Origin of the sequence: Paenibacillus gyeongsangnamensis, assembly GCF_027533625.1 — a bacterium.
GTDB classification, from domain to species: domain Bacteria; phylum Bacillota; class Bacilli; order Paenibacillales; family NBRC-103111; genus Paenibacillus_G; species Paenibacillus_G gyeongsangnamensis.
On sequence record NZ_JAQAGZ010000001.1, the window covers coordinates 57,672 to 173,014 of the forward strand.

Annotated in this window: 85 protein-coding genes and 7 pseudogenes (2 of these 92 cut by a window edge); 83 read left to right on the forward strand and 9 right to left on the reverse strand. The window is 46.4% G+C overall.

Translation table 11 applies throughout. The annotated features are described in order from the left end of the window. The 11 genes and pseudogenes from O9H85_RS00285 to O9H85_RS37625 form a co-directional block, all read left to right on the forward strand. A protein-coding gene (locus O9H85_RS00285) for a sugar phosphate isomerase/epimerase family protein (RefSeq protein WP_269879274.1) crosses the window boundary here: on the forward strand, positions 1-359 show its final stretch. It extends 436 nt beyond the left edge of the window; the window shows 359 of its 795 coding nt (coding positions 437-795); its start codon lies beyond the left edge, outside the window; the stop codon is at positions 357-359. Then, the gene (locus O9H85_RS00290; protein WP_269879275.1) at positions 356-1,243 is read left to right on the forward strand and encodes a carbohydrate ABC transporter permease; all 888 of its coding nucleotides are present in this window, start codon (positions 356-358) and stop codon (positions 1,241-1,243) included. Before O9H85_RS00285 ends, O9H85_RS00290 begins: the two co-directional genes overlap by 4 nt. Further along, complete coding sequence (locus O9H85_RS00295; RefSeq protein WP_269879276.1) at positions 1,233-2,051, forward strand: carbohydrate ABC transporter permease; 819 nt, start codon at positions 1,233-1,235, stop codon at positions 2,049-2,051. Before O9H85_RS00290 ends, O9H85_RS00295 begins: the two co-directional genes overlap by 11 nt. A 27-nt stretch (positions 2,052-2,078) precedes the next feature. After that, positions 2,079-3,236 carry an ABC transporter ATP-binding protein gene (locus O9H85_RS00300; protein WP_269879277.1) on the forward strand — a complete coding sequence of 386 codons (1,158 nt, stop codon included), beginning with the start codon at positions 2,079-2,081 and terminating at the stop codon, positions 3,234-3,236. 414 nt (positions 3,237-3,650) lie between these two features. Further along, a pseudogene (locus O9H85_RS00305) lies at positions 3,651-4,115 on the forward strand (LytS/YhcK type 5TM receptor domain-containing protein); the annotation flags it as partial. A 480-nt stretch (positions 4,116-4,595) separates the two neighbouring features. Then, entirely contained in the window at positions 4,596-4,676 is an 81-nt protein-coding gene (locus tag O9H85_RS37620; RefSeq protein WP_409348084.1) for a histidine kinase, read from the forward strand. A gap of 331 nt (positions 4,677-5,007) precedes the next feature. Next, positions 5,008-5,631: a LytR/AlgR family response regulator transcription factor gene (locus O9H85_RS00315; RefSeq protein WP_269879278.1), complete on the forward strand. Its 624-nt coding sequence runs from the start codon at positions 5,008-5,010 to the stop codon at positions 5,629-5,631. Positions 5,632-5,757: 126 nt separating this feature from the next. Then, complete coding sequence (locus O9H85_RS00320; RefSeq protein ID WP_409348085.1) at positions 5,758-5,925, forward strand: DUF3311 domain-containing protein; 168 nt, start codon at positions 5,758-5,760, stop codon at positions 5,923-5,925. Further along, positions 5,925-7,419, forward strand: a pseudogene (locus tag O9H85_RS00325) (sodium:solute symporter family protein). The gene O9H85_RS00320 and the pseudogene O9H85_RS00325 overlap by 1 nt, the downstream one beginning before the upstream one ends. Positions 7,420-7,454: 35 nt before the next feature. Next, positions 7,455-7,907, forward strand: a complete 453-nt coding sequence (locus O9H85_RS00330) for a LysR family transcriptional regulator (protein WP_269879279.1) — start codon at positions 7,455-7,457, stop codon at positions 7,905-7,907. Next, a complete protein-coding gene (locus tag O9H85_RS37625; RefSeq protein WP_409348077.1) occupies positions 7,789-8,148 on the forward strand; it encodes a LysR family transcriptional regulator substrate-binding protein in 360 nt (119 codons plus the stop codon). Before O9H85_RS00330 ends, O9H85_RS37625 begins: the two co-directional genes overlap by 119 nt. A gap of 32 nt (positions 8,149-8,180) precedes the next feature. Here the strand turns inward: O9H85_RS37625 and O9H85_RS00335 are convergent, their stop codons facing one another. Continuing rightward, complete coding sequence (locus O9H85_RS00335) at positions 8,181-9,020, reverse strand: AraC family transcriptional regulator (RefSeq protein ID WP_269879281.1); 840 nt, start codon at positions 9,018-9,020, stop codon at positions 8,181-8,183. Positions 9,021-9,171: 151 nt separating this feature from the next. Between O9H85_RS00335 and O9H85_RS00340 the strand changes: the two genes are divergently transcribed. Then, a complete protein-coding gene (locus O9H85_RS00340; protein ID WP_269879282.1) occupies positions 9,172-10,683 on the forward strand; it encodes a sulfatase family protein in 1,512 nt (503 codons plus the stop codon). Positions 10,684-10,975: 292 nt separating this feature from the next. Here the strand turns inward: O9H85_RS00340 and O9H85_RS00345 are convergent, their stop codons facing one another. Next, complete coding sequence (locus O9H85_RS00345; RefSeq protein WP_269879283.1) at positions 10,976-12,115, reverse strand: LuxR C-terminal-related transcriptional regulator; 1,140 nt, start codon at positions 12,113-12,115, stop codon at positions 10,976-10,978. A gap of 221 nt (positions 12,116-12,336) precedes the next feature. Between O9H85_RS00345 and O9H85_RS00350 the strand changes: the two genes are divergently transcribed. The 39 genes and pseudogenes from O9H85_RS00350 (at position 12,337) to O9H85_RS00540 (ending at position 56,047) form a co-directional block, all read left to right on the forward strand. Next, complete coding sequence (locus tag O9H85_RS00350) at positions 12,337-13,092, forward strand: SDR family NAD(P)-dependent oxidoreductase (RefSeq protein WP_269879284.1); 756 nt, start codon at positions 12,337-12,339, stop codon at positions 13,090-13,092. Positions 13,093-13,158: 66 nt separating this feature from the next. After that, on the forward strand, positions 13,159-13,902 hold the full coding sequence (locus O9H85_RS00355; RefSeq protein ID WP_269879285.1) for an SDR family NAD(P)-dependent oxidoreductase: 744 nt from the start codon (positions 13,159-13,161) through the stop codon (positions 13,900-13,902). A gap of 303 nt (positions 13,903-14,205) precedes the next feature. Next, the gene (locus tag O9H85_RS00360) at positions 14,206-15,837 is read left to right on the forward strand and encodes a type 2 periplasmic-binding domain-containing protein (protein ID WP_269879286.1); all 1,632 of its coding nucleotides are present in this window, start codon (positions 14,206-14,208) and stop codon (positions 15,835-15,837) included. A gap of 99 nt (positions 15,838-15,936) precedes the next feature. Continuing rightward, positions 15,937-16,854, forward strand: a complete 918-nt coding sequence (locus O9H85_RS00365; protein WP_269879287.1) for an ABC transporter permease — start codon at positions 15,937-15,939, stop codon at positions 16,852-16,854. A 12-nt stretch (positions 16,855-16,866) separates the two neighbouring features. Next, positions 16,867-17,745 carry a carbohydrate ABC transporter permease gene (locus tag O9H85_RS00370; protein WP_269879288.1) on the forward strand — a complete coding sequence of 293 codons (879 nt, stop codon included), beginning with the start codon at positions 16,867-16,869 and terminating at the stop codon, positions 17,743-17,745. A gap of 288 nt (positions 17,746-18,033) precedes the next feature. After that, a complete protein-coding gene (locus O9H85_RS00375; protein WP_269879289.1) occupies positions 18,034-18,432 on the forward strand; it encodes a CBM96 family carbohydrate-binding protein in 399 nt (132 codons plus the stop codon). Between the two features lie 167 nt (positions 18,433-18,599). Beyond that, the gene (locus O9H85_RS00380; protein ID WP_269879290.1) at positions 18,600-20,876 is read left to right on the forward strand and encodes a helix-turn-helix domain-containing protein; all 2,277 of its coding nucleotides are present in this window, start codon (positions 18,600-18,602) and stop codon (positions 20,874-20,876) included. 93 nt (positions 20,877-20,969) lie between these two features. Then, complete coding sequence (locus tag O9H85_RS00385) at positions 20,970-22,121, forward strand: glycoside hydrolase family 88 protein (RefSeq protein WP_269879291.1); 1,152 nt, start codon at positions 20,970-20,972, stop codon at positions 22,119-22,121. Positions 22,122-22,378: 257 nt separating this feature from the next. Continuing rightward, complete coding sequence (locus tag O9H85_RS00390) at positions 22,379-24,067, forward strand: DUF4091 domain-containing protein (protein WP_269879292.1); 1,689 nt, start codon at positions 22,379-22,381, stop codon at positions 24,065-24,067. A gap of 402 nt (positions 24,068-24,469) precedes the next feature. Beyond that, the gene (locus O9H85_RS00395; RefSeq protein WP_269879293.1) at positions 24,470-25,471 is read left to right on the forward strand and encodes a LacI family DNA-binding transcriptional regulator; all 1,002 of its coding nucleotides are present in this window, start codon (positions 24,470-24,472) and stop codon (positions 25,469-25,471) included. Then, complete coding sequence (gene rbsK / locus O9H85_RS00400) at positions 25,471-26,391, forward strand: ribokinase (protein ID WP_269879294.1); 921 nt, start codon at positions 25,471-25,473, stop codon at positions 26,389-26,391. Before O9H85_RS00395 ends, rbsK begins: the two co-directional genes overlap by 1 nt. A gap of 5 nt (positions 26,392-26,396) precedes the next feature. Then, the gene (gene rbsD, locus O9H85_RS00405; RefSeq protein WP_269879296.1) at positions 26,397-26,792 is read left to right on the forward strand and encodes a D-ribose pyranase; all 396 of its coding nucleotides are present in this window, start codon (positions 26,397-26,399) and stop codon (positions 26,790-26,792) included. Between the two features lie 35 nt (positions 26,793-26,827). Next, positions 26,828-28,315, forward strand: coding sequence for a sugar ABC transporter ATP-binding protein (locus tag O9H85_RS00410; RefSeq protein ID WP_269879795.1), 1,488 nt, complete (start codon positions 26,828-26,830; stop codon positions 28,313-28,315). Further along, on the forward strand, positions 28,305-29,258 hold the full coding sequence (locus O9H85_RS00415) for an ABC transporter permease (RefSeq protein ID WP_269879297.1): 954 nt from the start codon (positions 28,305-28,307) through the stop codon (positions 29,256-29,258). Before O9H85_RS00410 ends, O9H85_RS00415 begins: the two co-directional genes overlap by 11 nt. Positions 29,259-29,282: 24 nt before the next feature. Beyond that, the gene (rbsB, locus tag O9H85_RS00420; RefSeq protein ID WP_269879298.1) at positions 29,283-30,233 is read left to right on the forward strand and encodes a ribose ABC transporter substrate-binding protein RbsB; all 951 of its coding nucleotides are present in this window, start codon (positions 29,283-29,285) and stop codon (positions 30,231-30,233) included. Between the two features lie 385 nt (positions 30,234-30,618). Next, positions 30,619-31,122, forward strand: a complete 504-nt coding sequence (locus tag O9H85_RS00425) for an RNA polymerase sigma factor (protein WP_269879299.1) — start codon at positions 30,619-30,621, stop codon at positions 31,120-31,122. Position 31,123: 1 nt separating this feature from the next. Further along, positions 31,124-31,981, forward strand: coding sequence for a DUF3298 and DUF4163 domain-containing protein (locus O9H85_RS00430; protein ID WP_269879300.1), 858 nt, complete (start codon positions 31,124-31,126; stop codon positions 31,979-31,981). Between the two features lie 210 nt (positions 31,982-32,191). Further along, positions 32,192-32,488 carry a hypothetical protein gene (locus O9H85_RS00435; protein WP_269879301.1) on the forward strand — a complete coding sequence of 99 codons (297 nt, stop codon included), beginning with the start codon at positions 32,192-32,194 and terminating at the stop codon, positions 32,486-32,488. Continuing rightward, the gene (locus O9H85_RS00440; RefSeq protein WP_269879303.1) at positions 32,485-32,655 is read left to right on the forward strand and encodes a hypothetical protein; all 171 of its coding nucleotides are present in this window, start codon (positions 32,485-32,487) and stop codon (positions 32,653-32,655) included. Before O9H85_RS00435 ends, O9H85_RS00440 begins: the two co-directional genes overlap by 4 nt. Positions 32,656-32,867: 212 nt before the next feature. Then, positions 32,868-33,266: an amidohydrolase family protein gene (locus tag O9H85_RS00445; protein WP_269879304.1), complete on the forward strand. Its 399-nt coding sequence runs from the start codon at positions 32,868-32,870 to the stop codon at positions 33,264-33,266. Between the two features lie 21 nt (positions 33,267-33,287). Further along, positions 33,288-33,719, forward strand: a pseudogene (locus tag O9H85_RS00450) (amidohydrolase family protein); the annotation flags it as partial. A 147-nt stretch (positions 33,720-33,866) separates the two neighbouring features. Then, positions 33,867-35,387, forward strand: coding sequence for a spore germination protein (locus tag O9H85_RS00455; RefSeq protein ID WP_269879305.1), 1,521 nt, complete (start codon positions 33,867-33,869; stop codon positions 35,385-35,387). Continuing rightward, positions 35,371-36,459, forward strand: coding sequence for a GerAB/ArcD/ProY family transporter (locus O9H85_RS00460; protein ID WP_269879306.1), 1,089 nt, complete (start codon positions 35,371-35,373; stop codon positions 36,457-36,459). The genes O9H85_RS00455 and O9H85_RS00460 overlap by 17 nt, the downstream gene beginning before the upstream one ends. 5 nt (positions 36,460-36,464) lie before the next feature. Continuing rightward, positions 36,465-37,586, forward strand: coding sequence for a Ger(x)C family spore germination protein (locus O9H85_RS00465; RefSeq protein WP_269879308.1), 1,122 nt, complete (start codon positions 36,465-36,467; stop codon positions 37,584-37,586). A 158-nt stretch (positions 37,587-37,744) separates the two neighbouring features. After that, the gene (locus O9H85_RS00470; protein WP_269879310.1) at positions 37,745-38,851 is read left to right on the forward strand and encodes an ABC transporter substrate-binding protein; all 1,107 of its coding nucleotides are present in this window, start codon (positions 37,745-37,747) and stop codon (positions 38,849-38,851) included. Positions 38,852-38,880: 29 nt separating this feature from the next. Further along, positions 38,881-39,729, forward strand: a complete 849-nt coding sequence (locus tag O9H85_RS00475) for an ABC transporter permease (RefSeq protein ID WP_269879311.1) — start codon at positions 38,881-38,883, stop codon at positions 39,727-39,729. Continuing rightward, positions 39,726-40,535 carry an ABC transporter permease gene (locus O9H85_RS00480; RefSeq protein ID WP_269879312.1) on the forward strand — a complete coding sequence of 270 codons (810 nt, stop codon included), beginning with the start codon at positions 39,726-39,728 and terminating at the stop codon, positions 40,533-40,535. Before O9H85_RS00475 ends, O9H85_RS00480 begins: the two co-directional genes overlap by 4 nt. Continuing rightward, on the forward strand, positions 40,532-41,554 hold the full coding sequence (locus tag O9H85_RS00485; RefSeq protein WP_269879313.1) for an ABC transporter ATP-binding protein: 1,023 nt from the start codon (positions 40,532-40,534) through the stop codon (positions 41,552-41,554). The genes O9H85_RS00480 and O9H85_RS00485 overlap by 4 nt, the downstream gene beginning before the upstream one ends. A gap of 11 nt (positions 41,555-41,565) precedes the next feature. Then, positions 41,566-42,357 carry a DeoR/GlpR family DNA-binding transcription regulator gene (locus O9H85_RS00490; RefSeq protein ID WP_269879314.1) on the forward strand — a complete coding sequence of 264 codons (792 nt, stop codon included), beginning with the start codon at positions 41,566-41,568 and terminating at the stop codon, positions 42,355-42,357. Beyond that, positions 42,354-43,115 (forward strand): HAD family hydrolase, encoded by a 762-nt coding sequence (locus O9H85_RS00495; protein ID WP_269879315.1) that lies wholly within the window; start codon positions 42,354-42,356, stop codon positions 43,113-43,115. The genes O9H85_RS00490 and O9H85_RS00495 overlap by 4 nt, the downstream gene beginning before the upstream one ends. 30 nt (positions 43,116-43,145) lie before the next feature. Then, a complete protein-coding gene (locus O9H85_RS00500) occupies positions 43,146-44,096 on the forward strand; it encodes a sugar phosphate isomerase/epimerase family protein (protein ID WP_269879316.1) in 951 nt (316 codons plus the stop codon). A gap of 190 nt (positions 44,097-44,286) precedes the next feature. Further along, positions 44,287-45,072: a DeoR/GlpR family DNA-binding transcription regulator gene (locus O9H85_RS00505; protein WP_269879317.1), complete on the forward strand. Its 786-nt coding sequence runs from the start codon at positions 44,287-44,289 to the stop codon at positions 45,070-45,072. Positions 45,073-45,144: 72 nt separating this feature from the next. Beyond that, positions 45,145-46,896, forward strand: coding sequence for a class I mannose-6-phosphate isomerase (locus O9H85_RS00510; RefSeq protein WP_269879318.1), 1,752 nt, complete (start codon positions 45,145-45,147; stop codon positions 46,894-46,896). Between the two features lie 14 nt (positions 46,897-46,910). Next, positions 46,911-47,840: an ROK family protein gene (locus O9H85_RS00515; RefSeq protein ID WP_269879319.1), complete on the forward strand. Its 930-nt coding sequence runs from the start codon at positions 46,911-46,913 to the stop codon at positions 47,838-47,840. A gap of 33 nt (positions 47,841-47,873) precedes the next feature. After that, on the forward strand, positions 47,874-49,934 hold the full coding sequence (locus O9H85_RS00520; protein WP_269879320.1) for an alginate lyase family protein: 2,061 nt from the start codon (positions 47,874-47,876) through the stop codon (positions 49,932-49,934). A 78-nt stretch (positions 49,935-50,012) separates the two neighbouring features. After that, on the forward strand, positions 50,013-52,319 hold the full coding sequence (locus O9H85_RS00525; protein WP_269879321.1) for a helix-turn-helix domain-containing protein: 2,307 nt from the start codon (positions 50,013-50,015) through the stop codon (positions 52,317-52,319). Between the two features lie 260 nt (positions 52,320-52,579). Then, positions 52,580-53,497 (forward strand): ABC transporter permease, encoded by a 918-nt coding sequence (locus O9H85_RS00530; protein ID WP_269879322.1) that lies wholly within the window; start codon positions 52,580-52,582, stop codon positions 53,495-53,497. 1 nt (position 53,498) lies between these two features. Then, positions 53,499-54,359: a carbohydrate ABC transporter permease gene (locus tag O9H85_RS00535; RefSeq protein WP_269879323.1), complete on the forward strand. Its 861-nt coding sequence runs from the start codon at positions 53,499-53,501 to the stop codon at positions 54,357-54,359. A 110-nt stretch (positions 54,360-54,469) separates the two neighbouring features. Beyond that, positions 54,470-56,047 carry an extracellular solute-binding protein gene (locus O9H85_RS00540; RefSeq protein WP_269879324.1) on the forward strand — a complete coding sequence of 526 codons (1,578 nt, stop codon included), beginning with the start codon at positions 54,470-54,472 and terminating at the stop codon, positions 56,045-56,047. Positions 56,048-56,149: 102 nt separating this feature from the next. On the opposite strand, the pseudogene O9H85_RS00545 reads toward O9H85_RS00540, so the two are convergent. Beyond that, positions 56,150-56,293: pseudogene (locus tag O9H85_RS00545) on the reverse strand (DDE-type integrase/transposase/recombinase); the annotation flags it as partial. Positions 56,294-56,673: 380 nt separating this feature from the next. Here O9H85_RS00545 and O9H85_RS00550 point away from each other — a divergent pair. The 3 genes from O9H85_RS00550 (at position 56,674) to O9H85_RS00560 (ending at position 64,585) form a co-directional block, all read left to right on the forward strand. Beyond that, on the forward strand, positions 56,674-60,444 hold the full coding sequence (locus O9H85_RS00550; protein ID WP_269879325.1) for an endo-alpha-N-acetylgalactosaminidase family protein: 3,771 nt from the start codon (positions 56,674-56,676) through the stop codon (positions 60,442-60,444). Positions 60,445-60,560: 116 nt separating this feature from the next. After that, positions 60,561-62,252 (forward strand): FIMAH domain-containing protein, encoded by a 1,692-nt coding sequence (locus O9H85_RS00555; RefSeq protein WP_269879326.1) that lies wholly within the window; start codon positions 60,561-60,563, stop codon positions 62,250-62,252. 89 nt (positions 62,253-62,341) lie between these two features. Continuing rightward, on the forward strand, positions 62,342-64,585 hold the full coding sequence (locus O9H85_RS00560; protein WP_269879796.1) for a polysaccharide lyase 8 family protein: 2,244 nt from the start codon (positions 62,342-62,344) through the stop codon (positions 64,583-64,585). Positions 64,586-64,675: 90 nt separating this feature from the next. On the opposite strand, the gene O9H85_RS00565 is transcribed toward O9H85_RS00560, so the two are convergent. Beyond that, positions 64,676-65,098, reverse strand: coding sequence for a polysaccharide lyase family 7 protein (locus O9H85_RS00565; RefSeq protein ID WP_269879327.1), 423 nt, complete (start codon positions 65,096-65,098; stop codon positions 64,676-64,678). 328 nt (positions 65,099-65,426) lie between these two features. Between O9H85_RS00565 and O9H85_RS00570 the strand changes: the two genes are divergently transcribed. From O9H85_RS00570 to O9H85_RS00610, 9 genes are all read left to right on the forward strand, one after another. Then, positions 65,427-66,719, forward strand: a complete 1,293-nt coding sequence (locus tag O9H85_RS00570) for an ABC transporter substrate-binding protein (protein ID WP_269879328.1) — start codon at positions 65,427-65,429, stop codon at positions 66,717-66,719. 76 nt (positions 66,720-66,795) lie between these two features. Further along, positions 66,796-70,077, forward strand: a complete 3,282-nt coding sequence (locus O9H85_RS00575; RefSeq protein WP_269879329.1) for a glycoside hydrolase family 2 TIM barrel-domain containing protein — start codon at positions 66,796-66,798, stop codon at positions 70,075-70,077. Positions 70,078-70,110: 33 nt separating this feature from the next. Beyond that, positions 70,111-72,558, forward strand: coding sequence for a polysaccharide lyase family 8 super-sandwich domain-containing protein (locus tag O9H85_RS00580; RefSeq protein ID WP_269879330.1), 2,448 nt, complete (start codon positions 70,111-70,113; stop codon positions 72,556-72,558). 321 nt (positions 72,559-72,879) lie between these two features. Continuing rightward, entirely contained in the window at positions 72,880-73,746 is an 867-nt protein-coding gene (locus tag O9H85_RS00585) for an AraC family transcriptional regulator (RefSeq protein WP_269879797.1), read from the forward strand. 215 nt (positions 73,747-73,961) lie between these two features. Next, positions 73,962-75,590, forward strand: coding sequence for a type 2 periplasmic-binding domain-containing protein (locus O9H85_RS00590; RefSeq protein WP_269879331.1), 1,629 nt, complete (start codon positions 73,962-73,964; stop codon positions 75,588-75,590). A 191-nt stretch (positions 75,591-75,781) separates the two neighbouring features. Beyond that, a complete protein-coding gene (locus O9H85_RS00595) occupies positions 75,782-76,693 on the forward strand; it encodes an ABC transporter permease (protein ID WP_409348086.1) in 912 nt (303 codons plus the stop codon). Between the two features lie 18 nt (positions 76,694-76,711). Beyond that, on the forward strand, positions 76,712-77,602 hold the full coding sequence (locus O9H85_RS00600; RefSeq protein ID WP_269879333.1) for a carbohydrate ABC transporter permease: 891 nt from the start codon (positions 76,712-76,714) through the stop codon (positions 77,600-77,602). Between the two features lie 84 nt (positions 77,603-77,686). Next, positions 77,687-79,963 (forward strand): helix-turn-helix domain-containing protein, encoded by a 2,277-nt coding sequence (locus O9H85_RS00605; RefSeq protein WP_269879334.1) that lies wholly within the window; start codon positions 77,687-77,689, stop codon positions 79,961-79,963. Positions 79,964-80,463: 500 nt separating this feature from the next. Beyond that, entirely contained in the window at positions 80,464-81,060 is a 597-nt protein-coding gene (locus tag O9H85_RS00610) for a helix-turn-helix transcriptional regulator (protein ID WP_269879335.1), read from the forward strand. 96 nt (positions 81,061-81,156) lie between these two features. Here O9H85_RS00610 and O9H85_RS00615 read toward each other — a convergent pair whose 3' ends face one another. Then, positions 81,157-82,614, reverse strand: a complete 1,458-nt coding sequence (locus O9H85_RS00615; RefSeq protein ID WP_269879336.1) for a glycosyl hydrolase family 28-related protein — start codon at positions 82,612-82,614, stop codon at positions 81,157-81,159. A gap of 486 nt (positions 82,615-83,100) precedes the next feature. Then, positions 83,101-83,349 (reverse strand): annotated as a pseudogene (locus tag O9H85_RS00620) (IS6 family transposase); the annotation flags it as partial. Between the two features lie 463 nt (positions 83,350-83,812). Between O9H85_RS00620 and O9H85_RS00625 the strand changes: the two are divergent. The 5 genes and pseudogenes from O9H85_RS00625 (at position 83,813) to O9H85_RS00645 (ending at position 94,057) form a co-directional block, all read left to right on the forward strand. Beyond that, complete coding sequence (locus O9H85_RS00625; RefSeq protein WP_269879337.1) at positions 83,813-85,270, forward strand: S-layer homology domain-containing protein; 1,458 nt, start codon at positions 83,813-83,815, stop codon at positions 85,268-85,270. A gap of 158 nt (positions 85,271-85,428) precedes the next feature. Beyond that, positions 85,429-85,832: pseudogene (locus tag O9H85_RS00630) on the forward strand (endo-1,4-beta-xylanase). Between the two features lie 93 nt (positions 85,833-85,925). Beyond that, positions 85,926-87,062 (forward strand): annotated as a pseudogene (locus tag O9H85_RS00635) (glycoside hydrolase family 88 protein). A gap of 17 nt (positions 87,063-87,079) precedes the next feature. Further along, positions 87,080-89,350 carry a glycosyl hydrolase family 95 catalytic domain-containing protein gene (locus O9H85_RS00640; RefSeq protein WP_269879339.1) on the forward strand — a complete coding sequence of 757 codons (2,271 nt, stop codon included), beginning with the start codon at positions 87,080-87,082 and terminating at the stop codon, positions 89,348-89,350. A gap of 408 nt (positions 89,351-89,758) precedes the next feature. Then, on the forward strand, positions 89,759-94,057 hold the full coding sequence (locus O9H85_RS00645) for a polysaccharide lyase family 8 super-sandwich domain-containing protein (protein ID WP_269879798.1): 4,299 nt from the start codon (positions 89,759-89,761) through the stop codon (positions 94,055-94,057). A 201-nt stretch (positions 94,058-94,258) separates the two neighbouring features. Here the strand turns inward: O9H85_RS00645 and O9H85_RS00650 are convergent, their stop codons facing one another. After that, on the reverse strand, positions 94,259-95,128 hold the full coding sequence (locus O9H85_RS00650; protein ID WP_269879340.1) for an AraC family transcriptional regulator: 870 nt from the start codon (positions 95,126-95,128) through the stop codon (positions 94,259-94,261). A gap of 243 nt (positions 95,129-95,371) precedes the next feature. Here O9H85_RS00650 and O9H85_RS00655 point away from each other — a divergent pair, with 243 nt between their 5' ends. The 4 genes from O9H85_RS00655 to O9H85_RS00670 all read left to right on the forward strand — a co-directional run bounded on the left by O9H85_RS00655 (position 95,372) and on the right by O9H85_RS00670 (position 99,814). Further along, complete coding sequence (locus O9H85_RS00655; protein WP_269879341.1) at positions 95,372-96,628, forward strand: Gfo/Idh/MocA family protein; 1,257 nt, start codon at positions 95,372-95,374, stop codon at positions 96,626-96,628. A 26-nt stretch (positions 96,629-96,654) separates the two neighbouring features. Continuing rightward, a complete protein-coding gene (gene tdh, locus O9H85_RS00660; RefSeq protein ID WP_269879342.1) occupies positions 96,655-97,695 on the forward strand; it encodes an L-threonine 3-dehydrogenase in 1,041 nt (346 codons plus the stop codon). A 19-nt stretch (positions 97,696-97,714) separates the two neighbouring features. Then, entirely contained in the window at positions 97,715-98,890 is a 1,176-nt protein-coding gene (locus O9H85_RS00665) for a glycine C-acetyltransferase (protein WP_269879343.1), read from the forward strand. A 423-nt stretch (positions 98,891-99,313) separates the two neighbouring features. Beyond that, positions 99,314-99,814: a hypothetical protein gene (locus tag O9H85_RS00670; protein WP_269879344.1), complete on the forward strand. Its 501-nt coding sequence runs from the start codon at positions 99,314-99,316 to the stop codon at positions 99,812-99,814. A gap of 519 nt (positions 99,815-100,333) precedes the next feature. Here the strand turns inward: O9H85_RS00670 and O9H85_RS00675 are convergent. Beyond that, the gene (locus O9H85_RS00675; protein WP_269879345.1) at positions 100,334-101,209 is read right to left on the reverse strand and encodes a helix-turn-helix transcriptional regulator; all 876 of its coding nucleotides are present in this window, start codon (positions 101,207-101,209) and stop codon (positions 100,334-100,336) included. Between the two features lie 440 nt (positions 101,210-101,649). On the opposite strand from O9H85_RS00675, the gene O9H85_RS00680 reads away from it, so the two are divergent. The 11 genes from O9H85_RS00680 to O9H85_RS00730 all read left to right on the forward strand — a co-directional run bounded on the left by O9H85_RS00680 (position 101,650) and on the right by O9H85_RS00730 (position 114,536). After that, positions 101,650-104,547, forward strand: a complete 2,898-nt coding sequence (locus tag O9H85_RS00680; RefSeq protein ID WP_269879346.1) for a stalk domain-containing protein — start codon at positions 101,650-101,652, stop codon at positions 104,545-104,547. Positions 104,548-104,599: 52 nt separating this feature from the next. Beyond that, positions 104,600-105,172 (forward strand): hypothetical protein, encoded by a 573-nt coding sequence (locus tag O9H85_RS00685; RefSeq protein WP_269879347.1) that lies wholly within the window; start codon positions 104,600-104,602, stop codon positions 105,170-105,172. Then, positions 105,073-105,888 (forward strand): extracellular solute-binding protein, encoded by an 816-nt coding sequence (locus O9H85_RS00690; RefSeq protein WP_269879348.1) that lies wholly within the window; start codon positions 105,073-105,075, stop codon positions 105,886-105,888. The genes O9H85_RS00685 and O9H85_RS00690 overlap by 100 nt, the downstream gene beginning before the upstream one ends. An 11-nt stretch (positions 105,889-105,899) precedes the next feature. Beyond that, positions 105,900-107,339 carry an alpha-L-fucosidase gene (locus O9H85_RS00695; RefSeq protein ID WP_333474127.1) on the forward strand — a complete coding sequence of 480 codons (1,440 nt, stop codon included), beginning with the start codon at positions 105,900-105,902 and terminating at the stop codon, positions 107,337-107,339. 94 nt (positions 107,340-107,433) lie between these two features. After that, entirely contained in the window at positions 107,434-108,483 is a 1,050-nt protein-coding gene (locus tag O9H85_RS00700) for a glycoside hydrolase family protein (RefSeq protein WP_269879349.1), read from the forward strand. Between the two features lie 49 nt (positions 108,484-108,532). Then, positions 108,533-108,991, forward strand: a complete 459-nt coding sequence (locus O9H85_RS00705; RefSeq protein ID WP_269879350.1) for a hypothetical protein — start codon at positions 108,533-108,535, stop codon at positions 108,989-108,991. Continuing rightward, positions 108,972-109,796: a polysaccharide lyase family 8 super-sandwich domain-containing protein gene (locus tag O9H85_RS00710; protein ID WP_269879351.1), complete on the forward strand. Its 825-nt coding sequence runs from the start codon at positions 108,972-108,974 to the stop codon at positions 109,794-109,796. Before O9H85_RS00705 ends, O9H85_RS00710 begins: the two co-directional genes overlap by 20 nt. Then, entirely contained in the window at positions 109,757-110,368 is a 612-nt protein-coding gene (locus O9H85_RS00715) for a polysaccharide lyase beta-sandwich domain-containing protein (RefSeq protein WP_269879352.1), read from the forward strand. The genes O9H85_RS00710 and O9H85_RS00715 overlap by 40 nt, the downstream gene beginning before the upstream one ends. A gap of 336 nt (positions 110,369-110,704) precedes the next feature. Next, the gene (locus tag O9H85_RS00720) at positions 110,705-111,340 is read left to right on the forward strand and encodes an AraC family transcriptional regulator (protein WP_269879353.1); all 636 of its coding nucleotides are present in this window, start codon (positions 110,705-110,707) and stop codon (positions 111,338-111,340) included. A gap of 207 nt (positions 111,341-111,547) precedes the next feature. After that, positions 111,548-112,630: a peptidylprolyl isomerase gene (locus tag O9H85_RS00725; protein ID WP_269879354.1), complete on the forward strand. Its 1,083-nt coding sequence runs from the start codon at positions 111,548-111,550 to the stop codon at positions 112,628-112,630. 400 nt (positions 112,631-113,030) lie between these two features. Continuing rightward, positions 113,031-114,536 carry a right-handed parallel beta-helix repeat-containing protein gene (locus tag O9H85_RS00730; RefSeq protein ID WP_269879355.1) on the forward strand — a complete coding sequence of 502 codons (1,506 nt, stop codon included), beginning with the start codon at positions 113,031-113,033 and terminating at the stop codon, positions 114,534-114,536. 393 nt (positions 114,537-114,929) lie between these two features. On the opposite strand, the gene O9H85_RS00735 is transcribed toward O9H85_RS00730, so the two are convergent. After that, positions 114,930-115,343: the 3' portion of an AraC family transcriptional regulator gene (locus O9H85_RS00735; RefSeq protein ID WP_269879356.1), read on the reverse strand. 429 nt of this gene lie beyond the right edge of the window; only the last 414 of its 843 coding nucleotides appear in the window; its start codon lies off the right edge, out of view — the gene reads right to left on this strand; its stop codon occupies positions 114,930-114,932.

Genomic DNA, 115,343 nt, shown 5'->3' on the forward strand with positions numbered 1-115,343 from the left:
GAAGTTTCGCCTTGTTTGATCAGGAGGAATTTGTACGCTTGTTCGAAGAGATTCCGAGCATCAAGGCTCTGGTGGATGTCGGTCATGCGCATATTAACGGATGGGATACTCCATCTGTCATTCGGGAACTTGGAACGGGATTATGTGCGGTTCACCTGCACGACAATGACGGTCATCACGACCTGCATCAACCTGTCGGGCACGGAACCATAGATTGGAAGTCGATCTGGGAAGCATTGCGGGGGATCAAGCACTCGTACCGCGCGATTCTTGAATACAAAGAAGAGACTCCAACTGAGATTCTTCTGGAACATGTCGGAATAATCGAACACGAGTTGGAGGCTCAAACCGCGCAATGAAGTCTGTTTGGAGAAAAGTTCGGCCTTATGTTTATATTTTACCGGCTCTGCTTCCTCTGCTTGTTTTCGTCTATTACCCGTTATACCGGTCGCTGCAAATTAGTTTCCTGCAGTGGAATATGGTCAGTCCGAACCCAAAATGGGTCGGACTGTCCAACTACACTAACTTGCTGACGAGCGATGAATTCTGGATCGCGGTCAAAAATACAGGTTTTTATGCCCTTATTCTACTTATCGGTTTATTTGCGGCTCCGTTTCTTGTTGCTTTCGCCGTGACCCGAGCAAATTCGAAGTGGGCTTCTTTTTATAAAGGAGCCATTTTTACACCGACTGTACTGTCTCTTTCCGTCTCCTCGATCGTATTTTTATGGCTGCTGAATCCGGTGATCGGTGTCATCAATCACACGCTCGCGGCTGTTGGGATCTCCGGAGTGAACTGGCTCAGCGATCCGTTTTGGGCCAAATGGGCCGTAAGCCTTTCCGTTACATGGAAAGAGTTCGGCTACAATTTTATCGTGCTTCTGGCCGGCCTACTTGCCATACCGCAAGAAATGAGCGAATCCGCCCGGGTGCAGGGGCTTAGGTCGAATTTCGGGCTGCTGCGTAAAATTATCATTCCTATGGCATCGGGAACTTTGATTTATGTTTTTGTGACGGCGATCGTCGTCGGTATCCAGGATGTATTCGTGCCGGTAGAAATGCTGACCAATGGCGGGCCGAATCAATCCACGAGCAATTTGGTGTTTCTCGTCTATCAGTACGGTTTTCAATTTTTCAAAAGCGGACTTGCATCGGCAACGGCCATTATAACCTTTATCGCTTTCCTTCTTCTCATCATCGTACAGGCTCTGGTCATGGATCGGAGGGCGTATTATGAGAATTAAGCTGAACGGCTGGAATGTGCTTCTATGGATCTGCCTATTCTGCAGCTTTTTTCCGCTCGTTTGGATGATTACGACTACGTTTAAACAGGCGGACCAAATATTCGGGGATTTTTTGAACCCCATTCCGCATCCATTCACATTGGAAAATATCATCTATGTACTGAATTCGGTTCCGATGTTCCAATATTTTATGAATTCGCTTCTTGTCGCCTGTTTGGTTACCGCCTTTCAGTTATTTACCAGCATTTTGGCGGCCTATGCCTTCACCCGGTTTGATTTTAAAGGCCGGCAGTTTTTATTTTATGTCGTCGTTGCAAGCATGCTGATTCCGATCCAGGTGACTATGCTTCCCAATTACCTCTTGATCAGCAAGCTGGGATGGCTGGATTCATATGCCGGTTTGGTTGCTCCGCAATTGGCGAGCGGCATGGGTGTGTTTTTGCTGCGGCAAACGTTTCGCACGATACCGGCCAGTCTGTACGAATCGGCGAAAGTGGGAGGGGCCGGGGAATGGCATATTTTATGGCGTATTGCGTTTCCCGTTGTGCGGCCGACTTTTTTCGCACTGGGCGTTTTGATTTTTATCAATGTGTGGAATGAGTATTTCTGGCCGCTTCTTGTCATTAACAATAAAAATATGCTGACGATCCCGCTCGCCATTCAGTTGTTTATCAGTGGCGAAGGCGGGACTTCCTGGGGGCCGATGATGGCGGTCGCAACGCTCGCTTCCGTACCGCCTTTGATCGCTTTCCTTATCGTGAACAGGCAAATCATTAACAGCTTTATTAGTACGGGAGTCAAAGGATAGTACCATAAACGAATGAAGGTGATATTCTTGCATAATCAATTCGGTATCCGGTTCGAAGCAGTTCGTAAAACATTCGGGGCGGAAACGATCATTCCTTCGCTTGACCTGGACATTATAAGCGGCGAAAGGCTGGTGCTGCTCGGGCCATCCGGCTGCGGCAAAACGACGATCATGCGGTTAATCGCGGGACTTGAGCAAGTTTCGTCCGGGGACATCTACATGGGTGGCAAAAAAGTGAACGGCATGGATGCCAGCGAACGCAACGTATCCATGGTGTTTCAGAATTACGCATTATATCCGCATATGACGGTATTTGACAATATGGCATTTTCACTCAAGCTGCGTAAAGTACCCAAAACGGAAATGACCAGAAGGATCCAGGAAATTGCCGATAAACTGGAACTGGGTCACCTTTTGAAAAGAAAACCGCGCGAGCTTTCAGGAGGACAGCGTCAGCGTGTCGCTCTGGGCAGGGCTATCGCGCAGCAGTCTCCTTATTTTTTGCTGGATGAGCCGCTATCGAATTTGGACGCGCAATTACGGACGAATGCCCGCAACGAATTGGTGGAGCTGCACGAAACGTATCCGACAACGATGATCTATGTCACTCATGATCAGGTGGAGGCGATGACTATCGGCCATCGGATCGCAGTGCTGCGAAAGGGGCAGGTTCAGCAGATCAGCTCTCCGGATGATATCTACAACCGCCCTGCGAACAAGTTTGTAGCAACCTTTATCGGCAATCCGCCGATGAACGTCGTTTCGGTTCAAATGAGCGACAACGGATTGTTATTTGCGGAACAGGAGATTATCTTGCCGAACGTGATTCGGGCAGAACTCGTGCGGCAGTCGGGCCGCCAAGTTTTGCTCGGAATCCGGCCGGAAGCGTTAAAACTGCAGCTGGGTGTCGAGCCAAGATCATCTGGTTTTTCCGTCAAAGGCGAGTATTTGCGTACGGAATATTTGGGTGCGCAGTATGTTCATCATGTTGCCGTGCAGCAGCAGCGTCTGCTAATTGCAACGCCTACCCCGGCGGGTGTTTCTCCTCATTCCAATGTCACGATCACGGCGTCATTCGAGCATCTTCATTTTTTTGATGCCGGAGAAGGGGAACAGCGGATTGCTCTCTTTGAAAGGGATCGATCGCAGAACACCGAGTATCTTCCGCAAGGGATTGCCCAATAAGGAATGGGAGTTGGATATTGACTTGAGGTTCATATTTCAGTCAAAAAATTAAGGCACTAAGGGATCTTGATATCAAGATCCCTTAGTGCCTTATTTACGTAGAACAAACATTCACTGACAATATCGACACTCTGCAAAGATAGGTAATCAAGATGATTGTACGAATGGCGGTTAAGGTGCTATTGTATGCCCTATACCGTCTTAGTAGTAATTTAGCTAAATATTGTCTTAAGAAGTTGGGAGTTGGCTGTATTTCTATGACACCACACATCTTGGCACATAAAAAGGTTACAATAAAAGCATGGAAGGGGGTGAACGAATTTGCTTTATCTCTTTTTGGACCAAATCGAACGGATGGGCTTTCTTATTGCCACGGCATTTCTTGTTTCCAGGCAGCAAAGGCTCCGGCATTTCATGCAGTTCAGGGAGGAGCGAAGAAATTTAGGATGGTTCGTGATCTTGTTTAGCTTTTTTGCCATATTGGGGACCTATTCGGGGGTACGGGTTACCGGTTTGGGTTATATGGCCGAGCCTTGGACCCAGCATGTATCCAGAGAAGAGGCTATAGCGAATTCGAGAACCATCGGTGTAGTCATTGCAGGACTGCTCGGAGGCTGGAAAGCGGGGCTCGTTGTAGGAACTATCGCCGGAATTCATCGTTATTCGATGGGTGGATTTGTTGCGCTACCTTGTATGATCGCTCCTATTTTACAAGGAGTGATAGCAGGCTTTTTAAAAAATTCGGTCCGTAAGCATTACTGACTTGTTTCTTCAGTGAAAATGGGTTTCTTTGTTGGTTTTCTGGCGGAGGTTCTTCAAATGGCCCTAATCCTGCTGCTGGCCCGGCCATGGAGCCAGGCCCTATCGCTTGTCCAATTAATCGGAATACCCCAGATTTTATCAAACAGTCTCGGCGTTGCCATGTTTTTTGCCGTTTTGATTCAGGTAGAGCGAGAGGAGGAGCGGATCGGGGCCGCCTATGCAAGAAAAGCGCTGGAGATTGCAGAGCAAACCTTGTCCTATTGGCGTGGCTCGTTACACGAGGCTGCCGAGCAAATTTGCGTCATATTGCTGGAGGGAACCGATGCCGTGGGAGTCGCATTCTGGAATGAGCGGAACGAAGCGGCTGTCCAAGGAAAAAGGACTTCTTACAGCATGAAGCTGCCCATCATCCAAAAACAGCAAACCATCGGGCATTTTTCCTTATACTACGAAAGAGCGCAGGATAAGAACAATACCGGAAGCATCGCTCTTGTCAAAGGCTTAAGCCAGCTGTTCTCCCAGCAATACGCTCTTTCGGAAGCGGAACGCCAAGGTCATCTCGTTAACCAGGCGGAAATCAAATCTTTACAAGCGCAAATGAATCCGCACTTCCTTTTTAATATTTTGAATGCCGTTAAGTCTCTTATCCGGTCCAACCAGGAAGAGGCGAGCCCGTAAAAGAGCAAAAGGATGAGATCATGATTCGGGTGCAGGATAACGGGGAAGGATTTCAACAGCAGAGCAGGAAAGACGGCGAACATCTGGGTTTCGCACTCTACAATATTCAACAGAGATTATATTATTATTTCGGGGAGCGGGCTCAGCTTCGGATTGAATCGTCCCCTCATCATGGAACGAGCGTATTTTTTTTCAGACCTAAGGAAAGGATGTAAAAGGATGACGTGGCAAGTTTTAATTGTCGATGACGAACCGTTGGCCCGCGAAGAGCTGGCCTATACGATTGGACAGGTGCCAAAATTAAAGCTTGGCGGGAGAAGCCTCAAGCGGGATGGAGGCCATCAAAAAAGCGAAGGACTTAAAGGTCGATTTTGTTTTTCTCGACATTCAATTGCCGGATTTGACGGGACTTCAAGTGGCCGAGCTTCTGCGCGAGCTCCAGCTGGATACCGAAATCGTGTTTGTAACGGCCTATGACCAATATGCGATCGAAGCCTTCAAGCATAGAGCTTTCCATTATATTTTGAAGCCTTATGATACGGAAGATTTTGTGCAGATGGTGAATTCCTACGAGCGTTCCTTGAACCGTAAAAAGGCTCCCGCAGCTGTAGCGTCCGATTATAAGCCCAGGCTCGCCGTCGAGACAGGAGACGAGGTTATTTATCTCCCGCCCGGTGAAATCGTTTATATTGCCAAAGAAGGGCGAGCAGTCAGCATTTATACCTTGAAAAATAAATATGAGGCGAATTATACCCTTCAGCAGTTGGAGGAGAAGCTTCAATCGTATTCTTTTTTTCGTACCCATAAAAGCTATCTCGTCAACTTGGATTATGTTAAAGAGCTTAGACATTGGTTCAACGGGGCCGTCAATCTGCACCTGAACGATCAGAACGGTACGGTCGTGCCTGTCAGCCGCAACTATGTCAAGGAGCTGCGTTTAAAGCTGGAGTTATGACATGTTAAGAGCGCTTTCATGCATCTTAGGTTGAAAGTGCTTTCTTCAAAAAAATGTTTGATATAATAAACCCACAACAGCCATCATAATAGTTGGGGGAAAGCTATAATCAGTATTTTACTGGTTATTCCTTTTCTGGCACAATTGGTAGCGTTGCCATTAGTGAATAAAATGCATCCGGTCATCCTTGGTTTTCCTTTGTTTCATTTTTGGCTTCTGATTTGGATGGTTCTCACTCCGCTTTGTACGTGGGGCATTTACCGGATACAAAAATCGAAAGGAGAGATGGACTGATGCATGGGAATTTGACCGCTTTGCTCATAACTTCTTTCATCGTCCTCTCCGTTGTCATTGTCGGATTTATCGCGGGCTACAATAAGAAGTCCAGAAGCTCCGTTGAGGAGTGGTCCGTTGGGGGAAGAAGATTAGGCGCTCTGTTCGTATGGTTTTTAATAGGAGCGGATGTATATACGGCTTATACGTTTTTAGGGCTTACCAGCACGGCCTTTAAGGGAGGCAGCATAGCGTTCTTTGCTACCCCTTACGTTGTACTGGCCTACCCTCTCGCTTATTTTTTTCTGCCGAAGCTTTGGAAGGTTGCCAGCAAGCATAAATTTATGACGCTGTCCGACTATATAAAAGGGCGTTTCGACAGTAAATTGTTTTCTATTCTTATTGCGGTCAACGGGGTGCTCATGCTGATTCCGTATATCGATTTGCAACTGAGCGGGATCCAAGATACTTTAAAGGTTGCGGGCAGCGGGTATATCAACGTCACGGTCGTTGTCGTCGTGTCCTTTTTACTGGTCGCGTTCTATACGTTCTTTAGCGGAATTAAAGCTCCGACCTATACGGCTATCATTAAAGATATTCTGGTTTGGGTGATCATGCTCTTTCTCGTCATTTCTCTTCCTTCCATCTATTTTGGAAGCTGGGAAAATATGATCAACAAAGCGATCGAGCAGGCGCCCAACATGATGACTCTGCCGGCGTCCGGACCGAAGGGAATCGTTTGGTTTTCGACCGCCGCGCTCATTTCCGCTTTAGCTTTATTCATGTGGCCGCATACCGTTACAGGCACATTTAGTTCGAAAAGCGCGGAATCCTTGCGTAAAAATGCGATTATTTTGCCGTTTTACAATATCTTATTAATGCTGGTCACGTTCCTTGGGATTACCGCTTATCTGGTAGTGCCGAAGGGGACCGATCCGCGGTTTGCCTTCCTGGACTTGATTCAAATGTCTTACGGAGGATTTACGCAAGGCTTGGCTTACTCTACCATTGCCCGGCTTCATTGGTTCCGTGTTCCATTATGGCTATCGGGGCCTCGAATTTGTTCGCAAACAATATTAACCGGATTGGATCAAACCGGATACGGCTCCAAACAGCCTCACCGTCGTGACGCGGTATATGGTTTTTGTGGTGATCGGGCTGGCCCTGTTGTTCGGGGTTCTCTTTCCCAATGCTCTGGTATCTCTGCAACTGATGGGTGTATCGGGCATCGTGCAAATCTTCCCGGCCGTTGTGTTTAGTTTGTACTGGAGAAACATGTCCAAGGAAGCGGCTCTAAGTGGATTCATTGCCGGGATGTTCGTCGTGTTTCTTGTTTATGCAACGGGAAAGACAAACGGTTTCTATGAAGGCTTTTTGGGCCTTGCAGCCAATATAGCGGTAATCATTATCATCAACCCGCTATTTGCCAAGCGGGCGGCACAGAGGACTAACCCTGTTACTGAGACGATTTTTGGCAATAAGGAACCGAATGTTCTGAAGAAGAAGGTATCGTAGAAAGCGAGTATAACAAAAAGGCCCTAAGTTCCTTCATGGAACCTAGGGCTATTTCAGTTGATATAGAGGACGAGTTAGGTGTTCCATTGTTTGATCGAATTGGGAAAAAGATTGCGATTACGGAAGCAGGAATGATTCTTTATAAAGAATGCAATAAGGTTTTCACCAATCTCTCCAGTGCTCGAGAACAAATCCAAGAACTGCAGCAGATTGAGCGAGGCACGCTAACCATTGGGGCTTTGCCGGGCGAGTTGAATCAGTTGGTCTCCACATTATTGGTGGATTTCCATCGCAACTATCCGAAAGTACGGATTAAAATCTTTGGGGTAGAGGACATTGTTGAGCGTGTTCTACAAAATGAGCTTGATTTTGCAATCACCATCCTGCCTCAGGAAGACGACCGAATCAAAAAGATACCGCTATACCGGGAAAAATTCTATTTTTGTAGCTACGTCAGATCATCCCTTAGCCAGGCATGCAAAAATTGATTTTGACGAAATTAAGAGCACGCCCATCATTATGTTTCCCGAAACGCACCGTTGTCGGCAATTGATTGATAGGACATGCACTTCCGCCGGATTTGATCTGCAGCCTCTGATTGAAACCACGACAATTGATTCGTTGTTCGGCCTTGTGAGATCCGGAGCGGGAGCGACGATTCTGTCTAAAACATTGATTGAAATGTACAAAAGTGATGATTTACAAGTTATTCCTGTTGAAAATCAATAACCCCCGATTCCATCCCAGAAACACGGGGGTTCTTATTGTGTGCGATAAGCCTTGGGCGATATGCCGAAATACCGTTTAAACGCGCGGGTGAACGAATACAGCTCAGGATATCCAAGTGATAAGGCGATTTCGGTAACGCTTAGCCCGGTTTCCTTCAGCAGCTGCGCTCCCCGCTCCATCCGCTGCTTCTGTAAGTACTGCATGGGAGACAGAGCGTACTGCTGTGTAAAGGTTGAGGTGAGATGGGACCGATGAACGCCTACAAGCTTAGCTGCATGCTCGATATGAATATTTTCCGTGTAATGCAGATCGATGTAATCCTTCACTTGGGTGACCCAGTGTTTCTTGACATCTGAATGTACGGCGGCGTTTTCCCGCTTCAGCTTCCAGAACAACGTATACAACAGACTTTGCAAATGCAATGGCTCCGGTTTTTCGTTGATGAACTGCTGCAGTATTTGCTTGATTACAGCTCTCACCTCATAATCCACAGCTTGGGTGAGATAGGGCTGCCGTGCGGTCATCCCAAGCGCTGCGATGAGCAACGGCACTTGTTCCCCATCGAGTGCTAGCCATACCATTTGCAGCGGAGGCTTCGTACCCGATTTCGTTTCATAAACGTAAGGCCGCCCCGGATAAAGGCAAAACAAGTCCCCTTTCTCCAGCTCTACCGTGTTCCCGGCACAGCTTAAGCTAACTTTGCCGTCCAGCACGAAATGCAAGGAGTGTACTTCAATGATTTTCGGTCCAACCAAATAGTTCGGTTTCGCCCGATTCCGACCTGCGCGCACAATCCAGCAGCCTCCAGCCGATTGCAGCGGCGAAGGCAGCGCATAATACATGTCCGCATATTCATGAGCAAATTCCTGCATTCCTCTCCCTCCTCCTTGCTATGCTTACTTTAATAAAGCTTAGTATATTGAAGACATAATGACAAGTTTACAACATCCGGACATTCCAAGCATGCTATCGTCTCATGTATAGTTTTATTATCATTCATATACTAAAAGGAGTGTTGGACACTTGAGCAAACCGAACATTTTGCTAATTACAAGCGATCAGCAGCACTGGAATACGATTGGAGCATTCCAACCGGAAATTTCCACACCGAACCTGGACCGGCTTGTCCGCGAAGGCACGACGTTCACCCGAGCGTACTGTCCCAATCCGACCTGCACCCCGACTCGCGCATCGATCATTACAGGCCAATACCCCAGCCAGCACGGGGCATGGACGCTCGGAACGAAGCTGCTGGAGAACCGGCATACCGTCGGCGAAGACTTTCAGGATGCCGGTTACCGGACGGCGCTCATCGGGAAGGCGCATTTTCAGCCGCTTAAAGGTACGGAAGAATTCCCTTCCCTCGAAGCTTATCCGGTTCTGCAGGACTTGGACTTTTGGCGCGACTTCCACGGTCCGTTCTATGGCTTTGACCATGTGGAGCTAGCCCGGAATCATACGAACGAAGCCCATGTCGGCCAGCACTACGCAAATTGGATGGAGGAGAAAGGGTGCGCGAATTGGCGCGATTATTTCCTTCCGCCGACCGGCACCATGGACCGTTCGGTCCTGCATAAATGGCCGATACCGGAGCAATTCCATTACAATACATGGATCGCAGAACGGTCCAATGCGTTGCTTGAAGAATACAGTAAAAGCGGCGAGAGCTTCTTCCTGTGGTCCAGTTTCTTCGATCCGCATCCGGATTACTTGGTGCCGGAGCCGTGGGATACGATGTACGATCCTGAGAAGCTCACGATCCCTTCTGTCACGCCGGGCGAGCATGACCGTAATCCGCCGCATTTCCGCCTGACGCAGGAAGACACACCGGACTTTTCCCATTTGAAGGAAAGCGAACGTGGCATTCATGGCTACCACTCCCATACGAAACTGCCTGCAGAGGAACGAAAAAAGATCGTCTCTACCTATTATGGCATGATCAGCTGTATGGATAAGTACATCGGTCGCATCCTTGACAAGCTTGACGAGCTGGGTCTTGCCGAGAACACGATTGTCGTGTTTACGACGGACCACGGACATTTCTTCGGACAGCACGGCCTGCAGCATAAAGGCGGCTTCCATTATGAGGATCTGATTAAGCTGCCGTTCATAGTCCGCTATCCGGGCCATGTCCCGGCGGGTCATGTATCCCCGGCCATCCAGTCTTTGGTCGATTTGGCACCGACCTTCCTTTCGCTGACCGGGATCCCGGTTCCCCACGCCATGACCGGTGTAGATCAGAGCGCCGTATGGCTCGGACAACAAGAACAAGCGCGGGACCACGCGATCTGCGAGTTTCATCATGAGCCGACGACGATTCATCAGAAAACCTACGTCAATGAACGGTACAAAATAACCGTCTATTACAATCAGGAGTATGGAGAAATATTTGATTTGCAGGAGGATCCAGGCGAAATCAACAACCTGTGGGACGACCCGGCATCCGCTGAGCTCAAGTCCAAGCTGTTGCTGAAATATGTGTGGGCTGAGCTTGGGAAGGAGCCGCTTCCTATGCCGCGCATTTGGCATGCATAGCATTTGAACAATGTGTTGGAAAAAGATTCTGATGAACTGAACAATTGAATTTTAAACAGAATGGTGTTCTGCCGCGGCAGAACACCATTCTGTTTACAAAGGTAAAAATCACTAACAAAACCGGGAAACGACAGCCAGCTCGTACAGGTTGATGCCCAATGTGTTTTTGATCAGCCGCAGCTTAAAATAAAACATGGAACCTTTGAAAACGAAAAAAAAGGTAATACTGACATCATAGAAAACTCTGTTAGCTTTCTTTAACCATAGTTTTACTGATTTAGAAAAGGTGAAATTAATTTAATAAACCTAATCGAAAAGCAGAGGCGACGACTTGCGTCCGATTTTTCGCTTTTAGTTTAGTCATTAGAATACTCACATAATCTCTCACCGTATGCTCGCTTAAGAACAATAATCCGCCTATTTTTTTATTGTCGTACCCGTCCGCCAGCAAACCAAGAATCATGGATTCTCTTTCTGTTAAGTGAAGTTCTGAAGTCTTGGCTACTTCTTCCACTTTTCTTGAAAAAAATAAGCCAAGACGTTTCCCCACTTGTTCAAGTAAATCTAACTCATCTTTTGAGCAATCAAATTCTTCCCCTAACTGATCAAAAGTAATCCATCCAAACAATTGATTTTGATGCGTGATCGGTATAAAGATAACGGAAGATAGATTAAATAATTTTATATGTTCCTCTTTTACATAATTTTTTGGATTTTTTAAATAAATCGGTTTTTTGGAACTAAAAACTGAATTCTGCTCAGTAAACTGTCCTTTCATGCTCTGTACCTTTGGAAGCTCTGCACCAATAACGCCATAGAATTGATTCGACCAAGGGACATATGCATAAAAAACACAACGTTTATAATGAAAATACTCTTCACATTTTTTGAATATATAGGCTAAATCTTGAACTCCTGAAGAGCGAATCAGGAGTTTGTTTAATTTGTCTAACAATTGAAGTCTTTTAAGTTTCCTATTTTCATGGAGATTTTTCTTAGTAGTACCTGTAATATCTTCATTTACCCAATTGTTATAACTATGGACAAGGTAAGTAAACATAGATAATACAAACATTAGTATAGTAATCATTCGGTTATGTCTTATTTGGATCATTAGTGCAATCAAAGATTTTTCGAAAATCAATTGAAATAGGTTAAAACTATTCCTATTTAATATTGATAACTGAGATTGAAGCCAGGTGTCTAAGTAACTAGCATAATCTTCATCGATACTTTCAATGTTCGAATGAGTTAATAGTCGAAAAAATGAATGCAGCAACATATCAGTAAATTTTCGGTCTGCCTCGGAAATGGAAGGTTCTAGGTTGAGGTAGATATTTAAATTTGCTTCAAGTTGTTTGCTATGAGTTTTGGTGAACAATACGAATTCTTGAAACGTAATTTCTTCATATGGATGAAATGGCTGAGTCATAAGAAATTCCTCTCCTTCAAATAAATTAACCCTATAAATGGAGGATACTCACTCTATTATTATACAGCATCTTATAGGATAGAATTTCGGAATATAAGTAGTAAGATGAAAGAATAACAAGTTAGTGAATCTTTTTGAATTCCTTTGCGAATTATAAAAAGGTTCTTTGTTTACACTGATGTACATGATTTTAATAAATATTGAAAGGATGCGAACTTGTAATGAGACTCGAAAATAAAGTAGCTATCATAACCGGTGGAGGTACAGGAATCGGTAAAGAAACAGCCTTATTATTTGCAAAAGAAGGAGCAAAAGTGGTTATCACTGACATAAATCAAGAATCTGGAAGCCAAGCGGTAAAAGACATTCAAACAAACGGTGGAGAAGCACTTTTCGTCCATCATGATGTTAACAAAGAAGACGACTGGAAAAAGGTTTCAGAAGAAACCATAAAGACATTTGGCAAAGTGGATGTTCTGTTCAACAATGCCGGAATTTATATTATAAAACCTGTTGCAGAAATTGAACTGGAAGAATGGAATCGTCTAATGTCTATTAATGTGACTGGCGTATTCCTAGGAATGAAGCATATCATGCCATTGATGGCGAAGCAAAATAAAGGTTCAGTGATTAACGCTTCCTCCATTGCAGGTTTGATTGGGTCACCAGGACATGTTCTTTATGGTGCTAGTAAAGGAGCAGTACGTATTATGACAAAAGATGCGGCGATGGAATATGCTTCTGTGGGGGTTAGAGTGAACTCTATCCATCCCGGATACATCGATACTGGAATGGCAGACTACGCTTCTCAAGTAACTGGAAATTCAAAAGAACAATTAGGTAAAAATTTATTTCCTTTAGGACATCTAGGATCTGTAAAAGATGTTGCAAATACAGTGCTATTTCTTGCCTCTGATGAATCAGCTTACTCGACAGGTGCAGAATTTGTAATTGATGGTGGAGCAACAGCAAGATAAAGAGATTTGAGCCATGCTAAACATGGGATATTGACTTGAATTCATTGATGGAATGGAGAGATTTTTATGAAATTAAAAGACAAAGTTGCCATCGTAACAGGAGGAGCAAGTGGAATTGGTGAAGCGACTGTTCGCCTTTTTACTGAGGAAGGGGCAAAAGTGGTCATTGCTGACTTTTCAGAACGCGGTAAAGAAATATCGGAAGAGTTGAATGCGAATGGATATGATACGTTATTTGTTAAAACAGATGTAACAAAAGAAGAAGATATTAAACAGATGATCAATGAAACCGTGAGCAAATACGGTAAGCTAGATATTATGTACGCAAATGCCGGAGTCGCTGATGATGCACCGGCACATGAGTTATCCTATGAAAAATGGAAACGAACCATTGATATTAACTTGTCAGGAATATTCCTTTCTGACAAATATTCGATTGAACAGTTTCTTAAACAAGGCACAAGCGGTGTCATTGTTAACGCCGGTTCTATTCATAGTTTTGTTGCCTTGCCAAATCCAACAGCCTATTCCTCTGCAAAAGGCGGCGTGAAGTTATTAACTCAAAACTTATGTACGGCTTATGCAAAAGACGGCATTCGCATTAATGCGGTCTGCCCTGGTTATATTGACACTCCATTGCTTGCAAATGTTGATCCTCAAAAGAAAGAATATTTAGCTTCTCTTCATCCACAAGGCAGACTTGGAAAACCGGAAGAAATTGCGAAGGCTGTCTTATTTTTAGCAAGTGATGATGCTAGTTTTATTAATGGTACAACCCTTCTTGTTGATGGGGGCTATACCGCACAATAATTTAAGTTAAAATACGATAGCAATGGGTAGAATAGTTATCGAGCGAATATAGCGGAAGAGCCTTGAAATGATCAGGGGCTCTTCCGCTCCTTTTTTATCGATTCATCTCCGCTTTTACGGCTAAGGCAAGGTATTCTCATAAATTGAAGATGGCGCAAAAATGATCGATTGCTTATTCCTAAGAATTTAATACGAACGAAAAATCGCCGATATACGACATCGTCCGAAATGATGTATGCTCAGGTCACAGGGACATCCATTCAAGGTGGAAGAGCCTTATTTACAGCAAAGGGGAGTGTTTCTATGAAAAGAAAACGAATGAAAGCGTTATCCGTTATGACATCTGTTCTCGCACTATCGATGGTAACGGCTTGCGGTAACCCCGGAACTACAAAAGATGCCGCAAAAGACGGGGCGGCAGCAAATTCTAAAGAAGCTGTGAAAGTATCCCTATGGACGCCGATGAATCCTAACGCCAAAGCGGTAGTCAAAAGCTTGAACGAACTTCCGATGGTGCAAGAATGGGCAAAAAAAACGAATGTAACTTTTGACTTTCAGCATTCTTCGGGGAACACGCCTCAAGATGACCTTCAGCAATATGGCGTTATGATCGCTTCTGGCAATTTGCCGGATGCAATGCTGTGGGATTGGAAAACCGTGCAGGGCGGAACCTCCAAAATGTTCAAAGACGGCACGATTATTAAACTGAATGATTTAATCGATAAGTATGCGCCGAATTTGAAAAAATTGATGGATGCCGACCCTCAAATCGCCAAACAAATCAAGGCGGATAACGGCGATATTTACGCCATGCCTAGTATTAGAACAGGTCAATATGGGCAGTACAAAACATTCAGCGGTTTGGTCATTCGTCAGGATTGGCTCGATGAGCTCGGACTGAAATCGCCGGAAACGGTAGACGAGTGGGAAACTGTACTCAAAGCTTTTAAAGAGAAGAAAGGCGCAATTCCTTTTACTTTTGAAAAATCGAATCCGATTTCATTTGCCGATTTTGCAGGTGCATTCGGTGTGCCAGGAATATCATCGGTAGTCAACTCAGACAGCTTCTATATCGATAACGGAAAAGTAAAATTCGGACCTGCCCAACCGGAGTTCAAGCAATACTTGGCTACGATGCAAAAGTGGTATAAAGAAGGCCTGATCGACCCGGATTTCGCGTCCAATGACAGAAAAACGATGGATGCGAAAATAACATCTGGCAAAGCAGGTGCGTTCTACGGCTTCATCGGCTCGAATATTGGCACCTATATGCCGGCTCTGACGAAGACAGATCCGAAAGCAATGCTCGCCGCCGTTCAATATCCGGTATTGAAGAAGGGTGAAGAGCCGAAGTTCGTGAAAGCATCCTGGGATGTCAACTCCGTCGGCACAGTTATTACAAGCGCGAACAAACATGCTGCCGAAACCGTGAAAGCGCTGGACTATCTGTATAGCGAAGAAGGCGCGATGCTCAAAAACTTCGGAATCGAAGGTCAAACATATACGAAAGTAAACGGCCAACCGCAGTATACCGACTTGATTTTGAAAAATCCGGATAACCTGCCGATCGCTCAGGCGATGGCTAAATATTTTATCGCCAACTACGGTTTCACCGGATTGGACGACGACCGTTACAACGATCAATATTATCAATTGCAGCCGCAAAAAGACGCCGCGAAGGTCTATTCGAAATATACCAAAAATGCATACTCCGTCATGCTGCCGCAGGTAGTGTTAACTCCTGAAGAAGCGAAAGAATCGGGTAAGATTCTGAACGATGTCAGCACCCTGTTGACCGAGCAAATTACGAAAGTAATCATGGGTGCCGTAAGTGTTGACGATTATGACAAAACGGTACAGCAATTGAAAAAAATGAACATCGATCGCGCTGTAGAGATTTATCAGGCGGCGACGGACCGTTACAACAAACGTTAATCGGTTGAAAACCTTGAGGGGAGCGAGCCTCCCCTCTCAACAAAAAATTTTAGGGCTTCCCGTAAAGCCATTTGCGGAGGGCTATTAGGAAGTGAGACCATGGCAAAGTCTATTCGGGTTCTAATGGAAGACATAAGAAAAAATCGCGCGATCTACCTGATGGTACTGCCGGTCGTGCTATATTTCTTCATATTTAAATATTTTCCGATGTACGGCGCCGTTATCGCCTTTAAGGATTTTACCCCCGCGAAAGGGATTTGGGGGAGCGATTGGGTAGGCTTTCAGCATTTCAAGGATTTCTTTCAAAGCTATTATTTCTTCCGGGTGCTGCGCAATACGTTTCTGATCAGCTTTTATAACCTGATTTTCGGCTTTCCGGCTCCGATTATTCTCGCGATCCTGCTCAATGAGATTCGCCAGAAAGTATTCAAATCGCTCGTACAGACAGTTTCCTATCTGCCTCACTTTATTTCCGTCATCGTCATTGCAGGGCTAATCATCGACTTTACGAACCGCGGCGGTGTCGTGAACTCCATCATTGTGTTCTTTGGCGGACAGGATTCCGCACTTATGAATAATGCCGGTAACTTCCGTACGATATTCGTCAGTACGTCCATTTGGCAAGAGCTGGGTTGGTCGTCCATCATTTATTTGGCTGCGTTAAGCGGGGTCAATCCGGAGCTGTATGAAGCTGCCCGTGTTGACGGAGCAGGCAGGTTCCGGCAAATTTGGAGCATAACGCTTCCATCGCTCATTCCGACGATTATGATCCTTCTCATTCTTCGAATCGGCGGATTAATGGAAGTCGGATTCGAGAAGATCGTCCTGTTGTATAACCCGAATACGTATGAAACGGCGGATGTCATTTCATCCTTTGTATACCGTGAAGGTCTAGCGCAAGGCAACGATTATAGCTATACGACGGCTGTCGGATTGTTTCAATCGATGATCAACTTTATTTTACTTATTAGCGCCAACAGCTTATCCCGCCGATTCTCCGGGAACCGGTTGTGGTAGGAGGAACTAACGATGAAAATAAGCGCAGCTGAGCGACTATTCGATATTGGTAATGCGATTCTGATGATATTGCTTATCGTATGTACTTTGTATCCGCTTTATTATGTATTCATGGCTTCCATAAGCGATTCCAATTTGCTTATACAGCATTCGGGCTTGTTGCTTAAGCCGCTTGGATTTAATCTCAGCGCTTTTAAAAAAGTGATTGACAACCCGAACATTTTGACGGGATATGGGAACACTCTGCTCATCTTGGTTCTGGGTACAGCGGTCAATCTGTTTTTTACGACGATTGGAGCCTACGCGCTTTCCCGAAAATTTGTGCTCAGGAAGTTCTTGATGATCGGCATTGTGTTCACCATGTATTTCAGCGGCGGGTTAATTCCCACGTACCTGTTGATTAATAATTACTTGCATATGGGAAATAGTTATCTTGCGCTCATCGTTCCGGTTGCGATCAACACGTGGAACTTGATTATTATGCGAACCTCGTTTGAAGCTATCCCCGAGGGCCTGCTGGAATCGGCCAAAATCGACGGCGCAGGGGAATACCGCATTTTATTTCAGATCGTGGTTCCACTGTCCATGCCTGTAATTGCAGTAATGGTACTTTATTATGGGGTAGCTCACTGGAATTCCTGGTTCAACGCGATGTTATTTATTCATGATCGCGGGAAATTTCCGCTGCAGCTTATTCTTCGGGAAATTCTTGTGCAGAACAGCACGGACTCGATGACAACGGGTACAGGGAATGCAAACGATACGCAAGCGATTGGGGAAAGCATTAAATACGCAACGATTATGGTAGCTACGCTTCCGATTCTGATTGCTTATCCTTTTTTGCAAAAGTACTTCGTCAAAGGCGTTATGGTCGGAGCTATCAAGGAATAAATCAAAGTACGCGAGTGACTTCATTCTTTTCATGTCCGCTCTCCCTGTTTGATGTTGATAACAAGGGCTGCGGACTTGTTTCAATTAGTGAACATCAGCTATATACAAAAATGGAAACGATTACATTCCCGAATGGAGCGCTCGGCAAAACGTTTACTGCCAAATTTAATCTGGGGGCGGCAGTCGTTCCGGCCGCGCCGGTATTAAACGGCCCGACTTCAGGCAGTTCACAAGTTTCTTTCTATGCGAATACAAACTTTGGAACGGCGGCCACATTGGTTGTGAAAAATGATGCTGTCGGTTCGTATTTCGTACATCAAATATGATTTGTCCTCAATTACCGGTACGGTTACGAGTGCTAAGGTCATGTTGGTTCCGACGAGTGAAGGTATGGCGGGGATCACCAACCAGGCTAATCTTGTAAGCGACAACACTTGGGGGGGAACAACCCTGACATGGAACAACCAACCTGCAGCCGGCACCCTGCTCACTACCTGGACAGCGCCGGCGGTAGGAACGTCCGTACAAATTGATGTGACTTCTCAAGTACAGGCAGCATTGACGGGAGATAAGAAGCTTTCCATTCGTATCTCCTCACCTGCAAATCAAGGATCGACCGGAGATGTCAGTTATGCCTCTAAGGAAAACGGGACTGCTTCGTATCGGCCTGTTATCGTAATTAATTAAAAATAAAATACAAATCCCTTCAGTACTTGCCGCCTGAAGGGATTTGTATTGAAATCAGGACGGCATTCATTCACAAAAAATGTTTATGGCGCAAAAATCGACGATGTACATTCGTCGGAGTATAATGGGATAATATGATGAACAGCATGAGAAGGGAGTCTTCATTTTTGAAGCGGAGCGTATATTTATTTTTGCTTTACTCCAACCTAACCATTCTATGTATTCCAATCGTTATCACCATGCTGGTACTCTTTCAATCGCAGCATTTACTGAGCTCAGAGGTCATTAATTCCAATAAAGCGCAGCTTAATCTGTTGAAGCAATCGCTGGACAACCAGTTTAAGGACATTAAAACGATGGGTCTGCAGCTTTCTTTGGACCCGAAGGTGATCAAATACGTTAATCAGGAGGATTTTAAAAATCCGCAGGCTAGGATGGATACATTGGATCTTATCTCTTCATTGCATTCTTATGCCGCTTCGAATGGGGTAATTAACGATATTTATATATATATGAAAAATCAGCATTTTGGCGTCACGACTTCAACGATGAATCAAGACGACCTCCTTTTCAAATTATTCCATGAGAATAAAGGCATTACAATGAAACAGTGGAGCGATAGTATGGAGAAAGCATACTTCGGGAACTTCGTCCAATTATCCCGCGATGACTTGGTCTTTATGCAATCGCTTCCCATTCAGGATATCAATGAATCGAAGGCAACGCTTGTCGTTATGCTCAATACCGATCGCCTGAAAGCAACGATCTCGAACATGCAGCTCGCCAAAATAGGAAGTGTGCTGATCCTGGATTCCAATAACAATCCGATCATGATTGCAGGCGAAACGGAGCATATTTCCGATATTGAATTCAGGCAGATCGGTCCAGCGGAAGGTACATTTAGCCAGCGATGGAACAACAACGAAGTGACGGTTTCTTACGTGTCCTCGCTTGAAAATGGGTGGAAGTATGTATCCATCGTTCCCACCAAGGTTTATTCCGCCAAGGTAAGCCAGTTAAGAAGTTGGATGGTTGCCAGCTTATTAATGTGCATTATTATCGGCGGAGCGCTATCCATTTACCTGACACGGAGACATTATATGCCGATCCGCCGTATGGTGGATATGGTTTCTCCGAAGGTAAAATCCAATTTGGAAGGAATAAAGAACGAATTTTCACTGCTCCAGTCCTTTATGTCGGAGAATGCGGCTTCCCAGGATACGATGAATCGAACAATCCAAAAGCAACAAAATGTACTTCGCAGCCATTTTCTTGCGAGATTGCTGAAAGGCAGAGTGGAGAGCGGTTCTGCGCTCTCGCAAGCTTTGGAATCTTTTGAATTACAATTCGAGACGAACCGATTTGCCGTCTTGTTGTTTCATATCGGGGATTATGAGCCGTTGTTCCGTGATAGCCGCCAGCAAGACGCTGAGTCCAATTTACAGTTCGTCCATTATATAGTGACGAATATTACTGAAGAGCTGATTGGCAGAAAGCATAATGTATTCTCCACCGAAGTGGATGGCATGATTGCCTTCCTGGTCAATATACAAGGCGAAGATGAAGTTCAGACGAAGCAAGATTTGATCGAGATTGCTCAAGAGGCTCAGACGATCATTCAAAATAAATTTTATATTCAGCTGACGATCGGCATAAGTGATATTCACCCGTCATTGACAGGCATTCCTTTTGGATTCGAGGAAGCGCTTGAGGCGTTGGAGTACAAATTTGTCATTGGCCCTAGTCAAATCATTCCATTCGAGCGGATTAAGCGGCCGAAGAATGAGCTCTATTATCCGCTGGACACGGAGCGCCAGCTTATTAATCATATCAAAACCGGGCACTACGAGGAGGCTATGGAGGCGGTCAGCGAACTGATCGTAACGAATGTATCGGATGGCACATTATCACTGCAGCTAGGCAAGCTCCTGATGTTTGAGCTAATCGGAACGATTCTGAAGGCTACGGAACATTTCCAGCCAGAACAACACGAGCTCATGATAGAGAAGCATGCTCTGATCAAACAGTTAACCCAGTGTGAATCGTTCGCGGAAATTGAAGAGGAAATTTATAAGTTTTTGAAAACGGTTTGCGACTACGTCGATTCAAAGAAAAAGAGCCACAATACCAATCTGAAAGATCAAGTATTAAGCTACATTGATGAGAATTTGGCCGATATGGATTTAAGTTTAACCATGTTATCATTGAAGTTCGAAGTGAATGCGCCGTACTTGTCGCGGTTCATCAAAGAGCAGCTCGGAGAAACTTTCATCGATTACGTCAATAAACAGCGTGTCCAATTGGCCAAGAAGCTTATGCTGGAAACCGATAATACGATCGCGGAGATTACGGAGAAGGTCGGTTTCACGAACAGCAACTCCTTCATCCGGGTGTTCAAAAGGTATGAGGGCATTACGCCTGGACAGTTCAGAAAAGGCGAGTAAGAAAAATTGACGATCGTGCAAAAATCGTAGATATACTTGCGCTAGGTTTAATGTGATAATACGGCGAAAAAACAAAGAGGGGAGACTATTTACATGTGGCGTAGGGCAATTGAAGATGCGGTGGGAAAGATTCGCCGTAATCTGGAACAGCACGGGCTGACGTTTCCGCATATCACTAATGAGAAGCGCTATGAATGGTCAGCCAATGAAGATTGGATCGAAGGCTTTTACACAGGCCTTGTTTGGCTGAGTTATGAGTATAACGGTGATCCTTACTTCAAAGAGCAGGCACAGCTGCAAATTGGAGATTTCAAACGCAGGCTGCAGCAGCGCATATGTTTGGAGCATCACGATATCGGTTTTCTTTACGGATTGTCTGCTCTTGCCGGGTGGATTGTGGAGCGGGATAACGATGCCCGCGAGCTTGCTATGCAAGCCGCCGATCATTTGATGGGCAGATGGAGATCGCAAGGGGGATATTTGCAAGCCTGGGGGCCGGAGAACGACGAGCAGAACGGCGGCCGAATCATCATCGACTGCTTGATGAATTTGCCGCTGCTGTACTGGGCCTCTCAAATGTCAGGTGACCCCAGCTATGGAGAAGTAGCGTATAAACAAGCAGAGCTGTCCAGACGTTTCTTAGTTCGCGGAGACGACTCCTCTTATCATACGTTTTATTTTCAGAAAGAGAATGGCAATCCGCTGGGCGGAGGTACGCATCAAGGCTATCGGGACGGCTCCACATGGACGCGTGGTCAGGCATGGGGCATTTATGGATTTGCCCTTTCGTACCGCTATACGCAGGATCCGGCGTTTCTTGGAACGTCCAAGCGGCTGCTGCGTTATTTCGTCGATCATTTGCCGGAAGATCACGTCGCATACTGGGATTTTGACGTTCCGATAGAGGAGCATACAAGCCGGGATAGCTCGGCATCGGCCATTACCGCTTGCGGCATGCTTGAGCTATTGGAGCTGCTGCCTGAAGGAGACCCGGATCGCGCTTGGATTTCAGACAGCTTGGAGCGTACGATGCAATCGTTAGTGATGCATTACGCTACAATCGGAGAGGAAGCCGAAGGCTTGCTGAAGCATGGCTCGTATCATGTTAGAGGAAACAGTGGATTGGATGACTATATGATTTGGGGCGATTACTACTATCTGGAGGCGTTAATGCGTCTGGAACGATCTGTACCCGGATATTGGTATGAGCGAAAAGACGGCATCAAAGGAATACGGAATTTTTGACATATAAACAGTAAAGAGCAGGCGCCGCGGACCTGCTCTTTTTATTAAACTTTTTTCGTTTAAGAAATATGTGGAACATTCCATCTAAAAATCCACTTTCTGATCTCAGTAACATCATCATTGAAGCGTGACAGTCAGCTTGTAGTGCAAAAAAATCAGCCGTTTGGATAAATCCAAGCTCTGCCTTCAACGGTTATAATGAGATCAATTAAAAAAGCAGAAAAAGAAAGCTATTACCGAATGTAAGGAGGGTCAAAATGCCGATTTTTAACAAGATGGAAACCCGTTGTCTTAGTTCACTAGCGAAGGTTTTTCCAGATCAGGATTTGAACGAACCTCCATTTGATCGAGGTTCCGCGCTGCTGAATGAAACGTATTCCTTTCAAGTTGCCTTTCGGGCAACGAAAGAAGCGAGTCATGCCATGAAACATGTGCAAGTGCATGCTGAATCCGGCCTGGGTGAAATGGTATCCGTACGCCTTGTCGGTCTTGTCCCATCCGAGTTGCCCATCTATGGCGATCATGACGACCGAATTCTTCGCGGTACTCCTGGTCTTTACCCTGACCCGTTATTTCCAATTGATGCTACGGAGGGGGTCGCGGTTTTACCTCATCAGTGGCGTTCGGTTTGGATAACCGTGGAACCGGTTGAACCTATCTTTGCTGGCTTATACCCGATTCGGGTGATCTTTGCCAGCGAATCGGGTGATACGTTAGCAGAGGAGAAGTTCGAACTTGAGCTCATTCCTGCGTATCTTCCGAAGCAGACGCTGGTTCATACCGAGTGGTTCCATACGGATTGTCTAGCCACATACTATCAAGTAGAGGTATTTAGCGAAGCTCATTGGAGCATTATTGAAGCGTTCATTCGTTCCGCGGTTTGCCGGGGTATGAATATGCTGCTTACCCCGTTGTTTACACCGCCACTTGATATGAAGGTCGGTGGCGAACGAACGACTGTACAACTGGTGGATGTATATAAAAAAGGGCGCAATTATACCTTCGGATTCGAACGGCTCAAAAGGTGGGTGGAATTGTGCGATAAATGTGGAGTGTGGTATTTCGAATTCTCACATCTGTTTACGCAGTGGGGAGCGAAGCATGCGCCAAAAATTATGGCAGAGGAAAACGGTCGTTTAACACAAATTTTTGGCTGGGAAACCGACGCTGCAGGGGACGAATACGGGGAGTTTCTTGATCAATTTTTACCCTCGCTTGTCTGTTTTATTAAGGAGCATGATCTTGAAAAAAGAAGCTATTTTCATGTTTCGGATGAACCTTATTTGGACCATGTGTCAGGATATTCCCGTGCGAGTGAAAGGCTGGCGCGTCATTTATCAGGCTTTCCGATTATTGATGCGCTTTCGAATTATGAATTTTACGAAAAAGGCATCATAAAAAATCCAATTACTCCCATTGATCATATAGAGCCCTTCCTGGAGAATGGTGTCCGTAACCTTTGGACGTATTATTGTTGTGCTCAGTATAAATCCGTTGCAAACCGGTTCTTCTGCTTTCCTTCCTCGCGTAACCGTATTATAGGCATGCAAATGTTTAAGTACCAGATCGCCGGTTTTCTACATTGGGGGTATAATTTCTGGTATTCGCAATATTCATTAAGGGTAATTGACCCTTACCGAACGACCGATGCGGATGTGGCGTTTCCTTCTGGCGATGCTTTCGCGGTTTATCCGGGTGCAAACGGCCAACCTGTAGAGTCTATTCGGCTTGCCGTATTTTACGAGGCGCTGCAGGATATGCGTGCTTTGCAGCTTTTGGAGGAGTTGATAGGCCGTGAGGAAACGCTTAAGATGCTTGAAGAAAACTTGGAGCAAGAACTAACTTTCAGAAACTTTCCGACGGATACAGACTGGCTGCTGGCATGCAAGGAAAAGATGAACCGGAAGATCGTTGAAGCGATACGTCGTCAGTCCGTAAGTACATAGAGATTTTGAAAGATTTTGAAGAAGCGTCAAATAGTTGCGGGCGGCACAGAGGACTACCCCTGCTACTGAGACGATTTTTGGCAAGAAGGAACTGAATGTTTTGAAGATGAAGGAATCGTAAAAAGCGAGTATAGCAAGAAGGCCCTAAGCTCCTTCATGGAACCTAGGGCTATTTCAGTTGGATTTTCTAATGAATCAACAGGTGATGTAATCGTATAGTATCTCAAAATTACTGTTGCCTTACATTGAAGAAGGTGATATATTATGTGTGTAACCGGTACCACATTATCATATATCGATATACCGACTGTAAATTGCTTATATTACTTATGTTTCTATTAATGAAAATGAATTAAGCACCAACGTGTGGTATCGTTTACACATGGAAAAGGATGGTGAACGATGTCAACAATTCGTGATGTCGCAAAGCTTGCAGGGGTTTCCGTCGCTACGATCTCCCGTTATCTAAACAAAAGCGGATATGTGAACGTGGAAACGGAGCTTAAAATTAAAAAGGCCATCGAAACGCTGAATTATTCGCCGAACGCGGTGGCCCGAGGCCTGGCAGGCAAGAAAACTAATACTATTGCACTGATCTTACCAGACATTTCAAACCCGTTCTTTCCCGAATTGGCAAGGGCTGTCGAAGACGTAGCCTCTATGTACGGTTATGCCGTCATCCTGTGCAACTCGGACAACCAGGGGATGAAGGAACAATCTTATATCGAGATATTAAAAAAGAAACATATCGATGGCATTATTTTTGCCTCAAATACGCTTAGTCATACCGAAGTGGCGCATTTGGATAAGAATGGAATTCCACTGGTTTGCTTGGACCGGGCTCCCGGCAAGCAATCGTGCAGCGTGGTCCGTTCTCAGAACAAGAACGGAGCGAAGCTCGCAATAAAGCATCTCCTGGGGATGGGCTGCCGTAAAATCGCTCATATTTACGGTCCGCATGAGCTCATTACGGCCAAAGAACGTCTCATCGGTTATGAGGAATCCGTTACAGGCTTCGATTGGTATTCCCCAACCTTAACGATGGAGGGCGATTTTTCGATCGCCGGAGGAATGCACGCTGCACAAGTGCTGATGGATCGGCATCCGGACATCGACGCCATATTCGCGGGCAACGATTTAATGGCCGTAGGCGCGCTTAAGGCGTTGATCCGCAGGGGCATCCGCGTTCCGGAGCAGGTGGCGGTATGCGGCTTCGACGGCATTAACATGACCGAGATTACGGAACCGGAAATCACGACGGTAGCCCAGCCGATCTATGAGATGGGGGCGCTCGTTTCACGCATTTTAATCAAAAAAATTGAAGGCATCATGGAGGCGGACCAGACCTATGAGCTGGATGTGTCCCTGATCCCCAGAAAGTCGACCCAAAGGAGAGAGTCATAATGAATGCGCCCAACATTACAGTCATCGGGAGCTTAAATATGGATATTGTCGTCGAATCGGACCGATTCCCGGTACAGGGTGAAACCTTGCTAGGCAAGGCGATCCGGTTTCTTCCCGGCGGCAAGGGAGCGAATCAAGCGGTAGCTTCGGCCCGGCTCGGGGCATCCACCCGGATGATCGGAGCCGTAGGCGATGACAGCTTCGGACGGGAGCTGCTGCAAGCTTTAACGAACGAAGGCATCGTGTGCGAAGGCGTGCGTGCCTTCCCGGATGCGACGACGGGGATCGCCAATATCTTTGTATCCCAGGGTGATAATAGCATCATCGTCCTGTCCGGGGCCAATCATCTTCTTAATCCCGAGGATATCGATCGAATCAAGCTTGCCATTGAACAAGCGGACATCGTTTTATTGCAATTGGAAATTCCTTTGGAGACGGTTTCGCATGCAGCCAAGCTGGCCAAATCGTTCGGGAAAACCGTTGTGCTGAATCCTGCGCCTGCGCAACCGCTTCCCGAGTCCCTGCTGCGGGACGTCGATTATATTACGCCGAACCGGACGGAATTAAGCTTGCTGACAGGGTTCTCCGAGAACGACGATCTGGAAGCTTCGATGCGGAAGCTGATCGGGATGGGAGCACGGCACGTCATTACGACGCTTGGCTCCGAAGGCTCTGCATTCATTGAAGCAAGCGGGCCTCTCGTAAAAGTACCAGGCTACAAAGTTCCTGTCGTCGATACGACCGGAGCCGGCGATTCCTTCAATGCGGCTCTTGCTTATTCCCTCGCTCAACGTAAGAGCTTGGAGGAGTCGGTTTCTTTTGCAGCGAAGGTATCGGCTCTGGCCGTAACCAAATTCGGAGCGCAGCCGGGCATGCCTACTTTAGAGGAAGTCGAACAATTTACAACACGAATGAGGTAGCAGAGATGAAAAAAACAGGCATCATGAACAGCCGCATATCTAAAATCGTCAGCGAGCTGGGCCATACGGATTCGATCGTGATTTGCGATAGCGGGCTGCCAATTCCACCCCATGTCGAGCGGATCGATATCGCCCTGAAGAAAGGCGTCCCTTCTTTTCTTGAGACGCTTGCCACCGTGCTGGAGGAGATGCAGGTGGAATCGGCCGTCGTCGCTGAGGAAATGACTAAGGCGAATGCGCAGCTTAGACAACAATTGGCCCCGGTCATGGAAGGCATACCGATCCGAGCCGTAACTCATGAGGAGTTCAAGCGAATCACCCATCAAGCGAAAGCCGTCATCCGTACCGGCGAATGCACGCCTTACGCGAATATCATTCTTAAGGCCGGAGTGATCTTCTGATCAAGGAGGGAGTTTCATTGACTTATCTGTTGGAAATGAACGATATCAGCAAAAGCTTTCCCGGCGTGAAGGTGCTCGAAAAGGTTCAGTTTAATCTGAACGCCGGAGAAGTGCACGCGTTGATGGGAGAGAACGGAGCCGGCAAATCGACCCTGATGAAAATTCTTGGAGGCATTTATCCGAAGGATGGCGGTCAAGTGTCGATAAAAGGAACGGTCACTGACATTACGTCGCCCTCCAAGGCTCAGAGCCTGGGCATCGTCATGATTCATCAGGAACTAAACTTAATTCCGGATCTGACGGTGATGGAGAACATTTTTCTCGGCCGGGAGTTCACATACGGCAAGACGAAGCTGATTAATTGGCCAAAGATGAAGCAGGAAGCGGGGCGCTATTTGTCTCAGCTCGGTTTAACGATTGATCCGGGTATCATTGCCGGCGAGCTGTCCGTAGGTCAGCAGCAAATGATCGAGATTGCTAAAGCGCTTTCCATGCATGCTGAGGTTCTTGTGCTGGATGAACCGACGGCGGCGCTGACCGACCGGGAAATTGAAGCGCTCTTCCAGGTGATTGAGGCGTTGAAGAAGCAAGGGGTCGGGATGGTGTATATTTCCCACCGCATGGAGGAAATCTTCCGGATCTGCGACCGGGTTACAGTAATGCGCGACGGTCATACGGTAGGAACGGACCGTATCGGCGAAACGAATATGGACAAGCTGGTAAAAATGATGGTAGGACGGGAAATCAAAGACCGTTTTCCTAAGGTGGACATTTCCGCCGGAGAAGAAAAGCTTCGTGTGAATGGCCTGACCGTGAAAGGCAAGCTGCATGATATCTCTTTCTCCGTGCGTAGCGGCGAGATTCTGGGCATCGCAGGTTTGATGGGCGCCGGTCGAACGGAGCTGGCCAAAGCGATCTTCGGCGTACTCCCCGTTCAACAAGGCGAGATTCGGATCAACGATAAGCCGGTTACGATTCGGAAGCCGATGGATGCCATTGCCGCTGGGATCGCCTTGGTAACGGAGGACCGCAAGGATGAGGGTCTGCTCCTTCCGCTTTCCGTCAGGGACAATATCTCCTTGCCGAATCTGGCCGACGTCTCGACGAACGGGTTCATGAGCCGTAAGAAGGAGAACGCATTAGCCGACCGACTGATTCGTCAACTAACAATCAAAACGCCGAACGGCGAATATACGGTCGGAGCGCTCAGCGGCGGGAACCAGCAGAAGGTTGTTATCGGTAAATGGCTCGCCACCCGCCCCGAGGTGTTCATCCTGGATGAACCGACGAGAGGCGTGGATATCGGGGCCAAGAAGGAGATTTACGATTTAATGAATCAATTGGTTTCGAACGGCGTGGCGATCATAATGATCTCATCCGAGCTTCCTGAGGTTCTTGGAATGAGCGACCGCATACTCGTCATGCACGAGGGCCGGATTACCGGCGAATTCATGAGGGAAGACGCCACTCAGGAGGACATCATGCATTGCGCGACGGGAGGAGCGAAAAAACATGTCGGCTGATAACATCAAGTCAGGCAAACGTCTAAGGAAATCTCAAAGCTTGGGACCGTTATTCGGTTTTATTTTGATCATCATTATATTATCCATCATCAGCAGCGATTTTTTGACCATAACGAATATTTTTAACGTTCTTCGCCAGGTGTCCATCAACGCGCTGATTGCTTTCGGAATGACGTTCGTCATTTTGACAGGCGGAATCGACCTGTCGGTAGGTGCGATATTGGCGCTATCCAGCGCATTCACGGCGGGGATGCTGGCATCGGGAACGAACACTTGGCTTGCCGTGCTCATCGGGCTGTTCTGCGGAGCAATATTTGGCGCGGTGAACGGACTGCTGGTAACCAAAGGAAAGGTTGCGCCGTTTATTGCCACCTTGGCTACGATGACCGTATTCCGCGGATTCACGCTGGTTTATACCCAGGGCAAGCCGATGACGGGGTTAAACGAAAGCTTTGCCTTTATCGGTAAAGGGTACTTCTTCGATATTCCGATGCCGATCGTATGGATGATCCTAATTTTTATCATTCTATATATTGTATTGAAATATACGACCTTCGGCCGGCGCGTATTCGCGCTGGGCAGCAACGAGGAAGCGACTTGGCTTTCAGGCATCAACACGTCGGGAATCAAAGTGCTGGTCTATTCCATCAGCGGGCTGCTGGCGGCGTTCAGCGGCATTATCCTCACCTCGCGCTTGAACTCGGCGCAGCCGACAGCCGGGACATCGTACGAATTGGATGCGATTGCAGCGGTCGTCTTGGGTGGAACGAGCTTGTCCGGCGGCAGAGGCTGGCTCGTCGGCACATTAATAGGGGCGATGATTATCGGGGTATTGGATAACGGATTGAACTTGCTGAATGTCTCATCCTTCTACCAATTGGTAGTCAAGGGCGCTGTAATTCTGGTAGCCGTTCTCATGGATCGTTCGAAATCCTCCAAATAAACTACATTTAAGGAGAAGATCACAATGAAAAAAATGCACATCGTAATGTCAGTACTCATGGCAGGTTCACTTATTATGGCAGGTTGCTCGACCCAATCGAAGTTGGAAGGGGGAGGCGCACAGCCGGCTCCGGGTAAGGATGCGGGCGCAGCCGGAGGCAAAGTGACGATCGGTCTTTCGCTGTCCACCTTAAATAATCCTTTCTTCGTCACACTGCGTGATGGAGCCATGAAAGCGGCAAAAGAATCGGGCGACAATCTCGTGGTTGTCGATGCCCAGAATGATACCTCCAAGCAAATCAGCGGCATCGAGGATCTGATCCAAAAGAAAGTTAACGTCATTATGATTAACCCAACGGACAGTGATGCAATCGTTACGGCCGTTCAAGAAGCCAATAAAGCCAACATTCCGGTCATTACCATCGACCGCGCTGCCAACGGCGGGCAAGTGGTTTCCCACATCGCCTCCGATAACGTGAAAGGCGGGCAAATGGCGGGCGATTACATTCTCAAAACGATCGGTGGCAAAGGCAACATCGTGGAGCTGCAGGGCATTGCCGGAACTTCAGCTGCACGCGACCGAGGGAAAGGTTTCCATAGTGCCGTAGACGGCAAAGACGGGGTAAAAGTATCGGCATCCCAGCCTGCGGACTTTGACCGAGCGAAGGGCCTCTCCGTTATGGAAAATATCCTACAAGGCAACAAAGACATTCAAGCCGTTTTTGCCCATAACGACGAGATGGCGCTGGGCGCTCTCCAAGCGATCCAAGCGTCCGGCAAGAACATTGCTGTCGTCGGCTTCGATGCTACGGATGATGCCGTGAAAGCCGTGAACGATGGCAAAATGGCGGCGACGGTAGCCCAAAAGCCGGCAGCGATCGGCGAAACGGCCGTTAAAACGGCCGATAAGGTAGCCAAAGGCGAGAAGGTAGAAGCTTCGATCCCTGTCGATCTGGAGCTTATCACGAAGAAGTAAATCTGTCAGTTTGGCTTTAGCCGCATCCCGTTCCCGGTCAGGGGGCGGGATGATTTTTTTCGGCATGACAAGAACATTATCTAATTCCCGATAGATCACAGCGAATGGAATAGGAAGGATAAACCGTAGCTGTCAGGTTTCTGGTGGAGGGTTGTCCAACGACACAAATGTTCCAACATAACTTTGATTAAAAAAGCTTGAGGAATCAGGCTTTTATTTTTTTATTCAATACCAGAGGAGAAGGACTATTGTCCGAATCCGACCTGTACGTTTCCGTGCGCTTCCATCATTTCCGCAGAACGATTGAGCAAACTTTTTATAAAGCTCATGCGTCTTTCATATGTAAGGCAAGCGAATGATACGCGCGTATCAAGGGGAGATTGTAATGAATAACAAGATGGAAAAGTTACTTATTCATTTTATTACGGAAAATAAGGAGAATGTGTATCGATTAGCTTACAGCTATGTCAAGAATGCGGAAGATGCGCTGGATATTGTTCAGGATTCGATCCACAAGGCTTTGTCATCCGTAGAAACCTTAAAATCCGAAGGTGCGATGAAGAGCTGGTTTTACAGGATCGTGGTGAATACATCGCTCGATTTCCTGAGAAAAAACAAGAGGATTCAGCTTGTAGACGATAAAACGCTGGAATTGCACAGCCCTGCAAGTGAAGACGCCTATCATGACATGGATCTGGAGAAGGCGATGGACGAATTGCCCCATACCTTTCGGACTGTGGTTGTACTTCGATATTTTGAAGATTTAAAAATTGAAGAAATTGCGGAAGTGCTGCATGAAAACATCAGTACCGTAAAAACACGGTTGTATCAAGCGCTCCGCAAGCTTCGACTTAAAATGAGCAATGAATTTCTGGAGGAGGTAAAATAAGATGAACGAACAGCTGGAACAATTGAAAAGACAATATAAGAGTGTGCCGATCCCGAGTGAATTGGATTTCGTCGTAAAGAAAGCTCTCAAACAAAAAAGGAAAAGCCCCGCATACATGAAGTATTTTGCTGGAGTCGGAGTGGCGGCTATCATTTTGGTATCAGGGATCAATATGAGCCCCGCCTTTGCCAATGCATTGTCAGAAGTGCCGCTGGTTGGCTCGCTCGTCAAGGTGTTAACGATTAAAGAATTTAAAGTCGATGACGGAGCGGCTAAAGCCGATATCAAAGTGCCTGCCATTACAAACATGGAAAATAAAACGTTGGAAGCGACGCTGAACAATAAATACTTGGAGGAAAGCAAAGAGTTATATAAATCTTTCACTGCCGATATGGAAAAATTAAAGAAAAATGGCGGAGGACACTTAGGCGTAGACAGTGGTTATGTCGTTAAAACCGACAATGATCAGATTCTTGCCGTGGGCAGATATGTGGTAAACACGGTCGGTTCCTCCTCGACATCGTTTAAATACGATACGGTAGACAAGAAAAATCAACTGTTGATTACGTTGCCGAGTTTATTTAAGGATGACAGCTATATCAATCTGATCAGCGAAAATATTAAAGATCAGATGAGACAGCAGATGAAGGCGGACCCTAGCAAGGTTTATTGGGTAGATGGTAAAATGAGCTTCAATGCCATTGCTAAAGATCAAAGCTTTTATATTAACAATGAAGGCAAGCTTGTCATCTCCTTTAATAAATACGAAGTCGCTCCAGGGTCGATGGGCGTCTTGGAGTTTACCATACCGACCAATATGATTGCCGATGCATTAGTTAGCAGAGAATATATAAAATAAAAATCGAACAGCACCTGTGAGCGGAATGAAAAAGTTTCCACCTGTTCGAATGCGAAAAGCGGCCTTGAACGATTCGTTCAAGGTCGCGTTTTTTGCCCAAATTACAGTAGTCCATTACACCGGTGCGCGTTCTTTACAGTTTAAGTTCTATTCCGGGTATGAAATGATAAGAGGGAGCATTTGTTGAAGTTATGAAAGGGGAACAAGACAATGAGTTCACGCAACGGCAACGATTCGACTGCAATGGCGACCATTCGCGCTACGGAACGATGTACACCGCCTCAGTGGGCGCTTCTTGAGCAGCTCCTGTTTGACACACTGAACCAAGCGGCGGAAGAATTTGTTGAACGGTATACGCGCTCCGACGGAACGCTCATTTGGCGCAATAACTGGCCGGGAATGGACGGCTCGGATATCGGGAGTTTGATGCCTATTACGACTGGATGCATTATGGAGAAGGATATTTGTACTTGTATTTCTTGGGGTTGGCCGGCCCCGCGACTTTGAAGGATCGTCAGCGCGCGGTAAGGTTTGCGAACATGTATACGGGCGACGATCCAGAAGCTCCGAATTACGATAAAGAACGAAAGCTTATCCGGTCGCCGCTGACGGGCAGCCGCGGTCCGCGTTTCCAGGTGTCCGAGGAAGATTGGAGTACGCACCGGGCGGGCTGAAATCATCAATCAGCATGGAGATGTAACCGGATCGGCAGAGATCGGCGGTAAATGGCTGCATATTTCACTGCCTGCGGGAACAGTCATATCGCTTCGAATGGCGATGGAACGCTATGTCAATCAGCCGACGTACGATATGCCTTGGCCGGATTACGATAACCTCTCGTTGATCCGCGGGCGCAATACGGAATGCTCCGAGAGCGCTGAAGTCAATGAAAGGCATATGCAAGCCGATGATCATTGATGCGCATCAGCACTATTGGAAAATCAGCCGCGGCGACTACGGCTGGTTGACGCCGAAGTCCGGGCCCTTGCTGTACCAGGACTATATGCCCGAACGGTTGTCGCCCGAGCTGCAGCGGTGCGGGGTAGCCGGGACTGTCGTTGTACAAGCGGCGCCGACGATGGAAGAAACGGAATTTCTGCTTGGCCTTTGCGAGCAAGAGGAGACTTTGCTCGGGGTGGTCGGATGGCTCGATATAAACGACGAAGACTTTGAAAAGCATTTCACCTGGTTCCGTTCCCATTCACGTTTTGTCGGCGTTCGCCCGCATTTCCCGCTGTGCCGGACGGTGATTGGAGCAGGTATCCGCAGTTGCTCCGTAATCTGAGGCTAGGACGGCTTTCCGGTAGATATTCTCGTTAGTGCGCTCAGTTTGCCCGTATTAGTGAAGCTGCTGGAGCGTATACCTGATCTGACCATCGTCATTGATCATCTTGGAAAACCAGGTATCCCAGGAAAAGAAATCGAGCACTGGGTGCAATGGATGGAAGCGGCTGCCGGGTTCGAGCGCGTTTTCTGTAAACTGTCCGGACTCGCGACAGGAACGGGCGGCGTTCGTTGGCACCCGGCCGATTGGGTCCCATACGCCAGGCATGCAGCCCGTGTGTTCGGTCCGGAAAGGCTCATGTTCGGAAGCGACTGGCCGGTTTGTTTGCAAGCCGGCAGCTTCGGGGAAATGCTGGACGCGGCCCGCGCAGCGCTGCCTGATTTGAAGCCATCCCATATCGAAGCTGTTTTTGGCGGGAATGCAGCCGGCGTTTATCGGTTGCCGGTTAAATAATAGGTTTATTGAGAGGGCAGACGAATGATTGCATTCGATCTGCCCTTTTCCATAGTCATTGCTCCATCCACGACCTCCTATTGATTGGAATAATCATAATTATAATGGTTAAATTAATAAAAATTGGAATGAGTCTGGTGGAGTAACATGAGGAATCTTTTAAGAAAATTGCTTTCGAACAGCCGGGAAAAACAAAAACCAGTTATGGGAATGAAACTTTATCCTTCTTTGCAAAAAAATATGGAATACATTCAAAACCAATTGTTTCATTCGGGTGATCTGAAGTGGCGGAGCATTAGATTTAATCAATCAGAGGGTCTTATCGTCTTTTTGGAATCCCTATCTGATCAACAAAGAATTCAAAAAGAAATCATTAAGCCCATAGAAGAAAAAAAAGAAGGAACCGTGGATGAACTCATTACTTCTTTGGAGATTACGAAAAAATCGAATCTTAACGAGGTGCCTCATGCCTTAGTTCAAGGCAATTGCGTATTGTTATTCGAAGGTACAGCAGAAGCTATTATTGTCGATGTAACAGCAGCTTATAAACGGAGTATATCGGAACCAGTGAACGAAGGCGTCGTTCGCGGCGCACATGATGGCTTTATAGAGAACCTCATCACGAATCTTTATTTGGTTCGAAAGCGCGTTGAAAATCCGAACCTGGTCGTTCGTTATTACAAGGTCGGAAAGGCAACCAAAACAAAATTGGCTCTCCTCTATATGCAGGATCTGGCGAATCCGGATCTGGTCCAAGAAGTGGATCACAGACTCGGTTCCATTGCGATGGATACCGCGATCTCTCCCGGATTCATTGCCGAATTGATTGAAGATAACCCATTTTCTCTATTTCAGCAAATCTTATTTACGGAAAGACCGGATCGGGCGGTAGCTAATCTCATGGAAGGCCGTGTAGTTATTTTATCGGATGGAGACCCGTCTGCGCTGATTTTGCCGGTGACTTTCTTTGCCTTTTATCAAAGCCCGGATGATTATCACAGCAGGTGGATTGTCGGTTCGTTCATTCGATTGATTCGTTTGGTGAGCTTTATCATCGCATCTTTAGTACCTGCTTTATATATTGCGATTATTGGCTTCCACCCCGAAATTCTTCCTGCAAATTTGATTTATACCGTAAAAAGCAGTATAGACAGAGTACCATTTCCACCTATTGTGGAGGCTCTTCTTATGCAGATTACCTTAGAGGTACTACGTGAGGCAGGTGTTCGTTTGCCGAGCAGAGTAGGTCAAACCGTCAGTATTGTTGGCGGCTTGGTTATCGGTGAATCGGTCGTGCGAGCCGGACTGGTTTCATATCCTATGGTAATCGTTGTCGCCTTAACCGCTATTTCGTCGTTTGTGGCCCCCTCAAATGAAATAAGTACGGCCACTCGCATTCTGGGCTTCCCGCTCATGATCCTGGCCGCGATGTTCGGTTTGATCGGCATCACGTTTGGCTTGCTTTTCATCTTAATCCACTTATGTAAATTGGAATGCTTTGGTACAGCCTATTTTGCGCCTGTTATGCCTCTGCGAATCAAAGATTTGAAGGATACATTTACACGCTTTCCCATCTGGAGCTTGAATCAGCGTCCCCATGACCCGCATCCAAAAAGGTTAAATCAAGAAAAATATTCAAGGGGGTGGGAACATGATGATCCCGGATAAGAGTAAAATTACTCAGGGGCAGCTCATGTTTTTTGTTGTACAGTCTCAAGTGGGGGTTGGAATTTTATCTCTTCCTCATAAAATGCAGGCTATAACCAAGGGAGGAGGTTGGATTTCTACATTAATCGCCGGATTGGCCGTACAAGTGATTATTTTGATTCTATGGGGTCTTTGCAGACGGTTTCCTTCCGATACAATATACAGCTTCTTACCGAAAATCGTCGGCAATCTTCTCGGGAATCTGCTTGGCCTTGTTTATATTGGCTATTTTCTGTTTTCTGCGGGAACGGTTTTAGCCTTATTTGCCGATGTCGTGGGAAAGTGGGTGCTCCAAAGTACGCCTAGATGGGCATTATTAATTCTCACCCTTCTCACCTGTATGTATTTGGTTAAAGAAAATCTTCGAGTGATAGCCAGACTGTTTGTCATCTCTTCGTTGACGATCATTGTAATGGTGCTGCTATCCTTGATGGGTTATGTCAAGATGAACATCAGCTATATATTTCCTATAACGGAAGCGGGATGGGGGAACATCGTCAAAGCTGCGAATGAGGCGTTGTTTCCTTTAGTCGGGTATGAAGTTTTATTGGTGATTTATCCTTTTGTTGAAGGGAAAAGCGGCGGGAAATTAAAGGCAGCCTCTTTAGGAAATATGCTGATTGCCCTTTTTTACACATTTGAGGTGTTTACCAGTTTGATCATTTTCAGCCCGGCGATCATGCCTGCCATTTCGGAACCTCTCCTCTATATGCTGAAAGGCTTTTCTTTCCAGATCATTCAACGAATCGATTTAATCTTCTTATCTTTATGGGTTTTTATTGTTAGCACTTCCATTGTCGCTTGGTTATACATGGCAACAACAGGCTTAGGTCGCTTCTTTCACCGGGGTGAACATAAAAGGGCAGTCCCCTATGCAGCTATCATTGTCTTTATTTTGGCTATGATTGCTCAAGATCCATCGGTCACCGACCTCTACGATCGAATGATTAAGATTTCTCATTATACGCTTGTGGTTGGGCTTCCTTTGATCCTGCTCATCTTCTCGTATCTTACAAGAAAAAGGAGCGCGTAAGCCAGATGAAAAGGAGCTGCTTTTCAAGCGCGGTTATTGTTGTTCTCTTATTGATGACTGGGTGTTGGGATCAAGATCTTTTAAGGAATGCTCGTTTGCTTTATGGAGCAGGGTTCGATCTCGCACCGAATGGAAAGCTTCTAACCACCTTTGTCATAAGGGACATGCCTGCTAGCGAACAACAGAGTCCTAAAAACGATATTATATATACGGTCAGCAATACGGCACTGGAAGCCCGCGATAAAGCGGATGATAAGATATCCCGGGTTCTTCGAGCTTACAGAAATCGGATCATTCTCATTGGTGAGGAACAGGCTAAACAAGATATTTATCCGATCCTCGATGTTTTTTACCGCGATCCCAAGAGCGCTTTAAATGCGAGGGTCGGAGTGGCGCAAGGGAAGGCGGCAGACATACTTTCCCTCAAAAAAGTAGGGAATGTCTTAATTGAAGAAGAAATTGATGAATTAATCATGAGCAAAGAAGGGACTACAACCGTTCCCAAGGTGACACTTGAAACGATTTACCCTGTAATGATGGACCCCGGAGAGGATTTTGTTCTTCCATACCTCATGGAAAAAGGGAAACGAGTGGACGTTTCGCGGATTGCCATGTTTCATAAGCGTCAATTTACAGGGACACTGAGCTCTGATGAATCTGCCATGTATTTATTTTTGAAAGGCAACAAGGGAAAAGTGGCGAGATTCACCCAAAAAATAAGTACCCGGAAGGATCAACCTAACGGTGATGACTTTTTAAGCTTTAATGTAGAAAAATCAAAGCGAAATATGAAGATTTTGATTCAATCAGGCGATCAAATTACGGTTAGGCTGGATTTAAAATGGAAGGTGAGTATCGTTGAATATCCGAAAGATCGCTTAAATGATAAAAAAATGGTTGCGCAATTAAACCAGCTTCTGTCTAAAGAGATGACTCACTTGGTAAACGAAACGATTAAAAAAATGCAAATAGCCCGCTGCGACGGACTAGGGATCGGCAGACAACTCATGGCGTTCCATCCCGATATCTGGAAGAAGAAGAAGGAAGACTGGGGGAGCAACTATCAAAAGGTACATTTTGTTCCTGAGGTTCAGGTAGAAATTGCGAAGAAAGGGATTATAAACTAAGATTACTTTTCCCATATCGAGCATGGGGTGAGAAGTAGTCTTTTTTCTTTACAAAACATTTACACCTATTTGACGTGTGCAAAACATTGCGATTCTACAATGAAATTGTTATTAAAAACAACAAATTCGCACAAATACCCAAATCGGAGGAGTTTATTGTGAAAAGACATCTTTCTTTAAAATCAGCCTTAATCATCAGCATTATGGCTTTGGGAGTTTCGGCATGCGGTACGCCTCAGCAATCCGCTCCCGCGGCAAACACTCCGGCTCCGGCCAAAGAACAAACTTTGGAGGAGATTCAAAAGCTGGCGAAACAGGAAGGAAAGGTTGTCAGTGTAGGGATGCCTGATGATTGGGCCAACTGGAAACAAACTTGGGGCGACATCACTACGAAGTACGGTTTAACGCATTCGGATACGGATTTAACAAGTTCTGAGGAGATCGCCAAATTCGATGCCGAGAAGAATAACCCAACGGCTGATATCGGGGATGTAGGTATGGCTTTCGGACCGATCGCGAAGGACAAGGGCGTGACCATGCCGTATAAAACCTCGTATTGGAACGACATTCCGGATTGGGCTAAGGATAAGGATGGCAACTGGATGGCCGGTTATCAGGGGACGATCTCCATACTTGTCGATAAAGCACAGGTGAAAAATCCGCCAAAAACGTGGGAAGATATTGAAAAAGGAGATTATAAAGTTCAAATCCCGGATGTTACCAAGTCGTCGCAAGCACAGATGGGCGTACTGGCAGCAGCGATCGCGCATGGAGGAAGTGAAGGCAACATTCAACCCGGCTTGGACTTTTTTGCGAAATTGGCCAAGCAGAACCGATTGGTTACCAAGGACGTAACCAAAGCTGATTTGGAAAAAGGGGAAGTACAAGTTGCGATACTTTGGGATTTTGTGTCGTTAGGCTTTAAAGACCAAATCGATCCAAATCGCTTTGAAGTAAACATTCCGCAGGAGGGCAGTATCGTCGGCGCCTACACAACCATCATTAACAAGTATGCGCCTCATCCGAATGCCGCTAAGCTTGCCCGCGAATTTATTTTGAGCGATGAAGGTCAAATCAACTTGGCCAAAGGCTATGCCCGTCCTATTCGTGAAAATGTCAAATTGCCGGATGAAGTTGCCAAGAAGCTGATTCCTAGCGAACAGTATAAAAATGCGAGACCGATCAAGGATTTCAAGACTTGGGATGATACATCCAAAAAAATTCCGCAAATGTGGCAAGAACAAGTTTTGGTTAACATCAAGTAACGGATTAATGAGAAGTGAGGTTTGTCCGAATGAAGCATAAAGTTACGCTGTTCGCCGTCATTGCTCTGCTTCCGTTTGCGCTGCTGATTGCCTTATTCGAGCTGCTCCCGCTCGCGGCAATGATACGCGACAGCTTTCTTGCTGATGACGGGATCACGTATACGTTCAAACAATATATTATTGCTTTAACCAATCCTTATTATACAAAAGGAATGGTAAACAGCCTGCTCATTTCTATATATTCCAGCTGCATTGGACTCGCGATCGCCATCGCTGCGTCATATTCCATGACGCGAATGTCTTCGAAGATCCAATCCATTCTGGTGACCTTCTCGAATTTAACGTCTAATTTTTCCGGTGTGCCGCTGGCCTTCGCTTTCATTATTTTGCTTGGAAACAGCGGCGTGTTTACGCTGCTGTTTAAAGAATGGGGCTTGAACATTACAGGTTCGTTCAATCTATACAGTTGGGGCGGTTTAGTGGCTGTATATGTTTATTTCCAAGTGCCGCTAGCGATCCTGCTTCTTTACCCTGCGTATTCCGGCATTCATAAACATTGGCGTGAGTCCGCCTCGTTGCTTGGCGCATCGGCTTTTCAATTTTGGCTGCGAATCGGATTCCCGGTGATTATTCCCAGCGTAGTCGGCACGTTCAGCATTCTACTTGCAAACGCGATGGGCGCTTATGCAACAGCTTATGCTTTAGTGGGGGGCAGCTATAATTTGCTGCCCACCCGCATCGGCGCGCTCGTAGCCGGGGATGTAGCCACAAGGCCGCAACTGGGCAGCGCGCTCGCCGTCATTTTAGGATTGATGATGGTTGTCGCGATGTGGTGTAATGAACGTATGATGCGGCGGTTCAGGAGAGATTTGCGATGAAGAAAAAATGGGTGCATACGATTATCATTTCGGCGACTTTTCTATATCTCTTCTTGCCGCTCGCGGCCACGTTCTTGTATTCGATCGCCAAAGAATGGCATCATACGATTCTTCCGGCTTCTTATACGCTCAGCTCGTATGAGAATTTGTATACGGATCCTCGGTTTTTACAAGCCGTCGGACGAACGCTTCTCGTCACTGCGATAACCCTTGTTCTAAGTGTAGTTACCATGGTGACCGCCGTCTTTGTCGTGTTCATGTATTTGCCTACAATGGAGCGGGTCCTGCAGGCGCTTGTGATGATCCCCTTCGCCGTTCCCGGTGTGGTTGCTGCCGTAGGGCTTATCAAGGTGTACTCAAGCGGGCCGATCGTATTGTCCGGGACGATCTGGATCTTAATCGGAGCGTATTATGTACTGGTTCTTCCCTATATGTATCAAGGTATCCGAAACAATTTGCGAACGATTGACGCCAAAAGGCTGATGGAAGCCGCTGAAGTGCTCGGTGCGAGCAAAATTAAAGGTTTTACATCCGTTATCATGCCTAACATGGTGACTGGAATGCTCGTATCCGCTTTATTATCGTTCTCGATCCTGATCGGCGAGTTCGTTCTGGCCAATTTTCTCATCGGGGGATATTATGAAACGATTCAAATTTATTTAATGAGACGCTTGAATGAAAACGGCCACTTGGCTAGCGCGATTGTGATTACGTACTTCCTTACAGTGGCGGCGATTTCCTGGATGATGCTGAGATTAGGCAGGCGTTTCGTGAAGACAGAAGAAATCAAGGAGAAGGTAACATGAGCTACGTCCAAATCGATCAAGCGCTTAAGCGATACGCGGATTCTACTGTACTGAAGCAGGTATCTCTGCAGATTGAAAAAGGTGAGCTGGTTACCCTGCTGGGACCAAGCGGCTGCGGGAAGAGTACGCTGCTTCGTTCTATCGCCGGTCTGGAGAAGCTGGACGGCGGAACGATCAGCGTAAACGGGAACGATATTTCCCACCTTCCGCCGCAACGAAGAAATGTGGGCATGGTTTTTCAATCCTATGCGCTGTTCCCGAATATGACCGTTTTTGATAACATTGCCTTCGGTCTGAAAATGCGAAAATGGCCTCGAAAAGAGATTACCGATAAGGTAAAACAAGTTATCGAGTTGATCCATATGTCCGATAAAGCATCCTCCTATCCGCATCAATTGTCCGGCGGTCAGCAGCAGCGTGTAGCGCTTGCCAGAGCGCTTGTCACGGAACCGGATATACTGCTTCTGGACGAACCGTTAAGCGCGCTGGATGCGAAAATAAGGAAAAATCTTCAAATCGAGCTGCGAAACATTCAGCGGGAATTGAAGATGACGATGATTTTCGTCACGCATGACCAGGAAGAAGCCATGACCATCTCCGATCGCATTTTTATTATGAATGGCGGAAATATTGTTCATCAGGGCAAGCCGGAAGACATCTATGCTTCTCCAAAAACCGAATTTGTCGCCCGGTTTATCGGCAGCTATAATGTATTGACAGATATCGAACTTCATAGTTTAACAGGAAAGTCGTTCGAATCGGGCAGCTATGCCATTCGCCCGGAGGTAATGGAGCTTCATCCGCACGATGCACCCCCCGAGCAGCAACAGCCCGGCATATGGCTCGAAGGGATTGTCAAGAGTATGACCGTTCGCGGCAATGTGTGCCGGTACTTGATTCAATCACAGGATGTCACCTTATGGGTGGATGAACTGAATGTGCCTCAAAGAGGCGCTCTGGATGAGGGATTGTTCATTAAAGTGCGGATCCCGGAGTCTGAATGTAATTTACTAGAATAGAAGGTGAAGAAATGCCGGTAATGTCGATAGAACGAAAAAACGTTATTCTTGACCGGTTGCAGGCTTACGGTAAAGTGAACGCGGCGGAACTAGCCAAACTAATAGACGTATCGATGGAAACGATAAGGCGCGACCTGGATATGCTGGAGAAGGAAGGACTGCTGAGGCGTGTGCACGGCGGAGCTGTTAAAATCAACTTCCAATTGGGAGAGCCTCCGTTCTATCAGCGCAAACAGGTCAGTCTGGAAGCTAAAAAGAAAGTGGCTCAGAAAGCCGCGCAGCTGGTCAGAGACGGAGATACGATCGTCATGGGTGGAGGAACGACGATCCTGGAGATGGCGCAAGCGCTTCGCGGCGTCAACAAGGTAACCCTACTGACCAATTCGGTACCTACAGCACATACGCTGATGGATTCTTTAAACCAAGGATTATTTCATGGAAAGGTGATCCTCTTGGGCGGAGAATTAAATGAGGAGCAATATTCTGCCAGCGGTACCGTATGCGAGAAAATGCTGGATTTGTTCTGTGTAAATAAAGCATTTATTTCTCCGGGGGGCATCTCGCTTTCAGGCGTTATGGAGTACACGCTGGAAGAATCGTCGATTTCTGCGAAGATGATTCAGGTGGCTAAAGAAAAGATCATCCTGGCGGATCATTCCAAGATCGGTGCGGAAGCTTTATGCAAATTTGCACAACTTGATCAAATTAACGCAATCGTTTGTGATCATGAAGCGCCCCTGTCATGGCGGACATCTCTGGAGAATATCGATTGGATCACAGCGAATGAGGAGACGATCAAGTGAAACAGATTAAGGGGATTTTGTTTGACAAAGACGGAACTTTGATGGATTTTTATTCCAGTTGGATCTTGGTGGCCAAGCAGCTAGCCGATCATTTGCTTGAAAAATTAGATATCGCCAATGATGGTCCTGCGATCAAAGAAGATTTGCTCAATTCTATAGGGCTGCATGACAATAAAGTAGATCCCAAAGGCTTCCTGGCTAGCGGCACCACTCACGATATCTTCGAAGCGTTTGTTCATGTGCTGCTGAAAGCGGAAGTGAATCAGGAGAAGCTGGATGGTTTGGATCATTGGATCACGGAAGAGCTTTATAGATTAACCAAAGCCAATCGGGACAATCTAAAGCCGACGGCGGATTTGCCGCATTTACTTGAACAGCTTCGTCGGCATGGAATTAAAATAGGTATCGCAACTGCGGACGATCGGGATTCTACGAAGTTCTTTTTGGATAAGATCGGCATTCAAAGCTATTTTGATTTTATCGGCACATCGGACTACTATGAAAAAAAACCGAATCCAAGCATGATTCAAATCTTTTGCGAGATTACGAATATCAGTACGGAAGAAGTCGCTGTTGCCGGTGATACGATTGTCGATCTTCAATTTGCCAAAAACGGTTCGGCCGGCCTCGCGATCGGCGTACTCTCCGGTGTCAGCGGAGCAGCCGAGCTGAGCGGACTAGCCGATCTAATCGTAGATTCCGTCGGGGATATCGTTACGGAGAACGGCGGTTTGATTTGGCAGAAGAAGGAAGACTGATGAAACGAAATTAGTTCCGGAGGAGAGATCATGAAAATCGGGTTGGAAACTGAAAGTTATCACTTACAGTTCATTTCAGGGCGCATGGATGTATTTCAATTTATCCGCAAGACAGCCGAACTAGGATTAGACGGCGTCATGTTGAATATTAATCCTTGGCCGGGGCTGCCCGGATGGGGAGTTCTTGAATCATTTGACCCCGAATATTTAGCGGAAGTAAGAAACGAAATCCGGAAATACGGATTTTTTGCTGAAATCGATACGCGCGGAACGGATCCGGAGCATTTGACGCAAGTGATTGAAGCTGCTCATCAACTAGGGGCTGACGTCGTTCGGACTTACGCTTGTATGGGCGTATACGATCCGGATACATTGAGAATAGCTCCGCAAGATATAAAACAGCTTGTCCCGTTGCTGAAGAAATACAGAATTCGACTGGCCGTGGAAAACCATGAGGAAGAGATTGCGGATGAAGTCATTCAAATCATCAAGGAAGTGAACAGCCCATGGGTAGGCGCACACTGCGATATTGGCAATAGCATGATGGCCTGGGAGGATCCGGTGGAGGCTGTCAGGAAATTGGCGCCTTATGCATTCACCACCCATTTTAAAGACCACATCATTATTCATGACGGCGAGGACTACCAAGTATGCGGAGTGCCGGTAGGAGCAGGCAATATCGATACGGAAGAATGCTTCAAAATACTCGTCGAACAATCGACCTTAACCTGGATCAATGTGGAAATGTGCTTTCCTTATGCGGTTTCTTTCAAAAGAAAGCCGGGAACCGGCGGCATATTTCAAGTCGGTGAAGGCGCGTTCAAAGTGGAGCAGCCTCCGTATGAATTAAACAGGATTAAACCGCTGGACTATTACTACCCGCCGGCGGAACTTTTAGAAACGATGATTGAAGATCAAGCAAAGGGCGTAGAACAATCCGTTAAGTATACGCTGGCATTAAGAGATAAATATTGTCGATAATAAGGAAGATGCGGCATGAATATCGTGCTCATAATAATAACAGAGCGTCTGAACCATGAGCTCTCCCGGGTGGAAACATTAGGGAGAGCTTTTTTGTTCCATGTGAGCAGACAATCAGATCATGGATCGGGACTTTTTTGTCGTACTTGATCATATGTGTTAAAATGAGTTAAAAACTTGAGGTGCCGATATGCTTCCCTTGCAAAGAAAACAAGCACTTTTGGACTTTTTATCACAACGCGGCGCGGCGACAATGAAAGAGTTAAGCGAACATTTGGAAGTGTCGGAAATGACGATTAGGCGCGACCTCAATGCGCTGGAGCAAGAGAATCGCGTGCAGCGTTCACACGGAGGCGCTATTTATATTGGCGCTGTCTCTTCGGTCGAAGAGCCGGATACGGCCTCCAAGCAAGCGCGCAACCGCGACGTGAAAGATCGCTTGGCTGCCTATGCAGTTGAGCGATTCGTACAGGACGGGGACGTGGTGATCCTGGAGAATGGAACAACCGTTTCCCGTATGGCGGAGCTTCTCGGTGTCTACCCGGAGCTGACCCTTTTAACGAATGGCTTGGATACGCTGAGCCTTTTTCGGCCGCTGGTCACGGACAGACGATCAATGATTTGCTGCGGCGGCATGCTTCGCGAAGTATCGGGTACTTTCGTCGGCCCGCTCGCCGAACAATTTTTTGCGAGCTACCACGCCGATACTCTATTTATCTCCGCATTGGGCTACACGGCTGAAGATGGCTTCACCGATCCCAATCTGCTGGACACGCAGGTAAAGAAAGCAATGATCGGAGCGGCGACAAAGGTTGTCATGATTCTCGACTCTTCCAAGATTGGCAACCGTTACTTCACTACGGTGGCGAGCTTATCCGATATCGATGTTTTCGTTACCGATCAAGGAATCCGGGATGCGGATAAAGAGTGGATCCAAAACAGTGGGATCGAGCTGCATATTATACCTCTTCCCTGACAACAAACTCCTGTTCATATGTGTTAATTTATGATATTATATGTTCATATGAATGGGAGGAGCCGAGAGTGTATGCGTAAAGTATATAACAAAGAACCGTTTGTTCGGATACGAAATTGGGACAACGAGGCTTGGATCGGTTATGAAACTATTGGCGAGACGATTAAAGAAGCACTCGCGAAAAAAGGACAGCAGAAGGCGATCGTCGTCGTAGAATGTTATCCGGGCGTCAGACAGGAGGAGATTCTCGAAGGCTTGGCAGATTCACTCTTTCCGGCCATGGTGATTCGCTCGGAAGACGCGGCTTTGGAGCCTGCCCGGGTCGACCGTATCGTCGAACGCTATATGACGGACGATCGTGTATTCGGTTACATGGCGCCTTTCGTGATTGATGAATTTTATGATCCAGGCAAAATGGACGAGCTGCGACGACGCTTGGATGCCGTAAAGGCCGGGATTACGATTGTGATCGGGTTCGGTGCTTCATTAATCGTCAAGGGCGACATTCTCGTTTATGCGGACTTAGCCCGCTGGGAAATTCAACAGCGCTATCGGGCGAAGGAAGTCGGTAACTGGCGGATGAATCGAAGGGAAGACGACGTTTTGCGTCTTTATAAACGAGGCTTCTTCTTCGAATGGCGAATGGCGGATCGGCTGAAAAAATCGCTGTTCGACCGAATCGATTATTATTTGGATACGAACACCAGGGACGAGCCGAAGATGGTTACGCGGCAAGCGTTGTTCGCCGGATTCTCTCAAACGGCAAGCCAGCCGTTCCGGCTCGTTCCTTATTTTGATCCTGGCGTGTGGGGCGGAACGTGGCTGGAGGCGAATATCGACCTGCCCGAGCGGGAACATCCGTATGCCTGGGGCTTCGACGGGGTTCCGGAGGAGAATAGCCTGTATTTTCAATATGGAGAGGTCAGAGTAGAACTGCCCGCTATCAATCTCGTGTTTTTCGAATCCATCAAGCTTCTGGGTGAGAGAGTCTATTCGCGGTTCGGCGCGGAATTTCCGATCCGCTTCGACTTTCTGGACACAATCGGGGGACAGAACCTCAGCCTTCAAGTCCATCCGACGACCGAGTATATCCGCGATACGTTCGGCATGGCTTATACACAAGACGAAAGTTATTATATTCTCGATGCCGAACCGGGAGCGGAAGTGTATCTGGGGCTCAGGGACAACGTTGAGCCGGATGTCATGCTAGCGGATTTGCGCAAGGCGCAGGAGGGAGGATTCACGTTCCCCGCGGAGAAATACGTTAATGTGTATCCTGCGGTGAAGCACGACCACTTCCTTATTCCTGCCGGAACGGTGCACTGCTCGGCATCGGGCTGCATGGTGCTGGAAATTAGCGCGACACCTTACATTTTCACATTCAAGCTATGGGACTGGGATCGGCTAGGCCTCGACGGGAAGCCTCGTCCGGTTCACCTCGAGCATGGAAGCAAGGTCATTCAATGGAACCGGACAACCGAATGGACATCCTCGGAATGCGTGGGCCGCGTGGAAGCCGTTGCGGAAGGAGAAGGCTGGAAGGAGGAACGCACGGGACTGCATGAGCTTGAGTTCATCGAAACCCGACGTTACTGGTTTTCGGAGCCGGTATTGCACGAAGCAAACGGCAGCGTTCAGATGCTGAACCTGGTTGAAGGCGAAGAAGCGACTGTCGATAGTCCGACCGGATCATTCGAGCCGTTCGTCGTCCGATACGCGGAGACATTCATCGTTCCGGCTTCGGTGGACGCGTATTCCATACGGCCAACCGGTCCGAGTCAAGGCAAGACGATCGGTATCATTAAAGCATATGTAAGAGCTTAGGGGGCGCGGATGAAATGAATCGGGCTATCATACTTGCCTTCGATGTCGGAGGAACGCAAATCAAGGCCGCAGCAGTGATCGGCGGATCGATCATTGAAGAGACGATCTCGCAATATGAGTCACATGCCGATCGCAGCGCCGAACAGATTATCGCGCACTTCATGGAAATTGCCGTTGATATCGTCGGCAAGGCAGGGCGGGAACAACTGCCGATCGGAGGGCTTGGCATGGCTTTTCCCGGCCCTTTCGATTATGAGAACGGGATCAGCCTCATTCAGGGACTAAGCAAATTCGAATCACTGTACGGTCTTTCCGTTGGGAAACAATTGGAGGAAGCCATTCGATCAAATGAGAATTTGGGGGCTCGGCTCGACCCCTCGTTCGGAATCAGGTTCGAGAACGACGCCGCGTTATTCGGACTCGGCGAAGCCGGCTACGGAGAAGCTCGCGGTTCCGAAAGAACCGTATGTCTTACGATAGGTACAGGACTCGGTTCCTGTTTCTTGGAGAACGGACGCTTAGTGAAGCATCGCGACGGTGTTCCGGAACAGGGATGGCTGTACAACATTCCTTATGGAGACAAACTTGCGGATGATTATGTATCAAGAAGAGGTATCCTGCGGTTAGCCGAGGAGCTGGGGCTGGAGCTGGAGGGTCCTGACGTTCATGATTGCGCTATGTTAGCGAAGTCCGGAGATCAGACCTCTAAGCGGTTGTTCGAGGAGTTCGGCAGACGAATGGCTGCGATTCTGGCCCCGTCGCTCCGGGTTTTTGCGCCGGATACAATCGTGATCGGAGGTCAAATCTCCAAAAGCAGCAGCTTGTTTTTACCCGCTTTTTGCGAGGAATTGACTTGCATGGACTTCCAAACGAATATAAGGGTGAGTCGAAATACTCTCTTTAGCACGTTTAATGGAATATACGATTTCATGGATTTCTGTTAGTGCTTAAAGAGCCGAATGGAGGTAATGAGTAGAATGGAAAACCGCCAAGCACACTTGTCTGGACCGATTGTAAGCGATTACGATTTTTTTACCCGTTCAATCGATACGAACTTGCCGGTTCTGGAGGATGTAAAGAAAGCAGTCGAAAGCAAAGACTTCGGAACAGCGCGCCGATTATTTGCGGAGCATGTGCGGAGATCCTTGCGATCGGATCTTTACTTCCAAATCCCGCCTCATGAAATGCAAAACCAATTTTTTCTGCCGGGAGAGACGTTGGAAGAAATGGGCGAGCGTATCTTGGCTTTAAAGCTTGTCTCTTGCGGCACGCCTCATCAATTCTTCGGGAAGGTGGACTGGTCCGCCAATCCCACATTTAATCAATATATGGAATGGACCTGGCAGCTCAACCGCCATTGGGAATGGGAGGTACTGGCGAAGCGTTACCGGGAAACGGGAGCTGAAAAATATGCTGAGGGACTGGTGAATCTGTTTACCAGTTGGGTCCGGCAGGCCGTTGTACCGGAGAATGCGCCGGGAAATTCGACTTACGGGTGGCGGACGATCGAGTGCGGTATCCGTATGGGCAATGCCTGGCCTTATGCGCTTCACGCCTGTTACCGCTCTCCCCATTTCACCGACGATGTCTTGATCGATTGGTATAAATCCTTGTGGGAACATGCAATGCGGCTGCGGGGCCATCACCGGGAAGAAGGCAACTGGCTGATTATGGAGATGAACGGTCTATCCCACATTGGCGTGCTTTGTCCCGAATTCAGGGAAGCGGAAAATTGGAGAAATTATGCTCAGGAGAAACTGATCGGTGAATTGAACAGACAACTATACCCGGACGGGTTTCAAATTGAATTGAGCACGAATTATCACGAGGTCGTTTTAATTAATTATTTTCAAGTTATTCAGTTGTATCAGGCCTATGGGTACCCGATTGCTCCCGAAATTGTCAACGCACTCGAGAATGCCTGCTCCATTCATGTCAAGCTGATGATGCCGGACGGACGACTGCCGGATGTGAACGACGGCTGCTGGCTGAAAGTGTCCGCTTCTACTTCCATGTCCGAGGCGACAAGGCGGTATCCGCACCGGCAGGATTTTCTTTGGGCCTATACGGAAGGACAAGAAGGAAGACCGCCGGTTGAAACGTCTATTCCCTTGCCATACAGCGGGTACTATGTCATGCGAAACGGCTGGGATCGGCAAGCCGTATGGGCGATGTTCGACGCGGGTCCGTTCGGGAGGGGCCACCAGCACGAGGATAAACTGAATCTGCTGATTCATGCCTACGGAAAACTGTTGCTTACCGAAGGGGGGAATTACGCCTATGACGACTCCGAAATGCGGCGTTATGTGCTGTCCACTCGCTCTCACAACACGGTTCGCGTAGACGGATCGGATCAGAACCGGAGAATGGCTTACCGGTGGAGGGCGGAAGACCTCCATTTGCAGGCAGGCGCGAAATGGCATTCGTCCGAAGCTTTTGATTTTGTTCAAGGAACATATGACGAAGGCTACGGCGCTCTGGCGCAGATCAGGGTCACACACAGCCGAAGCGTGCTGTTCTTGAAAAACCATCCGCTCGTTTCTCCATGCTTTCTGGTGATCGACAGGCTGGCGCCGCAGGATGAACAATCGCACAACTATGAATTTTTATGGCATCTGCATAGTGAATCGGCATTTGTTCAAGGGCTGAATAGTTTTACCTTGAACCGTGAAGGTCCGAATCTGACCCTAATCACGAACAAGATGGAAAATTTGGCTGCCAAGATCGTAAAGGGGCAAACCGAATCGGAATGGCAAGGGTGGAAAACCGCCGAATCGTTCGTGCAAGGAGAATATGCGCCTGCTCCTGTCGTTGTCTATAATTTGACGGCCGCGGGACCGGTTCGCGTGGTTACCCTGTTGTTTCCGACAAACACAGGAGAAAAGTGCCCGGTAAAGGAAGTTGAAGCGTCGGGAGAAGTTCACGATCGACAAATCCGGCTGAACCTGCTAAACGGTCAATCGATTGTGATTGATGAAAACGAATATATAGGGACGAGGGAGCATCAATCCAATGATCTACTTGGGATAGGACTGTAGGTTGCGGGAATCATAATGGACAATGGGATCATGAAGTACCGCCGCAATTTGTATGGAAATATGAGAGGGGAACTGTTCATGAAAATACTTGATTTATTTTTCAATCGAAATAAATCAATGCTTCGAAAGATGATCATTGTCTCCCTTTTTATTTCGATTGTGCCGACATTGATCACTGGACTAGGCGGCTATCTCTATGCTTCATCCGTTGTAGAAACCGAAGTCAACAAGGCTAATTATCAGATCTTGAAAACTGCTTCCGATAATGTGGATAAAAAGCTGCAGACGATTCAGATCAATCTTCTGCAAATGATGAACACGCCTTATTTTCTCGTGGATTACAACGTGGATTTGAAAGCTGATCAGATCGATTTCTTTGGGAAAGTATACAAAACGCTCGGTGCTTTTCAAAATTCGAACCAGAATTTGCGCGAGTTGGCTCTCTATATTCGGGACGTTGCCTATATTTCTCCGACGAGCGGGACCATTCGGCCGGACGGCTTAAGCTTATCCGTTCGAGAAAAGTTCGATTATGAAATGAAACAGGATTACCGGCTGCGCTGGTTGAACGATACATTCCCGGTGACGCCTTATACCGACACAGGCAGAGGTGTTACGCTGATTAACAAGTTTCCCCTTGGCAGCAGCTCTCCGATTGGACTCGTCCTTGCGTCGGTAGATTCGAGTCAGTTTCGTGAGATCATTGGAGATTCGACCGTCTATAATGGGCAATTTATGTTCGTTGTGAGTGAAAATGGAAAATTAGTCGCAACAACATCGGACCAGCTTCAGCCAAGCAATTTCTATGAGAGCATTTTGCAAGCAGGTGAGGAGAAGTCCAAATATAATTTTAATTGGAAAGGCACCACCTATCTGGTTACAAGCATCACTTCGAACTATAGTCATTGGAAATATATCGATGTGATTCCAGTGAAAGAATTGAATGCCAAGTCGAGAGGCATCGCGTTCATGACGATGGGCATCGTCTTCTTTTTCATACTTGTTGGCGTCGGCTGTTCATTCTTTGGAAGTCGAAAGATTTACCGGCCGGTGGAACGATTGCTAGCTAGTATTAGAAGTGATTCCGGTATGGAGATCGATTCTGATGAGATAGGTTTCGTCCATCGGAATTGGTTGGAGCTGAGGCATACGGCATCCCAACTAAAGAATGAATTGTCGCATCAGCTGCCGATCATTCGCGAGTCATTCGTCCTGCAGCTGCTGCAGGGCCAATTTGCCCATTATACTGATAAGCAATTAGTCGAATTGCTGAAGCGTTATCAGCTTCCGGATCAAGCGGAGTTCGCTGTGCTTGCGGTTGTGTTTGATATGGACGCGAACCGGAAGGGGAAATTCCGTGATAGTGACAAAGAGCTCATGCTCTTCTCCATGAAAAATATCATCGACGAATTCATTCCGCTGAGTGGCTGGCAAGGCGTTACGGTCAACGTATTTAATGACAGTCTGGTGACTTGGTTATGGAGTGTGCCGGAAACGCCAGAAGCGGACAAGGAGGAGCCTGATTTCTTCGCTTTCGCTGAAAACATTCGGAATACACTATCGAATTATTTGCATCTCCCGGTGACTGTCGGGCTGAGTGAAGTCGGTTACGAGACGAAAGAAGTGCCGCGAATGTACCGCCAAGCGATGTTCGCTCTTGAGTCGCGCATCATTACGGGGAGAAATAAAGTGCTGCAGGACGAAGGCAGCCTAGTCAGCGAGAGCAGCTACCCCGTGGAACTGGAGCAGCATTACGAGAATTCGCTGAAGCTTGGCAATCAAGAGGAAGCTGAACGAATGTTGAACGACTTCATGGAGACAGTTAGAAGGCTGGCGAGATCTCCGGAAGGCGTGCTTCTTTACTACAATCAGCTTCTTGCCGCTACAATGAGAACGGCTTACAGCTTGAAAGTGGAGCCGAAGCAACTGTTCGAACAATACGATCCTTATACGCATATGCGCAAGTTGAAGAGCATTGAGGATATTAATTTATGGTTTGTGACTGCGCTGATTTCGCCCATTATTGCTGCCGCTCAGGGAAATCGGCACGGAGAGTATGAACGAATGGTAATGACTGCCGTAAGCTACATTCACGACAATTATCATCGGGATATCTCGCTCGAAGAATGCGCAGATTATTGTAATGTCAGTACATTCCAGCTTAGCAAATGGTTTAAGAAAATCATGCAGACCCCCTTCATTGATTATTTGACGGAATACCGTATTGAAAAAGCAAAGCATATATTAGCGGAAACCGATTTGTCGGTCAGCGAGATATCTCTTCTCGTTGGTTATCAGCGTCAAAACTTCATGCGCGTCTTCAAGAAGCAAGTCGGTACGACTCCCGGACAGTACAGGGAGTCAGTCAAGCAACTGCCTTCCTAATCTTAGAAGCAATTTCCTAGGTATGCTTGCGGGTAAAAACCCTTAAAGCATACCTTTTTGACTACAACCGATTGCTGACTAGAGTTGCATTTTTTGTTCTGGCGATTCCCGTTGCCGCAAGGATAGCGACAGAACCCGGGCAAAACCTTGGTCTCAGGGCTTGCTGTACAGCGCAACAATTGCGTCTTGTAGGCTACAAGGCATGAATCGTATATTGCAAATATGAAATCTGCACTTGCAGCTACGAGAGGTGACGAAGGATGACATTATGGTTAAGGGGCTGGGGCGCTGCCCTTAAACGAGACAAGTATTTGTATTTATTAATGACGCCAGGCTTACTCTTTTTTCTCATCTTTAAATACGGACCGATGTGGGGTTTGTCGTTAGCGTTCCAAAACTATTCTCCGTTCCTCGGGTTCTGGAAGAGTGAATGGGTGGGCTTCAAATATTTCAGCGATTTCCTGACGAATCCTGATTTTTTTAAACTGCTGCGGAATACGCTGGCGATTAGCTTCTTGAACATCCTATTCTTTTTCCCGGCGCCGATCGTCCTGGCCTTGATGCTTAATGAAGTGCGCCGAGTAAAATTTAAAAAATTTGTGCAGACGGCGATCTATCTGCCCCACTTTGTGTCATGGGTCGTCATTGCGGGTATTTGCTTCATTTTGCTGAGCAAGTCCTCAGGTGTCGTTAACGGACTTATTGTTGAAGCGGGCGGGTCCAAAATTGATTTTCTGACGAATGAGAATACGTTCTGGCTATTGCTGACGTCGCAAAGTATTTGGAAAGATGCCGGATATGGAACGATCATTTTCCTGGCTGCGCTGACCAGTATCAATCCCGAGCAATACGAAGCGGCTCAAATCGACGGGGCGAGCCGATGGAAGCAGCTGCTGTATATCACGCTGCCCGGGCTTAAGTCCACCATCGTCGTACTGCTCATCCTGCGATTAGGAACGGTCATGGATGTCGGCTTCGAGCAGGTCTATCTGATGAACAGTGCCCCTGTAGAAAGTGTTGGCGACATGTTCGATACGTATGCATACCGCGTAGGTGTTCAGCAGGGACGATTCAGTTTTGCGATCGCGGCAGGGATGTTTAAATCGATTGTCGGCTTCATTATGGTTGTCGCGGCCAACCGGTTAGCTAAGAAAATGGGTGAGGAAGGGGTGTATTAGGATGGATCGTTCTTCAAGATGGTTAGATGTCTTCATATACGTCGTTTTGTTTTTGTTTTCTTTGTGCACAGTACTCCCATTCATCTATATCACGATTGTGTCCTTCACAGATCCTCATGAATATATAACGACGCCGGTCATGCTGTTTCCGAAATCATGGAGCTTAGCCTCGTACCGTTACATCATGTCGTCGGGCCAATTTACAAGTTCTTTCTTCATTACGACGATGCTGACGATTGTCGGTACCGTTTGTGCGCTGCTGACGACGGCCGGATTGGCCTATGGATTGTCGCGCAAGAGATTGAAAGGCCGTAATTTCATCCTGACAGCGATTTTGTTCACGATGTTGTTCAACCCGGGCATCATACCTAACTATTTGCTAATTAAAAGCTTGGGGCTATTGAACAGTTTCTGGGCGCTAGTGCTTCCAGGGTTAGCGACTCCTTTCTACGTGCTGCTTATGAAAAGCTTCTTCCAAGACGTGCCCGCGGAGCTTGAAGAATCAGGAACAATAGACGGCTGCTCGGATATCGGCATCTTCTTCCGAATTATTCTCCCGATCTCACTGCCGGTTATTGCTGCATTCAGCTTGTTTTACGGTGTCGGGTATTGGAACACGTATTTCAATGGCGTACTGTACATCAATAAGGATACGCTGCGTCCGCTCCAAGTCGTCTTGCAGCAAATGCTGGCTGCAAGCTCTACTCCAGCCGATTTTTCCGAGGCTTCAGCGTCTGTCATCCCGGCGGATACGGTGAAGATGGCGGCAGTTGTCATTGCGGCAGTTCCGATAGTCATGGTGTACCCGTTCCTTCAAAAATATTTTTTGAAAGGCCTGACGCTTGGCTCTGTGAAGGGCTAAGGGAGAGGCATCTTGAGAGGGGGGATGCCGTGCTTTAGAATTGGTTATAAAGTTAACATTACTCGAAGTGGGGCAGCAACATCCAAAGAAAATAAAGGAGGCAACAACCTATGAAAAAGGTTTTGAAAATGACAGGGCTGTCGGCAACAGCGGCCCTAATGCTTATTGCGACGGCTTGCGGCAACGGCAATTCCGGCAAACAGGCCGATTCTCAGCAGCCGGGAGCCAAAAATGGGGCGGATTCAAAAGCGCCTACGGAAATTACAATTATCTCGCCTACTTACAATGATGCGCCTAAGAATGATTTGGAGGCCATTCAACAAGTCAACCAGAAGTTTAATGTTAAAATCAATGCTACTTATGTCCCTTCGAATAATTATGATGATAAAGTGAACGTCATGCTGGCGTCGAACGACTTGCCGGATGTGTCGGTAGTGTGGGACATTACGAAGTCAAATTGGGCGCAAGCGCTGGGGCAAGGCGCGTTCTGGGATTTAACGCCGTATATCAAGAACTATCCGAACTTATCCAAGATCGATCCTAACATCTATAGCGCACTTTCGTTTAACGGCAAAACGATGGGGGTGCCGCGCGTTAGACCGCAAGACGGCCATGAATCGCTCATTATTCGCAAGGACTGGCTGGATAAATTAGGCTTGCAGCCTCCGAAGACGATGGATGAGTTCTACAAAGTCATGGAGGCGTTTACGAAAAACGATCCGGACGGCAATGGCAAGCCTGATACGTACGGCTTTGCCTCGTATGCTACGACATCGCCTCAGACCTACTTATTCTCCATGTTCGGCTCGGCATCTTCACAAAACGGCGGGCTTCTGCAAGGCTGGCAGAAAGACAGCTCAGGACAATTAACTCCGGCGTTTGCTTCCCAGCAGATGAAGGATGCGCTCGCTTTCTGGAGCAAAGCGTTTAAGGAAGGCTTGGTTGTACCCGATTATGCGGTCATGAAAGCCCAGCAGCTGAAAGATATGTTCATTCAAGGCAAAATCGGGATGTATATCGGTAATATTGTCGACATTTATAATGCGCCAAATGTAATCAAAGAACTTCAAAAGGTGAATCCGAAAGCGGATGCCGTCGCCTATGAGCTTTCGGCAGCTCCGGATGGCAAGCGTTACTATGAAAAAAGTACAGGATCTTTCGGTCAGCTGATGATCAGCAAGAAAGTTCCGGAAGAGAAAATGAAGAAGATTTTGGAAGTCCTGGATTATGGCAACACACTCGAAGGTTGGAAGCTGATCAACAATGGCATTAAAGACAAAGATTATACGGATACTAACATTCCGACCATCGTGGTACAAACGGATGCCGGCAAGGCGAATCAGTACCCGAATCCCGGTCAATGGATTCCTGGCTACTTTAACAAATATTCAAGAGCTGAACATGGAGATATGTCGCCAGAGGTTATCAAGTATAACCACGATCTTGTCGATGCGATTGGCAAAAATTCTATTATGGATCCATCTGCCGGCATTAATACGCCTACGAATGCAGAGAAGGGCGCCGATTTCCTCAAGAAAATTAACGACAACGAAATCAATACGATTGTAGGCAAAAGCAGCTTGGCCGATTGGGATAAATTCGTTAAATCCATGCTAGACGATCCTTCATTCCAGAAGCTGCAGAAAGAAGTGAACGACGCTTACAAAGCTAAAGCCGGCGGTAAATAAGAAACGGATTTTAAACGGATAGGCGTATATAACTGGGCTATACGGCGGGTGATTCGACTTGAAGCAAGCGGATCACCCGTTCGTTATTTATAAGCCGATTAATATAGAGAGGATGTAAGCTGGATTTTTATCGACGGTGATCACGCGCGGCGATTGATTGGGTGGTAAGGTCAACGCTTTCTTGAAGAATTGTCTGGCTGCGGGAAAATCGCGATTTTCTGAAAGCATGAAATCAATCGTAGTTCCGTTTCCAATGTATTAGATCAAGTAGTCGCATTTATGATTGGTATCTACGGCTTCATGCAAAAATTGTGACAATAGTCCGCAATAGTAGAATTCTGCACATGAAAGAAGCCGTGCAACAATTGCGCCTTGTCGGCTACAGTTTATTGATCGTATATTGCGATTAGAAACTTTGCACAAGCAACAAGAGGTGGTGAAAGATGACGGTTTTCATGAAGTGACATTGGTATATTTTCCCTCGAAAGGGGTGATGCCCACTAGGAAAGAAACAAAATTAGACATTAGCTCCTGTAACGTTTCCATTCAGAGCAGATGGCAGCTCATAAGTGACAGCATCCGCAATTTTGAAAGCGTTTTAAATAGGCGAAGGAGGCTTTTTTATTATGTCTAACACAGGTAAATTTATACAAAAGAATTTAGGCAGAAAATTAAAGATCATGCTGGCGCTTTTGTTTCTCTTGGCACAGTTTTTCTCATTCGGCAATCTATTGTTTTTTGGCGAGACGAGAGCTTTGGCGGCAAGTGAGACCACCATTCAGTCAACCAAACTGAGCGTGACAGTGGATGACGTTTTTCCGAGAATTATTCAATACCAATGGTTGGGGGACGGGGCGTCTAACGGTGCCGTATTTTACGGAAATGAAGACACGCTGAGTCAGGTCAAAATCAACGGTACGACATACACACCGACTGTAACTAGTGTTACAACAGGGGATACGATAACCTATACACTGAACATTTCAAGTATAGGGGTAACCATGACGATGTATTTCAAGGTTACCGACAACGTAGTCGAATTCAAGGTAAGCGATATTACCGAAAGCGGCGCGACGAAAGTGATGACCTTTGAAATTCCGAACCAAAATCTGATATCCATCCGGGATAATCAGCCGAGCGCACAAGAAACAGGGGTTGATGTCAAGGGCTCCGTCAATTATGATGACAATTCCAAAGAAGAATACAACTTATTAGCAACCAAGGCAGTTGACGCAAACCCGGTGGCCAAATCTTATCTTATTTTGAATACCGATAAGCTTGCTGCAACGCTGTATAATAACAGCATTAATATTACGCCGGCTACAGGCAGCAAGATTCTGGGCGACAAGTATGAAACCAGATACTATTACCAGACGGTGAATAAGACCGGGTATAAGAGGCTGGGGGCATGGAACAACGCTTGGACATACAGGGAAGTGCCGACGGAAATTATGGAATTGCCATATGCCAAGATCGCCATTACGCCCGATGCAAACAATGACGGCACGGTAGACTGGCAGGATGGCGCCATTGCCTACAGGCAGATCATGAAAATCCCTTACGGTGCCGACATTATTAAAAAGAGCTTTGCCCATATCGCGTATACCCGTGCAAGCCTTGCCCAGTGGCCGTTCCTGAGAACACTGGATATGGTTAAGAAGATCAACCTGTATACCGACGGCTTCGGACAGTTCCTGGAATATAAGGGACATCAGGCTGAAGGCCATGATTCAAACCACCCTGACTACGGCATCAACATCAATAAGAGGGCAGGGGGGCTGAATGATCTCAACTTTTTTGTAAATGAGGCTGCAAAATACAATACAAGCGTCGGGGTACATATCAATGCTACCGAGGCTTATCCGGAAGCCCGCTACTACAGTGAAGATCTTCTCAGACAGCCGCATGTACCTGGTTGGAATTCGCTCGACCAGGCGTACTTGATCGACCAGTACAAGGATGCCACTAATTTTGGGAGCCACGGCTTGGCTGACAGACTCGCCGAACTTAGACAAAATGTTCCAGGCCTGAAGTGGGTTTATGTGGATGTATATTATTTTCAGGGTTACCCGGAGTGGAAGCTGGGAACAGAATTAAACAAAAACGGTTGGGCTGTGGGCACGGAGTTCCAGGGTGCGCTTGAAGATTATGCTGTATGGAACCACGTTCCCCAGATGAAGAGCCAAGTGGTAAGGTTTATTAAGAACGGCGTTGCAGATTCCTACGGCTTTAACTACATGCTTTTGAAATCAAGGCATGCAGGCTCTATGGGCTACGGGGACGACGGCAACGACGATCAAGGCAATAATACCGGACTGCTAAGCCAAATGAAAATATTCTATACCAACAATTTACTGATGAAGTACATGCAGAACTTTGATATTACGAAGTGGACAAGTAACAGGATCGATTTTACCAACAATGTATATGTAAAAGAAACGACGCCTGAGCCTAGTCCGGTAGTTGAGTTATATAAGGACAATAAAAAGATCGCCGCGTATCAGAACAATTATGATCCTTCAACCTATAACATAAGCAACGTAAGCGCCAAAGTGTTTATTCCTTGGGATCCCCAGAATGAGACCAAGATCTACCACTATAACACGGACGGAGGAAGCACGACCTGGGACCTTCCGAACAGTTGGTCCGGGATGGACAAGGTGAAGCTGTATCAATTATCCGATACGGGCAAAACATTTGTGAAGGACCTGGGTGTAACGAACGGCCAGGTAACGATCGACGCAATAGCTAATACCCCTTATGTCGTCTACAAAAGTGAGCAAACCAACCCTGTAATGAATTGGGGAGAAGGCGGATTGGTGAAGGACCCTGGTTTCGACAGTCACGACCTATCGCCCGCAACCTCAGCATGGACCACATCGTCTTCTGGCGGAACCACAAGCCATATTCAGATCGTGAACAGCGACGTTGGCGAGACCTTTCTGAAAGTAAGCGGAAACAACGGTGCGGATGCGACATTGAGCCAGACCATAACTGGGCTGACCCCGGGCAAGACCTATCAGCTTTCTGCGTGGATGGAGGTTAATGGAAGGACTGGAACGATCGGCGTCAAAAACTATGGCGGACCTGATGTTACTAACACCATGGACAAATCAGAACTTAATAACGAATATTATAACTCGTTAAGGTTCGAGCGCAATAAAATGCAGAGAATCAAGCTGGAATTTACCGTACCGGAAAATCATACAAGTGCAGACATTTACTTCAAGGCAAATGCAGGGACTTCAACATCTTATATGTATCTTGATGATGTGCGCGTTGTAGAAATGAATACCACGCCATTTGGAAGTCACTATTTCTTCGAAGACTTTGAGAGCAATGACGAAGGCATAGGACCTTTTGTACAGACCAAGATGGTAGGACGTATCCATAGGTCGGAAACGCATAGCGGTTATACGACAGATACGATCCACGGCAATTACTCATTGAAGATGAGGCAGACCACTTCAACTGAGACAGGTGAATATATGAGGACAGTACCCTATTACTTGAAGCTGCAGCCAAATACCATGTATAGGTTGAGCTTTAATTATTTGCTTGGTTCTCAAAACGCCGGCGCCTATTCTGTTGCCATTAAAGGTAACAACGGTGCGACTACTTTGTCCAATGTGCCGATTCCATCATCCGTCAGCGATACTGTCTATTCAACATATACAAAAACCTTTTTAACTGGAAACTATGACGATACCTACATTTCGTTTATAAAAAACGGGGGAGGAATGATCGACTTTGTCATTGATGACTTTGCGATTGATACTGTGCCCACACCTCCTCCTTTGGCTGTACCTACAGGGTTAAAAGCGACTGCTTTAAGCCCATCCCAGATTAGCGTGAGCTGGGATGAGACGGATTTAGCTGCCGGATATGACTTGGAGGTGGATGGTCAAGTCGTTTCACAAGCTACGTACCCTTACCTACATTCCGGGTTGGCTCTAAATTCTACTCATACCTACAGGGTAAGGGCCAAGAACGCTACAGAGACAACCGCTTGGAGCGCACCTGTGAGCGCTACGTCACTGAATGCGATTTCAATCGTTGCGGCAGCGGATGCCTTTGTACGTGACGGAGGGTCGGCGAATACTAACTACGGTGCTGATCCAACAACTACGGTCAAGTGGGATGCACCAGGCTACAGCCGTGAGGCCTTCTACAAATTTAATTTGGATCGTATACCAGTAAATATGTCCAGCGCAAAGATTAAGCTATATCCGACGACGGCTGGTGCTGTATCACCTGGGATTAATGTCGAGCAGGTTCAGAATAATTGGAGCGAGTCTACTATAACTTGGAACAACAAGCCTTCCGTAATAGGGGCTAAATTGAATGCAAGTCCTATTATGCCTGTGCTTATAACACTGCATTTGTCATTGATGTGACGAATATTGCCAAGAGTGCGATTGCCAGCCAAGATAAAAACATATCCATAAAATTAACGAATGCACTCCTGAGAGGAGGATCCGCAGATAGTCAGTTTGCGACTAAAGAGAATAGCATGTCGCAATACTGGCCGGTGATAGAGTATACCGCACCTGGAAGCATTAGAGGCACGGTTGTAGACAGCAATAATAAGCCGGTTTCCGGCGCGGCTGTGACCGCATCCGTTTCCAGTTCAGTATATCGTTCAGTCTATACGGCAATGGACGGAACATATTCCATAACGGATATACCGTCAGGCTCTGGCTATACTGTAACGGCAAGTAAAGAGGGATACGTGGACGCATCACGATCGAATGTTATTGTGCCGATGGGAGATGTAACTATCCTTGATATGACACTTACGTCACCGATCAGCCTACCGTCTAACAACGCAGATCTGAAAGGGCTGATCCTGTCGAGCGGACAGTTGAATCCGGCCTTTGCAGCGGGGACGACTTCATACACAGCGAATGTGGCCAGCGATGTGAGCAGCATTACAGTAACAGCATCGGTCTACGATAACAATGCGACATTGACAGTAGGCGGCCAGCAGGTTGCGAGCGGACAAACAAGCGGACCGATTAACCTGAATGTAGGAAGTAATACGATCAACATTGTAGTGACGGCGCAGGATTTGACGACGAAAACATATACGCTGACCGTGATCCGCGCGTCTGCCCCGCCGGCAACACCAGTGCTGAACAATATCGTACCCGGTAACGGTAAGCTAACCTTGAATTGGACGCAGGCTTCGGGAGCGACCGGCTATAAAGTCAAGTATGGAACTGCTCTCGGCGTGTATACGTCATCGATCGATGTTGGAAATGTTACCGGCAAAACCATTGAGGGACTTCAGAATGAAGTAACCTATTTCTTCGCCGTCAGCGCTTATAACTCAGGTGGAGAAAGCGGTAATTCCGATGAAAGGATTGGAACGCCTGATGGCGTACCTCCGACAACCGAAGCCGTTTTGGATGGAGTGAAAGGCTCTAGCGGTTGGTTTACTTCCGATGTTACTGTTACGCTAAAAGCTCAAGACGGGAATTCCGGTCTAGCGTCTACCGAATATTCATTGACCGTGTTACAAAATGTTTACGGCCAGCAATCGACTAATGGATTCGTGCCTTATACTGCTCCGTTCGTACTTAACGAAGGTATTTATCAGCTGCAATATCGATCGACGGACCGCGCTGGAAATGTTGAAGCTCCTAAAACGATTACGGTCAATATCGATCGGACAGCACCAACAACGGTGCTCACTGCAAATGGCAGCCCGTTAGTGAATGGGGCAACATTCCAAGACAGCCAATTGCTAACGCTAGTTATCCAATCTGAGGATCCATTGTCCGGTGTAGCCTCACAATTGATTACTATCGATGGGGCGGCGACTGGGGCGACGCAGAATATTGTGAATTGGGAAGGTCAACTAGGAAACCATGTTGTTCAAGCTGTTGTAACGGATCGGGCTGGAAATGTGAATACAACTAAAATTACCGTGAATGTCATAACTAGCGTAAGTGCTATGCAGCAGCTTATTGCAAAATTTATCGCATCAGGTGAAATAAACGGACCGCTCGGGACCCAAATCACAAACAAATTTACTCAGTCTCTAGACCAATTAAGCAAGGGGCATCATGATCAGGCAATTAAGCATATGCAAGATGTTCTGAAGCAAATCGAGCAAGCGAAGCAGGGTGAAATTTCAGACCATGCGAAGCAAGTCTTGACAACAGATGCCAATGCCATAATTGAAGCCTGGTCCAAATAATGCTGTTACGAACGTGGTCAGGAGCCATTGCTCCTGATCGTATTTGTATGTTCAAGTCAATATAAAAAATCGCCGCAAAAATTACCTCTATCACCAATGGGGCCATTTCCGTTTGGTCCACTTTAAACAAAGAAACGAATCGAACAAATTTGTGGAGTGACTTGTCTAAATGGTCTACTAAATCATCCGACATTACGAATAGCTATTCCCGTCTAAAGAGTATGGCCATTGCTTTTAATACAAAGGGTTCCTCGCTTTATGGCAACAAGTCTTTAGCAGCTGACATTATGAATGCTCTCGATTGGATGTATCAGAATGTATATAACGATAGCGTTACCAAGGAGTATGACAACTGGTGGGATTGGGAAATCGGATCGCCGCAAGCGTTAAACGATATAGCCGTTTTAATGTACAATCAATTGACAGCAGCTCAAGTTACCAATTACATCAAAGCTGTTGATCGTTTTGTTCCCGATCCCACCCATAAGACCAGCAACGGCATAGTTGAAACGGGAGCTAACCGGGCGGATAAAGCTCTTGTAGTTATGATCCGCGGCATACTTGATAAATCAGGAACGAAGCTCGCACAGGGAAGAGATGCGCTCAGCCAAATATTTCTTTATGTCACAAGCGGCGATGGATTTTATGCCGACGGGTCATTCATTCAGCACTCGAATGTACCGTATACACTCAGCTATGGGAATGTTTTGCTCCTTGATATGGCAAGAATTTTAGAACTTTTGAAAGGCTCCTCTTGGGATGTCACAGATCCTAATGTGCAGAACGTCTATAACTGGGTGACCGATTCCTATCAGCCGCTCATTTATAAAGGCGCGGCAATGGATATGGTTGGTGGACGCAAAATTTCCAGGCAGAAAGAATCGGATCATGACACAGGAAGGACAATTATTGCTACTATTGCGCGTCTAGCGCAATTTGCGACTTCCGCTCAGGCAGCTACTTTCAAAAGCATGGTGAAAGCGTGGGTGCAACAGGACACTACCTTGCCAATTATTACGCGGGCAACGATTAACGATATGATGAGAATTAAATCGATCATGAACGACAATACGATTGCACCAAGCGGTGAATTGGTCAAAAATCAAGTGTTCCCGAATATGGATCGGGCCGTTCATCTGCGTCCGGGCTTCGGTTTCGGTCTCAGCATGTTCTCGAACCGCATAACGGCTTTTGAATCCGGCAACGGCGAGAATCTTCAAGGCTGGTGGACCGGCCTTGGCATGACGTACCTGTATAACAATGATTTGGCCCAGTATGACAACAATTTCTGGCCGACTGTCAATATGTATCGCTTACCGGGAACAACAACGGATGGAACGGGAAGCGGGACTCCGAAAGCTTGGAACTTATATGCAAACCCTAACCATTGGGTAGGCGGATCATCCTTGAACGGTCAGTATGGGACGGCGGGAATGGATTTTTCTCTCTCAGGAGTTACGGGAAGCCCGCTTCAAGGGAAAAAATCCTGGTTCATGTTCGGAGATAAAATCGTCGCTTTGGGCGCCGGCATCACGAGCACGGACAACCGTAATGTAGAGACGATCGTAGAGAACCGCAAGTTGAACGACAAGGGCGACAACACTTTGACGGTGAACGGGGCAACCAAGCCGAATGAACTCGGATGGTCTGACAAGATGACCGGCGTACAGTGGGCTCATTTGGCGGGCAATGTACCGGGATCCGACATCGGCTATTATTTCCCTGAAACTGCTAATGTCTACGCTCTGCGCGAGTCGAGAACCGGCGCTTGGAAAGATGTTAATAACGGAGGAAGCGCGGCCCAGGTGACGAACCATTATTTGAGCTTGGCATTTGAGCACGGGAAGAACCCAACAGACGCCTCTTACTCCTATGTTCTGCTGCCGAATAAAGACGCGGCTGCAACGGCCAGCTATGCAAGCCATCCCGATATCTCGATTCTTGAAAATGGGGTGGAAGCGCAGGCTGTTCAAGACAGCAGTCTTAACGCTGTAGGAGTGAACTTTTGGAAAGATATGACCAAGACGGTTAGCGTAAATGGGTCGAACTTAATGACAAGCGATAAGAAGGCATCCGTCACCATGATGGAAACGCCGAATGAAATTGACGTAGCGGTTTCCGATCCTACGCAGAGCAATTCGGGGGACATCCATCTCGAGATCAATAAGAGCGCAACGGGAACGCTTTCGCTCGATCCGGGAATTACCGTGACCCAGCTAAGTCCGACGATTAAGCTGACCGTTCATGTGAAAGGTTCGCTTGGAAAAACGTATACTGTCAAATTGAACTTACCGCGGCCCCAAACGATGATCTGGACATTGAAGGAGCAATAATATCCTGCTGATAAAGCAGGAAGACATGAACCCCCGCGCTTTCACGCGGGGGTTTGGTCGTAAGCCGTTAAGTTAAGTTCATTATACAGCTTATTGGTGAACTACGTTGACGGAATAAAGCTCAACAATAGTATAAGGCGTGGTGGTCACTGTACCTGATGTCGCCGTTTGATCGTAATTGCCGCACTTGAAGTAGAATTTGTCTCCCGAGAGGTTGGGGCTATGAGAATATACCGACTGACCATTGATGTAAACCGTCAGTACGCCGCCTGAAAGCGACAGCTCATAATTGAACGTCGTATTCAGGGCAGCCGCGTTACTAAAATAGGTGTAGGTACCGCTTCCTGATGCTTCTTCATATAATACTTGGAAATTGCCGCCGTTTTTGTTGGCGTTTGCTGTATACTCCAATTCGCACAACGGAAAGCCGCCGGTACTATCGAAAACTTGTGCGATCGTCGTTTTACCGCTCGTTCCGCCACCCTGTAATGTCACGGCAGCTGAATTCGTCATTGTATTCGTTCCGGTCATACGATAAAAAGCTTTCTATCGTCGTGAGCTCGCCAACGTATCAAGGAGCGGCTGGAGATGTAAGTTATGCCTCGAAGGAAACTGGAACGGTCTCGTACCGGCCTGTTTTGGTGATCAACTGACATCATAGAAATCCAGGGATTTTGTTGTGCTCGCGAGAGCAACAATGTCCGCTGCGAGGATTAGCAAGATAATTATATTTATTCGCAACTGCATCCATTTGAGTTCAAACAGGCATGTGATAACATTTAGTAAAAAACATAATAGACAGGCATAAGGAATTACCAATAATGATTAGGGGGTTCTTCGCATGAGAAGAAAAGCATGGACACGGGCTGGAATCATCGGGATGTCGCTAGTGGCACTAACGGCGTGCAGCAAGGACGTCCATAACAATGAGGCTCTACCCAATGTCGTCGATCAGAAGGCGGACCTGGTTGTGTTTGATGTGGGGGCCGCAGGCGACGACATCTTTAATGCCGCTTGGGGCGATGAAATTCGCAAGAAGTTCCCTAATTACACAATTAAATACATTAAACGTGATACGAAAGAAAACAGTTTGACGAATATACTTACCGCGGGAGGGCAAATCGACATTATTCTTTCCAGTATTGGTTTATTTCCAAGTTACGTGATCCAGCCTGTCGATATCCAGATGGATATGACGGATTTGGTCCAAAAGCATAATTTGGACCTAAGCAAGTTCGAGCCGGAGAGCATCAACCCTATTAAGTCGCTTGGCGGCTTGTATGGGATTCCTTACAACTACTCACAGCTGGCACTTTTCTATAACAAGGATATATTCGATAAATTCGGCGTATCTTACCTTAAGGACGGTTCGACCTGGGATGACATATTGAATAAGGCCAAGCAATTGAGCCGGGAAGAAAACGGACAATCCTACGTCGGATTCAGCTACTCCTCTTTTCACTTCAACCGGTTGTTGTCCTTATCCCTTCCATTCATTAACGAAAATAATAAGTTTGCGATGAACACCGATGATTGGAAGCGGTTTTATGAAAAAGAGATTATCTCTCCTTTAAAAGGACTCTCGGAAGCAGATATAAAGAATACGCTTACCGGGGATCAGACTGGATTATTTATTAATAAACGAAATATCGCGATGTACGTTTTCCTGGACGGAATGAGAGATAGTCTGGCCAAGTCTGATGTAAACTGGGACATGGTCTCCCTTCCGGTATTTCCGGAAAAGCCGGGCATCGGATCCCAATTGTATCCGGGTTATGCCGCCATCGCCAAAACAAGCAAGTACCCGGATCAGGCAATGGAGGTCATCAAATTTATGACTTCCGATGAGCAGCAAATCCGGATGGCCCAAAAAGGGAGTGTTTCGGTTCTGACCTCTAAGGCGGTGAAGGACGCTTTCCTGCAAGATACACCGTATAAAGATAAAAATGTTAAGAATGCGTTGTTCTTCAATAAACCGGCTCCGAGTCCTAAGCTTTCATTGTACGATCAACAAGCGCTCGATGCGATAACCAAGCGTATACCGGATATGATCAGCGGCAAAATAGACACGAATACAGCCTTTAGAGATGCGGAAGAAGAGGCGAACAAGAAGATCGAGAGCCTAAAAAAATAGAGTACGAACTATTCTGTGATATAAAGAAATCATCTGCAATCATTGCGGATGTTAACAGGAAGGAATGGAGAACAGCATGAGATTGCATAAATATCAAGAATTCAGCGAGTGGGAAAATCCGCAGATTACAGGGATCCATAAGGAGCCGGCACATGCCGATATGCTTATTTATGCGAACGAAGAAACGGCACGATTGAAGCAATCACCGTATAAATACGAACTGAATGGGGATTGGAAGTTCTTCTATTGCGATCAGATCGATGACTTTCCGGGTGCGTTCTATCGGGCGGATTACGACGATAGCCGTTGGGGAACGATCAAGATCCCGGGCCATTGGCAGCTGCAGGGTTGGGGAACGCCGATTTATTCCAATATTCGCTATCCCTTTCAGCCGGTTAAGGAGCTGCTGCACCCGCCGTTTATTCCGCACGAACGAAATTCGGTCGGCTGCTATCGAATGACATTCGAGGTGCCTGAAGGATGGGATGGCAGGCAGGTATTTATCCATTTCGCCGGAGTCGAGAGTGCATTTTATATTTGGCTGAACGGAGAGCGCGTTGGGTATAGTCAGAACAGCATGTGTCCCGCAGAATTCAACTTGACCGCCTATTTGCGTGAAGGCATCAATGTGTTAGTCGTACAGGTGTACCGGTGGTCTGCAGGCTCATACCTGGAGGACCAAGATATGTGGCGGCTGAGCGGAATCTTTCGCGAAGTGTTTTTGTTCTCCACCCCTTCGGTGCACTTGTTCGATTTCTTCGTCCGTTCCGAGCTGGATGACTGCTGCGAGGATGCTGAGCTTCAAGTGACAGCCAAGGTAATCAATTACTCTGGGCAAGCCGTACCTCCTCATACGGTGGAGGTCAAGCTTTTTGACGGAGGTGGGAGTGCACTGTCAGGAAGCGAGCCTCTGATGTCGGGAATGACCTGCGATCCGGCCAATAAACCAGGCATGATCTTGGCAGGAACGATGAGAACGGTTGAATTTCGGATAAAAGTAACCAACCCTTTGAAATGGACGGCGGAAACGCCGAATCTTTACACGGCCATACTGCTTCTGAAAGATCCTGAGGGCGGGGTCATTGAGGCGGTTACTTGCCGTACCGGATTTAGAAAGGTAGCCGTGAAGCAAGGCCGATTGCTCGTGAACGGGAAGCCGGTACTCTTGAAAGGCATGAACAGGCAGGAGTTCGATCCGGATACGGGACGTACCGTTTCATATGAGCGGATGGTTCAGGACATCCGATTGATGAAGCAGTTTAATATCAACGCCGTGAGGACCGCGCACTATCCGCACGATACGAGATGGTACGATCTATGCGATGAATACGGTCTCTATGTCATGGATGAAGCCAACGTCGAATCCCACGGCATCTCTTACCGGGATAACGTGCTTCCGGGGAACGATCCGAGGTGGATGATGATGGCGCTTGACCGTATAGCCAGTATGGTTCAGCGTGATAAGAATCATCCTTCCGTCATCATCTGGTCGCTGGGCAACGAGCTGGGGGAAGGAGAGAATGTGGCTCTGATGGCCGCTTACAGCCGAACAACAGATCCTACCCGCCTTATTCATAAAAGACAAATGAACAGTGTAGCCGATATGGACAGCGAGACGTACCCCCCGGTGGAATGGATGATTGAACGGGGGCAGCGGAACACGGACCGGCCCTTTGTCACCAACGAATATGCACACGCGATGGGGAATGCCATGGGGAATCTCAAGGAGTATTGGGATGCGATCGAACAGTACCCTTGTCTGATCGGGGGATTTATTTGGGAATGGTGTGATCACGGGATACGCCGGATCGATCCTCAAGGCAAACCTTGGTTTGCCTATGGCGGGGATTTCGGCGACATACCGAACGACGGGAACTTTTGCATTGACGGCGTGGTGACGCCGGATCGCGACGTGACCCCGAAGCTGATGGAGGTCAAGAAGGTATACCAATACGTCTCATTCGAGCCTAAGGACATCGAGAACGGCTGGATCACGGTTGTAAACAAATACAGTCACATCAACCTGAAGCAGTTCGGCTTTCACTGGTATCTTGAGGAAGATGGAGTTGTCATACAGGACGGTCTTCTACCTTCCGTGGATGCAGCTCCCGGCCAAAGCGTGTCCGTTCATATACCGTTCTGTCGTCCGAAGCTGGAGCCCGGAGCGGAATATGTTTTGCGGCTTTCCGTCTGCTTGGCTGAAGGCAATCGTTGGGCGGAAGCCGGGCACGAATTGGCATGGGGGCAGCTCCGGGTTCCTTATGAAGTTCCGCGGGCACCGTTATTTCCTCTATCCGGGCAAGAGCCGCTTCGCATGTCGGAAACGGATGACCGGATAGATATCCGAGGCCGTGAATTTCAGCTTGCCATTAACAAAGTATCCGGCTGTATTGAAGAGCTAAGCTACAAGAACCGGCCCGTCATGCCGCAGGATGGGGGCATTCCATTCGGTCCCTCTCTTCAGGTCTTCCGGGCCCCGACGGATAACGATCTTCGCAGCTCCTATTTTATTGGCGACAACGGCTGGCTTCAGGCGGGCCTCGATCAAATGAGCGGACGCGTCATAAGCATAACGGCTGAGACAACGCCATCCGGCGAAATAAGCATAAAGATAGAGAAGCAATGGAACGGTAAAAAAGGAACAGGCTTCGTTCATCTTTGCCGCTATACCGTGCTTGCGAACGGATGCATTTATTTTGAACATCATATTCGGCCCTTCGGCGACCTTCCGGTGCTGCCAAGAATCGGCGTACAGATGAGGGTAAGCGGTGAATTGGAGAATTTGATATGGTACGGGAGAGGTCCGCATGAAAGCTACTCCGATCGCAAGGCGGGGGCGCGGATCGGCAGATACGTATCGACCGTTACCGATCAGTTCGTGCCTTACATTAAACCGCAGGAAAATGGGAACAAAGAGGAGCTGCGCTGGCTGGCTCTTGTCAACGAGTCGAACGAGGGGATTTTATTGGTTGCGGACGAACCTGTAGCCGCTTCTGTGCTCCACTATACCGCTCACGATCTGGCTGAAGCAAACAATGTCAAAGATATAACCCCTCGAAAAGAAGCGGTCGTCTCGATCGATTATAAACAAACGGGACTCGGCAACCGAAGCTGCGGTCCGGAAGTAATGGAGAAATATAAGCTATATCCGCAAATTGTCAAGTTTCGGTTCCGGATTCAGCCTTATTCTCCGGAGATGGGCGATATCGGAAAATCGGCCAGAATTGATTATTTTCCGAAACCAGAGGCTGAAATGAATGGGTACTTGAAAGGCTCAGGGGAGCCTTCGGCACAACGTGTTCTTTACAGGGATCCCAGCGACCCGGATGTACAGGCGGAGGTCGGATACCGTTTTTGATAGATCAAATAATGAGGAGTGAGGGAAAGTTTTATGAAGACTCAACCAAGTTTAAATGGAGAGCTGATTCCTGAATCCTACTGGAGTAGTGCTTTGGAATGCAGGGAGTGTGTACACAAGCTGCGCAAGAACACGGACGAGCGGTATTCAATAAAGAGTCGAGCTTTAGAAGATTTGCGCAGGCAAATTGCCCGCACGCCATTTCGCGCTAAAACCTATGCATCGTTTAACGAGCTTGATAAATATAAATTACAGCTGCAAGAGGATGGTTGCTTCGCTGATCTGAATGATTCCTTCGGCGACATCTATGCTGCGATCATGCGGTTGACTGCGATTTCGGAAGCATTCCATTGGTCCCGTGAAAAACCGTTGCAGGATGAGCTTTTGAAAAACAAGATTTTTAAAGGTATTTCTTATTATTGCAAATTGGAAGCGGACAGGACGGATAGGGGATGGACCCGTTTTCATAGCTCTGTATTTGCAATACCCGTTGCCGTTACGAATATGTTTTTTTTCTTTCTCAACGATATGGAAGCCATCGAAAAGGGGGCTGCTATAGATCAATTGGCAATGGAAGTGCATAAGCAGCTAAGCAGATGCTCGCTTCAAGCATGGACATTGCCTCTTCGCGGAGATCATACCGACAGCCATCCGATTAGTATCGAACGGTTTCGTAAACATGTCTGGTGGGTAGGGGGGAATGCCGTAACTTATCGCCCTGCATTTCACACGGCGGTGATGTTGCAATCGGTACAAATGATAGAGACACTCACGTATGTAGTCTGCCATTTTCTTACTCCGACTTCGCATACCAACAACGACGAGTCTTTTTGGAACGAAGGGATTTGCGCCGACGGCTTCGGTTGGGGGCACGGCCCGCAAGCTTACAATAGCGGCTACCCGAAAGATGGCATACTGTCTGGGTTGAGAATCATAAAGGAATTACAAGGAACCCCGTGGGAGAACGAGATCACATGCGGTAACGTCGACTGGCTGATCAACTTTATTCGCGGAATCTGCTGGAGCCATTATAAGGATTGGGACGCTCCGATGCAGACTAGGAATATCTTCGCAAAGAAGATAAAAGACGACATTGACTATATCTTCGATCTAGCGCAACTGCTGATAGAAAATTTTGGTCGTCTGTTGACGGAAGAGCAGCTGAGAGAAATGAACGAGCTTCTCAAGCGGAGAGATATCCAACATATGGATGGCTATCCATTGGGATATTACAAGGGCGTACGTTACTTCTGGAACAATGATGATTTAATCAAGAAAACGGATCGGCTGTATTTCTACGTAAACATGGCTTCAAACCGTTGCAGCGGTGTAGAATTCGCTCATAGTATGGCGGATAGGCTTAACTTCTTTACAGCAGACGGTTACTATGTGATCGCCAGAAACGGCGATGAATGGGCAAAAAGCAAAGGGGCTTGGGAAATAGCCTCGTTGCCCGGTATAACGGCCCGCCATGTAGAGACGGCAAAGCTCGTGCCCGAGACAAATTGGTCAGGCTATAACAGCCTTCATCCGTTTGCTGGGGGAGTTGCCCGGGATGAAAACGGTGCTGCGGCATTTATATTCGAGAAGGATGACCGGCGTAAAGCGGACGGAGCCGGTATAAAGCATAATCAATCGAATAAAGAAATTTTCGGCGTTAAAGCTTATAAGAGTTATTTTATTATGGAAGATATGATTGTCTGCCTTGGTGCCGGGATATCGGATCTGCAGCCGGAATTGGGGAGCGAGATCCGGACCACGATCAATCAGACGAGCTGGGCAACGGATATTATATATTCTTCCGATGAGAGACTGCCGATAGAAGGTCACAAGGGAAGGTTCAAAGTAAGAGGGCTCGAATCCGGCAAGGGTATTCCATGGGTGAAGCAGGACGGAATTCTATATGCGGTATTTCCTGAACATACATCCGGGGAAGTAGCTATGCTGGCGGAGGAGAGGAAGTCACATTGGGAGCTGTTGAACTCTACTAATCGTCAAGAAGATAATGAAACGTGTAAAGTATTCCAGTTGTGGATCAATCATGGGCAGGCGCCTGTTGAAAGCAAGTATTCGTATTTAATGTATACCGGCGATCAAGAGCCGCAAACGTTTCTGGACTCCAATCCTGTCCGAATCATTTCCAACACAACCGGATTACAGGCCGTGGCCAATAAAGACCATAGCATTCTTCAGGCTGTGTTCTATGATAGCGGTACAGTATGTACAGCAGATACGTTCAGCATGAAGATTTCTCATTCTGCGGTAGTCATGCTGGAGCAGCAAGGAGAAGAGCTGTTGGTAACGGTTAGCGATCCTTGTCAGGATGTGAATTTGAAAGAGCTTATCGTTTATTTGACCATCCCGGTTATAGGGGAAAGCATTACAGCCGAGGAGCCATGGTATGCTGTGCCCATAAAACTGCCTGGAAAGCCTGAGATCGGCAAGCCAATTACCGTAGTGTTGAGTTTAGATAAACAATAGTCAAGTTTGGTTGAAAAGCCGGCATGGTGGGAAGTAGCAATTTCAAGCTGCGAAAGTTGAGATTATAAGTTGTCGCAACTTATAGCTCGCTGGTCCTTGCAAGAACAAGGACGGCGCAGCCGTTTATCCTGGTTGCCGGCGTGACTACATATGATATAATCGATAACAGGAAGGGTATGAGATACAAGTATAGAAGGTCTCGTATCGGACTGCTGGTTACATTATCACAACGATCGTGTGGTGAATAAACAGATGTCGAATAACGTTTGGCTGCAGCGAAACGTATATTATCATACTCCCAGTGAAATGATCAAAAGATTCATGTTCTACATTCATGCGGCCGGCTGGTATATTTGCGGTCCGCAATATGATATAAGAAGAGGGGCCGGGAATATTTCTGATTTCCAGCTCAAGTATATTGTAAAGGGAAGCGGCTTTGTCACATGCAATCAAGTAACTTATAAAGTGAAACAAGGGCAAATCTTTTTATTGGATTTGAATTCGGAACACCGGTACTTCTCCGATCCGAATGATCCTTGGGAATTATTGTGGGTTCATTTTGGCGGAATGCAGGCCCCATACTATTACGAATTTTTAAGTGCGGATCGATGCCCGATTTACGAGACCGCTTCATCGAACGCCGCTTTTCATACCTGGTTTAGAGAAATTGTGAATCTGGTGAAGAATAGAACCGCCCATTTCGAAGTCAGAGTTTCCACCATTATTCATCAAATTTTATGCGAGATGTCGTTAATTCAGCGTAATGAAACAGAGAACATTACGGATATAACAAGAGGCAAAGAGTACAGAACAGAAATTTGGAAGGGCATTAACTTTATCGAGAAACATTATAATAAACAGGTTACGCTAGAACAGACAGCCAAAGAAGCGATAATAAGCCAATATCATTTTGCACGGCTTTTCAAGCTTCATACAGGCTATTCTTTCTCGGAATATTTGATAAAATACCGATTGACGCAGGCGAAAAGAATGCTGATGAATACCGATTATCCGATATCCGAAATTGCTAAGCAGACGGGATTTACCGACAGCAGCTATTTCTCCAAATTATTCAAGAGGTACGAGAATATGTCCCCGAAGCAGTATCGAATGTGGGGCGAATATCATCCGGAAAGCCTAGGGAAAAATCAACAGCAAGGTTATAGTGAACGGTCAGGAGAATCCTGACTGTTTGTTTTTTTAATCGCTTCTCGTAAAAAGTATCCGGTTATCAGGCGTAAACCCTTATGGGACAAGGGTTTACGGGTTATTTGGAATTCTGCAGATACAGAAAATAATGTTTATTTACGTTAAGAAAGCCTTGTACTAATATAAATCATGCAAGAATATTAAGCGCTTTCAAATGACTTGCAAACGATTAACTACAAAGGAGAGGGTCTTAGATGAAGAAGAAATTATCATCCTTCATCGCACTCAGTATGCTGGCTTCCGTTACGATGACGGGCTGCAGCAGCGACAAGGATGCAAGCAAAGGGGCGGACTCGTCCAAGCAGCAGTCTGCAAATGTTCAGTCCGTAGAATTTCCGCTTAAGGAAAAGACGAAGTATTCTATCGTACAAAGCAGAAGCGACGGGTTTAAGCCTTATCAATCATTGACGGCCTGGAACGAGCAGTTTGAGAAAAAATCCAATGTTCATATTGATTGGCAGGATTGGGGAACAGGGGATGCGTATAAGCAAAGAAGCAAGCTGGCATTTGCCAGCAGCGATCTGCCGGACGCATTCTATGGTGGATTTGCCATTGATGGGAATGAATATACGAATTACAGCTCCCAGGGGCTGCTAATTCCTATAGAAAAGATGATCAATAAAGATATCATGCCCAATTTTACAAAATTGGTAGAAAAAAACCCGGATTTGCTCAAGCAAATGACTGCTCCGGACGGTCATATTTATGGTTTGCCTTCTTATCAAGAAAGTACGACCAATACCAATGACACGTTATTATACAACAAGCTTTGGCTGGATAAACTGGGAATGACGATTCCGACCACAACAGATGAATTCTACAATTACCTGAAAGCGATCAAGGCAGCGAAGGATTTAAACGGCAACGGCAAGGATGATGAGATTCCGTTAACGTTCCGTTTTGGTACGAATGGAAGTGTAGATAAAATAAATGGGATTTCTTCCTTGATCGGATTTACCGGATTAATCATGCCTCAAAATATGGTTGATATAAAAGACGGAAAAGTCATATTTGTTCCCGGTCAACCGGAATACAAAGAAGCCATGAAATTTTTGGGCAAATTAGGAGCCGAAGGTTTGATCGATAAAGAAGCCTTCACTATGGATTCAAATGCGTATAACGCAAAGGTAACAAGTAAAGTGCCCTCTGTCGGAGCCGCTATGTATTGGTCAACTGCTAATGCGAATACGCCAATCGGCAGCGATGTATTTGTTTACGGGCCCCCGCTTAAAGGCCCTGATGGCAAGCAGCGTTGGGCGAAACGGGTAACCCCCGTGAATTTCGATATTGCTTTTGCAATCACCAACAAGGCGAAAAACCCGGAAATCTTGTTGAAATGGGCAGACATGCATTATGATACGGACACATCCATACAAAATTTGAATGGCCCTTATGACAAGTACATTAAAAAATTGGGCAATGGCCAGTTCGAAGAAATTTTGAAACCGGATGGGAAACAGTATTCTTCCGTTGAGAAATCGGCGGATACACCTGTGAATTTTTCCTTGTACGTCCAGCTTGCGGAAGATTACAAATTGAACAAAAAAACTGCCGCCACGTTATCCAAGGAAGAAGCGGAAAAGATATATAGCCCTTACTTCCCGAAAGAAGTCTTTATGAGTCCTTTCATGGATCAAAAAGACTCTGAACGCGTTACCATTATTACAACCGATATCGGACAATATGTAACCAAAATGACTGCAAAGTGGATCTATAGCGGCGGGGTTGAGGCCGATTGGAATGAATACTTAAATCAATTGAAGAAACTCGGAATAGACGAATTAGTAAATATTCAGCAGAAATACTACGACAAATCGAAATAGTTTTATTTAGCAGTGCAACAAGGCAGTTTAAAGCTCTCAAAAGCTTCAACTGCCTTGTTGCAGCAATAGGATATGGATCGATGTGAAATGAATCGTGAGATCATGGACTTCGATGGAGGAGATGAACCCCTGTGGAAATTGCAAAATCGGTACCCAAGAATCATGCGAAAACCGGCAATGATGCCCGACTCATGTGGAAGCGGCGTATAAAAAAAATATTCTCTCGCGATTATCAGCTTTACTTGCTGTGCTTGCCGGCACTATTGTACATTATCATATTCGATTATATTCCTATGTATGGAATCCAGCTGGCTTTCAAAGATTTTACGGCTTCCAAGGGGATATGGGGCAGTCCTTGGGTAGGATTTAAGCATTTTGAAAGATTTTTTGGATCGTATCAGTTCATAACGGTGTTAAAAAATACGCTTGGCGTAAGTATCTATGAATTGCTAGCTGGTTTTCCAATACCCATTATCCTTGCATTGCTGTTAAATCAGGCAAGAAGCCAACGTTTCAAAAAGGTTGTGCAGACGGTTACATACGCGCCTCATTTTATCTCGGTCGTGGTTCTCTCCAGCATGCTGCTCATATTTTTGTCGCCCAGCGTCGGTGTGGTCAATCATATCATCGCTGGTTTTGGTGGAGACAAAATCAACTTCATGGCGCGTCCGGATTTGTGGAAAAGCATCTTTGTATGGTCAGGCATATGGCAGAATGCAGGTTGGGGAACCGTTATTTATATTGCTGCCCTATCATCGATAAGCCCTGAGTTATACGAAGCTGCAAAAATGGACGGGGCCAGCAAGTTTCAGATCATCCGGCATGTAGATATTCCGGGAATTTCACAAACGATGGTCATTCTATTTATTCTCAGCATGGGCTCCGTCATGAATGTAGGTTTCCAGAAAGCCTATTTGCTGCAAAATCCTTTAAATATTGATGCATCTGAAATTATTTCAACTTATGTATATAAGATGGGTCTGGAAAGCAACCAGTTCAGCTATTCAACGGCAATTGGACTTTTCAATACGATGGTCAATATTATACTGCTGATTAGTGTAAACCGTATTGCCAAAAAATTGAGCGGTTCCAGTCTCTGGTAGAAAGGGAGTGCGGCAACGTTGAAAACGATTAAAAGCTCCAAAGAGGATCGCATCTTTGATCTCATCAATTATGTAGTGCTTGGTTTTTTTCTGCTCGTCGTGTTATACCCATTATATTTCATTGCCATAGCTTCCATATCGAATCCAAATGATGTAGTTAGCGGAAATGTATATCTGTTCCCCAAAAGCATTACTTTAGAAGGATATGCAAGAATATTCCGGGATACAAGAATTTGGACAGGATATGCCAATACAATTTATTATACGGTGGCAGGAACTTTCCTCAATGTTCTATTGACGATGATGATTGCCTATCCGCTATCCCGCAAATATTTCTCAGGACGCAAATGGATGATGACGATGCTCATGATCACAATGTATTTCAGCGGAGGATTAATTCCGCAATATTTATTGGTCAAAAATCTTGGGCTCCGTGACACAGCGCTGGCGATGATTATACTTGGCGCGGTGGGTGTATTTAACGTTATCATCACACGCACCTTTCTTGAATCCAATATTTCGGAAGAACTGGAACAGGCGGCAGCTATTGACGGATGTTCACCCTTCAGATTTTTTATTACGATGGTGCTTCCTTTATCCAAAGCCGTGATTGCCGTACTTGCTCTTTATTATGGAGTGGGGCATTGGAACGATTTTTTTAAGTCGATGATTTATCTTAATAGTACTGAGAAGTTTCCGCTCCAGTTAATCTTAAGATCCATCTTGATCCAATCGCAGAATATGTCTGCGATGACGGATGATGTTTCAATGATGGAGGAAACCAGACTTATTTCGGAGCAGATCAAATATGGCGTCATTATTGTTGCAAGCGTTCCGATGCTGCTATTGTATCCTTTTCTTCAGAGGTATTTTATCAAAGGAGTTATGGTTGGATCCATAAAGGGCTAGCTCAGGATGCCGGTAACATAATGAAGTAAAGACTTTTGTTTGCTCAGCAGGCCCTGTATAGTAATATTTGGATGAGGACTTCCTATGGGGGCTGAAGTGATGAAATCTTTCATACAAGAGAAAGCTTTGTTTTTTAAATATTTGATGTCTTACGTCATTATTTTATTTCTTTGCATTCTAATCATGGTATTTTTTGTGAACAACCGGTTCATAGGTGTACTTAAGGACGAGCTGATTGCGAATAACGCAAATACGCTAAATCGGGTCATGTATATCGTGGATGCCAATATTAAGCAATTTGGCAGCATACAAACCCATATTCAAATGAACAGGAACTTAAATCCCTATTACGCCTTGAATGATCCTAACCTTGCTATCGATGCACAGCGTGAACTTGGCAAATATTTGGCTTCGAACAGCCTTATTAAAGATATTATTGTCTACTTCCGTGGAGATTCGTATATTTACTCCAGCACAAGCTCGTATTCCATACCGTTGTTTATCAATCATGCATTCAGATACAGTCACTGGACAGAAGAGGATTTTAAAAAGGATATCAACTCGCTTAAGGTTCCTAAAGTACGCCCGGCAGAGGATGTTATCAAGTATGATCGTGAACCGGAAAGAATGGTAACCTTTTTATATCCCATTTCCAGTTTCGGAACGGATGCTAAGACAACGGTTCTCTTTTTGGTGAATGAACAGTCTTTTACTAAAATGATAGAAGACAATTTTGGCGGATATCGTTCAAGCATTCTGATTCTGGATCAGACTAATCAGGTTATTACATCATCAAGTAACTCGATAAATTTAACATCGGATAACCTTAAAGAGTATCTTGGCGATAACGGGAATCATTTTACCAAAATGGTGGAAGTAGACAATAAGAAGATGCTAATGTCTGTTTTGAAATCCGACGAGACGGGATGGAAGTATATCGCTTTTACTCCGATGCAGGATGTTTTAAAAAAGACGAACGGCATTCAGGCTCAATTTATTCTGGTCGTGCTCCTGCTATTAGTGATTGGAAGCATTATCATCTATTTCAATATGCAAACCAACTATAAACCGATCTATAATCTGAAAAACTATGCAACCAGGATTCTGCAGCATACGAACCAATCCGAAAATGAAATTGATGTTGTTAAAAATACGATCGATTTTCTTTCCAATCAGAACAAAAGTTTAATATCCAGCACCAGAATCGCTTCCAAAGACTTTATCCTGGATAATCTTCTCAAGGGCCGTATTCACACGCTGGAGGATTTAAAACAGCAGGGGGAGCCCTTTGCGATATCGTTTCGGAATCCGCTTTACTTGGTGGTCATCGTTCTCTTGCATACGCATCACGCAAGAAAATCTCAGACTGTTCAAGAGCTGCTGGATCAATTTGAAAGGATTTCAAACTTATTTTTCAACGGGTATGTAAGGGAACATCTAGATCAAAAGAAAATGGTGTGCATTCTGTCCCTGGATGAGGTTCAATCGGAAAGTCTCTTGGCTGAGCTTGAAGCTTTTCAAATTTGTCTGAGAGAAGAGATTGAGTTTCAAACCACATTTGGGGTTGGCAACGTATACCATGATATAAAAGACATTCCGTTGTCCTATGTGGAAGCCTCTGCCGCCCTTGATTACCGTCTGGTGAAGGGGAATGGCAGCATTATACTAAACAAAGAATTATCCTATCAGGATGATTCGTTGGACTCCTATCCGCATAAAGAGCTTGACATCTTGAAAAGCTTGATCAAACAGGGCAATGATCTGGAAATTAAAAATGCGTTGAACAATATCATCAATTATATTAAAACCTGCAATTCGCCTCTTTTTGTCGCAAGAGGACTTTGTTTTGATATCTTGAACGTCATTTGGCGGACTTTTACAGAAATCAACAAGGAGCTTCTTCTTCCCAAGGACGAATATCCAAATGCCTCCATGCTTGCCGAATTTGAGACGGTTGAGGAACTTACTGACCTAGTCAAAAACATTTGTTCCAATCTATGTTCTTTTATTCGCGAGAATAAAACTGCAAAAGATCAAAGCCTGATTGCGGACGCGGTTTCTTATATTCAAAGCCATTACGCAAATTGTGATTTTTCTATACAAAATATGGCTGACCATTTCGGCATGACATTGACGAACTTAAGCCAGTACTTCAAAAATCAGACTGGACAAACCATTATTGATTATACAACGAATTTAAGGATGAATAAGGCGAAGGAACTATTAATGTCAAGTGATTTAACCCTGAATGAGCTTTCCGTGCAGGTAGGCTATTTGAATTCCTCCAGCTTCATTCGCCGATTCAAACAGATTACCGGATTGACACCTGGACAGTATATGAAGGAAAAAAGGAAGTGTTGAGTTATTTAAGCGGATATTAGCTTCTCCATTAGGAAAAGGTGTTAGAAGAAAATAAAGTTTTAGACTGGGGTTGTTGATTTGACGCGATTTTTGAGTTAAAAAATCGTCAGCTTTTGAAAAAAAGTGCAGGATGTCCCGTCAGTTGCACCGCTTTTTACCAAAACACAATGGATTGATAGCGAAGGTATCTCTAATAGCTTGCAAAGCAAATTGGCCGCGAACGATCTTGTTGATTTTGTGAGTGAAGTACATGCGCAAAGCGGGAAACACATTTCAAGCGAAGCGGCAAAATATTTACTGCGAGACGCTCAATATATCTTGTCGCAGAGTAAAGTCTTTCAGGGCTTTCTCCTTAAGTGCCGGGAAGCCCTGAAATAGATTTTCGGCCGAAGTAATGTATCATCGGACGTCTTTACCCAAAAATGGAATCGGTTACATTTAGGGACATATAGGACAATCGGGGGTAGCTTACTATTATTTGAATTAGATGAGGGCTAGGTATGAAACTAACTTTATACGTTTATCTGAGGGAGAAGGAAATTGAGCCGATCGACATTGCCAATATCGAGAGCATCATATACACAGAAGAACTGCTGAATGACATTTTTGAAGTTGATTTTCAAGCGAACAATCTTACACCGGAGATGTGGAAATGTTTTTTTATAGAGTTGACTAGCACGATGGAGAAGCTGTTGAATGGGGCCCAATCCGGCAGTGTGTATTTCAGAAAGGTAAAGTCCGAAAATATCCATCATGGCAATTTATTTTATAGAAATATCATGCAGTATATTATCGAGCATTATAATAATAGCAATTTAAGCTTGACGATGGTAGCCGAGCATTTCCACATTACGCCTCAATATTTATCGACCGCCTTTAAAAAGCATCTCGGACAAAATTTTTCCAATTATATCACCGGCATTCGCATTGGTGAATCGAAAAAGCTCCTTGGCGACAGCTCCCTATCCGTGCACCAAATCGCTCAAATGACTGGATTTACAAACGACATGTCTTTTATTCGCGCCTTTAAAAAGCAGGAAGGAATGACGCCTGGAGTATACAAAGAGACTTTAAGGGGGAACCGGGCCACCCAGTAGACAGGACGACTTAGCGTAAAGAAACGAGCGGGCATTGTTGAACCCGCTCGTTTCTTTACGCTGTAAAGCATTAACCAAACCCATTATGTGATGCCGTTAGCGCGGCGGTACCCCTCCTGTACTATAAAGCGGAATGGGTACGTTCTGGATCGTGCTGAAAGTTACCGGGCAAAGAGCCTGAATGGTTGAATCATTATCCTGAGCATAGGTGCTGGAACCGTTAACAATAATTGGTGTGTTGGTATTGGTATAGATGTTGCCGTTAAAATGGAAATTTGACATGTCCGTCTGAGCGAAGCTAAACTTGTCGTCATGCGCTGCATCGGTCTGAAGCAGGTTTTTGTAGTATGCATTGTTGGTTGTGTCCCCTACTTGGTTATTGTCGGGGTTATTGGTAAAGTTCTGCCAGTACATAGCGGAGCCATAAGGCACATTGAAATTGTAAGTGCGCCGGATGAAATTGTTATAGTAGAATGCGTTCGTGAAGGTCATCGGTGCAATCGTATCCGTATTATAGATGTACGATAGGAACGCTGTATCGTCCATGAAGTTGGACGCCACAACCGTGTTATTTGAGTTACGCAACTTTACTCCGCCATATTGGTCAGGCGCCCAGCCGCTAAAGTAATTGCCAATGACCTGTATTCCGTTGTAGCCATGAGCATAGAGGATATGATCCCTAACCGAGGTTTTTCCGTCGGCATACGTGACGTAATCCCCCTTATTGCCGTAAATGAAGTTATTCTGGAAGACCAGATTAGAGTCAGCATCAGCTTGCATAAATCTCACAAAGTTGCCTTGATTTCCGCCCAGATTATACTTGGCAGAAATGGAGTTCAATTGGGACAGTATGTTCTGTTCAGTCGAATTGAGCATCGGATTGGCGTATTGTTGAACACTGAGGTTACCTAAGTAGTTGTTTGTTACGTTGCTCCCCGAGGTCTGATAGGTGAAAATACCGCCGCCAGGGTAGCTATTACCGCGAAGGAACACGCAAGAATCCACCACAATGGAGTTATGACTCATTTTTATATAGTAATTGGTATTGGATACATCATTAACGGAAGATGGGTCCGGGGAACTACCGTTTATGAATGCACTATCATGAACTTCAATGCCAGTAATGTAGCCACCGTAAAAATTAAGTCCCATGTTGGCGAAAATGATGTTGTGGAACTGAACGTTATTCAGTACTGTGTAATAATTGGTCTGATTGAATGTCGGAAAAGAAGTGGTACTGCTGGCGTCAAAGATGGTGCTGCCACCTGTGCTGCCCAAGAACCAAACATTCGACGCCGGTGTTATATTTCCGGTAATTACGTAGGTTCCTTGCGGGAAAAACAAATTCTTTCCCTGACTGGCGGCGGTACTGATCGCATTCTGTATGGCCGTAGTATCATCGGTGACCCCGTCATTTTTGACACCCAAAGTCGTGACATCGATGGAACCGGCCGGTGCGGTCTCGGCCCATACTTTCTGTTGTACCGGAGCAAACACCATTGCAACGGCCAGAAATAAAGAAAGCGTCATCAATTTAGTGAACATTTTTTTCATGGTCAATCTCCTCTCTTAAATGAATAAAACTGCAGCTTGATGGCGGATTCGCTAGGCGAACTTGCCTTCAATCGCTTTTCGCTCACGGGTATGAACGTAAGCATTATTCATCCTCCTTCCAATTCGGATTTATGTTTCATTATGCAGTTTCAGAGTAAACAAAATGAGGGGGTTGGTAAATATACATTATTTAATGTCAAATATTAACACTTGACTCTTGACTCATTTTAATTGAAAGTGAAACAGGAAGGTTATGAAATTGCACATTTAGGTCGATATTTAACACACTCCCACAGCGCTCCGTTTTTTAGGTGAACCTCTCGGCTTTATGTCCTGATTCCCCACAAAACCAAATCAATATCCGGTTGTGTTGCAAAAATAAAAAATGAATGTCTTGGTCGTAATATGTAAGAAATTTCATGCAGTCAGCCCGAACAATTCACGGATCCATTCAACATCAGAAAGAACAGGTAGTATTTCAACCTATTCATCGACTCGAAAAGAATCGCTCGTTGGTTTCAAGTAGGGGCGAATTCGTTTATCGATTTCAGGTCCGAACTGATGTACCCATCGCATGATCATTGTATGCGAAATATGTAACCCTCGTTCTTTCATCAGTTCTGCGACATCCCGGTAGCTTAAACTATACTTCAAATACCATCTGACAGTTAACAAAATAATTTCCGATTCGTAATGTTTCCATTTGAAAAGATCTACGGTTGTCTCCAAGCTCATTTACCCCATCCCTTGATTCATTTAGATCCAATATTAGCATGGATAAATTTCTTGCACCACAACCCGACCAAGCATAGGTTGTGAAGTTTAGCAGGTGAAAATCCTGCTTGGGAAAGGCAAAAGTCAAGCATACCAATCGCGAGTCTAAGACGGCTTGATGGATTTCAAGCGTTAAACATAGATAGCCAGTAGTAGGCCTGAAAGTGATAGCTGGAAAACTCATAACCCTGATTTATGAGATCACATAAAATGAGAGTCATGTCCACTACGTTCCGTAGCGTCAAAGGAAAAACTGTTTTGCAATACACTACACTAATGGTTAAAATTTCATTTATTATCTGGAATCTCGAATGACGAAGCCCTTGGAACTTCGGTCAAAGTCATAGACATGATTTTGACATGTTTTTTCGATAAGATAATGGTTGGGAATAAAATTGGTAGTTGCAAAGGAGAGAAAGCATACGTGTTCATAAGTCGGAGAATCAAATTATTAAATCTGATTCTAATCTCTGCCATACTCCTATCTACAGTTATATTCATACCCGCCTTCCGAACAAAAGCTGCAGGAGAATCCACAGGTTCAGATATTTCCGGACATTGGGCAGAGAAGCAACTGAAAGATTGGATCAGCAAAGGATTTATTAAAGGTTATGACGACCATACGGTGAGACCGAATAATACAGTGGCCCGTGCAGAATTTATAACGATGATGAATCGCGCATTCGGTTTTACTGAAATTGAGAACGTAAATTTCTCCGACCTGGATTCTTCCGGTTGGGAATATGATGAAGTTCGTAAAGCGGTAAAAGCGGGGTACATCAACGGCTATGAAGACGGAACCATTCGGCCAGGAAATAAGGTAAATCGTCAGGAAGCGGCTGTCATGATAGCCAAATTATTAAAGTTGGATACTCAGCAAGAACCCGTTACGGAAAACAAGTTTACGGATGTGCAAAAGATCCCGGAATGGAGCAAACATGCAATCAAAATGGTTGCGTACAAGGGGATCATGGGAGGATATGAAGACGGAACTTTTCTTGCTGATTCATACATTACTCGTGCGGAAACGGTTGTTACCATTGATCGGGCTCTTCAAACCAAAACAGCAGTTTCAGGTTCCAGTGAGCAGACGACGGATTTGCCGACACCATCGGTGCCGACATCCACTACAAATATCCCTAATGTTGCTACTGATTATCCTCTCCCAGCTGGCTATAAAATAGTATGGGCGGATAATTTTTCGGGATCAGAAGTGAATACCGATAATTGGAAATTCAATCTTAATCCCCGAGATAAGGCAATTTTTACTGCAGATTCTGCTTTTATTGGATCCGATGGTCTCTCTATTCGCAGTTGGAGTGATAATGAGAAAAATTACACAGCATATCTAGACACTAAAGGTAAACATGAATTTACGTATGGTCTCTTTAACGCAAAGATTAGATTTTTAGGAGGGACGGGGACGCATAGCGCATTTTGGTTGCAGTCTGCTACGAATGGGAAATATATAGGTGACCCGGGGAAATCAGGAACGGAAATCGATGTCGTGGAGTTTCGCAAAGTGAATAAATCCGGGAAAAATATTAGTAATTTCCTTCCTTCAACTATCCATTGGGATGGATACGGCGCGAATCATAAAAATGTTTCCAAGAACACAACAACCCCCAAGTCAATGGATGGGACTTGGCATAACTATTCTGTGCTTTGGACTCCAACATCCTATAAGTTTTTCTTTGACAATCAGCAATATGCCGAAATTGATGATGCTGTGTCTCAATCTCCTGAATACTTTATCTTAAGTTGTGAAATTGGGGCAGCCAACAATTGGGCCGGACTTCCACCAGCAGGGGGATATGGGCCACTTGCTACAAGTAATGTGGGAATGGATGTCGCTGAAGTCTGGGTAGCACAAAACCAGTAATGGAAAAAATACCAAAGACAGTAGGAGACATCGTACGCTAAGAAATCAAATCAAAAAGAAAGCCGAAAATTCGTACGGAGTTCTCGGCATTTTTTCCTAACAAGTAATCGGTCTCGTACGCTGCGTATTTCCCGATCGGAGCCGCGATCCAGCCGAACATGACGACGGATGTGCATGCCGACCTGCTGAAGAAGCATTTCAACAGTGTAATTGCAGAAGGTGCCATGAAGTGGAGACAGAGCCAACCGAAAATACATTCACCTTTGCTGACGCGGATACAATCGTCAATTTCGCAACAGCAAACGACATGAAAGTCCGCGGTCATACTTTGGTGTGGCATACTAGTAATCCTGATTGGCTATTTAAGGACGCGAACGGCCAGCAAATGACACAACCGACCGAAGCTAACAAAATCCTGCCTCGGAAGCGGCTCGAAAACCATATTAAAAACGTGGTCACACACTTCGGTGACAAGGTATACGCATGGGACGTCGTCAACGAGGTCATCGATGAAACGCAGCCGGACGGCTTCAGCCACAGTACATGGTATCAGATTCTTTAAGAAAAAATGAAGATCGTGCAAAAATCGTAGATATACTTGCGCTATGTTTAATGTGATAATACGGCAAGAAAACAAAGAGGGGAGACTATTTCCATGTGGCGTAGGGCAATTGAAGATGCGGTGGGAAAGATTCGCCGTAATCTGGAACAGCACGGGCTGACGTTTCCGCATATCACTAATGAGAAGCGTTATGAATGTTCGGAAAATACGGATTGGATCGAAGGGTTTTACACAGGACTTATTTGGCTGAGTTATGAGTACAGCGGAGATCCTTATTTCAAAGAGCAGGCACAACTCCAAATTGGAGATTTCAAACGCAGGCTGCAGCAGCGTATATGTTTGGAGCATCACGATATCGGTTTTCTTTACGGATTGTCGGCTCTTGCCGGGTGGATTGTAGAGCGGGACAGCGATGCCCGCGAGCTTGCTATGCATGCCGCCGATCATTTGATGGGCAGATGAAGATCGCGAGGGGAGTATTTGCAAGCCTGGGGGCATGAGAACGACGAGCAGAACGGTGGTCGAATCATTATCGACTGCTTGATGAATTTGCCGCTGCTGTACTGGGCCTCTCAAATGTCAGGTGACCCCAGCTATGGAGAAGTAGCTTATAAACAAGCAGAGCTATCCAGACGTTACTTAGTTCGCGGAGACGACTCCTCATATCATACGTTTTATTTTCAGAAAGAGAATGGCAATCCGCTGGGCGGAGGTACGCATCAAGGCTATCGGGACGGCTCCACATGGACGCGTGGTCAGGCATGGGGCATTTATGGATTTGCCCTTTCGTACCGCTATACGCAGGATCCGGCGTTTCTTGGAACGTCCAAGCGGCTGCTGCGTTATTTCGTCGATCATTTGCCGGAAGATCACGTCGCATACTGGGATTTTGACGTTCCGATAGAGGAGCATACAAGCCGGGATAGCTCGGCATCGGCCATCACCGCCTGTGGCATGCTTGAGCTGCTCAAGCTGCTGCCTGAAGGAGACCCGGATCGCGTTTGGATTTCAGACAGCTTGGAGCGCACGATGCAATCGTTAGTGAAGCACTATGCTACAATCGGAGAGGAAGCCGAAGGGCTGCTGAAGCATGGATCCTACCATGTAAGAGGCAATAGCGGTTTGGATGATTATATGATTTGGGGGGATTATTACTATCTGGAGGCGCTCATGCGGCTCGAGCGGTCGATACCGGGTTATTGGTACGAGCGTTCCGCTTCAGTGTCTTAACGAGGTGAACTCTCATAATGAATATGCCGACGAGACAACATGATTTATTGATCGGAGGAGCCATTGACCGTTGGGATGAGGCGCTGCCGCTCGGAAACGGATTAACAGGCTGCTTAATGTGGGGGGACGGAAGTCCGCTCAAGCTGAGTCTGGACCGCGGAGATTTGTGGGACACCAGACTTGCAGCGGAAGCGTTATCCCAAGACTATACTTATGCAAATTTGATTGAGCTTGTAAAACAAAAAGATATCGATTCGATCCGTCAAAGATTTCAGTTTAATCGTTTCACCGCAACTCCGACGAAAATTCCTGCTGGCAGGATTGAACTTAATTGGGGAAGGACGGCGGACGAGGTTCGATACCAACTTCGCCTTATCGACGCCATAGGTGAATCAAAGCTCCGTTTCGGCGATTCGGAATGCTTCATTCAGGCTCTGATGCATGCCGTAGATAGGGTCGGGTATGTCCGCATGTCAGGTTCGGCCAGTTTGCCGCAAGTATCGATTGTTCCACCGCCATACACAGCTCCTGAAGGTGAAGGAGATTTGGCCGCTGGCAGTTTGGCCTTATTGCAATATCCTGAACCAAAGGTAATTATGGAAGACGGATGGATTATTTATCACCAGCATACGCACGAAACACTGGAGTTTGCCATCGTTTTGAGAATTAAAAAAACGAATAACGAAGGCTGCGAAATGGCGTTCAAAATCGCCATGAACCGGGATGGCGAGGATTGGCTGGAGCGGGCCAAAGAAAACGTGTTACGGGCGTTAGATGATGGCTGGGAAGCAGCTTTGTCTAGTCACAGCAGGTGGTGGAAGTCATTCTGGAGTAAAAGCTCTATTACGCTTCCTGATAAGGAAACGGAGAAACAATGGTATTTGACGAATTACTTTCTGGCTTCCTGTTCGAGAAAAGGTACTCCTCCGATGCCCTTGCAGGGAGTTTGGACCGCCGATGAAGGACTGCTTCCACCCTGGAAGGGCGACTATCATCATGATCTCAACACGCAGCTTAGCTATTGGCATTACTTAAAAGCTAACCATCTAGGAGAAGGAGAAAGTTTTCTGGACTTCCTATGGGAGCTTCGGCCAGCTGCGAGGCGGTTTGCGCAGGCTTTCTTCGATGCACCGGGTATCTGTTTGCCGTCCGTTATGAGCATAGATGGAACTTCCATCGGGGGATGGGTCATGTATTGTACCAATTTGGTCAATCAGATTTGGCTTTGTCAGGCATTTGACCATTATTGGCAATATACGGGGGACTACGTTTTTCTAGAAAATAAAGCGTACGTGTATTTCAAAGAAACAGCCGAATGTATCCTCCGGTGGTTAAAGCCCGGCTCGGATGGCAAATTACTGCTTCCACTATCAAGTTCTCCGGAAATTCACGATGATTCACTTGATGCTTGGCTAACTCCGAATAGCAACAATGATTTAGCGTTGCTGCATTATTTATTCAATACATTGGATAGGTTGGCAACCTTATTGGGGAAGGCTGCGGACGCGGAGCGTTGGAACGCCATACGTCATCAACTGACGGAGCTTGCGGTGAATGAAGACCATGTGCTGATGCTGAGTCCGGATGAATCACTGAAGGAAAGCCACCGCCACCTATCTCATGCGATGGCGATTTATCCTCTTAATTTGCTAAACTATCATCGTTCCGAGAGAGAGCGGACAATCATTGACAGTACGATCAGAGATCTTGAGGTGCTTGGCAAAGGATTGTGGGTCGGATTTTCTTTCGCATGGATGGCGAACCTGTACGCGCGTCAAGGTAACGGCGAGGCTGCGCTGTACCAATTGAAGCTGCTTTGGGAAAACCTCTGCTCGGTAAACGGATTTCACTTGAATGGAGATTATCGTAAACGCGGAATTACCGCTCTGCACTACCGTCCGTTTACGCTGGAATCGAACATGGCTGCTGCGGATGCTTTACAGGAAATGCTCTTGCAGAACTATGACGGTGTGATTCGAGTTTTTCCGGCTGTGCCAGCAGAGTGGAAGAATCAGGGCGTATCTTTCGAGCGGTTAAGAGGAGGAAAAGGGAGCCTGATTTCGGCCGAGTGGAGCAAAGGGCTGCTGCAGTACATTCAACTGGAAGCAGAACAGGATGCAGAATTTAGCGTGCTGAACCAGTTTGAAAATGGCAAGCTTATACTGGAAAAGGCAAACGAACGCATTGTTCTGAATGCGGCAGTTGGCAGTCCGTTTCATATACGGCTATTTGAGGGTGAAACATGCATCGTACGTCATGCAGGTTTAGCTGATGACTATAAAGGATAGACCAGATCGGCATTTACGAAGTCGAACGCAATGCTGTCCACTGATACTGGCATGAATAATGATAGAAGTGATACGGGGCTGTCTTTTCCCAATGTGGTAAAGGGCAGCCCTTATTTTCGAGAGGGAAACGATGCGGATGGACTTAGATTATCGTAAGTTCGTACAACTGATTTTGATGTAGATTCATAAAAAACATAATAATTTCGACATATTTTTCCGGTATAATGGTCCAGCCCATTAACCGTGTTATTCTAACTCGAGTTACAGTTAAGGAGCCTATCTATATACCTCAATCAGAAAGTAGGAGATATTAATGTTCATAAGAAGGTGCTTCCACCAATGAATTGGACCCTCAAAGCATTACACTTGTTTCTTATTATTGTACTGCTCATATCCACAGTTATGTTCATGCCTGCCTGCCGAACACAAGCTGCGGACGAATATGATGGATTAAGAGCGAAGTGGCAGAGTGCTCTAGTAGGAAATCCCGATTATGACCCTAATGACCCGGATATCGCCGCAAAAATTACCTCTATCACCAATGGGGCCAAATCCGTTTGGTCCACTTTAAACAAAGAAACGAATCGAACAAATTTGTGGAGTGACTTGTCTAATTGGTCTACTAAATCATCCGACATTACGAATGGCTATTCCCGTTTAAAAAGTATGGCCATTGCCTTTAATACAAAGGGGTCCTCGCTTTATGGCAACAAGTCTTTAGCAGCTGACATTATGAATGCTCTCGATTGGATGTATCAGAATGTATATAACGATAGCGTTACCAAGGAGTATGACAACTGGTGGGATTGGGAAATCGGATCGCCGCAAGCGTTAAACGATACAGCCGTTTTAATGTACAATCAATTGACGGCAGCTCAAATTATCAAATATATCAAAGCTGTTGATCGTTTTGTTCCCGATCCCACCCATAGAACCAGAGATGGCGGCATAGTTGAAACGGGAGCTAACCGGGCGGATAAAGCTCTTGTCGTTATGATCCGCGGCATACTTGATAAATCAGGGACGAAGCTTGCACAGGGAAGAGATACGCTCAGCCAAATATTTCTTTATGTCACAAGCGGCGATGGATTTTACGCCGACGGGTCATTCATTCAGCACTCGAATGTACCGTATAGCGTCGGCTATGGGAATGTTTTACTCCTTGATATGGCAAGAATATTAGAACTTTTGAAAGGCTCCTCTTGGGATGTCACAGATCCTAATGTTCAGAACGTCTATAACTGGGTGACCGATTCCTATCAGCCGCTCATTTATAATGGCGCGGCAATGGATATGGTTGGTGGACGCAAAATTTCCAGGCAGAAAGAAACGGATCATGACACAGGAAGGACAATTATTGCTACTATTGCGCGGCTGGCGCAATTTGCGCCTTCCGCTCAGGCAGCTACTTTCAAAAGCTTGGTGAAGGCGTGGGTGCAACAGGACACTACCTTTGCCAATTATTACGCGGGCATGACGATTAACGATATGATGAAAATCAAATCGATCATGAACGACAACACGATTGCGCCAAGCGATGAATTGATCAAGAATCAAGTATTCCCCAATATGGATCGGGCCATTCATCTGCGTCCGGGCTTCGGTTTCGGTCTCAGCATGTTCTCGAACCGCATAACGGCTTTTGAATCCGGCAACGGAGAGAATCTTCAAGGCTGGTGGACCGGTCTTGGCATGACGTACCTGTATAACAATGATTTGGCCCAGTATGACAATAATTTCTGGCCGACTGTCAATATGTATCGCTTACCGGGGACAACAACGGATGGAACGGGAAGCGGAACTCCGAAAGCTTGGAACTTATATGCAAACCCTAACAATTGGGTAGGCGGATCATCCTTGAACGGTCAGTATGGGACGGCGGGAATGGATTTTTCTCTCTCAGGAGTTACGGGAAGCCCGCTTCAAGGGAAAAAATCCTGGTTCATGTTCGGAGATAAAATCGTCGCTTTGGGCGCCGGCGTAACGAGCACGGACAACCGTAATGTAGAGACGATCGTAGAGAACCGCAAGTTGAACGACAAGGGCGACAACAATTTGACGGTGAACGGGGCAACCAAGCCGAATGAACTCGGATGGTCTGACAAGATGACCGGCGTACAGTGGGCTCATTTGGCGGGCAATATACCGGGATCCGACATCGGCTATTATTTCCCTGAAACTGCTAATGTCTACGCTCTGCGCGAGTCGAGAACCGGCGCTTGGAAAGATGTTAATAACGGAGGAAGCGCGGCCCAGGTGACGAACCATTATTTGAGCTTGGCATTTGAGCACGGGAAGAACCCAACAGACGCCTCTTACTCCTATGTTCTGCTGCCGAATAAAGACGCGGCTGCAACGGCCAGCTATGCAAGCAATCCGGATATCGCGATTCTTGAAAATTCAAAGGAAGCTCAAGCGGTAAAAGACAGTACCCTTAACATCTTGGGAGTGAACTTTTGGAAAGATGTGACCAAGACCATTGCCGTGAATGGGGCGAGCTTGATTACAAGCGATAAGAAGGCATCCGTCACCATGATGGAAACGCCAAACGAAATCGACGTGGCGGTTTCCGATCCGACGCAGAGCAATACAGGGAGCATCAATCTCGAGATCAATAGAAGCGCAGTGGGAACGATCTCGCTCGATCCGGGAATTACCGTAACCCAGTTAAGTCCGACGATTAAGATGACCGTCCATGTGAATGGATCGCTTGGAAAAACGTTTACAGTCAAACTTAATCGGGGAACAACTGTCGCTCCGGCGGGGATGAGCTCGGACATCGCCGGACATTGGGCTGAGAAACAATTGAAAGAGTGGATCAGCAAAGGCTATATTCAAGGATATGAAGATCATACCGTGAGACCGGATCATACGGTGACCCGTGCTGAATTTATGACGTTGATAAATCGCGCATTCGGGTTTACTGAAACTACGAACGTAAGCTTCTCCGACATGAATTCTTCCGGTTGGGAATATGAGCAGGTTCGTAAAGCGGTAAAGGCTGGGTACATCGACGGTTATGAGGATGGAACCATTCGGCCCGGAAATAAGGTGAGTCGCCAGGAAGTATCCATCATGATTGCCAAGCTGCTAAAACTGGATACCACGCAAGGCATACATGCGGCAAGTCAGTTTAAGGATGCCCAAAAGATCCCGGAGTGGAGCAAACATGCAGTAGAAGAAGTTGCGGCGAAGGGCATCATGGATGGATACGAAGACGGAACCTTTCATGCCGATGCTTACATTACTCGTGCAGAAGCGGTAGTTGCCATTGATCGTGCTCTTCATGACAAATCGGTAACAGCAACGTCGGGACCCAACTCCGAACCGACAACGGGAGCTTCTATTTCACTTCCGATTGAAAAAGCGAACCTGCCGGTTAACGTACTGGCTCAGCTCGGCAAAGTAACACTCGATCCGAATAACGTGAAATCGCCCTATGCCGATGGGTTTCCGGGCATGGTTCCAGACAACGCGGAGAAGGTGGATAACAAAATTATTGAAGTGAACTACGACTATCGTAACTTGAGTTACCTGCGCATGTCTTCACCGCCCGGCAGTTGGGTTAGTACTGGACTTTACGCGCCGGCCGGCAGCGTGATCACCTTGAATGTCCCTGAAGGGACTGAAAATCTGGATGTACAGGTTGGCTCCCATACCGACAACCTGATGCAGCTTGATAAATGGAACCGGGCACCCGTAGTCGTTGGACGCCAAAAATTGCTGCCTGGAATCAACAAGATCAACAGCCCGTTCGGCGGTTTAATTTATTTGATCCCGACTAAGTCTAAAACGGATACCAAGGTGAAAGTGTCAATCAGCGGCGCTGTCAATGCTTCTTATTTCATACTGGGTCAAACGACGGATGAGGAATGGAAAAATACAATCAGAAACTATCCGGCACCGTGGGCTGAACTGCAAAGCCGCCGGGTGATCTTAACCGTTCCTGCGGAAGATATCCGCAAGCTGGAGCATCCAAGCGAACTCATGGCCAAATGGGATGAAATCATCGATAGCTATGATGACTTGATCGGTGTTGGGCCGGATAAAACGGAACCGAATCGCAGTCCGGATCGCCCATACCGTTATGTGGCGGATGCTCAAATTAGCGCCGGTTCGCTCCATTCCGGATATCCAATTATGTTATATCAGGGAGTCGCCTCCAAACAGCTTGTTGATATTGAAGCCATCCAGCACAATGGTTGGGGCTTCTGGCATGAGCTTGGACATGATTATCAGCAGTCCCCCTGGTACTGGGGAGCCATTGTGGAAGTCACCACGAACCTGCATTCAATGAATATTCAGCTTAAATACGGTAACAAGTCTCGTTTAGCGACGAGCAGATCCTATGACAAGGCGTTAGCATTTGTGAACAGCGACAATCCGGATAAAAACTTTATTGATGATAAACAAATTGACGTCTTTACGCGCCTAGTCATGTTTTATCAGCTTAAACTAGCCTATGGTTGGGATTTCTACACAAAGCTTCATATTGCTTATCGAGAAATGCCGTCTAACGAGCTGCCTAAAACAGAGCAGCAGAAAATAGACGGATTCGTCATGATGGCCTCGAAAATCAGCGGGGAAAACCTGACGGAATTTTTCGACAAGTGGGGATTGAAATATTCAGAGGATGCCAAGCAAAAAGTAACTGCTTTGAATTTGCCGCAGCCTAAAACGCAGATTTGGACATTGAAGGAGCAATAAGAAGCAGGACATTGGGCATTCCTTTCCTGCTTCGCCGGGCTCAGTTTGTAAGCGATTTGTTAAAAAAGAATAAAATGTTTGTACTGGGACATTACCTTTATCTGGATATTTGGCGTGGTGACCAAAATTCCCCATAAAGGTTCGATGTCCTACTTTGCTTTTGTTGTCCTATAGCGACCCCGGGCCGCAGGAAAAAATGAGCTATTCATCAATGTATTTCGTATTTCTGAATTCAGTCGGAGATGCCCCGTAATATTTGCGGAAAGCTCTTGTAAAGGAATAGAGGTCGGGATAACCGAGAGACAAAGCGATTTCGGTAACGGATAAATCGGTATCCGCGAGTAATTTTGCGCCGCTTCGCATCCGCAATCGCTGTAAATATTGTATGGGGGAAATGCCGAGCTTTTTCGAGAACACGGAAGAGAAATGGGTGCGATGCAAACCGACATAATCGGCAACGTCCTGTACGGTAATGCCCTCAGCGTAATGCACATTCATGAAAGTTTCACTGTCTTGAATCCAAGTAAGCTTGTTCGTTTCGTGTACCTCCTGCTTACTTACTGCCGCTAATTGCGCAAGCAATGCACAAATCATGCTGACGAATTGCAAGGATCCGCCACAAACCCTTAGACGGCGGAATTCGTGCAGCAGCTCCCGAAATGTCCCCGGCAAATCGGGAAGAGGAATCTCACGACAATAAGGCTTTTCCTCCGTTATTCCCGCATATTGCAGCAAAGGCCCTGCCCCTTCGCCATTAAAGCCGATCCAGGTCATGCGAAGCTTCGGATTCCGTTCCTTGACTTTATACGTAAATGGTGTGTCCGGGAATAAGCAAAATAAGTCGCCTTTTTTCAGCGTCACTTGTTCTCCATTTACGGCGTACACTACTTGTCCATCCAGGATATAGTGCAAATTGTAGTAGCGGATTTGACGGGGGCCGGAGATGTAGTTCGGCTTGGCAATCATTCTCCCTGCATGGAGCGGCCATATTCCGATTGCCCTTTCCAATTCGCTTGGCGTGTAGTATAAAAATTCGGCATTTTCACTGGGATATTCCTTCAGCCCCCGCATGTACATACCTCCATTCGTCTTCAGTTTATTATAGACCCTACAAAATGACAACCATGATAACGTAATGATATTTATCTTCTACCCCGGCATCCCTTACTATAAGATCGAAAGGAGTTACACGGCCGAGGATGACATTCGTTCAAATGGTATACTGCTGCACGCCGTTTATGTCAAACCGCTCGGCAGCGGTATCGATGAATGCTTTATTTTACTAGTAAATATAAAATTCGAGGAGAATGTATAATGAAGCAGCTTACAGCAATCTTGGTCGGTACAGGGGCCAGAGGCGTTGCTTATGCGCAATATGCGCTTGATTATCCGCATCAACTGAAATTCGTTGCCGCCGCCGAATCGAATCCGGAACGGTTAGCCAAATTCGCGGAGCAGCACGGCATCCCGGCAGAGCGTCAATATACGTCCTGGGAGCAGATTCTTACAGAGCCGCAGCTGGCCGATATAGCCATCATTGCCACCCAGGACCGGATGCATTATGAGCCTACGTTAAAAGCGTTGAAGAACAACTATCATGTCCTGCTTGAAAAGCCGATGTCCCCGGCTCCTTCGGAATGTATCGAGATGGAAAGGGTCGCCAAAGAGAGCGGACGGCTGCTTACGATCTGTCACGTACTGAGGTACACGCCATTCTGGTCGGCGATAAAGCGGCTCCTTACGGAAGGCCGAATCGGCGAGCTCGTGTCTATTCAGCTTAACGAAAACGTCGGCTACTGGCATATGGCGCATAGCTTTGTAAGAGGAAATTGGAATCACTCTGACAAGTCCAGCCCTATGATACTCGCCAAATCGTGTCACGATATGGATGTTTTATCATGGCTGACGGACCGGCCTTGTCTACGCGTCAGCTCTTACGGTTCTTTGATGCATTTCCATTCCGGCAACGCACCGGAAGGCTCTTCAGATCGCTGTTTGGACTGCGCAGTGGAAGCTTCGTGTCCATATTCGGCACTGCACTTCTACTTTGGCGAAGGGAAAACTTGGGCGCGGCATTTTACCGAAGAGCTAACGCGAGAAAACATAGTGAGGGGCCTCAAGGAAACGAATTACGGTCGCTGTGTTTACAAGAGCGATAACAATGTAGTGGACCATCAAGTCGTCAACATGGAATTTGCGGGTGGTGCCACGGCAACTTTCAGCATGTGCGGATTCACTCGAAATCAGGAACGGCGTATCCAGATTATGGGTACCAAAGGGGAGATTCGCGGCGAGGAAGGCAAGATTACCGTGATGGATTTCCTGACGCACGAAAATCACGAGATTCACATCCCGGAACAGACGTCGGGGCATGGGGGCGGAGACAGCGGCATTGTTCGCAGCTTTCTGAAGGAAGTAAGCGGCTATAATGGCAGCGAGAGCCTTACCTCCGCATCGGCTTCAGTAAGAAGTCATCTTATGGCGTTTGCAGCGGAAGAATCCAGATTAAACCATGGCCGATCGATTGAACTGGATGATTTCTATAAGAAGCTGACCGTTCAGGTTTTATAGGAGATGTATAATGTTGGAGGGTCATCATGGGAGCTTGCATGGTTGGATTGGTAAAAGAACACAGAGGCCCGGGAGCCATTTTGAAAGAAATTCCCGTTCCGACGTGCGGACCGGACGAGGTGCTTGTCCGGATCAAAGCAACGTCTCTTTGTGGAACAGACTTGCACATCTACAATTGGGACAAATGGGCGAAGAAAACGGTGGTCACCCCAATTGTGTTCGGCCATGAATTTGCCGGGATTGTTGAAGCCATCGGCGACCGGGTAACAGGAGTTCAACTCGGAGAACATGTCTCTGCCGAGGGACATATAGCTTGCGGTACTTGTAAAGCTTGCAGAACCGGCAATGCGCATGTATGTCCGCACAGTAAAAGTTTCGGGATTACGGCGCCCGGTTGCTTTGCCGAGTTCGCCATCGTGAAAGCGAGCAATATTATCCGAAATGACCCGGAACTGCCTTTTGAATTGGCGTGTCTCCAGGACCCGCTAGGAAACGCCGTTCAAGCGGTCCTGTCGGGGGAAATCGTTGGCAAATCGGTTGCCGTCATTGGCGCTGGGCCGATCGGGCTATTGTCTGTCATGGTGGCAAAGGCGTGCGGCGCAGGCACGATTTATGCCGTGGATGTGAACCCTTATCGTTTGCAAATGGCGCGTCGGTTGGGGGCCGATCTGACGATCAATGCGGCGGAAACGCGGACATCCGATGCTTTGCTATCCTTGACCGAAGGCGAAGGTATCGATGTTATATTGGAGATGTCCGGGAATCCCCAGGCCATAGCCGATGGATTTAAGTCAGCTGCAAGAGCAGGAAGAGTGTCTCTGCTTGGCATTCCGACCAAAGAGGTTACCCTGGATTTGACCGAGCAGGTTATTTTTAAAGGGTTACGAGTGGAGGGAATTACCGGCCGTAAAATGTACCAAACCTGGTATCAAATGAAGGGCTTGATTAATCAGAAGCGTATCGATCTCTCTCAGATCGTGACGCATAAATTCAATTTAACCCAATATCAGGAAGCCTTCCGATTAATGGAACAGGGGGAATGCGGAAAAATCGTCTTCATTCATTAAAGTTCCGGAGGATGAGAACATGAACTATTTGGACTATTTGGCCAAAGATCTCGAGCTGTTGAAGATGGAGGGGCGATTTCGTCCGATTACGGTATGGGAAAGCGGCTCCGACTCATGGATGAAATTAAACGGAAGAAGATTGCTTCAAATGTCCTCCAATAATTATTTGGGACTGACGAATCATCCGAAACTCAAAGAAGCGGCTATGAAGGCTATTGAAGAGTATGGGGTAGGCAGCGGTTCGGTACGTACGATTACGGGTACGTTCCATATTCACGACGAGCTGGAACGGGAGCTTGCCGAATTCAAGGGGACGGAGGCGGCTCTTGTATTTCAATCCGGATTTACGACGAACCAAGGCGTGCTCTCCAGCATACTCGGGCCCGATGATGTAGTCATTAGCGACGAGCTGAATCATGCCAGCATTATCGATGGCATCAAGCTTACCAAAGCAAGCCGGAGCATCTTCGCACATAAAGATATGGATCAATTGGAAAAGGCATTGAAGGATTCGCAAAGCCACCGTACCCGTGTAATCGCAACCGATGGCGTATTCAGTATGGATGGGGATATCGCACCGCTCCCAGACATTGTAAATTTGGCGGAAAAATACGATGCTATAGTTTATGTGGATGATGCCCATGCGAGCGGTGTTTTAGGCAAAAACGGCAAAGGATCAACGGATCACTTTTCCCTCCATGGCAGAGTACACATTCAAATCGGCACATTATCCAAGGCCATTGGCTGTGTAGGCGGTTATGCAGCCGGAGCGCAAGTATTGAAGGAGCATTTGATTCACAAGGCGAGGCCGTTTCTTTTCAGCACGTCCCCAACGCCTTCGGTTGCAGCTGCTTGCCTTGCTGCCATAAGCATTTTGCAGGAAAGCTCGGATTTGATAGCAAAGCTGTGGGACAACGCTAATGGCTTTCGTACGGAGCTAAAGCGGCTGGGTTTCGATACGGGCGCAAGTGAGACCCCCATTATTCCGATCATTATCGGAGATCCTGCTAAAACAATGCGTTTTTCCGATCGACTGCAGCAAGAGGGCGTTTTTGCCCAAGGCATCGTATATCCGACGGTTGCGATGGATAAAGGCAGAGTTCGACTGATCGTTACGGCCCGGCACACCAAGGAAGATCTTTCCTTTGCGTTGGATTGCCTGCAAAAAGTCGGCCGCGAATTTGGCCTGATATAGGGAAGGGGAGTGGACTCTGGAGAGAACATAAGCCGGACGGTGAACCGTATGAAGTGGTGAGCGACGAGGCTTTGCGCGGCTGAATCGGCGACTACTCGGGCTAGCCGCGGAGGCGCTGTACGTTATCGGCAGCGACCGTGCGAAAGAAGCGCAGCTGCACTATTTGCGGGCGGCGCGTTGGTGCCGGACGACAACGAAAGAGAGCCCGTTTTTTAGTTGATCTAATGCGTCTTTAGGAGAGGTACTAAAGTGCCTCTCTTCTTTATTTCCTGCTAAAGCGTCAATCTCGTCTTCAACAAAGAACCGCCAACTCTACGAATCTTACAAACCGTTTAACTTCGTTCCTCGCTTCTTAATAACTCACGAATTCTTTGGGCGGCATACCATCCGGTATCTATATCGCAGCGCTTGCACAAGTCCTATATGGCTTATAAGGCCGCAGATTTATCGGCTTACATCATCGCCAAGCAGATGGAAGCCGTGTGCGATAATCCGCTGCAATCAACCGAGCTCCAGGGAGTTATGCTGGTTAACACCTCTGGTGAAACCCAGTACGGGGAAGTTAAAGTTCCTGAGAACTTCTCCCTCCCTCGCCGTCAATTCGCTGCTACACATGTGAGGGATTTCTTGCCTTATGGACAAGAAGAACAGAAATATAGATCGTATGGGACAATCGAGTTGGCACCATTCTCTTGGAAAAAGATACCGCTTGCGGAATTAGAAGTTCGGCAGAATACATGTACGTCGAACAAAATTGCTGTTACGGAAGGGGTTATAGAAACGACTTATTATCGGATGACATACCAACCTGTATCGGGTTGTATTGTTCAACTGTGCTCGTTCATTTTTTATAACGATAGCACTCAGCCGATTAAGTGGCGTATGGATGGACAAAACGACGGACCGCAGTGCCGAACCTTTTGAAACCGTTACGTTACAGTTGGAAAAGGGTCAGAGCTGCACTGGAAGTTAATTTTATAGCGTGAATCAGTCCTGCAAAGTGCCTTTTATCATCAAATACCCTGGGAACATTGCCTGGCTAAACGGGCACGTGATTTTCAAATTTCTTTTGTGATTCTCCAGTATGTTCCCTAGCTCGTGCTACGTTGTTAACCGGGCGCATTCCATCTAAGCATGGTGTTCTTGATTGGATCGCAGATGGAGATATGGGCGCTGAAAACACGATCGGATGGTTAAACAAGAAAAAATCATTGGTTATTTACAGCATATGACAGGATATACCGATATCTTGGCGGAGCATGGTTGGTTAGGAATGGAAAAAAAGGACAAATCGGATTGGCCGGACCTGCGGGCAAGGACAAGCCTTCGTTTAGGTATTCGGTCCGGATTGTCGAATCCCGGTTGAACCCGATGATAAGCGGCTTCGGTGTTTATTGCAGTCAACGTTCATGAGGACCGGGGCCCCGATTCAATGTCGAGGCCTCAGGTCGTTTTACTCGCGTACACTTCAGAACGAAATTTTGCGGGCGGGATGCCTGCATGTTTGCGAAATAAACGAAAAAAATAATTGTAATCGGGGATGCCGACCTTCATACTGATTTCTTGCAGAGTAAGGTTAGTATGGCTGAGCAGAGCAACGGCCTTTTCCATGCGGATATGGTTTAAATAATGCAGCGGCGTCAGACCGGTATGCTTCTTTAAACATTTCGACAAATAATTGATCGAAAAATTCAAGTCCTGGGCCATGTCCTCGAGCCGGAATGGCTGCTCCATCGTCGTGTATAGGTAGTTTGTAATCAGATTGCATACTTGCTCCGATCGGGCTAAGGACTGGCTTCTCGCTGTTTTTTGCAGCATGGCCAGAAACTGGGCCAGATTCGCTTGTAGAGGGAGCATGTTTTCCATAATGGATTGTTCCCTTAGGGTAATCATTTCCTCAAGAATCGGTTCGTATTGCTTTACATTCAATTCAATGCTTTTCGGAATGTACATTTTTTGCTCTTGTACTTCCAGATCGTGGTAGGTCGTAAGGGGCATGACTGCATTCCATTGGATATTCTCGATCGGCAAAGTCTGCAAAGGCGCTTTATGCTGGAAATGCAAATAAAACAGCAGCGTATCTGTGGAGCAGGGCTGGTGTCCATAATGTCGTTTCCCCGGTTCCAGAATAATCATCTGATTTTCCTTAAGCTCGTAAGGGGTATCTTCTTCCGTAATATAGAAGACGCCATGGCGTACAATAATGATATCGTATAGTGGGAAAACTCTCTCAGGGTGCACATCGTTGCGCCAAAACGTCACTTTGTTTACAGTAAGCAGCTTCGGCAGCGGGGGAATCGACAGCTCGAGACAGAACATATTCGGCTCCTTTTACCTTAAAAGAGATTGGACTATGAACACAATCAGTATAGTTCATCCTGAAATAGAGAGACAAGCGGTTTGTGTGATTTTGTACTATAAATAAGTGATATTGAACATAGCTTAATGGATTAGGAACGCTTAGAATAAATGCTATAAACGGATACAATTAGCTTATAAAGCCAATTATCTCCAAAAAAATAATTTAATAGCAGTGAAAGCGAGAAGCGTTTCTGCCAAAGTTAGGGTGTTAAAACTATTTAACAAACTATATTTAAGGGCTTACACAAGCTTCGTAGAATGCAGGTGGACAAGACAAAAAAAATCAGAAGCTGTTGGTGGAATTGTTTGGAGAAGAGCTTATCTATCGAACCTGGCAAGAGACAAGACCTTGATAATGCATATAAACCAAATTTTCTCATCTTTGGGGGTCTTTTTTCATGGGTAATAAATTAAAAATGACACTGTTTGTTTCCGTTCTGCTTACGATTCCCTTGGCCGCCTGCAATAAAGACGACGCTGCCGGTCGAGTTAAATCCCAGACAGCGGCAATGCCAGTGAAGGAGACTGCTTTTGAGGAAAAGTCAGCTCCACCTAAGCCGGCCCCGAACCTGCTTGCAAGTGCAGCCAGCGTTACCGCGAATCAGAATCCGGGTGAAGTCTCAAAACTGTATGACGGTAGCACCAACGTTGGTTGGAAAACCAACACTGCCGAAAACGTTTCCGGCATCGTCAATGTTGATTTCGGCAGCGAAAAAAGCTTTGACAAATATTCGCTGATGAATCTGGTTGGTGCTGCAAGCTTCAACGTGCAGTACAGCAGCGACGGGAATCAGTGGACAGACTTGCCGGCCGAGGCCAGCGCCGCCACGAACAATATCAAGCTGTTCGACGAGGTAAAAGCAAGATATGTGAAGCTTACGGTTCATGGAACTGCTTCAAAAATGCCGGTAGCTTTAGGGGAATTCTCATTAGAAATGATTAAAGATATAGAAGCGGAAAAGAAAAATATCGAGCGTATTTTAGATCCCGAAAAATATAAACTGCTGGATTTGCAATATAGCTTACGGAACGATATCGTGCTGCTCGCTGGCAGCTCCAGAGCTTTGGTGAATGGCCGGATCGTTACAATTGATCCCACGAACGTCAGTGTCAAGCCTGTTACAAAAAACGGCAGTACGTTTGTGCCCGTTCGTTTTATAGCGGAAGCGCTCGGGGCTAATGTGGGTTGGAACGAAAGTACGGGTGTAGTCGAGATAAAAACCGCAAAGAAACAAACAACGTTGAAATTGAATGAGAAAACTATCGTTGAAAACGGCAAAAGCAGCAAGATGGATGCTTCCGTTCAAATCATCGAAGGTACTGTAATGGTGCCGTTAAAAGCGGTATCAGTCACCTTCGGCAAGCAGATCTACACGGAAAAAAGAGGGCTAATCATGATAGGCGATCAAGTGGAAAATCGGTATGACGAAGCAAAGGACGCAGAGAAAATTACGGATGTGACAAATATGATTGTGTTGGAACGGCCGACACCCAAGAAAATCATGGCGGATTTCACGGCTAACAATCCCGCGATGGTACATCCGAGATTATTTAAGACAAAGGATGAGCTTGAAAAGATCTTAGCGCTAAAGGATACCGATAAGTTTTACGCCGAATCGCTTAAAGGCGTGATGGGCGGTGCGAATGCCAAGCTTACAGCCGATATCCCCCTTGATGGCAACCCGCAGTTTTACAGGAACATAACACAGATGACGGCAGCCTATGTCTTTACAAAGGATGAAAGATATGCAAATAGATTATGGGACATTCTGGAGAAAAAAGCAAATCAGATAGCGTGGGGAAAAGAATCTCTGGAATTGTCCTATACCGCCAAGGCTTTCGCCGTTGCCTACGACTGGATGTACGATTATTGGTCGGATGAACAGAAACAAATCTTAAGTACGGCAATCAGGGAAAAATGCCTAAAGCTATACCTCGATGCCTATAACGGCAGGCCTTCTTCGCTGGCTAACGGTGTAACGGGAGAAAACAATATCAATACGACGGGCAATTCTGCGGCGATGATGGGGGCACTCGCGATTTATGAGACAGATCCTGCGTTTGCGGCAGATGTGATTGCACATGCGCTTCGGAAGGTTGAGAAATCGATTGTTCAGGTTCAGCCGGAAGGCGCATGGGGGGAAGGGCCTTACTATTGGTATTACACAGTGAATTCAGCGATTCAGTTCATGTCGGTATTAGACAGTGCCCTCGGTACCAACTATGGCTTCTCCGATATGCCAGGAATGTCCCAAACAGGATATTTTATTATTTATTCCAACGGTCCAAAAGGCAAATTTAACTTCCATGACGGGACGGAAGATAAGAGCTTTACAACCTATGCGGAACTATTGTGGTTGGCGCATAAGAACAAAGACGCAGCTCTAGGAGGTATGCGTAAGCGTGTGATCATGCAGACAGGGGGCGGGACTTTTGAGGATTTGATTTGGTACGACCCTGAATATGCCGATGTGAATGTGAATCTGCCGCCCGATAGAGTATTTGCAAGGACAGAATCAGGCGGTTTTAATAGCGCTTGGAATGACCCGAATTCAATGTACTTAGGCTTTAAAGGCGGCCATAACACGGAAACGCATGGCGACCTGAATATTGGAACCTTTGTTTTGGATGCAGGAGGCGAACGATGGGTAAGCCAGTTAGGTTTGGACGATTACAACTTGCCGGGATACTGGTCTTACGGACCGGGCGGGAAACGTTATAAGTATTATCGCAAAAGAGCGGAAGGGAATAATACACTAATCGTCAATCCGGGACCGGGCGAGGATATGAATCCTAATGCTTTTGCAAAAATAGAGCGATTCGAATCTTCAAAAGGGACTGCTTTCAGCATCATAGACACCACGCAGGCTTATAAAGGAGTATCCGGCTCAAAACGTGGTTTTATGATGACCTGCGATCGATCAAGGGCAATCATTCAGGATGAGGTGCACTTGAACAACAACGGAGAAATGTGGTGGTTTGCGCATACAAAAGCGAAAATAACGATCTCGAATGACGGTAGAAGCGCAATATTGAAGATGAACGGGAAACGTATGGCCGTTTATTTGAGCGGAGGGAAAGGCTTAACCTTTATGCAGATGCCGGCAGCGCCTTTGCCCACATCGCCTAATCCGGAAATGCAGAATAAAAACGAAGGTTTCGTAAAATTAGCTATTCATGGACAAGCGCAGAAAGACTACGAGTTTGCCGTATCGTTTGCATTGTTAAACAATGGCGAGCAGTCTGGCGGAAAAAACGACACGTTTGTACCGCTTAAAGAGTGGATCATAAAGTAGCAAAGGCAGGCTGTTAGTGATTACAAAAATAATAAAAAAGGGAGTGCTTCAATTGAGATTACAAAGCAAAGCATGGACACGGGTTGGAATGATCGGGATGTCGTTAGTCGTATTAACGGCATGCGGTAAGGACGTGAGCAAGAACGAGGCTCAACCAAATGCAGCAGATCAGAAGGCAGACCTGGTTATCTTTGATGTGGGGGCAGCTGGAGAGGAGAGCTTTAATGCCGCTTGGGGCGATGAAATACGCAAAAAATTTCCTAATTACAGCATTAAATACATTAAACGGGATACAAAAGAAAACAGTTTGCCGAGTATCATCACCGCAGGAGGCCAAATTGACATTGTTCTTTCAAGTATCGGCTTATTTCCCGGTTATGTTATCCAGCCTACCGAAGGCCAGATGGATATGACGGACTTGGCGAAGAAGCATAATCTGGATTTAAACCGTTTCGAGCCGGAGAGCATCAGCCCTATTAAGTCGCTTGGCGGCTTATATGGTATTCCTATTAACTATCGGAGCTCGTGCTTTACTATAACAAAGATATTTTCGATAAATTCGGTGTACCTTACCCTAAGGATGGTTCCACCTGGGATGATATATTCAATAAGGCCAAGCAATTGAGCCGGGTGGATAACGGACAATCGTATATCGGATTTAGCTATTCCAATTTCCATTTCAACCGTTTGTTACCGTTATCGCTCCCCTTTATCAAAGATGATAAATTCGGGATGAACACGGAGGAGTGGAAGCGCTTTTTTGAAAAGTATATGATCTCTCCTTTAAAGGGGCTTTCCGAAGAAGACATGAAGACGACGAATCTCCCGGATCAGGCCGGATTATTTATAAATAGACGTATCGCGATGTATGTTCACCTTGACGGCATGGGAGCTAGTCTGTCCAAGTCCAATGTGAACTGGGATGAAATTGCGCTTCCGACCTTTACGGAAAAACCGGATGTCGGATCTCAATTGTATCCCACCTATGCTTCCATCTTTAAAACAAGCAATTACAAAGATCAGGCTATGGAGGTCATCAAATTTATGACTTCCGAAGAGCAGCAAATACGGCAGACCAAAAATGGAAGTGTTTCGCCTCTGACCTCCAAGACGGTGAAGGACGCATTTGAATCTCCCTATAAAGATAAAAATATAAAGAATGCTTTGTTCTTCAATAAACCGGCACCTAGCTCAAAACTGTCTTTGTACGATCAACAAGCGCTGAATGCTATATCCAAACGTCTTCCGGATATGATCAGCGGTAAAATAGATGTAAATACAGCTCTCAGAGAAGCAGAAGAAGAAGCGAACAAGCAAATTGACAGCATGACGAAAAAATAAGGAGCGATGGAATGATGGCAGTTAAAATTGAAGAGGCGGTAAGAGTGACGCCTTCTGCGCGTCAGCTTTCCTGGCAGCAACTGGAGTTCTATGGTTTTATCCATTTCGGTATCAACACGTTTACAGGCAGGCAGTGGGGCTTCGGCAACGAAGACCCTGCCTTGTTCAATCCAACTGAATTTGATGCGTCTCAGTGGGTCAATGTATGCCGATCTGCCGGGATGACCGGCATCATCCTGACGTGCAAGCATCACGACGGATTTTGCCTTTGGCCTTCCAGCTATACGAATCATTCCGTCAAATCCAGCCCCTGGAAGAACGGGCAAGGGGACATGGTCCGCGAGGTGGCGGATGCTTGTCGCGCTCAAGGATTGAAGTTTGGCGTCTATTTGTCTCCATGGGATCGTCATGAACCAAGTTATGGGGACAGTCCCGCCTATAATGCGTATTTTCAGAACCAGCTGAGGGAGCTTCTTACGAACTATGGAGAGATCTTTTGCGTATGGTTCGACGGAGCATGCGGCGAAGGCAAGAATGGGAAGAGACAGCAGTATGATTGGGATGCTTATTATTCCCTTATTCGCGAGCTGCAGCCGAACGCCGTCATATCGATTTGTGGTCCTGACGTACGCTGGTGCGGCAATGAAGCCGGGCATATGCGGGTATCGGAGTGGAGCGTCGTGCCCGCTGTGATGAAAGATAACGAGAAAATTCAAGCGAACTCGCAAAAGGTTGATGACGACGCGTTTTCAAAACGGATCGACACGAGGGAAGAGGATCTGGGAAGCCGGGAAGTTCTTGCCCGAGTGGACGAAGTGGTCTGGTATCCGTCGGAGGTGGATACGTCCATCCGGCCGAAATGGTTTTATGATGCGGCCGACGATGATCAGGTAAAAACGGTCGATCAATTGATTGAGCTTTATGAGAAAATCGTCGGCGGCAATGCGTGCTTCCTTCTGAATCTCCCTCCGGATCGGCGAGGTCTGATCCATGAGAACGACGCTTGGAATATGGCTGAACTGGGACAAAAGCTTCGCAGCACGTATGGAACGAACTTGGCTGCGGGGGCGAGCGTACGGGCTTCCCAAAGCGGAACGGGAGACGGAGATGCATCCTGCGTCCTGGATGGCCGATCCGTTACGTTCTGGTCCCCTTCGGAAAAATTCGAGCCAGCCATACTTGAGTTTGATCTTGGCAGCGTCACGCTTTTCGATCGCATTGTGCTACAGGAGTACATCCGGTCCGGACAACGGATCGAACGCTTCCAATTGGAATGTAAAGAAAGGGACAAGGAGGTATGGAAGCCGCTATATGACGGGACGGTAATCGGCTATAAGAAAATATGCCGATTGCATGCAACCGGCGCAAGATATATCCGGCTTCGGATTGCCGAATCCCGGTTGAACCCGATGATCAGCGGCTTCGGTGTTTATTGCAGTCAACGTTCGTAAACGATTGTAAACGTTAGCCGTTTACAGTTGATCCCTTTGAATGAACATTGGTAAAAATATTTTAATTTCGGTAAATTCATGGAGGAATGGAATTATGAGTAAAATCATGTTATTTGAAAACATGCTTCCTGCACCTAGAAACGGCGGTTTTAGGATGGATGGCTATTGGGTTTGGTGCGGTTCTGTTATACAAGGTGAGGATAACAGATACCATATGTTTGCATCAAGATGGACCAAAGACCTGCCTATGCACCCAGGCTGGCTTGTTGCATCGGAGATTGTACGAGCTGTATCGGATACCCCCGAGGGACCTTACCGATTTGAAGAAGTTGTTTTGCCTTCCAGAGGAGCGGAATACTGGGACGGAAGAAGCACCCATAATCCGCAGATTGTCAAGCATCAGGATACGTATATCCTATACTATATGGGCTCAACCCACCCATTTAAGGATGTATCACCAGATGAACAATTTGATCTTAATGATCCAAGGTGTATCGTGGCCCGATCAAATAAGCGGATAGGAATTGCCACTTCAAAGAGCGTTTTTGGACCTTGGGAGAGACTTGACAGCCCTATATTGCATCCAAGACCTAGCAAGTTTGACAACTTTTTCACCTCCAATCCTGCACCATATATACATGAAGATGGCTCGGTGTTGCTTATATACAAGACTAGGACTTATAAGTCAAGGCCGTATCCGACTTTTTTGCATGGGGAAACCATGACCTTCGGAGTTGCACGTGCGAGTCATTATATGGGTCCTTATACTGCTTTATCGGATAAGACCATTTTCCCCGCAGAAAAATTTTGTTTGGAGGATCCGTTCATTTATCAAGTACCTGGCGGATATGAAATGATTGCCAAGGATATGAAAGGCAATATTTGCGGCGAGTATCATGGGGGGATCTTCGCTAGGTCGGCAGATGGTGTGAACTGGGAAGCTTTTGAAGGGCAAAAAGCATATTCGCGCACGATCAAGTGGGATGACGGAACGGAGCAGGTGATGGGAAGCCTGGAAAGGCCATTTATCTTATTTCAGGATCTTAAGCCGACCCATATGTTTTTTGCGACAGCAGACGGTCCCGGTGAATTTACAAACGCATCAAATACATGGAACATGGTTATACCTTTGAAACAGGATTAATTTTAGATAAAAACAGAAGCACAGGAAGAAGCGACGAAGGAGGAGAGATATGAATAATTATATAAATGCTGAGCTAATACCTGAGTCCTATTGGAGCAGCGCCTTGGAATGCAGCGAATGTGTTCATAAACTAAGCAAGAACACAGCCGATTTGAATTTTAAAAAAAGTCAAGCTTTAAAATATTTACGCAGGCAAATTGCGCGCACCCCTTTTCGCGCTAATACCTATATGGGTTATCGTGAGCACGACCATTATATAGCACAGCTCAAGGAAGATGGTCGCTTTGCGGATTTGAGTGATTCCTTTGAAGATATCTTTGCTGCCATCATGCGGCTGACTGCGATTTCGGAAGCATTCCATTGGTCCCGTGAAAAACCGCTGAATGATGAACATTTGAAATGCAGGATTTTTAAAGGCATTACTTATTATTGTCAATTGGAAGCTGACAGGACGGGGTTCTTTGTTAACGGAAGAGCAGCTGAAAGAAATGAACGATCTTCTGGGTAAAAAAGATATCCAGAGGATGGACGGCTATCCTTCAGGTTATTACAAAGGGGTACGCTACTTCTGGAACAATGACGATTTAATCAAGAAAACCAATAAGCTGTATTTTTACGTAAACATGGCTTCAAATCGTTGCGGCGGTGTAGAATTCGCTCATACGATGGCGGATAAGCTTAACTTATTTACAGCGGACGGTTCCTATGTCATAGCCCGAGACGGCGATGAATGGGCAAAAAGCAAAGGGGCCTGGGAAATAACCTCCTTGCCCGGAATAACAGCGCGCCACGTAAAGACGGCAATGCTTGTGCCCGAGACGAACTGGTCTGGTTATAACAGTATTCATCCTTATGCGGGGGGCGTTGCCCGGGGTGAGAATGGTGCGGCAGCCTTTATATTTGAGAAGGATGATGAGAGGAAACCGGACGGGGGCGGTGTTAAACATCTTCAATCGAATAAAGAGATTTTTGGTCTAAAAGCATATAAGAGCTATTTTATCATGGAAGATACGATTGTCTGCCTTGGCGCGGGGATATCGGATCAGCAGCCGGATTTGGGCAGCGAGATCCGGACTACGATTAATCAGACGAAGTGGGCTACGGATATCTTATATCATAAGTCTGGGAAATCTACCACCGAGACTTTCAGGACGGACAATAAATATGTACACGAAACATTGAAAGGGTGCGAGTCCGGCAACGATATTCCGTGGGTAAAGCAGAATGGGATTCTGTATGCGATATTTCCGGAACTACCTCCGGGGAGATCGTCATGTTGGCGGAGGAAAGGAAGACGCATTGGGAATTGTTGAACTTTACAAATCGTGAAGCGGATAATGAATATTTAAAAATTTTTCAGTTATGGGTGAATCATGGATCGTCGCCTGTTGAAAGCAAGTATTCGTATTTAATGTACGTCGGTGATCAACAACCGCAAACGTATCTGGACTCAAATCCTGTTAACATCATATCCAACACGACTAGACTGCAGGCTTTAGCAAATAATGATAATAGCATAATTCAGGCCGTGTTCTATGATCATGAGGCTGTTTGCATAACGGATACGTTGAATATGAAGGTTTCTAAACCTGCTGTAGTCATGCTGGAACAACAACGAGAAGAGCTGTTTGTAACAGTAAGCGATCCTTACCAAGACGCAAATTTGGAAGAAATCATCGTTTATTTAACCATACCGGTTAAGGGTGAAGGCACTGCCATTGAAAATGAATGGTATGCGGTTCCAATAAAACTGCCAGGAACACCTGAGATTGGCAAGCCAAAAACAGTCGTTTTGAAATTCAGGGAGGCTTACGCCTGTCGCAGATGGAGGAGAAGCGGGAGCTTCTATATCCGCAAACCAACGGTTGGGTACATCTTGGGGTGATCGCGCTGCGTATTTGCGACCTCTCGGCAACAGAGTATTTAGAGAAAGATAAAGAATTGCTCCTGTTCGCCATTAGTAATATTGCTTCCGAGACGTTTTCGGAATCGTTCAGCTTGACTCCCGTTGTGAAAGGCGAGTTTCAGATTACGGTCATCGGTACGACCCTGCGCGATAACGATGAGATCAAGAATAGCTGGTATGAGCTTGCCGAACGATTGCAATTCTTGGTGCTTAGCTACTTGCGTTTATCCACCCAGATCGGAATCAGCGGCGTGTACACTTCCGTAGGACAGCTTGAAAAAGCGGTAAACGAGGCCAAGGAAGCGATGTTCTTCAATGAAGGCTACGAACAGGAATCCATCGTTTTTTATGAGGATGCGCGGTTGGAACAAGAGGGAGCACGCGTATTCCGGTATCCGAATCAACGAGCATCCGATGGAACAGCAGACACGAATGTTGTTCTTGTGCCGGCTGCTCGCGCAGTTGATCAAGCATCCCCAGGATGCTGGCATGTCTTCAGGGCAGCTCTCGGACCATCGCCTCATCAAGCGAATGCAGGAGCTGACAAACCGCGGAGAGATGGAACGCTGGTTCCAGCTCCATATATTACAGCCGGTCATGGATTGGATGGATCAAATTCGCAGCCAGAAGTCGAAGTCTATCTCGCAAGCAATACTGCAATATATCGAGAGTGAGTACGATACAGATTTAACACTTGAGAGCATCGCGTCGCAACTGCACTACCACCACAAATATTTGAGCAAGGTGTCCCATCTGGAAACAGGTGTGACCTTTAGCGATTATTTGACGCGCTATCGCATCATGAGTGCAAAGAAGCTGCTGCTCGAGACCGATCTTCTCGTGGGTGAGATTGCGGAGCGTATGCAGTTTGGGAACTCATCGAATTTCATTCGCGCCTTTAAGCGTGAAGAAGGAATGACCCCGAAGCAATACAGGGATCAGTTTACGTAGCAAGGATACAACATTATCTTTTGAACAGCTCGTTCAGAACAGGGGTTTCTTGAGAAAGAAGTTGATATTTATGAAAGCGCTTTATCCGTTTATGAGTAAGGGATAACATATTTGCGAAACTTGAAGGTAACGCGCATTAGTAATATCTTAGCAGTTGCACTCCCAAGGAATGCGGCTCCCAACCTACTTTCGGGGATGATCTCGGATATGAAAAGACAAAAGCGCAAAAAATGGATCGTATTTGGAATCCTTTGTTTTATCTTTATTGCTACGTTTCTGGCCGCCGTCTTAAAGGCGCCCCGTTCTCAAGATAGCTCTGACATCGCTTTGATTAATGGGGAGCCTATCAATGAACGAGAATTTCAAATGGTGCTGCAGGAACAGAAGGCAGGAGTCCTGCAATATTTTCATGATACTTACCATATTACGGTAAATGGGCAATCTTGGACAACTCCCATTAACGGGGAAATCCCGATCGATGTGGCTAAAACAAGAGCGATGAAAGCAATGATTGGCATCAAAATGCAACAAATTCTGATGAAAACCGAAGGGATTACAGACAACATTAGCTACAGTCATTTTTTGAGCCAGTTGGAGAAAGAGAATGCGAGAAGAAAGGCGACCGTCGCTGCAGGCAAGCCGATTTACGGACCGCAGGTATTTGACGCTTCGACATATTATCCCTATTTGTTTTCCAATCAGGTGATTGCCCTTAAACAAAAACTGGTTGCAAAAGAATGGCACGCATCCGACGAGCAGCTGCAGGATTATTACAATTCGGTGAAAGAAAAAGCATTCAGGATAGCAGATAATGTTAGCGTTCAACAGCTTACGATCGACTACGGGGGGAACTCCGCGGAAAACTTTGGGGATAAAGCAGAGGACTTGAAGTCCGCACTAAGCAAGCTGGAGCAGGACCCAACGAACGGTGATAAGATGGACCGGGCGGAGGCCTATGCGAAGAAGGTTGGATGGAGTGTAAAGCAGGATGAAGAAGTCTACACTGTTCAGGACATGAGGGGCCTTTCGGAGGAAAATTATGGTTTGGCGGAAGCGGTTTCCACATTGAAACCGGGTAAGATCAGCCAACCCATTTTCTTCGGCACGGCCGCACACATTATTAAGGTGTTGGATCGCAAAGCCATGGGATACCAGAATTTTAACGAAGTCAAAGACAATGTACGCCAGAGATACGTCGACACGCAGTATGCCGGTTTGGTGGATCAGTTGTCTGGACAAGCGAAGGTGGTGCTGAACCGTAAGCTTTACGACCGTTTACAAATGCAATAAGAGAATATTCACCACTACGGGGATAGGCCGCATTTCAGTACAGCGTTCGATTGGGCGTCTTACCCAAAGAACCGAAAGTGATGAAGATGCGGGACCAATATGGTTGCCTGAGGCTAATGGACCTAAAACTTCAAGAGTAAAGGGGACTAAGTTAAGGGGGGGGTTGATATGTAATTATCTGAATTGGGTTCCAATGAGCAAACATACTACTCCAGGGGCTGCGATACGGCCTAAAACTTCAAAAGTAAAAGGGCCAACGGAGTTAAGGGGGGTGGAAATGTAATTATTCTGAATTGAGCTCCAATGAGAAAATATACTACTCCAGGGGATGCGATACAGCACGGCTTATGATGAATTAAGCATAAAACTAAGGTATGGAAAAAAGGAGGCTAAGCAAATTATGAAAAGGATTAGAATCGTTTGGTGTGTCTTGGCTGCGTTGGTGTTGGTACTGGGATTGTTGCCGGCCCAGGTGCCGTTTCTTTCCTCTCTGAAGGTACAAGCAGCAGGGACGACTTATTATGTGGATTCCGTTGGTGGAAGCGACAGCAATAACGGGACAAGTTCCAGCACCCCGTGGCAAACGTTGACTAAAGTGAACAGTAATACCTTCGTTGCAGGGGATAAAATTTTATTCAAAGCGGGCTCGTCTTGGACCGGGCAATTAGCGCCACAAGGATCGGGGAACAGCGTAAGCCCGATCATCATCGACATGTACGGTTCGGGGAATAAACCGATCATAAATAGCGACGGGACGGTAACGGCTACGCTGTACTTACACAACCAGCAGTACTGGGAAATCAATAATTTGGAAATCACCAATTTGACCAATGGAACAACCATGGCGCGACGTGGCATCAATGTGACTGCACAAGATGCGGGAACAGTCAATCACATTTACGTTCAAAATACGTATGTGCACGATGTGAATGGCGACTTGTCAACCACAGCTATTGCTAAAACTTCGGGGGGCATTTTCTTTGAAGTGACGGGCAGTACGGTTCAAACCTATTTCAACGACATCCAGATATCAAACAATACGATTAAAAATATTGACGGGGTAGGAATTGAAACCAAATCGTCGAGTTCGAAAGCAACTGGAGTTCTAGTTCAAAACAATTATTTGGAAAAATGCGCTAAAGACGGAATGATAATAAGGGAAACCCAAAATGCGCTTGTCCAATATAATACTATCAATAATTCTGCTACAAAGCTGAATGGCGCCGGTGCTTGGCCATGGAATTCGGATAATACCGTCTTTCAATTCAATGAAGCCTATAATACCGTATTAGTAAGTGGCGGATTTGACGGCGCTGGTTTCGATGCCGATTATAATTGCAACGGAACGGTGTTTCAATATAATTATTCGCATGATAATCAGGGTGCCGCTTTCGAAATTATGAGAAAATACAATAAAGATGTAACGATCCGGTACAATATCTCGCAAAACGATGCAGCTTTTTTAAACTACGGATTTCCAGATACGAATGTAACCAATGCGCAAGTCTACAATAATGTTTTTTATACAAAATCAGGCATCAACCCTAAAATCATTGTTTCGAATTCTGCCATTGCCACTACATTCAGCAACAATATCTTTGACGTACAAGGAACGGCGTCTTGGGGCTCAGGGATTGGCAGCACATCCTCTTTAACCAATAATATATTCTATGGCGGCATTACACCAAAAGGGACGAATTACTTGACGTCAGACCCGCTATTTGTGAATCCGGGCAACGGCAGCACAGGTATTCATACAGTAGATGGATATCAATTGCGAACGGGATCGCCCGCTCTGAGCAGCGGCGTACTCATATCTAATAACGGCGGACAGGATTATTGGGGGAATTCGGTTTCGTCTAGTACTGCGCCAAACATTGGAGCTTATAACGGTGCTGGGCGTTAGTTTTATCATCAACAAGACAGCACTGGAGACAAAGGCAGCGATAATACTTTCTCAGCCGGACGGAGTGAACGGGCGGTTACGTTAAGCTAAACGCTACGGACAAACTATCGGGTGTAGTGAAAGACGGAGTATTGTCTGAATAGCGGATTCACTTGGCAGCAGAGAAAGCCGAATTTTGCGCGGGAGGGATTCCTTTCTCCCTCCCGACTATCTTTAAAATACAAATGGAACCAATTGAAAAAAAGGTTTTGGGGTCTGGTTACATCGGATCGCGTTCATATCGTCAAAACTGGATTTTTATATTCTTATTAAAAGCATAATTCGAGCGAATAGTGTGTCTTTACTCGGCGGTCCGGAACGGCGGATGCCTGTTTGTCCGAAAGCAGGCAGCTATCAGATATTCGTATGCCGCCTTTCCTGACGGTACGCTTGCGGACTCTGTCCTGCGGCTTTACGGAAAGCGCGGCTGAACTCGCTAAGCTCGCCATAGCCTACTAGCTGCGAGATTTCGCCGACGGGCCAAGAGGTCTGAACCAGCAGCTCTTTGGCGAGCCGGATCCGGTAGTTCCGCAAATACTGGGCGGGCGGTTGACCGAGAGCCATCCGGAACAAATGGCTGAAATGGCTCGGACTCAAATAGACATGGGCGGCCAGCTTCTCAAGCGGGATTGTTTCCTGTACATGCTCCTGCATATAAGTGCAGGCTTTTACAATACGGGGATCGATGACAGGCGGCTGATCCGGCATTTGCGGCAGCAGCAGCGACAATAATTGCGCAAACCATTGATGCAAGGCTCCTTGAACGCG

Coding starts and splice junctions, on each gene's coding strand:
- O9H85_RS00435 (WP_269879301.1), top strand. CDS start 32,192: ATGAGTTCACGCAACGGCAACGATTCGACTGCAATGGCGACCATTCGC.
- O9H85_RS00475 (WP_269879311.1), top strand. CDS start 38,881: ATGAAGCATAAAGTTACGCTGTTCGCCGTCATTGCTCTGCTTCCGTTT.
- O9H85_RS00715 (WP_269879352.1), top strand. CDS start 109,757: ATGTTGGCGGAGGAAAGGAAGACGCATTGGGAATTGTTGAACTTTACA.
- O9H85_RS00615 (WP_269879336.1), bottom strand. CDS start 82,614: ATGAAAAAAATGTTCACTAAATTGATGACGCTTTCTTTATTTCTGGCC.
- O9H85_RS00395 (WP_269879293.1), top strand. CDS start 24,470: ATGTCAACAATTCGTGATGTCGCAAAGCTTGCAGGGGTTTCCGTCGCT.
- O9H85_RS00665 (WP_269879343.1), top strand. CDS start 97,715: ATGAACTATTTGGACTATTTGGCCAAAGATCTCGAGCTGTTGAAGATG.
- O9H85_RS00580 (WP_269879330.1), top strand. CDS start 70,111: ATGAAGACTCAACCAAGTTTAAATGGAGAGCTGATTCCTGAATCCTAC.
- O9H85_RS00725 (WP_269879354.1), top strand. CDS start 111,548: ATGAAAAGACAAAAGCGCAAAAAATGGATCGTATTTGGAATCCTTTGT.
- O9H85_RS00540 (WP_269879324.1), top strand. CDS start 54,470: ATGAAAAAGGTTTTGAAAATGACAGGGCTGTCGGCAACAGCGGCCCTA.
- O9H85_RS00730 (WP_269879355.1), top strand. CDS start 113,031: ATGAAAAGGATTAGAATCGTTTGGTGTGTCTTGGCTGCGTTGGTGTTG.
- O9H85_RS00605 (WP_269879334.1), top strand. CDS start 77,687: ATGGGGGCTGAAGTGATGAAATCTTTCATACAAGAGAAAGCTTTGTTT.
- O9H85_RS00505 (WP_269879317.1), top strand. CDS start 44,287: ATGCTTCCCTTGCAAAGAAAACAAGCACTTTTGGACTTTTTATCACAA.
- O9H85_RS00595 (WP_409348086.1), top strand. CDS start 75,782: ATGTGGAAGCGGCGTATAAAAAAAATATTCTCTCGCGATTATCAGCTT.
- O9H85_RS00455 (WP_269879305.1), top strand. CDS start 33,867: ATGAGGAATCTTTTAAGAAAATTGCTTTCGAACAGCCGGGAAAAACAA.
- O9H85_RS00430 (WP_269879300.1), top strand. CDS start 31,124: ATGAACGAACAGCTGGAACAATTGAAAAGACAATATAAGAGTGTGCCG.
- O9H85_RS00585 (WP_269879797.1), top strand. CDS start 72,880: ATGTTCTACATTCATGCGGCCGGCTGGTATATTTGCGGTCCGCAATAT.
- O9H85_RS00645 (WP_269879798.1), top strand. CDS start 89,759: ATGCCTGCCTGCCGAACACAAGCTGCGGACGAATATGATGGATTAAGA.
- O9H85_RS00520 (WP_269879320.1), top strand. CDS start 47,874: ATGGAAAACCGCCAAGCACACTTGTCTGGACCGATTGTAAGCGATTAC.
- O9H85_RS00465 (WP_269879308.1), top strand. CDS start 36,465: ATGAAAAGGAGCTGCTTTTCAAGCGCGGTTATTGTTGTTCTCTTATTG.
- O9H85_RS00670 (WP_269879344.1), top strand. CDS start 99,314: ATGGCTTATAAGGCCGCAGATTTATCGGCTTACATCATCGCCAAGCAG.
- rbsD (WP_269879296.1), top strand. CDS start 26,397: ATGAAAAAAACAGGCATCATGAACAGCCGCATATCTAAAATCGTCAGC.
- O9H85_RS00550 (WP_269879325.1), top strand. CDS start 56,674: ATGTCTAACACAGGTAAATTTATACAAAAGAATTTAGGCAGAAAATTA.
- O9H85_RS00655 (WP_269879341.1), top strand. CDS start 95,372: ATGAAGCAGCTTACAGCAATCTTGGTCGGTACAGGGGCCAGAGGCGTT.
- O9H85_RS00510 (WP_269879318.1), top strand. CDS start 45,145: ATGCGTAAAGTATATAACAAAGAACCGTTTGTTCGGATACGAAATTGG.
- O9H85_RS00675 (WP_269879345.1), bottom strand. CDS start 101,209: ATGTTCTGTCTCGAGCTGTCGATTCCCCCGCTGCCGAAGCTGCTTACT.
- O9H85_RS00360 (WP_269879286.1), top strand. CDS start 14,206: ATGAAAAGAAAACGAATGAAAGCGTTATCCGTTATGACATCTGTTCTC.
- O9H85_RS00500 (WP_269879316.1), top strand. CDS start 43,146: ATGAAAATCGGGTTGGAAACTGAAAGTTATCACTTACAGTTCATTTCA.
- O9H85_RS00570 (WP_269879328.1), top strand. CDS start 65,427: ATGAGAAGAAAAGCATGGACACGGGCTGGAATCATCGGGATGTCGCTA.
- O9H85_RS00345 (WP_269879283.1), bottom strand. CDS start 12,115: ATGACTCAGCCATTTCATCCATATGAAGAAATTACGTTTCAAGAATTC.
- O9H85_RS00535 (WP_269879323.1), top strand. CDS start 53,499: ATGGATCGTTCTTCAAGATGGTTAGATGTCTTCATATACGTCGTTTTG.
- O9H85_RS00525 (WP_269879321.1), top strand. CDS start 50,013: ATGAAAATACTTGATTTATTTTTCAATCGAAATAAATCAATGCTTCGA.
- O9H85_RS00485 (WP_269879313.1), top strand. CDS start 40,532: ATGAGCTACGTCCAAATCGATCAAGCGCTTAAGCGATACGCGGATTCT.
- O9H85_RS37620 (WP_409348084.1), top strand. CDS start 4,596: ATGAATCCGCACTTCCTTTTTAATATTTTGAATGCCGTTAAGTCTCTT.
- O9H85_RS00415 (WP_269879297.1), top strand. CDS start 28,305: ATGTCGGCTGATAACATCAAGTCAGGCAAACGTCTAAGGAAATCTCAA.
- O9H85_RS00335 (WP_269879281.1), bottom strand. CDS start 9,020: ATGCAGGAATTTGCTCATGAATATGCGGACATGTATTATGCGCTGCCT.
- O9H85_RS00565 (WP_269879327.1), bottom strand. CDS start 65,098: ATGACGAATTCAGCTGCCGTGACATTACAGGGTGGCGGAACGAGCGGT.
- O9H85_RS00350 (WP_269879284.1), top strand. CDS start 12,337: ATGAGACTCGAAAATAAAGTAGCTATCATAACCGGTGGAGGTACAGGA.
- O9H85_RS00610 (WP_269879335.1), top strand. CDS start 80,464: ATGAAACTAACTTTATACGTTTATCTGAGGGAGAAGGAAATTGAGCCG.
- O9H85_RS00695 (WP_333474127.1), top strand. CDS start 105,900: ATGATGGCAGTTAAAATTGAAGAGGCGGTAAGAGTGACGCCTTCTGCG.
- O9H85_RS00480 (WP_269879312.1), top strand. CDS start 39,726: ATGAAGAAAAAATGGGTGCATACGATTATCATTTCGGCGACTTTTCTA.
- O9H85_RS00295 (WP_269879276.1), top strand. CDS start 1,233: ATGAGAATTAAGCTGAACGGCTGGAATGTGCTTCTATGGATCTGCCTA.
- O9H85_RS00490 (WP_269879314.1), top strand. CDS start 41,566: ATGCCGGTAATGTCGATAGAACGAAAAAACGTTATTCTTGACCGGTTG.
- O9H85_RS00355 (WP_269879285.1), top strand. CDS start 13,159: ATGAAATTAAAAGACAAAGTTGCCATCGTAACAGGAGGAGCAAGTGGA.
- O9H85_RS00290 (WP_269879275.1), top strand. CDS start 356: ATGAAGTCTGTTTGGAGAAAAGTTCGGCCTTATGTTTATATTTTACCG.
- O9H85_RS00460 (WP_269879306.1), top strand. CDS start 35,371: ATGATGATCCCGGATAAGAGTAAAATTACTCAGGGGCAGCTCATGTTT.
- O9H85_RS00315 (WP_269879278.1), top strand. CDS start 5,008: ATGGAGGCCATCAAAAAAGCGAAGGACTTAAAGGTCGATTTTGTTTTT.
- O9H85_RS00365 (WP_269879287.1), top strand. CDS start 15,937: ATGGCAAAGTCTATTCGGGTTCTAATGGAAGACATAAGAAAAAATCGC.
- O9H85_RS00590 (WP_269879331.1), top strand. CDS start 73,962: ATGAAGAAGAAATTATCATCCTTCATCGCACTCAGTATGCTGGCTTCC.
- O9H85_RS00640 (WP_269879339.1), top strand. CDS start 87,080: ATGAATATGCCGACGAGACAACATGATTTATTGATCGGAGGAGCCATT.
- O9H85_RS00390 (WP_269879292.1), top strand. CDS start 22,379: ATGCCGATTTTTAACAAGATGGAAACCCGTTGTCTTAGTTCACTAGCG.
- O9H85_RS00700 (WP_269879349.1), top strand. CDS start 107,434: ATGAGTAAAATCATGTTATTTGAAAACATGCTTCCTGCACCTAGAAAC.
- rbsK (WP_269879294.1), top strand. CDS start 25,471: ATGAATGCGCCCAACATTACAGTCATCGGGAGCTTAAATATGGATATT.
- O9H85_RS00370 (WP_269879288.1), top strand. CDS start 16,867: ATGAAAATAAGCGCAGCTGAGCGACTATTCGATATTGGTAATGCGATT.
- O9H85_RS00555 (WP_269879326.1), top strand. CDS start 60,561: ATGTCGCAATACTGGCCGGTGATAGAGTATACCGCACCTGGAAGCATT.
- O9H85_RS00530 (WP_269879322.1), top strand. CDS start 52,580: ATGACATTATGGTTAAGGGGCTGGGGCGCTGCCCTTAAACGAGACAAG.
- tdh (WP_269879342.1), top strand. CDS start 96,655: ATGGGAGCTTGCATGGTTGGATTGGTAAAAGAACACAGAGGCCCGGGA.
- O9H85_RS00710 (WP_269879351.1), top strand. CDS start 108,972: ATGAACGATCTTCTGGGTAAAAAAGATATCCAGAGGATGGACGGCTAT.
- O9H85_RS00425 (WP_269879299.1), top strand. CDS start 30,619: ATGAATAACAAGATGGAAAAGTTACTTATTCATTTTATTACGGAAAAT.
- O9H85_RS00515 (WP_269879319.1), top strand. CDS start 46,911: ATGAATCGGGCTATCATACTTGCCTTCGATGTCGGAGGAACGCAAATC.
- O9H85_RS00445 (WP_269879304.1), top strand. CDS start 32,868: ATGAAAGGCATATGCAAGCCGATGATCATTGATGCGCATCAGCACTAT.
- O9H85_RS00705 (WP_269879350.1), top strand. CDS start 108,533: ATGAATAATTATATAAATGCTGAGCTAATACCTGAGTCCTATTGGAGC.
- O9H85_RS00575 (WP_269879329.1), top strand. CDS start 66,796: ATGAGATTGCATAAATATCAAGAATTCAGCGAGTGGGAAAATCCGCAG.
- O9H85_RS00680 (WP_269879346.1), top strand. CDS start 101,650: ATGGGTAATAAATTAAAAATGACACTGTTTGTTTCCGTTCTGCTTACG.
- O9H85_RS00330 (WP_269879279.1), top strand. CDS start 7,455: ATGGAACCTAGGGCTATTTCAGTTGATATAGAGGACGAGTTAGGTGTT.
- O9H85_RS00375 (WP_269879289.1), top strand. CDS start 18,034: ATGATGCTGTCGGTTCGTATTTCGTACATCAAATATGATTTGTCCTCA.
- O9H85_RS00650 (WP_269879340.1), bottom strand. CDS start 95,128: ATGCGGGGGCTGAAGGAATATCCCAGTGAAAATGCCGAATTTTTATAC.
- O9H85_RS00410 (WP_269879795.1), top strand. CDS start 26,828: ATGAACGATATCAGCAAAAGCTTTCCCGGCGTGAAGGTGCTCGAAAAG.
- O9H85_RS00720 (WP_269879353.1), top strand. CDS start 110,705: ATGAAGGCTACGAACAGGAATCCATCGTTTTTTATGAGGATGCGCGGT.
- rbsB (WP_269879298.1), top strand. CDS start 29,283: ATGAAAAAAATGCACATCGTAATGTCAGTACTCATGGCAGGTTCACTT.
- O9H85_RS00385 (WP_269879291.1), top strand. CDS start 20,970: ATGTGGCGTAGGGCAATTGAAGATGCGGTGGGAAAGATTCGCCGTAAT.